We start from the raw sequence: 115,343 nt of genomic DNA, 5'->3' as shown, positions 1-115,343 counted from the left end.
GGCAGGGCTTGCGGACGAAGTAGATCATATTTCTACAGGTGGAGGAGCCTCTCTAGAATTATTAGAAGGCAAGATACTGCCTGGTGTAGCAGTTTTAAATGACAAAGAAGTTAGGTGATGACGCTCATGCGCACTCCAATCATAGCAGGAAATTGGAAAATGCATAAAACGGTTAACGAAGCCGTTCAATATATAGAAACGATCCAAACGAATCAACTCCCCAAAGGTGTAGAAGCGGTGATTTGCGCGCCGTTTCTCACTCTACCTACTCTGCAAAATAAACTAGCAGGTAGTTCGATTGGACTTGGAGCACAAAATGCCCATTGGGAAAAAGAAGGGGCATACACAGGAGAAGTAAGTGTTCATATGCTTCAAGACCTCGGGGTTGGTTATGTGATTTTAGGTCATTCTGAACGCCGTACATACTTTGCGGAGACGTGTGAACAAGTGAACAAAAAAGCCGTAGCGGCTCTAAAGTTAGGAATCACTCCGATCGTCTGTGTAGGAGAAACCATTCAAGAACGTGAAAGTGGCCGTACTTTTGATGTTGTGGCTTCCCAAGTGAAGAAAGCATTAAATGGAATCGCTTCGAATGAGTTATCTAAGGTGGTTCTCGCTTATGAGCCTGTTTGGGCGATTGGAACAGGACGGGCTTCCTCTGCAAACGATGCGGAAGAAGTGATTGCCTACATCCGTCAAACGTTGACGCATGAGTTTGGTGCAGAGATTGCTGAGCAAGTACGGATTCAATATGGTGGCAGTGTGAAGCCGGAAAATATTGCTACTTACATGGCAGAGCCGAATATCGATGGAGCTCTTGTCGGGGGTGCTGCATTAAGTCCAGAGTCATTTGCAGGTCTTGTGAAGGCAGCGAGTAAAGCAGGTGACCAAGCATGAGCCATCCTAAACCAGCATTATTATGTATCTTAGACGGATTTGGCTTACGTTCTTCGGAACATGGCAATGCGGTGGCTCAAGCAAAGAAACCTAATTTTAATCGTTATTGGGATCAATACCCACATACCACTTTAGGAGCAAGCGGCTTGTCCGTTGGGCTTCCTGATGGGCAGATGGGGAATTCGGAAGTAGGACACTTAAATATTGGAGCAGGGCGTGTTGTTTATCAAGAACTGACCCGTGTAACGAAGTCCATTTCCGAAGGGGGCTTTTTTGAAAACGAAACCTTCCTCGGGGCGATTCGTCACGTAAAAGAGCATAATACTCGCCTTCATTTGTATGGCTTGTTATCAGACGGAGGCGTTCATAGTCACATTGATCACCTATTTGCATTGCTCGAACTAGCAGCTAAAGAACAAGTGAAAGAAGTGTACGTTCACGCGTTTTTAGATGGTAGGGATGTGGCGCCTGATAGCGCTGTCTCCTATATCAAGCGCCTAGAAGATAAGATCCAAGAGCTTGGTGTCGGAAAGATTGCGACTGTGCAAGGTCGTTACTATGCTATGGATCGTGATAAGCGGTGGGAGCGTACGGAGAAATCGTATCGTGCGATGGTATACGGAGAAGGGCCTTCCTATACCGATCCGATTAAAGCGGTTGAGGAATCCTATCATAAATCGGTCTATGATGAGTTTGTAATGCCAACGGTGATTGTAGATGAGAACCAGAAACCAGTCGGTACGATTCAAGACCATGATTCTGTTATCTTTTATAACTTCCGTCCCGATCGTGCGATTCAAATTTCATTAGCTTTTACCAATCGAGATTTCCGTGGATTTGATCGTGGGGAGTGTGCTCCGAAAGATCTCTATTATGTGTGTCTCACTCATTTTAGTGAAACAGTAGGTGGCTATGTGGCATATAAGTCAACTAACTTAGATAACACGTATGGGGAAGTAATTTCGCAACAAGGCCTACGACAGCTACGAATTGCGGAGACAGAGAAATTCCCACACGTCACCTTCTTCTTTAGTGGTGGACGCGAAGATCCATACCCAGGCGAGGATCGTATTTTGATCAAATCTCCTAATGTAGCCACGTACGATTTAAAGCCTGAGATGAGTGCTTATGAAGTGACGGATTCCTTGCTTGAGGCCATAAACAAAGATGTCTACGATACGATCATCTTAAACTTTGCCAACCCTGATATGGTTGGGCACTCTGGTAAGCTAGAGCCAACGATAAAAGCAGTGGAGTCTGTTGATGAGTGTCTAGGTAAAATTGTGGATCTCGTTATCTCCAAGGGCGGAGTAGCTATTATCACGGCTGATCACGGCAATGCCGACATGGTTATTGATGATAACGAACGGCCCTTTACCGCCCATACTACCAACCCAGTTCCTTGCATTATTACTAAAGAGGGAGTAACTCTACGTGAGGATGGCATCCTAGCGGATCTGACTCCAACCCTTTTAGATTTGTTACAAGTATCGAAACCAGCTGAGATGACAGGTACGTCTCTCATTCAAAATAAGGTATATCAGAGGAGAATGCAACGATGACGATTATTATGGATGTATATGCTCGCGAAGTTCTTGATTCCCGAGGTAACCCAACTGTAGAAGTAGAAGTAACATTAGAAGGTGGCGCAGTAGGTCGTGCCATCGTTCCGTCCGGTGCATCAACTGGTGCTCACGAAGCAGTAGAGCTTCGTGATGGTGATAAAAGCCGCTACCTGGGAAAAGGTGTTAAGCAAGCAGTAGAAAATGTCAACACCGTCATCGCAGAAGCAGTCGAGGGCATGGATGCATTGGAACAAGTTGAGATTGATCAACTCATGATTCAACTAGACGGTACGCATAATAAAGGGAAACTAGGAGCTAACGCTATCTTGGGTGTGTCCATGGCAGTAGCCCGAGCAGCAGCGGAATCACTAGGTATTCCTCTCTACACCTACCTAGGTGGATTTAATGCAAAAGCACTTCCTGTTCCGATGATGAACATCCTAAATGGTGGAGCTCACGCGGATAACAATGTGGATATCCAAGAGTTTATGGTAATGCCAGTGGGAGCCCCTACCTTTACCGAAGCAGTCCGTATGGGCGCTGAAATCTTCCACAGCTTGAAATCGGTATTAAAATCAAAAGGCTTAAATACAGCAGTAGGCGACGAAGGTGGATTTGCACCAAACCTCTCCTCAAACGAAGAAGCCCTTCGAACCATCGTTGAAGCCGTTGGACATGCTGGTTATAAAATAGGCGAAGAAATCAAGCTTGCTCTTGATGTTGCCGCGACAGAGATCTACAAAGATGGCAAATACCACTTTGAAGCAGAAGGCGTTTCTCGCACTTCCGCTGAGATGGTAGACTACTACGAAGAATTGATCTCTAAATATCCGATTATCTCCATTGAAGACGGTCTTGCTGAAGACGATTGGGATGGTTGGAAATTGCTCACAGAACGTCTAGGTGGCAAAGTACAATTAGTCGGCGACGATCTCTTCGTAACCAACACAGAACGCTTATACGAAGGAATCACGAAAGGGATTGGGAACTCCATCCTGGTAAAAGTAAACCAGATCGGTACACTTACCGAAACATTTGATGCTATCGAGATGGCAAAGCGTGCTGGCTATACAGCTGTTATTTCCCATCGTTCCGGTGAATCGGAAGATACCACGATTGCCGATATCGCTGTGGCAACCGATGCCGGTCAAATCAAAACAGGTGCCCCATCCCGTACAGATCGTGTAGCGAAATACAATCAATTAATCCGGATCGAAGATGAACTAGCTTACACTTCTCAATATCCTGGATTAATGGCTTTCTACAACTTGCGAAACAAGTAAGAGAAGAACTGAAAAAAGCAATGCAGGGGGATAAGCCCTATGCATTGCTTTTTTATAGAGAAAGGAGAGGCTATATTTTTTTTACAAATTGAGACTTTAACTTCATGGCTCCAAAACCATCTACTTTACAATCAATATCATGATCTTCATCAATTAAACGGATATTTTTTACTCTGGTTCCCATCTTGATAACAGACGAACTTCCTTTTACTTTTAAATCTTTAATCACCGTAACGGTATCGCCCTCCGTTAAAGTATTGCCATGGGCATCTTTATAGATCTTAGTTTCCTGACTGTCTGGACCCTCATCATTCCATTCGTAAGCACACTCAGGGCATACAAAAAGATCACGATCTTCATAAGTATATTTCGAATTGCACTTAGGGCAATCGGGCAACATAGTCATGGTGTTAACCCTCCATTTTGCATCTCTTTATATTCCACACTATAGTTCTTTTTCCTTCATTGATCAAGGTTCTACTCTATGATAAAGTAGAGTTAGATAGTTATGCGCAAGGGAGGTCACATATTATGGCACTCGCTGCAAAAGTATTCCTTGCAGTTATTAGCGTCTTGCTGATCGTAGTTGTCTTGCTTCAGTCCAGTAAAAGCCCAGGTCTATCGGGTGTAATTGGTGGCGGTGCTGAACAAGTAATGGGGAAAGCAAAAGCACGTGGTATCGATGCCCTGCTAAGCAAACTGACAGCCATCTTCGCAACTTTATTTATGATCATGGCAATTGTAGTTGCTTTCTTCCTGAAATAATAAAAAAAGAACAAGGCATAAGGGCTTTGTTCTTTTTTTATGTCCTACTTCTTTTATATCTTTTTGGCTTTTTTCACTACATCAGCTGGGATCGTAATCGTTCCATTGAATGGTTCAAACTGATTTTGTTTAACAATTGCTTTTACCGAAGTGGGCTTTGTTTTGCTATCAGTGGTAAGTTCTAAAGAACCCTCTAAGGATGTTTGAGCAAATGTTTTGTCATCAAATGTGAAAGTTACGATGTAGCTCTTAAGCTTTATTCCTTTAAATGCTGCTCTCATTTGAGGGTCGGTATCTTGTGTAAAGCTACTTGTTAGTTCCTTTTCTAACGCTGAACGATTCTTTGCTTTTGAGATATCGAATACAATTTTGTATTGGCTTCCTTCATGTGAAGAAGATATGGCTTCTTTCATAGTTTTGAATGATTGAATAGAGTTATCCATATTGGAAAAAGGATCTGTTGTTTCTTTAGCTGATTCTGTTTTCATCCAGGTTTTCTTGTTGGCTATATAAGAGTAGGTCCAACCGTCTTTTTCATAGGACTCTACTTTCTCGCTTGATCCTAGCGATTTTGATGTTCCTATTTGGTGGGTCGCTTTTGGGTTGACTACTTCCTTGACTTTGGAGCTTTCTTCAAAATGTACTTCCTTACCTGATAGCGACAATGCTCCTTTGACTACTAGCTGGTAAGTATGTGCCTTTTTATTCTCTTCAACTTTGGCGATAAGTTCATCGGTTGTAAGTTCTTTTTTCGATTGAACCGAAGTGGGATTTTCTCCCCCTTTTTCTGGATTTGCGGCTTCTTTAGTTTGACATCCTATAAGGAATACCAAAATTAGTATAAGAGTGCAAGCAGAACGAATCCACATCTTCATGTTATGTACTCTCCTTTGAGATCATTTTTTTGTTCGTTACCGTAAGACTTAAAAAAGGTAACATCCATATAGTAACTTTTTAGTTTATTTTAAACCATACTTTTTTTATAAATAATTTTAATATTATTATGGGTCGCTATCGAAAGGAATTTAATATATTGGATTAGATCTTCTGTGTCGAATGAATTGTCGTTATTATATTCGAAATTAGTTTAATATTTTTCTAAATTAGAATATAATACAAGAAAATACAAGTAAATTTACGACATGAGGGGGATTAGGATGGAGAGACTTGTTTCCTATTTCCAGGAAAAAAGACCCAATTTCTCAGGGACGGTGTTGATAGCAAAGAAGGGGAAAATTGTTTTTCATGAAGCCTTTGGTAAGTCCGATTTTAATACAGAGATTCAGAATACCCTTTGTACTCGTTTTCCAATTGCATCGCTTACGAAAACGTTCACTTCTCTGGCGATCTTTCAATTAATGGAACAAAATCGCCTATACTTGTCTGATTCTTTAGATAAATATTTTTCTGATTCTTCTTTAGGTGAAGTAACAATTCAACATTTACTAAACCATACCTCTGGGGTTGTAGATTATCGAAATGTGATAGGTGAACTCTCCAGTGTGGGGTGTGTGAAGGATGAAATGTGGAAACAGGTTCGAGATCAAAATCTGTCCTTTTTACCAGGAAGCAAGTTTTCTTGTAATGATACCAATACCTTTTTGTTAGCCATGATTTTAGAGAAGGTAACTGACATGCCTTATCGTGACTATGTAAGAGAAAAGATATTTGTTCCGGCGGGTATGGAGGATTCTGGGTTTGAAGGAGAAGCTTTGTCACTATTAGCTGAAGGACATATAAAAGGAAAAAAGCAGAGTCTGCGGAATTCTAACAACGGATATGGTTGTGGGGATATCATTTCTACGACCAAAGATCTGCATCACTTTCTGCAATGCTACAAAAGATGTGAGCTTCTAAATCGTGATAGCAAAAATAGAATGGAGACTGTTTCGTTCCGGCGTAAAAAATGGTTGGATGTGTCACTGATCGCCAGTGGATGGTTTTATCAATTTATTCACGGGATGAGTATTGGCTATTCGGGGATTCATCCATCCGGCTTCCTTTCGAGATGGGAATTGAATATGAATCATGATACAGAAATCATCATTTTAAGCAACAATGCGATTCCATATCATTGGTATGATTCAAAATGGAATGGAGTTCAATCGATTGCAACGGAGTTAGGTGAAATTTTATTTGAAAATCGTTTATCAGCATTACAGAAGCTACTCATTCGAATTGATTAACGTAGGTTGGAAAGGAAAAAATTGTGATATGCTAGGGATACATGGAAAACAGTGCAGGGAGCGAGCTTCGAGATCATGTGAGTTCTGAGGATTGATTGAAATGTAAGTAGCTTAATCAAAAAACGGGTATTCTACTCACGTATGGTTATCAATTTAGCCTCTGAAATGTATCCCATAGGTTGGATAAAAGGAAGTAGCTTTGAAAGGAGCTAAAAGTTTGATCACAGCAAAACAAGTAATAGAAATGTTGAAAAATCCGCTCTATAAACCAATTGGTTCAGAGGAATTAATGCGTAAACTTCAGGTATCAGGAGAGGACAAAGCAGAGTTTGTCTCCTTACTAAACCAGCTGGAGGCGGAAGGTGAGATTGTCCAGACACGTGGAGGGAAATTTGGTCTCCCCAGGCACTACAACATGGTGGTAGGGAAGTTGCAGGGAAGTGCCAAGGGATTTGGATTCGTGCTTCCAAAAACAGAAGAGATTAACGACATCTACGTTCATGGTAGTGATACGAATGGTGCGATTGATGGAGATACCGTATTAGTTAGGTTAAATAAGCCTCGAAAAGGGGATCGTCGTCCAGAAGGTATTATTATCGATGTTTTGAAACGTGGACGAGAAAAAATTGTAGGTCGCTTTAAGGCCTCGTCTCCTTTGTTTGGTGTTGTCATACCCGAAGAATCAAGGCTGAATGTAGATATCTTTGTTCCATCTGAAAAGCAACTGCATGCCCAGGATGGTCAGATCGTTGTGGTGCGGATCGTTCCGAAGGCTTCGGATAAATTTACGATCGAAGGAGAGATTATTGAGATTTTAGGAGATAAAGATGCTCCTGGGATTGATATTCTGTCTATTATCCGTAAGCATGGTTTGCCAGAGCAGTTTCCTGAGGCAGTGGAGCAAGAAGCAGAGCTTGTTCCAGATCGGATTAGTGAAGACGAAATCAAACATCGTCGTGATTTGCGAGAGCGTGTTATGGTTACGATCGATGGAGAAGATGCGAAGGATTTGGACGATGCTGTTTCGGTAGAGCGTCTTTCTAATGGTAATGTTCGCTTGGGGGTCCACATTGCAGATGTGAGCTACTATGTCAAAGAAGGAAGCGCGCTGGATCGAGAGGCGTATGAACGCGGATGTAGCGTCTATCTAGTAGATCGTGTCATCCCGATGCTCCCAAAACGCTTATCGAATGGGATTTGTAGTTTGAATCCAAAGGTAGATCGGCTTACGATGACATGTGATATGGAGATTAACTCGGAAGGTCATGTTGTGGATCATGATATTTACGCCTCTGTCATTTGTACCAATGAACGGATGACGTATGGAGATGTAAAGAAAATCGTGATTGATGAAGACCCAGAGTTGATAGCGAAATATCAGCATTTAGTTGAAGATTTCCGCTTGATGGCGAGTTTAGCAGATACACTGCGGAAGAAACGAATGAACCGTGGAGCGATTGATTTTAACTTTACGGAAGCGAAGATTTTGGTGGATGAACAAGGGAAGCCAACCGATATTGTCAAGCGACCACGTACTGCGGCTGAGCAATTAATTGAAGAATTCATGCTATCAGCCAACGAGACCGTGGCGGAACACTTTTACCGTTTAGAAGTCCCATTTGTGTACCGGATTCACGAAAATCCTGATCCAGAAAAGTTAATGTCATTTTACGAGCTAGTAAACAATTTCGGTTATAACGTTAAAGGCAAAGCAGATAAAGTAAAGCCGAGAGCTCTTCAAAGCTTACTGGGTAGAGTGGAAGGCAGTCCTGAGGAGATGGTGATTAGTACGATCTTGCTACGTTCGATGAAGCAAGCGAAATACTCTACTGAATCCGTTGGACACTTTGGCTTAGCGGCAACATTTTACTCTCACTTCACTTCGCCAATCCGTCGTTATCCAGACCTGCTCATTCACCGTGTTATTCGTGAGATATTGGAAAATGGACATATCTCACTAGAGCGAATTGAGCACCTTCAAGCCTATTTAACAGATGCAGCTCAGCAGTCATCGATTCGTGAACGTGTAGCAGTTGATGCAGAACGTGAGACTAATGCGCTGAAAATGGCAGAGTATATGAAGGAACATGTGGGGGAAGAGTTTGAAGGCGTCATTAGCAGTATCACGAATTTCGGGATTTTTGTAGAGCTACCTAATACCGTAGAAGGCTTGATTCATGTTAGTAACCTTACGGATGATTACTACAACTTCCATGAACGTGCGTACCTCTTGATTGGTGAACGTACGAAGCATATATTCCGAATGGGAGATCCGATCAAAATTCGGGTCAGTGGAGCTAGCTTAGAAGAACGAAAAGTGGACTTTGAATTAGTGGAACATATCACCCAACATGAACTGGATGAGAGCTTTTTCCATCGAGAAAAGTCAAAAACGAAAAGAGTAAAGCCGAGCGAAAGAGATCGTGGGGATCGCCGTCGCGGTAAAAGCCAGGGAAAACGAAAATCGAAATCCGATTCAAAATCACCCACTGGTAATAGAGGTCCAAAATCGAAGCGTTCCGAAAAAAGAAGCTCAAATTCCAAAAAAGGTAGAATTAGTACTACGAGCCCAGATCAGTCATTTGCATCTAAAGGACCGAAAAAAGACTCTCGTAGAAAGAAAAAACGATAAAAAAATTGATAAGAGCGGGGATTCCCACCCTGCTCTTGGGTTTCGATCCTCCAAAAGGCGGGTATACATTTCAACGTGGAGCGATCTTTTTTAAAAATAATGCTAACTTTCACATTTGACGTTAGAAGTAGAAATCTGGTAAAATGTTAAATACGATATTTTTTCTGTTAGGTGGTGGTACAATGAGCTCCAAAGGAACAAAAGTAATTGCCCGTAATAAAAAAGCAACGCATGATTATCATATTGAAGAGACTTTTGAAGCTGGCATTGTACTCACTGGTACAGAGATTAAGTCAATTCGTCAAGGCCGTGTCAATCTACAAGACGCCTATGCTCGTGTAGATCGAGGAGAAGTATGGATTGTTGGGATGCATATTAGTCCATTTGAGCAAGGGAATCGCTTTAATGTGGATCCAACACGTACACGCAAGTTACTACTACACAAGCGAGAGATCAGCAAATTGATCGGACAAACGAAGATGAAGGGTCTTACCTTAATTCCGCTCAATGTCCATCTACGTAGTGGCTTTGCCAAAGTCGAGTTAGGGTTAGCGAAGGGTAAGAAGTTGTACGATAAGCGTCATACTGCCGCTAAACGCGATGCACAGCGTGAGATTCAACGGCGTTTAAAAGAACAAAATCAGTAGGTATCATTTGGTATTGAGTAGACATGTTCTTACATGGTAAGATGAAACTTGTTAGAATATCATTCTCTAAACTCTTCTATTATGGGGGCGTTTATGGGATTCGACGGGGATTGTTCGAGCATAAGTAGCGAGTCGAGGGGCTGCGTTTCTCGTTAATCACGCGGACGCCAATTATAACTGGCAAACAAAACAATTTTGCTCTAGCTGCTTAATTGCAACTAGGATCCACTGCTCCATCGCCTATGTGGCGTAGATGGGTCTCATAACTTAGTAGGCTAGCGTTTTAGACGGCTACTGTCTAAAAGGCGAAACATGAGTAGCTAGTCATTTGAAAGGCCTGTCGTTGGGCAGTTCAAGTGATGAAACAACCCAATATGACGACTGCACTCGGAGAAGCTTATGTAGCGAGGTCTTCGGACAGCGGTTCAACTCCGCTCGCCTCCACCAACTTTATGTGAGACAAGCAAATGGCTCTGTACCAAACAGAGCCATTTTTATATTGACAGGACAAGATACCCCTTACTATAATGATGATGTTGTCAAAAATTCCATACGCTGATGTGGCACAGTTGGTAGCGCACTTCACTCGTAATGAAGGGGTCGCAGGTTCGAATCCTGTCATCAGCACCAAGAAAGAATCCTGTACACGTTGATGTTGCAGGATTTTTTCGTTTCGTCAAAAGCAGTGGAAAGGTTGCTTCCCAAATTTAGGTTGTGTTTGTTGTCCAGTTGTTGTCCCTTAAACAAATGAACTGACCTCCTGGGGCAAATTCGGGGCAACTCATCAAAGAGAAACATATCGTCTATATCAGGTACAAACAGGAGGAAGAATGACTCTACCCGGGCGATTGGAAAATTTGTTGACAATGATCCATTCATCGAGCGATGGGTCGTAAATATTCTGGAGACCAAAGTGGAGAACTTGTACAAACCTGCTAGAATCCGCTCGGTCTACATAGATATCAGCTGACGAGACGGGAAGACGCGGATAGAATCCGGAGGGAAGTTCTGGTACGACAACACTAGCTCGAAAATGATGGACATGCTGGTTTGTTTTCCCTAATAAGATCTCTGGTCCTACATACTGGGATGTAGCAAAAAAGGTGTTTAAGTCTCTTATGCTAAACCGGAATAGAGGAGCGCACCTTTCTAGCGGTGGCAAGAATTCGGGTTGAAGTCCGGGCCACTTGTACGTGTAAGTATATAGATGATTGTTATAGATAAGATTTGTAAAGTGGATGCGGTGATTTTCGCTGCCAGCAATCATCTGGACATTGCCATTGTTTGCATGCCAGGTAAAAGGTACATTAATGTCCAAATCGTGAACAATATAGCGACCTTTCCATCGAAAGTTCCGGCGTAGACGAGGTGGAGAAGGAGGACATGGCCGAGGCCTACCACAGATATTTGATCGCACGTTTTCCCTCCCTCGAAACGGATTATGCAAACAGTAAATGTAAAATTATACTATTATGAAATATTTATATGCTATATTTAAAGTTGTGACTGGGTTTACTCGGCTTGTGGTATCTGATTTACGAAGTACTTACTAAAGAAAGTGAGAGTGAGAGTTTGAAGATTAGAGAAGCAAATAAGGATGACTTCCCTGAATTAAGACACTTATATCTAGAATCCCGTTGTAAAAGCTTCTATTGGGCGGATGTGGAACAGATGACTTTAGAGGATTTTGACCAACATACTTTAGAAGAACATATTATTGTAGCAGAAGAGAATCAGAGCATTCTTGGATTTGCTTCATTGTATTTACCAGATAACTTTATCCATAATCTATTTGTCCACCCCGAGTTCTCCGGAAAAGGGGTCGGTACTAAGTTGCTTCAGGCTTCTATAGAAAAAATGACACAACCGATACGATTAAAATGTGTATCGAAAAATCATAAAGCAATGAAGTTCTATCAAGAACATGGTTGGAGAAAAGTGGTGGAAGAAGGTAATTTGGAAGAGAAGTACTGGGTAATGGTGTATAAGGTTTAAAGGAAAAATTTTTGTGTTATCCTAATGATATATGTTTACGGGAAATGGAGGAAGATGACAACGATGGAAACGATTCAGCGTTCTCCAGAGCCATTTTATTATCCAGGTGGAAAAACGGGGATTTTACTTATCCATGGATTTACAGGTTCTGCATCCGAAATGCGACCCATGGGTCAGTATTTTCAGGAGTTAGGGTATTCTGTGTGTGCCCCTCTTTTAACAGGGCATGGTACCACTCCAGAGGATTTACAAAAGTCGGATCGTCATGATTGGTTTCAAGATGTTCTAAATGCTTACGATCAATTAAAACAATCAGGTGTAGAAAAGATATATGCTGCTGGGCTATCTATGGGGGGAGTCTTGGCTTTAAAACTGGCTATGAATCGTCCGCTAGCTGGAGTGATTACCATGTGTTCGCCTATTTGGATACGGGATAAGCGGTCGAAGTATGTGGAGATCGTTCATTTTTTTGCTCGGAACTTATACCATACGTCACAAAAGAGAAATGCGAGAAGCGCACAGATTCAAAATGCAATGGTTCCGGTAACTCGAACTCCATTAGGTAGCATCGCCCAGCTTCTAAAGCTGATCCGTGAGGTAAGGCGCAAGCTTCATGAAGTGAAGATACCTGCTTATGTAGTTCAATCTAGAAACGATGAAACGGTTCGTCCTGAGAGTGCGGATTATATCTATGCAAATATCAAATCCGAAGATAAAATGATATCTTGGTTTGAGAAGTCTTGTCATATTATTACGTTAGATCGGGAGCGAAAAGCTTTATTCCGTGAGGTTGAGGACTTCATCAAGCGAACAGAATAGGAGGAAAGGTTTTTTTGTTTATAAGCGGTTACGGCGGAAGGGAGGGATCCATCTATGTATAAGATACTTATTGTAGAAGACGATCAGAAAATTGCCCAACTTTTATCAAATCATTTGTTTAAATTTGGTTATGAACCGATTTTAGTAGATGATTTTGACCAGATAGATGATCTATTTCAAAAGCACTCTCCGCATGTGGTTCTACTCGATATTAATCTCCCTAAGTATGATGGCTATTATTGGTGTAAAAGGATTCGTCAACTTTCGTCATGTCCGATTATCTTTGTTTCAGCACGGATTGGGGATATGGATCAGGTGATGGCGATTGAATATGGGGCGGACGATTTTATTACAAAGCCATTTTCCTATGATGTCGTAATGGCCAAGATTAAGAGCCAAATTCGGCGTAGTTACGGTGAATTTTCTATGAATTCATCTGCTGATAAGGAGCGAGAAATTCGTTTTCATGGCTTAATTTTGTATCCAGAGCGGCTTGAGTTACATTTTTGTGATCAGAAACTGTTCTTGGTGAAGAAAGAGATGGATATGTTAGATCTCCTCATAAGTTCGTATCCTCGCTCTGTTAAAAGGAGTAAACTGCTCGAGCATGTATGGGATGAGCAATTATTTATTGGTGAAAACACATTAAATGTATATATAGCAAGACTGCGCAAGAAGCTACAAGAATTAGAGATCGATCATGCGATTGAGACGGTGAAGGGAGTGGGTTATCGAATACATGTTACATGGGAGGAAATTGTTGAATGAGGCTGTTCTTTAAGATATATAGCCCTTTTGTCCTAATCTATGTGGTTCAGTTTTTACTCTTCTACTATACGCTTCGCCATTTAGATGAAGGAATTATCAAAGGGAATATTCTTTATATATTTTTAGTGAGCGTCTTCCCGTTTGCTATGTTTCTGCTGGTTCGCTTAGGGATGGAGGGATCGTTTTTTCGACGATTGGAGAAGGAGTGGGAGAAAGGGGATGAGTTCTTAGGTATTTTGAACCGAACTCCTCTTACCGATGCGGTAAAAAAAGCGTTTTCCAAACAGCATCGTCTTCTTCGTCTAGCTTCACAAGAGGAACTTAAGCAGAAGCAGGAGCATATCGATTTTATCTATCACTGGGTACATCAATTAAAAACCCCTCTATCCGCCTTGAAGCTAACAGTCCAAGCAGAAGAGGCTTTGGATAGCGCTGATGATATGCAAGAGGAGATTGATCGGATTGAGCATAGCTTAAATATGGTTTTATATCTCTCGCGTATTAAGTCATTTTTAAATGATTTTTACGTGGAACAAGTCTCTTTAAATCAGATCGCAACAGAAACGATCAATGAAATGAAGCGTCTCTTTATTCGAAAGGAAATTTTTCCTGTGATTGAAGCAGAGGGAGAGTTTACGGTTCTGACAGATGGCAAATGGTTGAAGTTTGTTCTCTTTCAATTGCTGACTAATGCGATTCGCTATACTTCGGGCGAAAATAAAAGAATCAAGATTCGTATTGGGCAGAGGGACAGGGAGGTCTATCTGTCTGTGATCGATCAGGGGGTGGGGATTGCCCCGGAGGACATCCCCCGCGTATTTGACTTGTATTTTACTGGGAAAAATGGACGTGTGTTTGGTGAGTCGACAGGTATTGGACTCTTTCTTGTGAAAAAGATTTGTGATGAGTTAACCCATGACGTACAGATTCAATCCGAGTTAAACCAAGGAACACAGGTAACGATTGTATTTCAGCAATAAAAAGTCAGCTGTTCCCTTGTCGAATATCAAGAAAGCATTTCCTCATTTTCAGGAAATGCTTCATTAATTGCTATTTAGGCATTCAATATGTCTTTTTTACGGAAGTGAATGAATGCTATAACAGTAGGGACGACGATCCAGCCCAAGAGAATCATGATGCTACCTGTCATCGTTATGTTAGTCCTTGTTAATAGATAGAAATCACTCATACTCGCATAGGTGCTTTCTAACCATGTACTACTAAAACTTAAGTTTGTACAGATAAAGTATCTAAGGAAAGGGAATTTCAAAGACATGCTAAGCAAAACAGATCCAGCTACGACGATAACCATTGGGATGGCGGTACTAATCATAGCCGATGCAAAAATAGTAGAAAACAAGAATGATAGCGATGTAATCGCAATGGAAGCGATCAACATATGCAAGAAGCCATAGAATAAAGCTTCTGAAATGGGTACAAGAGTTGCTTGGCTGTACTGTGGTTCAACGAACGGGGATTGTTCCACCATTTGCATAATATATGAAACATCCATAAATTGAGGAGCGTGGGCACCAAATGTTCCATATAGAGCAAAGTTTGTTAAAAGAACGGTGGTAAAAAAGATAACAGCAAGCAATGCAGTCACCAGTATGCTGACTATCCATTTACCAAATAATATTTTGGTTCTTGAAATAGGTCGAATCAAGAGTAACTTTAGTGTCCCTCGTGTTGCTTCATCGGACACGATATCAGCTATGATCAGAATTACCATTAATGGTAGGAGCAGAGACAACCCAAGACCAAGCACATCTTTTGTTGCAGAGTAAGCTGTTGACTCAGTAATTGAAAAACTTCCTGCATTGTGAGTGAGTAAAGGATGTTCGTCCTGCTTTAAGTAATGCTCATTAAAAGCAATCTGCTTCTCTAAATTACTAGTTGATGCTGAATGAAGCGTTTTTTTGTCTTGTTTGGCATTTTCGAGTTCTGCTTTATCATACTCAAGTTGCTTCTGTATAGCAGGCTTCCAATTTCCTTTCAATATATTTTCTGTAGTGTTGATACCTTGTTTTGTTCCTTTAATTGCTTTCTCTAATTCCTTTATTTCCTCAGGATTTCCGTTTTTTTTGATTTTCTCCAGTGCTTTCGTATTATAAGCAAGATCATTCTTCTGAACGGAAGCAATATCTGTTGCTTTATTTTGATCTCCTGAGAATGACAAATAAGAAAATCCAATTGCAAGCAATATGGTCATCCCAAAAACCAACCAAATCTTTAAACGATGTCTCATTTTCATCCATTCATTGAGGATAACGATTCCTATATCACGCATTTTTCTTTTCCCCTTCTTCGTCTGCTGTAAAGTTAAAGAATAATTCTTCTAATGAATCTTTTACGGTTTCGATACTTCTCAGATTTACATTATGCATAGATAGAAAGCGCACAAACTCCGAAACTTCGCTTTCTGCTATTGGGATATCCATCGTATTGTGATCGATCACTTGATAAGAAATTTCATTTTGTTGCAAAAAGGCTTCTACTTTCTTGATTTTATCTACTTTAATTCTCACCTTTTGGCCCTGTCCTTCTAAGACCTTCGCGACATTTTGCTCTGTGACAATTCGGCCATTTTTGATAATCGCAATTCGGTCACAGATGGCTTCCATTTCTTTTAAAATGTGACTGGAGACAAATACTGCTGTTCCTTGATCGGCTAGCTGACGTACCAAACCTCTAAATTCACGAATCCCTTCAGGATCTAGACCATTGGTAGGCTCGTCCAAGATTAATAGTTTCGGCTTTCCGAGTAATGCTTGCGCTAAGCCCAGGCGTTGACGCATACCAAGAGAATAGGTTTTCACCTTGTCATGAATGCGATCGGTTAGTTTAACAAACGTAACTACTTCCTTAATCCGTTTTTCTTTATTTGGAATCCCCGCTAATCGTGCATAATGAATCAAGTTCTTGTAGCCACTGAGATACGAATATGTCTCTGGATTCTCAACAATCGCACCCACACTCTTCATAGCTTCTTCTCGATCAGTTTCTATATCATGTCCACAGATTCGTACACTTCCCTTCGTAGGTTTGATCAATCCCACAATCATTCGAATGGTTGTGGTTTTTCCTGCACCATTGGGTCCTAAAAATCCGTACACTTCCCCCTGATTCACCCGCATTTGTATTTGACTTACGATTGTTTTGTCACCAATCTTTTTTGCCAGATTGTTTACAGCAAGTACTTCCATCCTTATTACCTCCTCTGTTTACTCAAAGCACTCCTCATATACTATTCAAGCAGATCATTTTCAACTATCGATGTCGATTACATCAACCTTACTTATTTGTAAGGTTGATTACAGAGTAGTAAGATCAATGAACTTATTTCCATTGCTGACCAATGCAATTCGCTATACTTCGGGTGATAATATAAAAATTAATAATATTCTTATAATAAAGAGTGGGGAAGTCTATCTGTCCGTGAGGGATAAGGGGTGGGGAATTGCCCCAGAGGACATTCCCGTATTTTACTGGAGGAAAACGGGTGTATTTGGACAGGCAATGATTGTATTCGAGAAATAAAGTAGTTAGATTTTCCCTTGATCCAAGTAGTGGAAGATCATACGAATATACTTAGAGCGGATCCATATGAAGTAGAGAATTTGGATCACACCGAAGATGGTAATGACCTGAAGGACTTTATCAAATGGCGCCCATTCAACATTTTCTTTGTTCAAGAAAACGAGAATCATATGAGTATGGACAGAAGCAATTATAAAGGGAGGGAAGAAAAAAATGGCTAATTGTCGGGTGATAATTAGCTTGATCTCTTTTCGTTTGAGACCGATCTTGGCTAGGTTTCGATACTTTTCCCTTTCCCCTTGGATGTTTGCAAACAAGCGGAAGTAGAGGAAGCTGATCGCTGCAATGAAGAAGACTATACTAATAAAGGAGCCAATGAAGAAGAAGGTTTTATTACGTATTAGTTCTCCTTGAAAATTATTAGCTGCAGTCATTACTTCCCTAGGTCCTTCATTAAATCGCTTTGTAATTTGCGTACTAAAGTCCCCCAGACGGGTCCAGTTAGGAATCTGATATTCTACAAGGGTGTATGTCGGATAGCTTGACTTTACTTGACGGTAAAGGGAATCACTAAGTACATAATAAATTTGTGCTACAGATCTAACATAATGCGTGTCATCTGTTCCAATTATGTTTAGTTTCCTTTCTCCTACTGCCATTTCTTTTCTTTGAAACGTAGAAGGAGGATTTACTCCCCAACCTCCCGATACCAGCTCTAGGGAATCATTTCCTTCAAGAGAAATTGGTTCCCTACCTAGAAAGCGAGCTAACTGATTGAAATGTGAGTTGGATAGGAGCGCTATGGAGGTTTCGTTAGATGCTGATGGTGCTCGCAGGTTACTCAAAGCGAGAAGAGGAATCTGGATTTTTTCATATTCATATCCGTTTTTCTCAAGATATGTATCAATATAATTTATATTTTCTTTTAGCTGTTTATCTTGAGGATACGATAAATAAGAGATCGGAACCAAAAATTCCTTCAGTATTTGCTCAGCTGTATATAGGTAGCTTGTATACAGATTTGCTGTAAAGGCTAGGGAGATTGTGATTAACACGGTAGACATAAATAAGTTTCGGACGTTATGCTTCGCTTGATGAGCTAGGTTGGAGATCCAGAGAAGATTTGTCTTATAAAAATAAAAACGTGAATTTCGCTTTAATAATGTGATACCTATCGTGCTTATTTGAGAGAAGAGGAGATAGGTAATTAGGATAAGAATAACAACGCCCATATAGATATCGTAACCTGAGTACATGAGCCACTCTGTAAACGCTATCTTTTTCAATTTGTCTTGATTCTGGATCTCATACACTAACCATCCATACATCAGCAGAATAATGGTGATGCCACATACGGATTGTAGGAGGGAAGTCTTAGGTTGACGGTTCTGTTTTCGACTTTTGGTTAATAGGTAGTAGATGTTTTTCGAGCGAACGAAAAATGGAGACAGGATCGACACCAAAATAAATAAACTGATGAACGCAATAAAGGTGAACCAGATTGGAAAGGTAGATAAATGGAATTCTAAAGGGAATCGAAATATCATCGATATGACGAAAAAGAAGTACTTTGAAAAGAGAAGCCCTAGTAGGATTCCAGAGACAATTGAAATGAAGCCAATCAGGACATTTTCAAAAAACATCAGTTTGATAAACTGCAAATCCGTGATGCCTAGGAGGCGGAGTAAACCAAACTCTCCCCACCGTCTATGGAGAAAAGTTCCAAATGAATACAATATAAATACTAATGAACATCCATATTGAAAAGGTAGGATGTCTGTTAATAACTCGGTTAAGGGTATTGATTTGTTTGCTAGATGCATACCGGGATGAAAAAAAGCGACTGAAAAGATAAAAAAGACCATAACTGAAATGGTACTTGCCATAAAAAAAGCCAAATAGGAGGAGAGATTTCGTTGTACATTGCGCAAGGCAAACTGCTTAAAAGTCATATCTGGCCCCTCCTAGTAATGAAAGCACATTTAAAATTTCTTGGTAAAACGCTTGTTGATTTGAGCCACGGTACATTTCGTTATAAATGCGCCCATCTTTAATAAAGATGACTCGGTGACAATGGCTAGCTACGATCGGATCATGCGTAACCATTAAAATCGTTACACCGAAATCTTGATTCATCTGCTCTAGGACGTTTAATACATCGTGAGATGCTCGGGAATCTAAGTTCCCTGTAGGCTCGTCTGCTAGTAAAAGGGAAGGACGATGAATGATTGCCCGTGCGATGGCTACCCGTTGAGCCTGACCACCTGAAATCTCATGCGGAAATCGTTCGAGGATCCCGGTTAACCCTAGCTGCATTGCGATTTCCTGTAATGCTTGATTCATAGTAGAGTATCTGGCTCCTTCTAAAGCCAAGGGAAGCAGGATGTTTTCCCGTATGGTGAGTGAGTCCATCAAATTAAAATCTTGGAACACAAATCCTAGATTAGTCCGACGAAACTGGGCTAACTCCTCTTCCGATAAACGATGAAGGTCTTGATTTAACAAGAAAACTTGTCCAGAAGTAGGGAAATCGTTGGTGGAAATGACATTGAGCAGGGTTGATTTCCCACTTCCGGAGGGACCCATGACGCCTACGAATTCACCATTTTTCACGGTGAAATCCATATCATCGAGGGCTTGATAGGAGACGGTTCCTTCATAGATTTTGCATACTTTTTTCAGTTCGAGTGTATTCATTTTCGTCTCCTACTCTCCTAGTGAACCGTGTATATCTTATTTTCTCATTTTCTTCTATTTTTACACTGATCACTGAAATATAGGTACACTTTAAGGGATTCATGATCTTATTTCTATCGAAACCCCTAACAAATCGATTACACATTTGTAAGCTTGTCACACAAACACACATCATAAAGAGGAATTTATATTTAAAGAATAGAATTAATACTATTGCATGAGTATCAAATCAGGAACGAACGAGAAATACATTTTTGTATGTATTCTATAGGTATTTTCTCACATGATATTAATTTTCCGATTAAACTGACTTTTATTAATTGATCAAAGGGGCAGATGCACATGATGATGAATGTTCCACTTACGGTACCGATGATGTTTGAACACGCAGAGCGCTATTTTTCTAAGAAACTGGTGATCTCCCGAACGGCTGGAGGGATCCATCGTTTTACATATGGGGAGATTGCGCAGAGAACACGACGTCTTGCTCATGCGTTAGAAAAGCTAGGAATACAGAAGGGGGATCGGGTAGGGACGCTTGCCTGGAATCATCATCGCCATCTAGAGGCATACTTTGCGATCCCCAGCATAGGAGCTGTATTGCATACGATTAATATCCGGCTGTCCCCTCAACAGATCGCCTATATCATCAATCACGCGGAGGATAAGGTCCTCCTGATTGATCCGGATATTCTCCCTCTTGTAGAAGCGATTGTTCCTCATCTTTCTACCGTAAAAGCATTTGTGCTTATGTCTAATACGGATCTCCCGAACTCTCCTTTAAAGCCACTCTATTCGTATGAGACACTTCTAGCTGAATCGGACCCTTCTTTTTCGTTTCCGCCAATAGAAGACGAGAACCAAGCGGCGGGCATGTGCTATACATCGGCTACAACAGGAAATCCAAAAGGGGTGGTTTATACCCATCGCAGTATCGTCCTTCATGCGATGGCCCTTGGATTGGCGGATAGTACAGCCGTTTCGGAAAGAGATACAGTTTTAACGGTTGTGCCGATGTTCCATGTGAATGCGTGGGGATTACCGTTTGCATGTGTATGGTTTGGAAGTACTCAGGTCTTGCCAGGGCCTTATTTCACCCCTCAATTGCTGGCTGAGTTGATTGAATCAGAACAGATTACCGTCACAGGTGGTGTTCCGACCATCTGGTTAGGATTATTAAAGGAATTAGAGCAGAAGGTGTACGATCTCTCTAGCTTGCGTGGTGTGTTATGTGGTGGTTCAGCGGCACCACTTGCGATGGTGCGAGCTTTTGAAGAGAAGTGGAACGTTCCTTTTTACCATGCGTATGGTATGACTGAGACAAGCCCACTTGTATCATTTGCAAGATTAAAAAGCTATCAAGATGGTTCTGAGGAAGATCGCATCCAATCCCTGACCAGACAAGGTTACATGGTACAGGGCACCGAGATGAAAGTGGTGGGAGCAGAGGGTGAAGTGAAATGGGATGATAAGGAGATGGGTGAGCTGTTACTTCGGGGTCCTTGGATTGCAAGCGAATATTATCGTGATGAACGGAGTACTGATACATTTAAAGACGGATGGCTTCATACTGGAGATGTTGTAACCGTGGATGAAGAAGGCTCCATCAGAGTCGTGGATCGAACAAAAGATCTAATTAAGAGTGGTGGGGAGTGGATCTCATCTGTTGACTTAGAGAATACCCTGATGACGCATGAAGCCGTTTTTGAAGCTTGTGTAGTGGGGATTCCCCATGAAAAATGGGAGGAGCGTCCATTGGCCTGTATCGTCTTAAAGGATTTATACAAAGGGCAAAATCTCAAACGAGAGATTCTCCAATTTTTACACACTCAGTTTGCTAAATGGTGGATTCCAGATGATATTGTGTTTGTAGATGAGATTCCGAAATCGGGAGTAGGAAAGTTCCTTAAGCGGGATCTTCGTGAGCAGTGGCAGGATTACTATGTGGCGAGTACAACTGTCATAGAGTAACGTAAACAGACATGGCGTAGTGATTTATGCCATGTCTGTCCTATTTTAAAAAGGGCCTGAGATTCATGATTTCCTTTCGTAATTTTTCAGCTGATTGTTTATATATTTTTTTCTCTTTAGGGTCTTCAGTGGATAGATGCATGAGTGCTAGATCCGCTTCGCATTTATTTAACAAAGTGTATAAAAGATTTTTTTCACCTGCTTGTATGCGTACAGGATGAATCTTATCTTCGTATAAATCAATGTATAAGCTTCCATTTGACGTTACTTGTGCTAGAAAAACATCTTCTACTTGTAATCGACGTTTTTTCAGTTCTGACATTAACCAGCTTCTAGACAAGCCCATGCCTGTTAAGGTGTCTGCCATTATACATCCATCCGAGATTACAATCTCTGGAAATAATTCCTTCTCAACCTTTAAACCTAGCATTTTGGGGGTAAGAGGTTGATTTTCTTTTTTCAGCAATACATTTAATGTCCCGTTCTGCTCCAGAATGGCTGTATCCACATCGCTGAGAGAAAAGATATTTTTATATCGTAGTTGCTCCATTAGTTCATCTACGGTAATTCTCTCTTTTCTGAGGTCCTCTTCTAGAATTTGTCCATCTTTAATGAGTATGGTGGACCTACCATCTAGTACATTTCGCAATCGTTTGCTTTTCAGTGTAATATACTCAATTCCCATGGCAACCAGTGTCCAGACAGCAAGTGATGCGACTCCTTGATACCACCTGCCTTCCAGATCAATTGAGAGAGATGCTGCTAAGTTACCAATTGTAATTCCCGTGATGTACTCAAACAATGACAGCTCAGATAATTGTCGCTTGCCTAGTATTTTCGTAACGATAAATAAAACGAAAATAGCAGATACGGTGCGTAGAATAATCTCTATCCATGGAGGCATCGAGTAAGTTCCTCTCTTTCCATATAGATTGGCATATTATGCATAGATCCATGGAATATTATTCAAAGGAGGCTGGCAGAACGTATGTCTATTTTGAAAACGAATAGCGAAATGGATTGACGATTAGTGGATAGGGCCATATAGTTAAATTAATTAATAGTTAAATGAATGAACTATATTTGTACGGAATATAAAAGGAGTGATAGGAAACGTGCTTCCCATCGAGATTAAACACCTAGTCGATCAGTATATAGAGTTATCTTTTTCGGTTAATAAAAATGGGGAATCCCTAGTCAGAGATCAGATGAATGACGATATGACAAGTGATCAGCATTATACTCTGCGCTACATCTATCAAATCAAATCTTGTACCCCTTCTGACCTAGCTAAAAAGTTTCAGGTGAAGAAAAGTGCAATTACAGCGATGGTTAACCGCATGTGGAAGAAAGGGTGGATCCAGCGAACACGAGATGAGAAAGATCGTCGAGTCGTCTATCTAACACTGACGGAGGAAGGGAAAGCTCTGTACATGAAAACAGAAGAGCGGATTCATCAACTAGTGGGTTCCATGCTGAACAACTTTGAACAAGAAGAGTTGAAACAATTTCTTTGTACGTATCAAAAATTGCAACGAGTCTTAGAGAATTATAAACAAACATAAATGGACAGGAGGAATGGAATTGAAAGCGATTATTAAAGGTCGTTGGTGGGTGGTTTTGTCATGGGTTTTACTGATTGCGGGATTGTTTTATATGTCTCCTAACATGGCAGATTTAGTGCGTGAAAAAGGAAATATTGAAGTTCCAAATGGGTACTCTTCGAAACTTGCGTCGCAGTTGCAAGAAAAAACAGGTGGTGAACATAGCTCACAAGTTGCACTTGTCTTTTATAACGAAAAAAAATTGACTGAGGGTGATATAAAGGAAGCTAAAAAAGCGGTGGATTTGTTGGAACAGAACAAGGAATCACTTGGCATTACAGAAATTGCTACCCATTTTAAAGACAGCCAGTTAAAAGATACGATGGTTTCAAAAGATGGAAAGGCGATCTTAGTATCTCTCAACGTACAAAAGGGAGACAAGAAGGCATCTGTTCTTAGTCAAGATCTATCAAAAGCTTTGGACGGGATTAAGGTTCAGCATCAATTTACAAGTGACTGGATGATTACGGATCAGTTGATGAAGTCATCGGAAGAGGGCGTCAAGAAGACAGAGGGGATTACAGTTGTATTTATCTTGATTGTCTTGATACTAGTCTTCCGTTCTGCTGTGGCACCTGTGATTCCACTTTTGACTGTGGGTTTTTCATACCTTGCATCTCAATCGATTGTATCTATTTTGATCGATCGGTTCGATTTTCCTATTTCCAATAACACGCAAATGTTTTTAGTAGCGATATTATTTGGGATTGGAACCGATTATTGTATCTTGCTTTTAAGTCGCTTTAAGGAAGAATTATCCGATAACAGGAGTGTTACCACTGCCATTTTGGAGACATATAAAAGCGCTGGTCGTACAGTGTTTTTTAGTGGAATTGCGGTAATGGTAGGCTTTGCTTCGATTGGTTTTTCGGAATTCAACCTGTATCAATCCGCTTCGGCAGTAGCAGTGGGAGTTGCTGTTTTATTGCTGGCTCTGTTTACACTGGTGCCATTTTTTATGGCGGTACTAGGGAAGAAGATCTACTGGCCATCTAAGAAGAAATTGGATCATAGGGAAAGTAAGTTATGGGGAGCTGCAGGAAGATTTTCTCTATCAAAGCCGATTCTTTCGCTGCTCGTTGTGGGGATTATCTGTGTTCCCTTTATCTTTGCGTATGAGGGAAGGCTTACTTTTAATTCACTAGAGGAAATTAGCCAGGACGCCCCGCCAGTCAAGGCATTTCATATGATTGAAAAAAGCTTTGGAGCGGGGGAATCCATGCCGACGAAAGTGGTATTAAAGAATGATGAACGTATGGATTCAAACGAATATCTTTATCTTACGGAACGGATCAGCCGAGAAATAGAGAAGGTAAACTTGGTACAATCTGTTCGCTCTGTTACACGACCGATCGGGAAGCCACTAGAGGAATTTTTAATTGCGAAACAGTCAGAGAAACTAGAAGAAGGAGTGGGGAAGGGAAAAGAGGGTGTTTCCAAAGTTTCGGACGAGCTTCATAAGACAAGTGAGGAATTATCGAAACAAGAGCCTCAAATTAAGCGTGGTGTGAGCGGAATTAACGACTTAGTTAGCGGAACATCTCGCGTTCAATCAGGGCTATCGAAGCTACAATCAGGTCTAGCCCAAGTGGATAACGGCATTCGTCAAGTGGGAATCGCAGGCTCTACGGAAGTGAAGAAGGGACTTCAGGAGGCAAAATCAGGTGTACAGGATTTGCTTAGAGTTTATCAAGAGCTTTATCAAACTTACAAAGGAATTAGCCAAGAGATAGAATCATCAGAATTAAGGTCAAAAATGGAGAACACTAATACAAGGTTAGCAGGAGCAATTACCGAGCAAAAAAGGATAGTGACAGGCTTAGATGAACTCATAAAAGGAGTCGATGAGCAAATAGCCGGTTCTAAGAAACTAGCTGACGGACAGGGAGTCATTGTGAAACAGACCCCCCAATTGATCAACGGTTTATCTAGTATAAATGATGGTCAAAAACGGCTACTAAAAGAGTACCAAGCACTTACTGGTCAGCTAGGTAAACTGTCATCAGGTCTTGCAGAAGGTGCAAAAGGATTAGATAAGATATCTGGTGGTTTGGGAGATGCACAAAACTATCTGACTGGTTTAACTGGTTCTCCGGGTGTCGATGGATTTTATATCCCAGGTGATGTGCTAGAAAATAAAGACTTCCAAAAAGTGTTAGATGCCTATCTGTCACCCGATCGGAAGACGATGACGCTAGATGTAGTGTTTAAGACGAATCCATACGCTCGTGAAACCATGAATCAGATAGATGATATCAAAGATGCGATCCAACGGGCGACGAAAGGAACGAAGCTAGAAAACGCCACTGTGGCCGTAGGTGGGATCACTAGTGCGAGTGCGGATTTGAACACGATGTCGAATCAAGACTACGCTCGTACGGTTACACTTATGTTAATGGGGATTGGGATTATCTTAGTGTTTGTATTCCGCTCGATCATCATGCCGGCCTATATCTTAGGCTCTCTCCTTCTCACATACTATACGACGATGGGAATGAATGAAGTTTTGTTCATTGATATCTTGGGGTATAGTGGAATTAGCTGGGTCGTCCCATTCTTTAGTTTTGTGATCTTGATGGCGCTCGGGGTGGACTACAGTATCTTCCTTATGGACCGATTTAATGAGTATCAAGACGTAACGGTTGCTGATGCGATGTTGTTATCAATGAAGAAGATGGGGACGGTTATTATTTCTGCGGTTATCATTTTGGGTGGTACATTTGCAGCGATGATTCCATCAGGCATGTTATCACTCATTCAAATTGCTTCGATTATTTTAATAGGATTATTGTTGTATACCTTTGTTGTACTACCATTTTTGATCCCTGTATTAGTTAAGAACTTCGGGAAAGCGAACTGGTGGCCGTTTCGTAGATAAAAAAATGCAGGGAAAACCCCTTTAAGTAGGTGAAAACCTCCTTAGAGGGGTTTCTTTATTTGTCTAAATGATGACAAGTGAAGGTCATAAGAGGAGGTGTTTAATAATTTATAGAAATTAAAACAATATATAAAAATATAAGTAGTTATAATGGGGGACTGAATTTGCAGAGGATGTTAAAAGGTCGTTGGTGGATTGCCCTTATCTGGGGGATTATTGTGGCAGGTTTGGTCTATGTAGCTCCTAGTATGTCTGATTTAGTACGTGAGAAAGGAAGGATAGAAATTCCAGAAGGATATTCATCTAAACTTGCTTCTCAATTGATAGTAGAAGGGTATGGAAAAAGAAATTCTTCTCAAGTTGCCTTGGTTTTTTATAGCGATCAAAAACTGACAAATCATGAGATTAAGGAAGCAGAAGAGGCAGTAAACCGTTTAGAGCAGAATAAAGAATTGTTAGGGATTAAGAAGGTTACTACTCATTTTAAAGAGAGTCAGTTGACAGGAGCACTTGTTTCCAAAGATGGTAAAGCAATCTTAGCTTCATTAAATATGGATCAAAAAAAGCGCAGTCTGTCTAGCCTTACGAAATCCTTATCTAAAACGTTGGATGGAATAGGAGTCAAATACGCTTATACGAATGAGTCGATTATCACAAGTCAACTGCTCCAGAAGTCAGAAGAAGGATTAAAGAAGACAGAAGGGATTACTGTTATTTTCATCCTTTTCGTCTTATTCCTGGTATTTCTCTCCGTTGTTGCCCCGGTTATTCCTCTATTAACGGTGGGAATCTCCTATCTTACTTCCCAATCAGTTATTTCCCTCTTAGTTGACCAATTTGATTTTCCGATCTCAGGTAACACACGAATTTTCTTAGTAGCTATTTTGTTTGGAATTGGGACGGATTATTGCATTTTGCTTTTAAGCCGTTTTAAAGAAGAGTTAATACATAGCGGTCAGGTAGTTCCGGCAATCGTAGAAACATATAAACGGGCAGGTCGTACCGTGCTAATTAGTGGAATTGCGGTCATGGTTGGCTTTGCTTCCATAGGTTTCTCTCAGTTTAATCTGTATCAGTCTGCAGCAGCAGTTGCGATAGGGATCGTCGTGCTACTACTCGCTTTATTTACACTGGTGCCACTCTTTATGGCGCTTCTGGGGAAAACGATTTACTGGCCGTCCAAAAGGAAATTAGAACATAAGGATAGTAGGCTCTGGGGTTTCATAGGACATTTTTCATTATCTAGGCCCATTCTCTCTATACTCTTGGTTGCGGTTATTTGTGTGCCCTTTATGATTGCTTATAAAGGAGAGGTATCGTTTAACTCGATAGAAGAAATAGGCGAAGATGTACCTACTATTAAAGCGTTTCGCGTGATTGAACATAGCTTTGGTGCTGGGGAATCCATGCCCACGAAACTGGTTTTCAAAAATGATGAACGATTGGATTCAGTTGATTATTTCTATGTGGTGGAACGGATTAGTAGAGAGTTAGATAAGGTAGACTTAGTCGCCTCTGTCCGCTCGATTACAAGGCCTATGGGAGAACCTTTTGAAAAATTTTTGATTACAAAGCAGTCAGAAAAACTAGGAAAAGGGTTAGGAAAAGGAAAAGAGGGCGTCGAAAAGATTTCAGAGGGGTTGAAGGAAGCAAATGATGAGTTAACAAAGAAAGAACCTGAATTAAAACGAGCAACGAACGGAATCCAGAGCCTGATTGATGGAACAAGTCTTGCAGAATCAAAATTAACGCTGCTTGAAACATATTTATCAAAAATGGAACAAGGCATGAGGGCTGGTTCTGTACAAGCAAAAAAAGAGCTAGAGACAGCAAAAGAAAGGACACAGGAACTACTTCGTATGTATCAAAGTTTTTCTAAGGCATTTAACGAGATGAATCGTGATTTGCAACAGATTGATCCTTTGTTAAATCAATTAGATCAAATAAAAGAAGAGTATTTCCATAAATTAGAAAGCAGTGTTAAGGGTTTGGGGTCTTCAGTAGAGTATCAAAAAATCAAAAGCAATATCCTGTCAGCAGTAGAGAAAAAGAACAAAATGATGAAGTTTCGTTCCAATTTGGAAAAAATGATGGAAAATGAGGATAAGATAACCAAAGAAATAAATGCCTTTACACAAAGAATAGAAAAACAAGTAAAAGGTCTGGAAAAAGCGGCGGATGCACAGGGGCAGATTGTGAAACAGCTTCCTCGCCTTACTGATGGATTATCCAAAATGAATGATGGACAGAAAGAACTACTTGGCGGATTTGGTAAGCTAAGAGATCAATTAGAGGAATTAAAATCAGGTCTGAGTCAGGGGGCAGATGGTTTAAATAAGGTATCTGGTGGATTAGGAGTCGCCCAAAGATATTTAACAGATCTCTCCACTACTACGAATGTTGATGGATTTTATATGCCGGCTGATATTGTAGAGGATAAGGGTTTTCAAAACGTATTAGAGGTGTATTTATCACCCAATAGGAAGACGATGACGATGGACGTCGTTTTTAAATCGAATCCATATGCCCGTGAAACCATGAATCAAGTAGAAAAGCTAAAAGAGGCTGTACATCGGGCGGTCAAGGGAACGAAGTTAGAAAATGCCACAGTGGCAATAGGTGGTATTACAAGTATGAACACTGATTTAAAAGCCATGTCGAATCAAGATTACTCTCGTACCGTTACGCTCATGTTGCTCGGAATCGGGCTTGTGTTGGTATTTTTATTCCGTTCTTTCATGATGCCGATTTATATCATTGGATCATTACTTCTCACTTATTATACGAGTATGGCGATCAATGAAGCGCTATTTGTGGATATTCTCGGTTATAGCGGGATTAGCTGGATTGTACCGTTTTTTGCCTTCGTGATGTTGATAGCACTTGGAGTAGATTATAGTATCTTTCTCATGGACCGGTTTAATGAGTATCACGAAATACCTGTTGCGGATGCGATGCTATTGTCGATGAAAAAGATGGGGACCGTTATCATTTCAGCCGTTATTATATTAGGTGGTACCTTTGCGGCGATGATCCCATCTGGTATGTTATCCCTCATCCAGATTGCGTCAATCATTTTGATCGGGCTATTTTTATACACTTTCGTTGTGCTCCCTCTACTCATTCCTGTACTGGTGAAGAGTTTGGGAAAGGCAAATTGGTGGCCATTTCGAAGATAAAATAGGTTAAATTAAAATAAAACAAACTCTCCATCCGTGAGAGCTTGTTTTATTTTAAGGTCAGTTCATAGATACTTATCTATCATATTTGTTATCTTATCTTTATTGTAAGATAAATACTGTCCAGCCTGATTGCGGATGGGGTCACCAGAGTAGAATCGTTCGTACAACTCGGATCGTGAGGCAAACGGAGTCCCTATGACATCCCAGGCCAGTTTAAATAGCTTGGTCCTTTTTTCCGCATCTACATCTGCACCCCGAAAATATTGATTCATCAGGTCAGAGATAGGAGATTGGAAATCTTGTACACTCGAAGGAGTTTGAATAACCCCCCCAGCAGCAATTAATTGGAGAATCTCAATTGCCCGTGGGTAGAAGGTGGTTCCGAGATTTTTCGCTATGTCTATGGTCGTTCCTCTTGGTAGATAAACACCTTCCTCGGTCATTGCGCCCTCTGCCTCACTGGCAATAATACATGCATGAATGGTCTCTATTTGTGAGATCAGCTCGCCTAGTTTTTCTTGAACATGAAGAAATTGAGTAGCTCCAATGGTTGTAGCGATTTTACAAGCTAAGCCAGTGATAAACTCTAGTTTTGTCTTTAAGCGGATGATGGCTTGATGATATCCTAAGCAAATTGAATGGGGATTCTCTTTGATAGCCCAGATCGCTTCTGGGTTTTCATGGATAAATACATATTCCCATGGAATAAAGACATCATCAAAAATAAGGAGGGCGTCCATCTCGTCATATTGGGAACTCAGGGGAAAGTCTTGTTGCTCCAGATCACTTTTGGCAAATGATTCCCGGCAAACGATGTGTAATCCAGCGGAATCCGCAGGGACAATTAACATATTCGCTACTGATTTCTGAGATTCATTTAGCCTTACAACCGGATAGATCAGGAAGTCATGCGTATAGGGAGCTGCTGTAGCAATCATCTTAGCTCCGTTTAAATAGACACCGTCTTTTGTTTTTCGGGTGATGTGTAGTAGGCCTGATTCACGTAGAAGCTGAGGATCATATTGATTAGCTCGGTTGATTTGCACATCTCTTAGCACAACGGTGATAAATCGATTCTCGTCTCGTGCCCGTTGATAGTAACGAGCGATTTTTTCTGGAAATGCCGAATCATACCTAGAGAATTGATTACGAGCACAGTACCATCCAGTTAAACGAGAGCGGGCATAATCAGAAAGTCTGCTCATCATTCCGTCCGTTGCTTCGCTCCATTGTTCAAAAGCAATGCGTCTTTTTTGTAAGTCGCTGATTGACTGGGGGATATGAAATGATTGATGAACCCACTCGCCAGTAGTAGGACTCACATAGGCAACACTTTCTTGAGTGGTAGGATCATCCAACATTCGAAACAGATTACAAACGGTTTGAATCGCACCACGAAATGCTTCTTCTTCTAGAACACGAACTCGTTTTCCATTTAGCCAAACGTTTCTCTGATCATTTAGATTTTCCGAAAATTCTTTCTCCCTTGTTTTCAAGTTTATACCCCCTCCTTGTGCGATTGTAGCACATTGTTGGGATAAATATGATTACCTGAAATGGGGGGGGTATAGACGTGTAAAGTAACAATGGGTTGATCTGTTGGATTGTACATCGAATGAATTTGACCATGTGGGCTATAGAAAAATTCGTCTGCTGTAAAATGCTTACTGCTCAATATTTCGAGTGTTTCGTTAGCATGTTTCCGATATACACGATTTAAAACACTCCCTTTTATCACGTGAACACAACAACAAGCTTCACCGTGGTCGTGTACAGGGGTTTCTACTTTTGATGGAACGTGTAACACGATCACCTCAAATAAATCAGAGCAATAGATTTGATTTCGTCCATATTCAAGTGGAGCAACAGGTGCAGTTAGATAAGGAGTAATTCGGTCAATGGTACAATCAGATGCTCGAATCAAACGGCACATGGTTTGATAATAATGCGAAGCATCCTTGTGGGGATCAAGATTTACACCCTCTAAATTCAAAAGATTTTGGATATGTCTGGCATACTTCATATCGATCTACCCCTTCTACTTGATTATGTTGACTAACATACTCAGGTATCGAACTGACTATGAGACTAATATATGTCAATTTCATTCATTATGCGCACTAAAATCGGCATAACGACAGGAAAAATTCATAAATTGATAGGTATAATATTAGATCGGAAAAGGGGGGATTAAAGGTGAAAGTATCGAGTAGAGGGGAGTATGCATTAAGGGCACTCATCGCTTTGGGATTACAGGAGGGAAATGTTTCAACGATTGCGGATATATCTGGACAAACCCTAGTTCCTGCTGCGTACTTGGAACAAATCCTCCTGCAATTGAAGATGTTAGGCTATCTAAAAAGTAGGCGAGGGAAGAAAGGGGGTTACATGTTAGCAAAAGCCCCGGATCAAATCGTCATAGGTGAAGTGATCCGGAGCTTAGAAGGTCCGCTTGCCCCGATGGGTTGTGTAAGTATCACCTCATACGAAGCATGTCCACTAGAGGGAACGTGCCTCCTAAAGCCATTTTGGGCACTAATTCGGGATTCGATTGCGCAACTATTAGACCAAACGACGTTGGCGCATTTGATAGAAAGGAAGCTATAACGAAATATGATAGAATTCTAAGCCAAATCTGTAAATCTTTCTAAATCGCTATTCTCTCCAATGACGACTAAGACATCATTGATCCCTAGAACGCGCTCTGGATTAGGTGAAATATCAATCTGTTCACCTGAACGAATTGCGATCACATTTAAATTGTACTCGGCACGTAGGTTGATTTCTCGTAAATTTCGATCGGTCATACTTCGAGGAACCTTGATTTCTTCTACACTATAATCATCTGCTAGTTTGAGAAAGTTTAATACATTGGGCGACATGAGATGATGAGCGACACGCTCACCCATATCCCGTTCAGGGAAGACTACCATATCGGCCCCTATCTTATATAGCACTTGGGCATGGCGCTTATTGAGTGCTTTGGCGACTACTTGCCTAATTCCAAGCTCTTTTAAAACAAGTACGGTTAAGATACTCGCTTGAATATCGTCGCCGATGGCTACAATTACGGTATCGAAATTGCGGATTCCGATCGCTCGAAGGGCCTCTTCATCCGTTGAATCAGTGATCACCGTGTGAGAAACCTGATCCTTGATCTCATCAATTCGGGGCTCATCCATATCAATCGCTAATACCTCGTTACCCTCTTTATAGAGAGTGGTCGCGATACTAGAACCGAAACGCCCCATTCCAATTACTGCAAAATGTTGTTCGCGCATCCTATCTTCCCCTTTGTTTTAGTATTACCCGATCATTACTTTCCCTTCTGGATAACGATATAGGTGATTTCTTCTTCTATTCGCGATGGCAAATGCGATGGTGAGCGGCCCAATTCGTCCGATAAACATAGTAACCGAGAGGATCACTTTTCCGGCAAACGAGAGATTGGGTGTAAGCCCCATTGAAAGGCCTGTTATATTAGCAGCAGATGTAGCTTCAAAGAGAATCGTTAAGAAGTCTACCCTACTATTTTGTTCTGTTACCGTTAATAACATCGTAACAATGATGATGATGAGGATGGCAATCGTTGCGATTGTTAAAGAGCGATAGATGAATCGGTAGGGAATCCGCCTCTTAAAAAAGCTAACATCTGACTTCCCTGTGATCTGTGACCAAACCGCCCCTACTAATACCGCAAATGTACTTGTTTTAATCCCACCTCCAAACGACCCCGGTGAAGCTCCGATAAACATAAGTAGGATCAACAGAAATAAAGTGGATTGGGTGAGATCAGGGATACTGAGTGTATTGGATCCAGCTGATCTAGGGCTAATCGCTTGATACAGAGAGCTAACGATTTTATCTGCCATTGAAAGGGGTTGTAGGGTTTCTGGATTGTTAAATTCAAAACAGAAAATCAAAACCGTCCCTACAACTGTTAAGATAAGACTTGTCATTAACACCAGTTTTGTATGTAAAGAAAATCGCTTTGTTTTATGATACTCGTACACCTCGTTTAGTACAATAAAGCCAATACCACCAAGGAAGATCAATACACAGAGTATGAGGTTTATATAAAGGTGCTCAGCATAGTTCGTGAAGCTTCGAAAGCTCCCCATCAAATCAAAGCCTGCATTATTAAAGCTTGAAATAGAGTGATAAAACCCATAGTAGATAGCCCGATCAGTGGGGTATTCATAAGTAAATGGGATTGTAAGGAGGATTCCGCCAACTGTTTCGATGATAATCGTAAAAATGATAATTCGTTTCACAAGTTTAATGATTCCATCGACTGATAGATTATTTAATGATTCTTGTAATAATAGACGATCTTGAAATGAGACACGTTTTCCGAGCAAAATGGCAAATAAAGTAGCAAAGGTAATAAAGCCTAACCCACCTACTTGAATAAGGAATAAAATAACCAATTGTCCGAAAAGAGAAAAAGAATGACCTGTATCAACTACGACTAATCCCGTTACGCAAGTCGCCGAAGTGGCTGTGAAAAATGCATCGATCCACGGGATACCGTGCCCATTCTTAGAAGCAACGGGGAGTGACAGAAGGAAAGAGCCAATTAAAATGATAATACCAAAACCAATCACTAGGACTGTAGGGGGATTTAAATGCTTACGAGTTCGTTTCATGGAAACTCCTACTCTATATCTTAATTATCTAGTATTTCTTTCTGACAAGTGTGCACGGAACTGATAAAATAGAACGTGTGGGTATGTAGCAGAAAAATGACTGATGAAATATGAGTTTACTGTATTTAACATACTATGGCCAGTTGAACTTATTCTATCTGCTTGTCGCAAGTGATGCAATGATGATTGGAGTTGTTACAGATGAAGGAAATTCAAGAACCAACGTTACCATTCTCTTTGTTAGAATTACTCGAAGATCCAAAGTGGGGAAAATGCATAAATGATTTCCTACACGACTATAATGGTTACCATCCAAATGACATGGGGATGAACCAGATGAAATCATTTCTACGCATGATTGTATCTCATCAACCGGGGATTAGCATGGATCAAAAAGTGGTAAGCGAGATGCCTGTTATACAAGGGACTCGTATTCAAGTTACGATGATTTTGGCGTGCTTACGTGATGGAATGACAATAGAAGAGATTTGTGAGGACTATGGATTAACACGTGAACAGATTCACCAAGCACTAAGCTTTGCGATCCGAGTTCTGGATGATCCATTTATGGGGAGTTAGCGGAATGAGATTGTTTCTAGATGAAAACGTAACTCCACGAGTGAAAGATTTCTTTGATACTCGTGGCTATGATGTAGAGACCGTTAGCTCTGTACAGATGAGAGGGTTTCATGATGAAGCGGTTTTTCGATATGCAGTAAAGGAGAAGCGAATCTTTCTTACTCATAATGGTAAAGACTTTATCATTCAAATCCCTCCTGTGATTCAGGGGGTCTTTCATAAGGGCATCATATGGTTTCGCTTTCAGGTTACGAGGAAAAACGTAGACCAAGTCTGCCATAAAATGCATGATTTTTTCACCTTTTGGAAGTCGATAGATAAGTCGATTTGGGAGGTAAACCAAAAACAAAATAGCACCCAAATTTGTTTTATCCGATCATACCCTCCACCAAGGGAAGAAATGCATATATAAAAATAGTTTATACAAAAATATATCGCATAATCGATGAAATTATTAGTTTATTGTACTAAGACATAAAATTTAGAAATGTGTTTTTATATGTAAATTGTGGTAAGCGAAAAGAGGGAATTAAGAGATGTTTTACGAAATTAACTTGTAAGAATGGATGGATCGAATGTAGAGAAATAATAGAAGCGACACGCCTTGAGAGACATATTCATATACCAAAAAGTATTTTTATGCATTCAAAAAAACCAAGCTTCCATTCCCTCTGAAAATGAAAATGAGTTAGGAGATGATAAAAAATACTCTTTACAAAATCAGCACTTTTAAGTTAAATTTATAGCAATCAATTCCTAATCACGACAGACTGCCTAATGAAATTATCTAAATATATTCAAATCGTTTATTTGAATAAAGATATGCTTTCAGGTGAAGGCCTTCCGTTAGTATAGACTGGTGATATGGGTACAAGCAAAGCAGAATGTAGCTATTATTCTATTATTTTAAGGAGGAAGGTTAATGAAAAAAAGAAAGCTTGTTCCGTTTCTTGCGATCACTCTTGTAGCAAGCCTAGGGGTTACAGCATGTAGCTTTGGTGGTGGAGCCAAGGATGATAAGGATACGTTGGTTATTGCCAGCAGATCGGAACCAAAAGAACTCGATACTGCCAAGACGACGGATGGTCCATCCGGCATTGTTACTGCAAACGTTCAAGAAGGACTTTATCGTCATGCTAAAGATGGCAAATCAGTCGAGCCTGCTCTAGTGGATGGAGAACCACAAGTTAGTGCAGATAAGTTAACCTACACCTTTAAAATTCGCGATGCAAAGTGGAGCGATGGAAAGCCAGTTAGAGCCCAAGACTTTGAATTCGCTTGGAAGCGTACACTAACTCCTGAAACTGCTGCTGAGTATGCAATGATTTTGTGGGATTTGAAAAATGGTAGAGCTTTTAACGAGAAGAAAACAGCAAAAGTTGAAGATGTTGGAGTAAAAGCGCTTGATGATAAAACCTTGGAAGTGAAGTTAGAAAAACCCCTTCCTTATCTTAAGAACTTGTTAGCGTTTCCAATGTACCTCCCCCAAAGGGAAGATATAGTGAAACAGTATGGGAAAGACTTTGCAAAAAATGCAAAAGCAAACGTTTACAATGGCCCATACAAGTTGGTTGATTGGAAACAAAAGCAAAGCTTGACGTTAGAAAAGAATGAAAATTATTGGGATGCAGCTACTGTCAAGACCAAAAAGATTGAGATCAAAGTGATGACTGACGCATCTGCAGCTATTAACGCATATACAACTGGACAAGTTCAGGTTGCCAATGTAGGCGGTGACTTTATCCAGAAGTACAAAGATGATAAAGAAGCAGTAGCTATTAAGGAACCTACTTCTGCTATGATGATTATGAACCAGAAGAATAAATTCTTAGCCAATACAAAGGTTCGTCAAGCATTACAACTAGCTTTTGACTCTAAAGAATACCAACAAGGTGTTTTGCAAGATAAATCTACAGCAGCTGGTGGGCTCGTTCCTGGTAATGTGAAAGGAAACGGGAAGGATCTAGAGAAGCTTTTCCGCGAGTCAGCCCCTGCAGAACCGAAATTTGATGTGACAGAGGCAAAGCGTCTTCTAGCTGAAGGTCTAAAGGAATTAGGTATGGATAAAGCTCCAGAACTCGAATTGATTGGGGATGACACGACCTCTGCTAAGCGTCACGGGGAATATGTGAAAGACTCGTTCAAGAAGAATCTGGGTGTAGATGTGAAAATTTCCTCACTTCCATTCCAGCAGCGTAGAGATCGTACAACCAATGGACAATTTGATCTTGTAGCATTCCTATGGCAGGGTGATTACAATGATGCAATGAGTTACTTGGACTTGTTTGTAACAGGTGGACCTTTCAACTATGCAAAGTGGAGTAATAAAGAGTACGATGCATTAATTAAGAAAGCTCAAGAGAACAAGTCGGGTGATAGCCAAGAGCGCCTTGATGCTATGATTCAGGCAGAAAAGATTCTGTTAGATGAAGCTGTGATTATTCCAGAGTATTACCGTACGATGACCTACCTCGTGAAACCAACAGTCAAAGATATGGTATTTAGTTCCGAAGGATTTGGTGAAGAACTAAGCTTCAAGTGGGTTCAAAAGAAGTAGTACTTTGGACAGGAGGTATATATCGAAAGGAGATATATACCTCCTTTTATTCATCATCGGATGGAAGGAAGTGAAAAGGTGGCACGTTATATTCTCAAACGATTCTCTCTCATGATTGTTACTTTATTTATTATTATTACAGCTACTTTTTTCTTGATTCATAGCTTACCGGGTTCACCATTACAAAACGCAGAAAAGCTAACTCCTGAGCTTCAAGCACAGATTCTAGCTCAGTACGGCTTGGATCAGCCGATCCATATCCAGTACTTTAAATATCTAGGTGGACTCGTGCAAGGTGATTTAGGAACTTCTATTGCTAATGGCCAGAGTGTAACCGGATTGTTAATGAATGGATTTAGTGCTTCTGTTTTTATTGGCGCACAAGGGCTTATACTTGGGATCGTAATTGGACTTATATTAGGGGTACTCGCTGCTTTAAAACGAAATACTTGGATTGATAGCTTTGCTACCGGAACATCGATTATAGGGGTTTCTGTTCCTAGTTTCGTGTTAGCTGCTACTTTATCTTATTTTATCGGTGTCGAATTAGGATGGTTACCAGCTAACCTGTGGGGAACGTACGAACATACGATTTTGCCTTCAATAGCCCTTTCATTCCCTGTAGTAGCACAGATTTCTCGCTATGTACGTACCGAAATGGTGGAGGTATTGGAACAAGATTACATGCGTACGGCGAAGGCAAAGGGAATTAGTCGTCTTGCTATTACTGTAAAACATGCTTTGCGAAATGCGTTGATTCCTGCTGTAACGGTCATGGGACCTCTAGCGGCAGGTATTATCACGGGTTCTCTAGTGGTAGAATCGATTTTTGCAGTACCTGGAATGGGGAAAATATTTGTAGATTCAATTACATCCAAAGATTATACGATGGTGATGGGGTCAACGATTTTCTATAGTGTTTTGATTATCTCAGCCCTCTTTATAGTGGATTTACTCTATGGAATTATCGATCCACGAATTCGTATCTCTGGAGCAAAGGAGTGATCCCATGAGTACAGAAAAAACGTATACACCCGAGCTATTTGAGCCAATTGGGCAACTAGAAAAGCGGGCAGAACAATTGAATCGTAAACAGGTAGGAGTTTGGAAGGATGCTTGGTTGCGTTTTCGTCAAAATAAAGGGGCACTCATAGGCGTCGCTCTCTTGCTCGTAATTGGATTACTAGCGATTTTTGGGCCGTTGATGAACGATCACAACTGGGAAACTCAGAATCTAGCAATTAAAAATCAGAGTGCAAATATTGATGGTCACTATATGGGTACGGATCACTTTGGTAGAGATTTGTGGCAGCGAGTATGGTATGGAGCGAAAATCTCTCTCGAAATTGCCTTTTTAGCTGTTTTTCTAGATGTTGTAATTGGAGTAACGATTGGTGGGATTTCTGGTTATTTCGGTGGGCGGATCGATATGTTTATCCAACGTTTCATTGAAGTTATCTACTCAATTCCTAATCTAATTATTATCATTATGTTACTTATGTGGATGGAACCAGGTATTTTGGCGATTGCGATTGCGATTGCTTTGACTGGTTGGGTTCCAATGTCACGGATTGTTCGGGCACAAATTTTGAAATTACGCTCTCAAGAGTATGTGCTAGCCGCTCGTACTCTAGGTGCTAGTCATAAGCGTATCTTGTTGAAGCATTTAATCCCTAATGTGATGGGTCCTATTATTATTGCGGTTACATTCTCGATCCCGTCAGCGATCTTCTTTGAGGCCTTCCTCAGCTTTATTGGTTTAGGGATTCGTCCGCCAGAAGCAAGCTTGGGTCTTCTGATCAGTGAAGGGAATCAAATCTTACAGCTTTTCCCACATGTATTGCTTTGGCCAGCTCTTGTCCTTTCCGTTTTGATGCTTGCTTTCAACCTTGTTGGCGATGGCTTACGCGACGCACTTGATCCACGAATGAAAAAATAGGAGGTAGAGATAAGATGAGCAAAATTTTAGAGGTGCGCGATCTTCACGTCTCTTTCCATACCTATAGTGGTGAGGTTAAAGCAGTGCGTGGGGTGAGCTTCGATGTAGAGAAAGGTCAAACCCTAGCAATAGTGGGTGAATCGGGTTGTGGAAAGAGTGTTACTTCGCAGGCGATTATGAAATTGATCTTAACCCCTCCCGGGGAATATAAGCACGGTGAGGTTCTCTACAACGGAAAAGACCTTGTCAAGATGAGTGAAAAAGAGATGGAGCAGGTTCGTGGTAAGGAAATCGCGATGATCTTCCAAGATCCGATGACTTCATTGAACCCTACGATGACTGTAGGGAAACAAATTATGGAAGGAATCATTAAGCACCAGAAGCTCTCAAAGGCTGAAGCGAAAGAAAAAGCAATTGAGATGCTGAAGTTAGTAGGGATTCCTAGCCCTGAGTCGAGATTTACTCAGTATCCACATCAATTTTCAGGTGGAATGCGTCAGCGTGCGATGATTGCGATTGCTCTCTCTTGCAATCCAAATGTCTTGATTGCAGATGAGCCAACAACCGCACTCGACGTAACGATTCAGGCACAGATTATGGATTTGATGAAGGATCTTCAAGAGCGACTCGGTACTTCTATTATCCTCATTACTCACGATCTCGGAGTGGTTGCTGAGACTGCTGACCGTGTTGCGGTGATGTATGCTGGAAAAGTAGTGGAATCAGGTACGATTAACGAAATTTTTGCAGAGCCACGCCATCCGTATACATGGGGTCTCATGAACTCTATGCCAAAATTGAATCAGGATCGTTCGGAAGAGCTTAGTCCGATTCCAGGTGCGCCGCCTGATTTATTAGCTCCTCCTAAGGGATGTGCTTTTGCGGCACGTTGTAAATATGCGATGAAGATCTGTCAAGAAGTTGATCCTGAACTAATAGAGCACAGTAAAGATCACCGAGTAGCTTGCTGGTTAGAGCATCCAATGGCCGAAGCTTACCGTAGAGAAGTAGTTGAAGGGAGGCAATCGGTATGAGTGCAACAGAGAAAAAAGAGCCAATCCTTAGTGTGAAAGATGTAAAGAAGCACTTTCATGTAGGGGGTAAGAAGATCCTTAAAGCGGTTGATGGTATTAGCTTTGATATCTATCCAGGTGAAACCCTTGGTTTAGTGGGAGAGTCTGGATGCGGTAAATCGACTGTTGGACGTACACTGATTCGCCTATACAATGCTACTTCTGGAGAAGTAAATTTTAAGGGTAAGAACGTACATGAACTTAAGGGAAAAGAACTGAAGCAATTGAACCGTAGCATGCAGATGATCTTCCAAGACCCTTATGCTTCTCTAAACCCGCGAATGAAGGTAATGGATATCATTGCTGAGGGAATCGATATTCATGGACTAAATGGGAAGAAGCGCGAAGATCGTGTGATTGAGCTTCTGGAAACAGTAGGTCTAAATAAAAGTCATGCGACTCGTTTTCCACATGAGTTTTCAGGTGGACAACGTCAACGGATCGGGATTGCGCGTGCCTTAGCTGTAGAACCAGACTTCATCATTGCGGATGAGCCAATCTCTGCTTTGGATGTATCGGTACAAGCTCAGGTAGTAAACTTGATGAAAAAGCTACAGAGAGAACGCGGACTTACCTATCTGTTTATTGCCCATGATCTTTCGATGGTGAAATATATTAGTGACCGTGTAGGGGTTATGTATCTGGGGAACCTAGTGGAATTAGCCGATAGTGATGAGATGTATGATAACCCACTTCATCCCTATACACAGGCACTTCTCTCGGCAGTTCCGATTGCAGATCCAAGCCTTAAGGATGAACGTGAGCGGATTATCCTCAAGGGAGATGTCCCTAGCCCGATCGATCCACCAAGCGGTTGTAAGTTCCGTACTCGTTGTCCACAGGCGATGGATATTTGCGCAAGTACGATTCCGGAGTGGAAAGAGATAAAAGAGAAGCATTTTGTTGCTTGTCATTTATATAACTAATTGAACAGCAGTACCTTGATGGTTAGTCACAACTAACAGGAGAGGTGCTGTTTTTTTATACTTACACACTCATTATGAGATTAATAGAAGGAATTTTCCTTATTTATGTTAAATATATTAATTGAAAGAATATATATTTTCAATCATTATTTTACGAAATTAGAGGAGGAGTTCTACCATGAGTGTATTTGTAAAACCAAATCTAGCGGGAAGTCTGATCCGTTTTAAGTCGAGGTACGATAATTTTATCGGTGGAGAGTGGATTGCTCCGCTTAATGGACAATACTTTGATGTCGTTTCTCCGGTGGATGGACAGGTTTATACTCAAGTAGCACGCTCCCAAAAAGAAGATATAGAGTTAGCATTAACCAAGGCGCATGAGGTAAGAGAAGCATGGGGTTCCCGTTCGGTTGCAGAGCGTAGCAACTGTCTGTTAAAGATTGCTAGTCGGCTAGAAGAAAATATGGAGCAGCTTGCATTAGCTGAGACATGGGGGAACGGAAAGCCTGTTCGTGAAACGTTAGCAGCTGATTTGCCACTCGCGGTCGATCACTTCCGATACTTTGCGGGTGTGATTCGTGGAGAAGAAGGAGGCATTTCTGAATTAGATGCCAAGACCTTATCGATTCAGATGAAGGAGCCGATTGGTGTTGTCGGGCAGATTATTCCTTGGAATTTCCCGCTTCTGATGGCTGCTTGGAAGATTGCCCCGGCCTTGGCTGCTGGAAACTGTGTGGTTTTGAAGCCAGCAGAACAGACGCCTGTAACGGTTCTTATTTTCGCTGAATTGATTGCAGATCTATTGCCAGCGGGTGTCTTAAATATTGTAAATGGCTTTGGCTTAGAGGCTGGACAACCACTTGCTACCTCTCCTAAGGTTGGAAAGATTGCTTTTACAGGAGAAACCAATACGGGTCGTCTCATTATGCAATACGCTTCAGAAAACATTAAACCCGTAACGTTGGAATTAGGTGGCAAGTCACCCAATATCTTTACAGAGAGCGTTCTACGTGCGAATGATGCTTTTATGGACAAGGCATTAGAGGGCTTTGCTATGTTTGCTCTGAATCAAGGGGAGGTATGTACCTGTCCATCTCGTGCTTTAATCCAAGCGTCCATCTATGATGAGTTTATGGAGCGAGCTTTAGAGCGGGTCAAAAAGATTACGCTCGGAGATCCGCTTGACCCAAATACGATGATGGGAGCCCAGGCATCTCGTGAACAATACGAAAAGATCCTCAGTTATCTAGATATCGGAAAAGCAGAAAGTGCTACTTGTCTAGCAGGTGGCAAGCCATATACTAATGAATGTTATCCAGATGGTTTTTACGTTGAGCCAACTGTTTTTGAAGGCAGTAATAAAATGAGAATCTTCCAAGAAGAGATCTTCGGTCCTGTCGTATCCGTAACCAAATTTGAAGACGAACAAGAACTACTAGAGATCGCGAACAATACCCCCTATGGACTAGGTGCTGGTCTTTGGACTCGTGATATGCATCAAGCGTACGAGGTAGCAAGAAAAATCGAAGCAGGGCGAGTCTGGGTAAACTGCTACCATCTATACCCTGCCCATGCTGCATTCGGTGGTTACAAACAGTCTGGTATTGGCCGAGAGAGCCATAAGATGATGCTCGAACATTATCGCCAGACGAAAAACATGCTCGTATCATACGATCAAAATCCAAGGGGCTTTTTTTAAGGTTTGAAAGGCTTTCCAAAGTGGAGATTCATATGATGAGCACACTGAGAATCATTTATGATCCTTGGTGTGTTTTTTTAGTTATATATATATAAAACAATTTAAAAAAGAAATACTTACCTCTAGAAAAAAATGATTGATCATGGTATGCTGTTATGCAATCGTAGAGGAGTTGAGCAGAGATGAGTCAAGGTTTAGCGCGTTCCTTATCGGCGCGTCAGTTGCGAATGATGGCAATTGGCGGTACGATCGGGGCAGGTATTTTTATGGGGAGTGCAGATACGATTAACCTAGCAGGTCCTGGGATTGTATTTGTATATCTCTTAGCAGGACTTTTGTTATACGTTGTGATGGGGGCATTGGCTGAAATGGGAAGTGCCTATCCCGATCTCGATGTAAAAGGAATGATCCATCGGGCATTTGGAGGAAAAGTCTCCTTTGTGACTGGATGGTTGTACTACTTTAACTGGGTGCTTGTTTTAGCTGCAGAAGTAGTAGCAGCAGGGACATTTCTACATGTATGGTTTCCTCAGACACCCATTTGGTTTTTAAGCACACTTTGTGCTTTGTTTATCTTAATTTTGAATTTAGCGAGCGTGAAGCTCTTTGGAGAAATAGAATTTTGGCTTTCCATTATTAAAGTTGTTACCATTTTGTTATTTGTAGGATTGGGAGCATATCTTTTATTTTCAAATCAAGAGGTTGGACTTTCTAATTATACTCAGCACGGTGGATTTTTCCCGACAGGACTTGGAGGACTCGCTACTGCAGTGACGGTGGTTATTTTTTCCTTTGGCGGTGCAGAGTTATTAGGCCTTACACTCCGTGAAACCAAGGATGCACACAAAGTATTACCAAAAGTGTTACGTGGTGTGGTAGTGCGCGTGTCGCTCTTTTATATTCTTCCCATTCTTGTGATTGTCGGTTTAGTACCATGGAATCAAATCGGTAGTCAAGGAAGCCCGTTTGTAAATGTACTACAAAACATCGGACTTTCCTCAGCAGCTGATGTGATGAACTTTGTCATGCTAGTTGCCGTTATCTCGGCAGCGAATTCTGGAGTTTATGCGACTTCGCGGATGTTGTTCTCGTTAGCTGGAGATGGAGAAGCACCGAAGGTATTTACACGATTATCAAAGAGTCAGGTTCCAGTTTTAGGAATTCTGGTTAGTGCGATCTTCTTATTTGGTGGCGCGGCTGTTGCATACTTCGCACCCAAAAGTGTCTTTTCTATCTTAATGGGGATTCCGGCGATAACGGTACTGACTATGTGGATTATGATTTGTGCGGCGCAATTGAAGCTTCGCCTAACCGATAAGGACTACCATAAACCAGGTCGCTTTTTATTAAAAGGATTCCCGTATATTTCAGGAGCCACTGTTATTGCATTTACTGTCATCTTAGCTATTATTTTATTTACCCCTGATAACCTGGCTAAGTCTCTCTTGGCCTTGGGTGTGGTCGCTTTCTTATTTATCGCATCCTATATGGTAAAAGGGAAACAAACATAAAGGGCTTGAGTAAGAGATAAAAACCAGATGAAGTCACTAATCATCTGGTTTTTATGTTAGAAAAAATAGAGGTTGCAGGAGGTAGAGAGAGGGATACCGGTCTTCATTAGATGTCAGAAGCCCTCGAATACACCCCATCTTGCTAATAGGATCAATATCTATAATGAGAAAGGAGTCACAGTTCCAATGCAATGGGTAAAGAATGTTTCGAGAATTAAATACGACGTCTTCCTCTTCGAAGGTGAACAATCTCATTGCATTATCGTTCCAACTAAACGAATAGCATCGAAAGGAATTTTTTTGTAATAGGGTAAGGAAAGACTCTTTCCGTAATGAAATCTCAATCCCTTTTACATATCCTTCTGAATCCAGATCGCTTTGATACTCATGAAAGAATTCTCCATCCCGATAGGCATGGCTATAGATTTTAGGAGACTGCTTTAATTGGAGTAGCTTGTCTAAGATGAATTCATCTTGAACGAAGGGAATTTGATATTCACGATTGCTTGCATAAGAGATCAAATCGCCTTCTCGTTCCCTGCGAATCTTTAGATAGTTATGTGGTTTTTGAAGATATATGTATCCCATATTCACTGAAGAATCACAAGTAATAATCATATTCATCACCTTTGCAATAAGAGTCTTTATTTTGTATAGGATAGATGATGTGGAACTGATTAAGAGTGTTCCCGATACGAAATTAGATCAAACATGACAAATGTAATATTAAATGTATGATACTCATTACTAATTATAAATAGGGGAAACCTTTAGGATAGATTATGAGCTTGATAGTTTTAGAAGATGAAGGTGAAAAATATGGAAATAGCAATCCAATTATCCGAAGTAACCAAGCAATATTCTGCAAAAAAAGCAGTTGATCATATTAGTTTTACCATTGGAAAAGGAGAGATTGTCTCGATTCTTGGGCCTAATGGAGCAGGGAAGACAACCACTATTTCTATGATGCTAGGACTAAAAAAACCTACATCTGGATCGGTACAAATCTTAGGGAGTTCCCCGTCGGATAGAAAAGTCAAAGAAGAAATTGGAGCTATGCTACAGGAAGTAAGTGTAATGGATGCGGTGAAGGTATCAGAACTTATTCACTTGTTCCGTAATTATTATGATAAATCACTCCCATATGAGAATTTACTAACGTTATCAGGTTTGGAGAAAGATGCTGGGATCATGGCGACAAGTCTTTCTGGAGGACAAAAGAGACGATTGGGCTTTGCGCTAGCGATGGCTGGGGATCCTTCTGTTCTTTTTCTCGATGAACCAACAGTGGGAATGGACGTTACATCAAGAACCGCGTTTTGGGAGACGATTCGTTCACTCAAAGATGCTGGGAAAACCATTATCCTCACCACACACTATCTGGAGGAAGCAGATCGGTTATCTGACCGAATTATCATGATGAACCATGGAAAAATTGTTGCGGACGGAACACCAGAAGAGATTAAGAATCGGTTAACGGTGAAGTATGTATCTGTATCCGCTGATGCTTCCCTTGAGCTTGGTGTATTCCAAACGATTCCTGGAGTGACTGAGATAGAGAGGGATGGAAACCACATAAAGATTTATGGTGATGATACGGATGCCATTTTGATTCATCTAGTGAGACAAAATCTAGCTGTGAGAGATTTTGATATTCATAGAGGTGATCTGGATGAAGCCTTTTCGAATTTGATGAAGGAGGGAGCCAGATGATGCGAGCTTATCTAGCGCAGTCTAAGGTTGAATTACTGCGGACTTTTCGTAATAAAAAGTCGATCTTTTTTACCTTGTTAATGCCCATTATTTTTTACTTTATTATGTCACAAAATGGAGAAGAGAAAATGGGCGGAGTCGAATGGAGGGCTTATTTCTTGATCTCGATGACCGCATACGGGCTTATGATCTCCTCAATCTTTAATCTCTCCTTGCGATTGGTTCAGGAGCGCACACAAGGTTGGTCACATCAGCTCAAAATAACGCCACTCCCTCCCAGTGCCTATTTTGCGGCGAAAATTAGTGTACAACTACTTGTAAATCTAGGTCAGATCGTCGTGATGTTTTTAGTGGGTCACTTTGCTAACAGTATAGAATTAACGACTGGACAATGGATGGGCGCTGGTTTCTGGCTCTTGTTGGGAAGTTTACCCTTTCTAGCGATAGGTGCATTTCTCGGAACGCTGAATAAACTAGAAACCACACAAATCGTCAATCAAATTGTTACGTTGGGACTTTCTTTTATAGGAGGCATTTTCTATCCGATCGAGTTGTTCCCAGAATGGATGCGTAAAATAGGGGAATTGACTCCTTCTTATCTGATGGCAAGTGGGTCACGGAGTATCCTGGGGAGCCAACCGGTCGATTGGGGTAACTTAGGAATTCTAGCTATATATGCCCTTTTATTCACAGGACTTGCATCCTTTATCTTAAAGAAGAAAGAAGTAGCTTCATGAATCGAAAGAAATCGCCTTTTATCTATATGTGGCTTATTTTTATGTTTTACCCCTTATATCATTTTTGGACCCAGACCACTCATGCTGTTCTGGGCTCCTTGCTTATCCTAGCGTTGGTTCTTGCCTTTCTTTTATATACTCGGTCCGGAGGAGTTATGTATGTCTTGGTTCAACTGGGACTTGCGTTTGTGATTTGTTCCTTTCTCTCCTTCCAAGCAATCACAATCTTTTGTTACCCAGCTGCCTCCGTTGGTTTTTTGCCCAGTCGCAGAAAGTTTTTAATGGGGTATACAATTTTGCTTACCTTGATTATCATCACTTTTTTCTCATTTTATGATGTAGATGAGCTAGGTAAAGTGATTTCTCTTGCCTTCCCTTATCTCATATTACTCTTTGCTCTCCCTTTTGTGGGACGGATTCAAGGGAGACGGGATGCGATTCAAAGTCAACTTTTACTTGCTCAAGAGCAAATTGTTGAGATGGGTAAGAATGAAGAGAGACAACGAATTGCAAGAGATTTACATGATACGCTTGGACATACACTTTCACTTATTACCTTAAAAGGACAATTGGCAGAAAAGTTAATTCGTAAAGACCCCTCTAGAGCTGAGCAAGAAACGAGGGATATTCAGATAACAGCTCGCAGTGCTTTAAAACAGGTGCGAGAGTTGGTTTCGGACTTAAACTTTGCAAAGTGGAACGATGAAGTGGATCGCTCACGTCAGATCTTAGGTGCGGCCGAGATTCAATTTACCTCACAAGGTGGGGGAGTGACACTTACTCCATTTGTGGAAAATATTTTGGCGATGTGTTTGCGTGAACTGGTCACCAATGTTGTGAAACATAGTAAGGCGACAACTTGTCACCTGCATTCTGGAGAAGAAGAAGGTTATTTCTTTCTGTGTGTGAGAGATAATGGGATTGGGTTTTCCTCAGAAAAACAGAAAGCAGAGAGCCATGGACTAATTGGGATGCGGCAGAGATTATCTTTGGTAGAGGGAACTTTACTAATTCATTCTAACAACAAGGGAACAATGATTACCGTCCAAATTCCAAAAGTGATCAAACATAAAGAGAAAGTAGGAGAGCGATGATTCGAGTCGTGATTGCAGAAGATCAAGGAATGTTGCGTAGTGCGTTAGGGGCTTTACTGGACTTGGAAGAAGATATTACCGTTGTGGGACAAGCGGAGAATGGGCGAGAAGCTCTAGAACTAATCCAGCAACATCAACCTGACCTTTGTATCTTAGATATTGAGATGCCGATTATGAGTGGTTTGGAAGTGGCAGAACAGCTAAAGGAGATGCAACATCCGTGTCGGGTGGTGGTATTAACTACCTTTGCGCGTCCAGGCTACTTTCAACGAGCTGTGGCAACAGGTGTTCAAGGATATTTGTTAAAAGATCGATCTAGTGATGAATTGACTGAGTCACTACGGAACATCATGTTAGGAAAACGAGAGATCTCACCCGAATTAATCGAGATCGTATGGGAAGAGAAAAACCCCTTAACTCCAAGAGAGCAGGAGATTCTCTTACTAGCAGAAAAAGGGCTTACAACGAATGAAATAGCAGGTCAGCTTTTCCTTTCATCTGGCACGATTCGTAACTATCTATCTGAAGTAAACAGTAAGATGAGTACGAGCAATCGATTAGAAGCAATCATGACTGCGCGGAGCAAAGGATGGATTGTCGAAACCCCCTAAACCATAAAGGATAGGGGGTTCGTTCCTTTCATATTATGCTGGCAAATGTTCCACCACAACTTCATATGTATGAAGGGTGTTACCTAATATGTTGGAAGGCTCGTTAGACTCTCTTCTCTTAGCATGAGCGCCTTTAAATGAGTCACTCTCTACCCACTTATCAAAGAATTCTTTTCCTTCCCAAGTGGTACTCACTACATACTCCTCATGCTCTGTTGTATCTTGCGTTTTTAATAGTTGCATTCTGACAAATCCAGGGAACTGGTGAACTGATTTCGGATTACGGAATCGTTCCTCTAATTCATGACCATGGCCAGACTTTACCCGAATGGTATTTGTAACGATAAACATCTATATCTCCTCCTAATTTGAACGTACCTGTTCTAGACTAATCAAGTAATCAAACACGCTTTTTGCTTCCTCTCCGCCCATCTGAGCATGGACGATCAGAGGGATCCCGTGAGGTCCTTTCGCGTGGATCATTTCTGGAAAAGAGTCAAGCATCGTTTTCACAATATCTACGTTTCCTAACATGGCGGCTGTAAAGATATCCATGCGGGCTCCCTTTTCAATTAAATAAAGAGCAATATCTTTTCTTCCCACATGGCTTGCGGCCCCTAGGGCAGTTTCCCAGTCCTCATTTCCCCAGTTCCATGCGGCATAGAGTAAGCCAGGCTCTTTCTCTAACATCTCTTTGATTGTATCAAAATCCATATGTGCAGAAGCTACAAAATTCCGTACCATCTCATCGGGAATCCTCACTTTTTCTTTCTTGCTTTCGATTGCTGTCATATCTTATTTCCTCCTCTGGTCACAGCAGGTTCTCATGGGGATGAAAGTCGGTTTATCAGAATGTTGAATCGATACCTCAATCCCAAACACATCTTGAAACATACTTGGCTGAATTACCTCTTCTGGACTTCCATCTAGATGAACCTGACCATTCTTCATCACTACTAGGCGATCACTATATAAGGTTGCTTGATTAATATCATGTAGCACCATCACAACCGTTAGACCTAATTCCTGATTCAGTGTTTTCACAAGCTCCATCACTTCTAATTGGTGGGCTATATCCAAATACGTAGTTGGCTCATCGAGTAGTAGGATACTTGAACTCTGGGCTAGCGTCATCGCAATCCAAGCTCGTTGTCTCTCCCCACCCGAGAGGGCAGGAAGAGGGCGGTCTTGAAATGTGTCCATCTTCGTTACTTCGAGTGCCCAGTTAACCATTCTCTCATCTTCAGATGATAAACGTTTGTACCACGTTTTATGGGGATGCCTACCGAATTCTACAAGCTCACGCACTGTCCATTCGATCGAATGATCATGAACTTGAGGCAACATCGCTAAGCGTTTCGCAATCTCACATCCATCCCACTGTGACAAGGGGACTCCATCTAACAAAATTTGTCCTGATGTGGGGTTCCACAATCTCCCGAGTAAACGAAGTAGGGTTGATTTACCGGATCCATTAGGACCGATGATACTAAGAATCTCCCCTTGTTTAAGCTGGAGATGAGGAACTTGTAGTTGAAACCGCTGAGAGTGTTGATAGGATATCTCTTTAGCTAGTAGCATTTCGTCGCATCCCCTTTAGTAGAATGAATAGGAAAAACGGTCCTCCTAAGAAGGAGAGGAACACTCCCACAGGTAGTTCAATGGGATCAAACCAAGTTCTTGCAAATGTATCTGCTAGCGTTACCAATAACGCACCGCCTAGTGCTGATGCGGGTAGTAAATATCGTGCATCGTTACCTATTATCATTCGCAAAATATGGGGGACGACTAGACCAACAAAACCAATCAAGCCCGATACACTTACTGCGATTGCCGCTAGTAAACTACTGAGTAGAATCAAGAAGAAACGGCTTCTCTCTACCCGATGCCCCAATAGCTTAGCTACTTCATCGCCTAAGCTGAGGACACGTAGATGATGGGCGGCAAAGAAACTGAGAATGACCGCAATGAAAGCATATCCAACCACCATCTGAAACTGACTCCAACCTACTCCGCCAATCCCTCCCGAAAGCCATGGGAGTACAGATTGAACTCGATCACTAAATAACAACATTAATGAAGATAGAATCGCTCCAATTACCGCGTTAATCGCAACTCCAACTAAAATGATTCGATGAGATGATGCTCCTTGATTCCATGATAGGAAATAGATTAATAGTGTTGTCCCAAAAGCGCCCACGAAAGCACCAATCGGGAGGAAGGTCGCTGCCGCCGTTGGGAATATGATTAACATCGTGGTCGCAACGACACCCGCCCCTGAAGAAACACCGATAATTCCAGGATCTGAGAGGGGATTACGCATTACACCCTGCAAAATGGAGCCAGATAGAGCCAAGCATATCCCGACAATTAAACCAATGAGAATCCGCGGAAGCCGTAAATCCCATACAATTCGTTTTGCCATATTATCTTGTTGATACAGGACTCCATCTACTAACTCCGTTGATGTGAAGGAGACAGGGCCAGCAAATATCGCATAACATACAGCTCCGAGCAGCCCTAAAGCTAACAAGACCAATACAATCAATCTCTTTCTAGATAGAGGATGCGTGGTCCCCTTGCTTTCCTGTGCAGACAAATCCTCCATTACGATCCAGTCGCTTTCACTAGGCTATCCTTTAGGAAATCTAAGCTTTCAATTATTTTGGTGCCAGGATTTGAGCCGAAAAGATGGGATGGCAGAACGACGATTTTCCCATCTTTTACTGCCGACAAGTTATTCCATGCAGAGTTTTTCTTCATCTCTGCTTCAAATGCTTTTTGAACGGCTGCTGGGTCTCCGTGAGTAATCAGATACACAACATCTGGATTACTTTGCACGATTCTCTCTGTGCTTAGCTGTGCATATCCCGGCATTTCTTTGGAAACAGGGAACGCTGTGGCGATATTTTCTCCTCCTACTTTCGATAAGAGATCGCCAGTTAGAGAGGATGGCAATGCAATCATATACGAGCCTGGTGCTCCGTACACTAGCAGTGCTTTTGCCTTTTTCGCAGGTTGTTCCTTTTGGAGAGATTGTAATTTATCAGCTATTTGCTTTGTCCATTTTTTCGCTTCATCTTGTTTACCTAATAGAACTCCATAGTCCTCAATGGACTTATGTATGCCTTCCACAGAACTACCCTTTGTAATATAAACTTGAATTCCTTGCTTCTCTAACGTCGGAATATGTCTTTCAAAACCACTATTTGCAATTAATACGTCTGGCTTAATGGCCGCTATCTTTTCAAAATTAGGACTGTGTGGGTTTCCGATTTCTGTTGCTTTTTGTAGTTCTGGACTGGAGACAGGTGCCTTGGTCGTAGGGCGCCCTACAATCTCTCCACCTAAAGCATGAATGATATCCATATCACCTGAACTAAGCGCCGCCACCTTCTTAGGTTGTTGCTTAAAAGTGAGCGTCCGATTCGCCGCATCCGTAACCGTTACCTGAGAGGATGACGATTTAGGAGTAGATGCTTCTGGTGCCTTTGACTGACAAGCCGTCATAATCCCAAGGCAAAGGAGTGAAATTCCGATTAACTTAGTTACCCTCTTCATAAAAAAATCCCCCATATATATGATAATGATAATTAGTCTCATTTATACTGCCATTGTAATAGAGAATGATAATTATTGTCAATTAGAAAATAGAAATAAAACCAGTAGTTTTTAATTACTTATATTTACAATATAAAACAACATTTCATACAAGTAGTCCTTATTACATTGGATTTATCATTGTCTACTATTAATCCTATTGTGTATAATTGACCGGAGTTTCATAGAAATTCACTGACTAGATTAATGTGCTAGAGGATGCCGTAACAAGAGGGGTTAAGACACTTCAATCAGAGGGGAATGAAACAGAGGTTGTACACAACTACCTACCTTTTATGGAGCATTCGTGTTTCTGAGTGGATGCTGTTTCTGCTTTCTTTTAATCACTCATTTTTACTGGATAAATATAGAAAAATCAGCTAGAGTATAACTCATAAATTGCTACATTATTAATATACCCTAAGTGTTGTTAAGTAGGTTAAGTCCTTGTACAGAAAAACTAAATGTGGATAAAGTTGGAACGTATCGATAATCGCATTCATGATACAATATTTTAGGTTATAATAGAAAATAATTTTGTAGATGTAGGAGATAATACGATATATGAAACAAAAGAGAGAACGCGTCTTACATTATATTAAGTCACGATATGCTCTGTGGATTTTAACTCTCATACTTGTATTCATGATAGAGTTGTTAAATCGAGGAAAAGTTCAAGACTTAACGAAATGGATTTTTAAAGAGGAGTCTTTTTTGCCGGCTTTTGTGCTTACGTATGCGATTGTCTACGGGCTGCTTTCCTTATTTATTGCCCTGATCGGGCGTGCACAGATTGCCTATTGGACGATAAGTACGTTTTTAGTGCTTATCGCGTTTATTAGCGGAATGAAGTGGAAACTCATTGAAGTACCGTTGATGCCTTGGGATATTACCATGACCGACGAAGCCATGGATCTTTCAGGATATCTGCAAGAGGTTCCAATTAAAATGGTGATTGCGATACTTGCTTTTGTTGTAGTGGGTATTTTGCTTTTTAAGAAGCTACCACATATTCAAAAGAAGTTTAACTGGACAGAGAGAGGTCTCTTTCTCTTGCTATCGGTCGTTTTATTAGGTGTAGTCTTTACAGATAAGCCGATCGCGATTAAGAAAAAATTTGGCATTGAGTATTCAAGAACGATTCAGGACTTAAATTATAAGAAAAATGGCTTCTTACTATCTACAATCTTAAATGTCGATCAGGCATTTGTCGACAAGCCAAAGGGATATAGTGAAGAAAAAATTAAATCATTAGTCGATAGCAACTCAAAAAATGACAAAGTAAACCCCAAAGTAAATCCAAACGTTATTGTAATCCTGAGTGAGTCGCTCTGGGACATGACTAAGATGAAAGATGTGAAGCTTAGTAAAGACCCACTTAGCTTCTATCACTCGCTACAGAAAAAGTATTCAAGCGGTGAGATGTTAAGTCCGGCTTACGGTGGGTGGACGGCAAATGTGGAGTTTGAGGTGTTAACCGGGAACACGGTACGTTTCCTTCCACAAGGTGCGATTCCATATAACCAGTATGTGAACCATGGAGTGGATTCCTTAGCCAGTATCTTAGGAAGACAAGGATATAACACGACGGCCATTTCTCCAACTCACAGTCGTTTTTATCAGGCTAACAAAGTATATCAAAACTTTGGTTTCTCTCGTTTTATCAGTGGTGAGTTCTTCGAGGAGAAGAAGAAAGGCCCTTACATCGCGGATGATGAAGTAGCAAAAAAGATTATTGAGACAACAGAGAAGAGTTCAGGCTCTGATTTTATCTTTGCTAATACGATGGAAAATCATGGATCGTATATTAACAAGTATAAAGAGAAGACCGTTAAAGTAGAAGGCCAGATGTCTGCGGAAACGAAAGATATGCTAGAAAATTACGCTACGGGTGTTGCCGATGCTGACGAGATGCTGAAGAAGTTGGTACAGCATTATGAGAAGAGCAAGGAACCAACGATTGTTGTGTTCTTCGGTGACCACTTGCCTCCTCTAGGAAGAAATTATTCTGCATATAAAGATGCTAAGTATATTGGCAAAGATAGTGGACCTGATTTCCTTCCATCTGCAAGTACTGACTACGGAGATAGGTCGAAAGGGACTGTTAAGGAGTTAGATTTCCTTAATAAGATGTACCGTACTCCTTTGATGGTATGGAATAACTATCTACCTGAGCATCAAGATAAATTAGATATGAGTTCTAATTTTATTGCTCCGTATGTGCTAAACCTAGCGCAGAAAGAAGGAACGTACTATACCAACTATCTCTATAATCTCTCTAAGAAATATCCTATGATCCCACCGCAAGAATACTATTCGCAGATGAAGATCAAGTCGGAGGATTTAGCAGACTATCAGATGATGCAGTATGATATTATGTTTGGTGAACAGTATGGTTATGGTAAATTAAAAGATCAGATTGCAAGTAAGAAGCTAGTCTTCGGCTACGGAGATATGACGATTGAAAATGTTACCTTGCAATTATCTGGTCAGGAAAAGACCATCCACATTACTGGGAAAAACTTTAGCGGTCCGAGTACGATTTATTTAGATGGAAAAGCGATCGAAACTAAATATCAACCGGATGGTAGCCTAATTGGAATCATATCGGATGAAGGAAAAGTAGCATCGGCTAAAATTCAAGTGAAAAATGGACCGAAGGGAATTGACCTCGCGGTCTCCAATGTGTACCAAATGAAAAAATAGAGATAGATAGCTTATCGAGGAAAGGGTGGGCTTTTATGCCACGTGCTCGCCTTATCTATAATCCAACAGCAGGCCGGGAATTGGTGGAGAGAAACCTTGCCAAAATTCTCAATCGGTTGGAAGACGCAGGGTATGAGACATCTTGTTTTGCAACCAAGTATCGATGGAGTGCGGCGGAAGAAGCACAAGCTGCAGCTGAAAGCGGATTTGATTTAGTGGTCTCTGCAGGTGGGGATGGAACTCTTCATGAAGTAGTGAACGGATTAGCGAGCCATCCGAATCCGCCTAAGCTCGCGATACTACCCGCGGGAACTGTAAACGACCTTGCTAGAGCTCTTGAGTTACCGCGGGATATCTTAGCGGCAACCAGTATAGTAAAAGAAGGCAAGATAAAGCGTATTGATGTAGGAAAGTATGGGGAACGTTATTTTATTAATGTTGCAGCTGCGGGGCGGATTGCAGAAGTTACCTATGAGGCGCCAAGTAAACTAAAAACGGTATTAGGACCGCTTGCTTACTATGCGAAGGCGATGGAGAAATTAGGCACGTTAAGTGATCCTTTCCCGATCCATATTGAGACACCAGAGGGAGAGTGGGAGATTGAAGTCCTGCTCTTCCTCATCGCGAATAGTGTCTCTGTAGGTGGATTTCAAAAAATTGCACCCTCAGCAACGTTATATGATGGATTACTTGATGTGATTATTGTGCCGAAGACCAAAATTCCCGATCTACTACACTTAGCTGCTCTAGCTTATCGTGGACAGCATGTACATGACTCTCGGGTCATTTACTTTCAGACAAAGAGTCTTAATATCAAAACACCGGAACCCCTCAACTTAAATCTAGATGGAGAGTGGGCTACTGGTGAGTTGTCAGGGCGATTTGAGATCTTGACAAAGCACCTAGAAGTATTTGTTCCGTAAATAATAAGCTCCGCTCGGATAGTTAGTTGAAAGTATGAACTGCTATCAGAAGGGAGCTTTTTGTGTTCCTTATTGGTTGAAATTGGAGTTCATAAATCATTCTATTTCCATGGTATAATCACTTGGTCTATATTAAATGTCTATACTACATTATATATGGGAGATATAATTGGATGAAATCAAAATTACATTACCTAATAAACTATATGAAATCTCGATATTCTTTATGGATTTTAACCTTGCTTCTTGTTGTGGTGGTAGAGTTACTCAACCGAGGCAGTCTTCGATCATTATCAGGATGGTTATTTGATATTGGTGATTTTCCTTCTGTAGTACTTACTTTTTTGATTGTTTATAGCTTGTTATCATTTTGTATCGCTTTGATTGGGCGAGCTCAGATCGCATATTGGACCATTGCTGTGGTTTTAGTAGTCATTGCTTTTATTAGTGGTATTAAGTGGAGGACGATCGATGCCCCTATGATGCCTTGGGATGTGTTACTTGCAAGCGAAGCATTTGATCTGACCGGATATATACAAGAGGTTTCACTATATATGGTTCTGGTAGTAGCTAGCTTTGTGACGGTAAGTATCGTGCTGATCAAGAAGCTACCTCATTTCCAAAAGAAGTTCTCGTGGCTAGAGAGAGGAATTTTCCTTATTCTATCGATTCTGTTACTAAATGTGGCCTATACAGACAAACCTATTCCGATTAAAAAAATGCTAGGAATCGCTCATTCCTCTGTTCATCCAGTAAATAACTATATTCGAAATGGCTTTTTGGTTTCGACTATGTTAAATATTAATCAGGTATTTATTAAAGAACCGAAAGGATATAGCGAAGAAAAAATTAAGTCATTGATTAATGGGATCTCGAAAAGCGAGAAAGGTAACTCGAAAGATAAACCGAATATTATCGTGGTATTAAGTGAGTCCTTGTGGGATCCGACCAAAATGAAGAATGTAAAGTTTAGTAAGGACCCATTGGCATTTTATCACTCATTACAGAAAAAATACTCGAATGGAGAGATGCTATCTCCTCAATTCGGTGGATGGACAGCGAATGTAGAGTTTGAAGTGTTGACAGGAAATACAGTTCGTTTCCTGCCATCTGGGTCAGTTGCATATAACCAATATGTAAATCATGGTGTTGATTCTCTCGCGAGTATCTTAGGCAGGCAAGGATATAATTCAACCGCGATTTCCCCAACCCATAACTGGTATTACCAAGCTAACCAAGTGTATCGAAATTTTGGTTTTTCTCGTTATATTAGTGGAGAATTTTTCGAGCAGAAGAAAAAGGGACCTCAAATCGCAGATAGTGAAGTGGCGAAAAAGATTATTGAAACCACAGAGAAGAGCTCTGGTTCTGACTTCATCTTCGCTAATACGATGGAGAATCATGGGGCTTATCAAAATAAATATAAAGAGAACGAAAAGACGATTACAGTAGATGGCCAGATGTCAGCAGAAACAAAGGATTTGCTAGAAAATTATGCTACAGGTACTGCTGGTGCTGATGAGATGCTGAAGATGTTGGTGGAGCATTATGAGAAGAGTAAGGAACCGACGATTGTCGTTTTCTTTGGTGATCACTTACCAGCCCTAGGGGCTAATTATAAAGCCTATAAAGAAATGAACTATATCAGTGGATCAAGTGATCCTGATTTCCTTAACAAGATGTATCGTACTCCGCTCATGGTATGGAATAATTATCTACCAGAGCATCAAGATAAGTTAGACATTAGCTCTGCTTTTGTAGGTCCGTATGTGCTCCATTTAGCTCAAAAAGAAGGAACCTACTATACAGATTACCTTTATAATCTGTCGAAGCGTTTTTCTGTTATTCCTCCGCAAGATTCCTATAAGAAGCTGGGGATGAAACCGGAAGATCTAGCTGATTATCGGATGTTACAATATGATATTCTGTTCGGTAAGCGTTATGGATACGGTAATCTAAAAGATCAAATTGCAACCAAAAAGTATATTTATGGCTACGGAGAGATGTCCATTTATCACGTCGCTCTGCAGGGATCTGGAAAAGAAAAATCAATCCAAGTGACAGGTAAAATCTTTTCGGGTCCGAGTAAGATTTATCTCGATGGAAAAGAACTGAAGACTACGTACCAACCAGATGGTAGCTTAGTAGGAATCGTGTCAGAAGAACAAGCACAGGGGCTTGGGAAGTCTAAGGTTCAAGTGAAGAATGTGGATACGAAAGGAATGGACCTAGCCGTCTCTAATGTTTTTCAGATGAAAGATTAGTAAACGGAAAAGCTCCCCTCAAGTAGACAGTTGCAATCATAAACTGCTATCTGAGGGAAGTTTTATGTAGGGCTACTGATTAACGAACAGGAATTGCACCTTCAACAAGATGTCCGTGTACTTCATTGATTTGATATTTGGTGTTATCAAAAGAAAGAACTACGAACTCTGGGCTTGGCATTAGTTTTCTGATTAATGGATTCATTTCTGCTTGAACTAATAGAGAAAGATTGCCGTCTTTAATAACTGCTGTTTTTACATTGAAGTCATACACAGCACCTTTAGTGCCAAGCGATAGATATACATACGTCTTTTTGCCATGTTTCACCATGGTTGTACTTTCTACTTTCGTATCTACTTGTGCAGATACTACTTGAGGAATAGAAGCATTATTTTCTACTGTGAAAGTAGCCTCTTCCCATCCGCCTTGAGATACTTTACTAACTTCAGCTGCTTGAGTAGTGGAAGGTGTAGCAAACCCTGCACCTACTACCATAGCTCCACATGCGATCATTCCTACTACGAAACGTTTTGCATTCATTAACAACAACCCCTTATTCAAAGTTTATCGAACAATCAAATCATATCATAGAATGATGTAAATTTATATGTTTTTATATAAATTTACAGTTAAAACTTTATTATAAATCTTTTGTTTATGAATAGAATGCTAGATTGAAATGGTCAAAAGACATTTTAACGATAGATTACAAAGGTATTATAAAGGGTTTTGTAAATGCCATCTGTTTTTGTAGTAAAGTATAATTAGTTTTAATGAACTTTATGTTCATTTCTTTTTAAAATAAATTTATATATTTTATGTAAATATATACGATCGTAAGTATAAAAAACCATTAAACTAGCTCAAATGAACAGTACCGATATTCCTTGAACCAAAGAGAAATTACGCAGAGAATATCCTGTAAGAAAATTACTTGAACAATGCCGTCATAGAAAACTTCCTTTGTTCGCTTAAAAGTGATTTATTTTTTATCTTCACGTACTTTTTGAGTATGGATTATTCAACAAAGGAGTTATAATCATATTAAATAAAAAGAAAATTCATTCTATTAATATCTTTAAATGGGAATAGATAGCCCACAAGTAGATCATTTTTCTTTCAGAGTACTGTAGGTCAGTATGTCTAAATTAGCTACAATGTTTTTGAAGTCTTTTTAAGCCGCAATATAATATTTACAATATATTAAATTCGTTATACTATAAGTATATAATGAAAAAAAGGGAGATGATCAGTTTGAATAATAAAAAAAATGGTATATCTGTTAATTTTAACGGAGCGGCTGGAAATCAATTTGGGAAAAATGTGTTTGTCACCATAATACCATTTAATGTAGTTGAACGTTTATTGGTGATTTTTCCTGATGTTCAGAGAAAAGTTAATATGGTGCGTGTTAAAGATATTGCTAAATATATATTGAGCGGTTTAAAGACAAGTAATTATTGTTTTTTAAGTGCAGTCACAGCAACTTCAAAGGGCTCAATTAAATATGATGATAATTTTCATGCAGTTAGCCTGGATATTAATTCTGTATTAAGTATCAATGATGGTCAACATCGAATCGAAGGGATAAAATTAGCCCTAAATACATTGCGTAATGAGCTTTCAAATGCTAAAGATCAAGATGCTAAAGAAAATTTAGCAAAAAAACTTGAGCGGCTAGAGAATATGTGTGTACCTGTTGTGATTTTTGATAACATGAGTCAGCAACATGAGCAACAGCTTTTTCATGATTTGAATTTACTAGCGGCTAAGCCCAGTAAGTCAATTTCATTAAAATTTGATAACACAGATTTGTACAATCGTATGGCTAAAGAGCTTAAACAAGAGAATGAATACCTTGTTCTGTACGGTATTGAAACTGAAAAAACGCAATTGAGGGATAAAAATACAAACCTTATGGTTTTATCAACATTACGAAATACAATTTCATTCATTATCAGTGGGACAGACAAGGACAAAGATCACAAATTAAATGATAGTAACTATGATGAGATGAAAGAAACAGTAAACGAAGTATTAAATACTATTTTCGACTCGCTACCTAACGATTGCAATAATCGCAATAAGTATATTATTGGGCTAGCAGTTACAATGCAAGGTATAGGTAAGTATGCATATTATTTGCTGAATAATCATCAAATTGTCGATTGGAAAACCTATCTAACTGGACTCAGAAACATAAATTGGAAGCATGACAATAAAATGTGGAACGGTTATGGTGGAAACTACGATCCACTAAAAGAGAAGTTTGTTTTTAGTGGTACTGGAGGAGGAGTAAATGGAGTATGTAATGCTCTCATAGAAAATAGTATCCCATATGAATCTATACGAATATAGTTTTCTGTTCTTTGATTTTAACAAACAGAACAATATGAAGGGTATGTTAGATAGGAGATTTGCCAATTTGAAAGGAAGGGGGGATGCTTGAAAAGTGATGATGGTCTTTTATCGCTGGAGGCTAGCATTCAAGAGTCAACTTTTAGAATATCCAACTGGGCCAACAGTTTAATATTCTAAAACATTTGTTGTTTCCCTTCGCCAGAATGGAAGAGTTATTGCTTTGAGGCATTATGGGCATTCCATTTGCTTTATACGCACTAAGATTTTCGTTTGAATATCTAGATTCTTTTTTCTTACAATAAACAGTCACCCAGCGCTGTCTAAAAAGTGATAGCGCTGGGTGACTGTTTATGATTTGGATGGTGGAGCATAGCGGGCTCGAACCGCTGACCTCTACACTGCCAGTGTAGCGCTCTCCCAGCTGAGCTAATGCCCCATAACAAGCTAATCATACAATGAAATAAATAGAATGTAAATAATCATTTATCCACTTCGTTTTATCACACTCCGCTGGGACAGAGTGTGATAAAACTGAAGTCAATTACGATGCTTTCATTTCGGCTAATGCTCGTCTATTTTGTTCTTCGTCAAACTCTCCCTCACTTTTGGCCACTACGACGGTAGCGATTCCATTTCCTATTAAGTTAGTAATAGCGCGGGCTTCAGACATAAAACGATCAACGCCAAGTAGTAATCCTAGACCCTCAAGAGGGATTACATGCAAGGCTGAGAGGGTGGAGGCTAAAACGATAAATCCCGAACCTGTGACCCCTGCGGCTCCTTTAGATGTAATCATGAGGATTCCGAAAATAGTAACCATTTGCCAGATGCTGAGATCGACGCTAAATACTTGAGCGAGGAAGAGTACTGCCATCGATAGGTAGATCGAGGTGCCGTCTAGGTTGAAGGAGTAACCGGTTGGTATAACTAGGCCGGTAACGGATTTAGAGCAACCAAACTTCTCCATTTTGTTTAACATTCTAGGCAGTACTGTCTCAGAAGAGGAAGTTCCGAGAACAATTAATATTTCGTCCTTGATAAACCGCAAGAATTTGAAGATGCTAAACTTATATATTTTACAAACGATGGCGAGAACAACGAAGATAAAAATGGCCATAGTTAAGTAAACGGAGATCATGAGTTTACCCAGTGGCATCAATGTTTTTAGTCCGAAGTTTCCAATGGTATAGGATATCGCGCCAAAGGCACCAATCGGAGCTACACGCATAACCATTTGGACGATGCGGAAGAAGACATTCGATATTCGTTCTGATAGATCGATGATGGGTTTTTTATAGTCATCGCTAAAGCTAGCAAGTGCAAATCCAAATAGAACGGCAAATAGAACGACTTGCAAAATATCACCTTTGGCAAAGGCACCCACTACATTTTCGGGAACGATGTGAATGAAAAAGTCCACCCAGTCCATCTTCTCTCCTGCTTTGGTAAACTCGGATACATCACCTGCTTTAATGGATGCCAGATTCACATTTGCTCCGGGTTGAATGTAATGAGCGACAAGAAGGCCAATTAGGAGAGCGATGGTCGTAATAATCTCAAAATAGAGCAAAGCTTTTCCACCGACCCGGCCCACTTTCTTCATATTCCCCATCTTGGCGATTCCTAAGACGATTGTAAGGAATATGATGGGAGCGATTAACATTTTTACTAAGTTAATAAAAAGGGTTCCTAGAGGCTTCATCTCTTTTGCGACACTTGGCATTAAGAAACCAAATAAAATTCCTAGAAAGATCGCAATGAGTACCTGAAAGGTTAGGTTAGAAAAAAGTTTTTTCATAAATATGAGCCTCTTTCTCTTTGTTTTGATGGATATCGTAAAAAATGAAATTTAGTAATATACTATCTAAATTTATATGAAAAGTAAATGATTTCTTAATAAAAGTAAAAATAGTAGGAATTATCTTAGGGAAATGGTATTGCCCTTGAGAACAGAAAGTGATTGTAATATTTGGGTTCCTCTTATCTACTATTACTAGATTGTATTATGCTAATATAAAATAATATAATTTATAATTGTTCAGAACATCACAAAGGGGGACAGACACAAGATGAAAAATCTGAAGGATATTCACCCGATCGGTTGGACTATCATCATAGGTACGATGTTTGGTAGGTTCTCAACTTCGATGAGTATTCCTTTCCTAGCTATTTATCTGACGAATGTCCTTCATGCAACCCCTATTGAAGCTGGGTTGGTTATTGCTTCTAGTTCGGGTATTGGGATCTTAGCTAGTTTCTATGGGGGATTTTTAGCAGATAAAATTGGACATAAAACGGTTATGCTGACATCCGTCTTTGGCGGAGCTTTTGTTTTTTTAGGGTTTGCATTTAGTCAAAGTGTTCTCGCCTTTTTCCTCGTCAATGCGCTTAACGGTCTGTGTAAATCGATATTTGAACCTTCGTCTAGGGCGCTGTTATCCGATATAACGGAGGAAAAGAAGCGACTACTCATCTATAATCTACGTTACGCCGCAATTAATATAGGAGTTGTCTTTGGACCTTTAATAGGAGTGGTGCTGGGATCATCGAGATCTACTACCCCGTTTCTCTTTGCAGTTGCTGTGTATGCTCTCTATGGCCTGGTGTTAGTCTATCAATCTCGTGCCTACCCTACACTTTTTTATAAGAACGATTTATCTGAGCGGATTAGCCTGCGGAGAGCTTTTCATGTAACAAGAACGGATACGGTGTTCTTATTCACTATTATGGGGGTTCTTTTTTGCGCATTTGGTTACGGGAGTCTGAATGCTACTTTTCCACAATACTTTGCAACGCTTCCTGGATTCGGAGATGGAGTGAAAATTTCCTACCTCATGTCACTCAATGCCATCTCTGTACTGGTATTTCAGTACCCTGTTGTACGGATTGCGCAAAAATTTTCTCCGTATACAGTATTAATAGTGGGGAGTCTATGTATTTGCGCTAGTAATTTGAGTATAGCGTTTATTTCACACTTCTTTGCACTTGGTATCGTAATTATTCTGTTTACGATTGGAGAAATCCTCATATTTACACTGACGGATGCTCTAGTTGATTCTATTGCAAAACCTGAGTTAAAGGGCACTTATTTTGGAGCTATGGGTTTTTCTCAGCTAGGGAATGTATTGTCACCTATAGTAGGTGGATGGTTGTTAAGTTACTTCGGGGCAGGGCAACCCTTGATCATTTTTGGAGTTTTAGTTCTTGTTACACTTCTAGGTGTCCCTCTTCTTCTGCGTGCAAAATACAAGCTTGCAAGTAGCAAGAAACATACTATACCAAAGGTAGCATCATGATATATAGAAAATAATAAATAAGGAGAAGGTAATTTTATTCAGAGGTTACCTTTCCTTAATGTGACTAACCTTTTTGAAAAGCAACTTTATTCTTCCAGTGCTTTCTTCTTGTAGTTAATGGATATTTTACAAAAAATGTTCTCTATTACTAAAAAAGGGGTACACTTTTTATATGATATAATTCTCATATAGCATAAAAACTCGGAGGGATTTTCATGCCCATGAATTTATTACTAATCGTGTTATCGCTTGCTGCATTTGCCTTAACTATCTGGGCGCAGTTTCGGGTGAAGGGGAGCTTTAAAACATGGTCTGGTTATAATGCTAGTTCGGGCGTGACGGGTGCAGAGGTGGCTCGTCATATCTTAGATCGAAATGGATTGCGAGATGTTCCGGTCGAGCCTGTTCCAGGTTCGTTATCAGATCATTACGATCCGATTAGTCGTGTGGTTCGATTATCTGAGCCAGTTTACCATGGTCATTCAGTTGCTTCTGTTTCAGTAGCGGCTCATGAGTGTGGACATGCCTTGCAACATAAGGAATCATATGGAGCGTTGGTTCTGCGTCATCGCATGTTTCCAGTTGTGAACTTTACATCGGGGGTTGCCCCGTTTCTTCTATTGGCTGGATTTTTACTAAAGGCGACGGGCCTTATCTTGGTGGGGATCATCTTTTTCTCGATTGCTGTCGCTTTCCAACTGGTTACATTGCCAGTTGAGTTTAATGCCAGTAGCCGTGCGAAGCAGATATTAGTAAGTGATGGATTTATCCGCAGTCATGAGGAAGAGCATGGTGTGAACAAAGTATTAAACGCCGCTGCTCTTACGTATGTAGCAGCAGCGCTATATTCTGTGATGGAGTTACTCCGTTTTGTGTTTCTGTTCCTCGGTTCTTCGGATGATGATTAATAATGTGTTTCCTGTAATAGATGAGTTGGAAGCTGGTTCTTTGGAATTAGTTGTGTGTCGAAACCATTTGGTTGCACATAACGATCCCATTGCCAGACTCCGGCTCTCTTTTTTTGTGCTTCTTTTTGAATACTCCGAAATTCACTTTCATATCGGATGTTCGGCTCGTATACATAAGCAACTCGGGCTAGTCCATTTCGAAGTAACGCCTCCTGTAGACATTTTTCATCGACATAGATATAAGCTAGTAATCTTCCGTACTTATCTCGCTTTGACTGATCATATTCGAGTTCAATTCTCTGTGCTTTTTTAATCTGAAGCTGGGTGAAGTGTTTGGCTTCCTCTGCGAGAGGTTGCTTTGGTAGATTTGGGTGATTTGTTTCGGGGGTGTCTATGAGTAGGAGTCGGATGTTCTCCACTTTGCCTTTTACTCTGGCTTGTATTGTATCCCCATCAATGACAGAAACGGAACTAAGGGGGATTTTTTCTGATGGCATATTTTCTGTGGATTTACTGGTAATGGTGCTACAACCGGTAAAGATGAGAAGGGACAGGATAGAGAGAATCATGATATGAACTGTTTTTTGAGACATGTAGGCTCGACCTCCTAAGTGGAAATATTATATTCTGCAATTTTCCGAAGAACAACAGAAAAAGTCTGTCTCAATCAGCGTTATCATCTCTATCTGTGGTAACAGCAAGTCGTTTTTTAATGGCAACATTCAGCTTCCGCTTCCTCAACTTATACATTTAACCTCGCATTAGGTACAAGAGGACGCTAGTTTTTTTATTATGAAAAATCTTACTTTAAATATAAAAAGAAAAATTTAGTTGTTTTAGTTCATAAAAAACATTGAAAATTTACATTAAAATTCATACAATGTACATGCCAGTCATTTTCAACATAGAGAGGGAGAGATGAATGAAGAAGGCTTTATTATGGATGTTGGCTCTGGTGGTAACGCTAACGAGCACTTTGTTTGGATCGAGTGCTGAAGCGAAACCGGAGCAGAAGCCATTTAATCCAAATGATTTTTCTACATATGGTACAGGCTTGAAAGATGGTCCTAGACCCGAGGGGTTAGAGGAGTATACTCCGGCGAAGCGATTTGTAACGAAGGATGAGTTGAAGAAACAGGGGAAGAATCAACAAAGGATTAATCCAGATCAAATTCTTCCACAAAAGATAGATCTTCGTCCATATTTTGCGCCTATTCGCAGTCAATCTAAATTTGGGACTTGTGTGGTTTTTGCAACGACTGGCTTGCGTGAATATTATATTGGAAGACATACAGAGGCAAAGGGAAAAGATGTTACACACTTGTCTCCTTCCTATATCTACTATCCAAGCGGTCCAGATGATGGATTATCCTTTTATTCTGCATTTGAAACGTTGAGACGAGAGGGAGTTCCTCCAGAGACGGAGCGCCCGTATGATCCTGATCGTAGTAACACCGATCAGTTTAAGGCTCCTAAAACAGTTCTACAACGAGAAAATGCGGCTCCGTATAAGATTGATTCGTTCCGCTTTATCAGAGATAACAGTAATATGGTTGATAACGTGAAACGAGCAGTAGCGAATGGTGATCCGGTTATGTTTGGAATTCCGGTATATCCAAACTTTGATGAGACTCCATCTACCGGGATTATCCCGGCCGTAGAAGAGAAGAAATCTCGCGGTGGACATGCCTTGGTAGTAGTTGGTTATGATGATGAGAATGAGTGGTTCATCATCCGAAACAGCTGGGGAGAGAAGTTTGGAGATAAAGGTTATGCGTATATGGGATATGATATTTTCAGAGAGATGAACGATGATTATGGATATGTAGCAAATATCCGAAACAACGAATATCCGCCACAAGGCGTGAAGTTGTCTGTGTCTGCATCAACGGATACAACGATGACATTGAATGTATCAGCCATCAATGCAACAAGCTTTGATTTATACCGTGATGGTAAATATGTAAAGAGCTTTACTGGTAGTGAGGTACAGGATGAAGGTCTGAAAGCTGATGCTACGTACAAATACCATATAGTGGCGAAAAACAGCCGGGGTGGAACGCGTAGTGTGACAGTTGAGAAGCCAACTGTGGCTGTAGAGCTAGATATAGCAAGCTAAACGATGAAGAGATTTCCTATCATATGGAAATCTCTTTTCCTATATATAAAAAAATAATATTGAAAATATACATAAAAATTAGTATAATAACAATGTTAGATTATTTTTCTTATTGAAAGGGAGAGATGGATGAAAAAATCATTGTTATGGGTCTTGGCTTCGGTATTTACATTAACAAGTACCCTGATTGGGACAAGCAATGCTGGGGCAGAGCCGGCTCAAAAGCCGTTTAACCCAAATGATTTTTCTACGTATGGAACAGGATTAAAGGATGCTCCACCACCAAAGGAGATGCAGACGTATACGCCTCCGAAGAGATTTTCGCAACAAGCGCTTCCTACCAAGATTGATTTGCGTCCGTATTTTGCTCCTATTCGTAGTCAATCCAAATTTGGAACTTGTGTAGCTTTTGCCACGACAGGATTACGTGAATACTATATTGGACGATATACAACTGCAAAGGGCAGTGATATTACGCACTTGTCGCCTTCTTATATTTACTATCCAAATGGTCCAGAAGATGGGATGTCGTTTTACAGTGCTTTTGACACTTTGATAAAAGAGGGAGTTCCACCTGAAACAGAGCGTCTATACGATCCCGACCGTGAAAATAAGGATCAGTTTAAAGCCCCACTTACAGCATTACAACGCAGAAATGCAGTTCCTTATAAGATTAGTACGTTCCGTTATATCTACAGAAACAGCAATATGGTTACAAATATCAAGCAAGCGGTTGCGAATGGCGACCCTGTTATGATCGGGATTCCAGTATATCCGAACTTTGATGCGACCCCATCTACGGGGATTATTCCAGCCGTTGGAGAGAAAAAATCCCGTGGTGGACATGCTTTGGTAGTAGCTGGATATGATGATGAGAATGAGTGGTTTATCATCCGAAATAGCTGGGGTGATAAATTTGGAGATAAAGGTTATGCTTATATGAAATATGATATCTTCAAAGAAATGACCAACGATTATGCATATGTAGCAACAGTGAACAATAATCAATACCCACCACAAGGCGTGAAGTTTGCTGTATCCGCTAAAACAGATACCACTGTTACTCTATCTGCATCAGGACTTCAAGCGGTAAGTTATGATCTGTATCGCAATGGCAGATATACCAAAAGCTTTACAGGTGGCAGTGTAACGGATGTCGGTCTTGAACCGGGTACTTCATATGAGTATTATGTAGTGGCCAGAAACTACCGAGGTGATACACGTAGCTTTACTGTTACAGAAGAGGCTCTACAAAATGTAGAACCCATTAAAGTGGAGCTCGATAAAGCAAGTTAATGAGAAAAAAGGGATTTCCTATTATTGGGAAATCCCTTTTTGTGGTGCGCCCGGCATGGGCGCAGTCTATAGGGTGAAAGTCCCGAATGGTGAAGGTAGCAGTAGCCATAGCTTAAGACAAGGGTGTCCACCGTGAGGTGGAATCTGAAGGAAGTCGGCGGCAAACCTCCGGTCTGAGGAACACGAATCTCATATAAGGCTAGCATTCGCTGGATGAGTCTGCCGAACAAGACAAAGTCCTTGCTACCGAAGGCGGATGAGAGTAAATGAGGCAGATGGATGGAGGGAAAGACTGCGTCCTTACCCGGGGAGATCTGCATGGCAAGCCATGCTCACATGGTAACCTAGACCGAAAGGTTTAGCTGAACATGCAGAAGTCAGCAGATGCCATAGTACCTGAGTAGAGGACGCTTGAAAAGGGAAGGGCTGAACATTTAGGAAGAACGATTCACTATGCGTTCATTTCTTACGTTGATACAGACAACCTATAATAGGCTTGCCTAGAGGAGGAAAGTGGTGAAGTCCATGGGGGACTCTAGGAGGGTGGAGTAGGGAACGGCACAAATAGAACGAATTGTTCACGAGGAAGGTTATATCGATGTTAATGAAACGGCTACTTTCAAGAGAAAATCTCTGGAAAGCACTCAAACAAGTAGAAAAGAATAAAGGTAGCCATGGGGTGGATGGAATGTCAGTAGAATCCCTACGAGAACACATCCGAGAACATTGGACTTCTATCCGTTCTTCCATCGAAGATGGAACCTACACTCCGATGCCTGTCCGACGAGTCGAAATCCCGAAACCGAACGGGGGCATTCGGTTATTAGGTATACCTACTGTGTTTGACCGCTTTGTACAACAAGCAATCGCTCAAATCCTTATACCCCTATTCGATCCATTCTTTTCAGATTGTAGTTACGGATTCCGTCCCGGAAAACGAGGACATGACGCAGTTAGAAAAGCAAAAGGTTATATAGAAGAAGGACATCGGTGGGTAGTCGATCTAGATCTTGAGAAATTCTTTGATCAAGTGAACCATGATAAATTAATGGGATTGCTTGCAAAAAGAGTACCAGACAAACAAATATTGAAACTGATTCGTAAATATCTGCAGTCTGGGGTTATGATCAATGGATTGAAAGTTGCCAATGAACATGGTGTCCCACAAGGTGGTCCTCTAAGTCCGCTATTGTCTAATGTAATGCTAGATATATTAGATAAAGAACTAGAGAATCGTGGTCACAAATTCGTTCGTTATGCGGATGACTGTAACGTCTATGTCAGAACCCGCAAAGCGGGTGAAAGAGTGAAGCAATCTATCACTCAATTCATTGAGCAACAACTAAGACTCAAAGTAAACCAAGAGAAAAGTGCAGTAGACCGCCCTTGGAAACGTAAGTTTCTAGGATTCAGCTTTACATCCAATTTTCAGCCCAAAATACGTGTTGCTAAAGAGAGTATTAAAAGAGCTAAAGAGAAAATCAAAGAAATCACTTCTCGCTCGAAACCACTCACTATAGAACAAAGAATTGAACAATTGAATGTATTTTTGGTGGGATGGGTCAACTATTTTTCCTTGGCAGATACCCCAACTTCATTTCAACAAATGGACGAATGGCTTCGTAGAAGGCTAAGAATGTGCCTTTGGAAGCAATGGAAGAAACCCAAGACAAAAATTAAAAGGCTTATTTCTTTAGGAATTCCTAAAGAAAAAGCCTATGAATGGGGCAATACTCGTAAGAAATACTGGCGCATTGCTTGTAGCCCGATCCTCCATAGGACTCTTGATCTCGCCTATTGGCGAGGTCTCGGACTAAAGAGTATAAAGGCAAGATATGACTGGATTCGTCAGACTTAAGTGAACCGCCTAGTGCGGAACCGCATGCTAGGTGGTGTGAGAGGTCGGGGGTTAATCACCCCCTCCTACTCGATTAAGTGTTATTTGTCGGTACGTTTGGCTGCCATTTTTTCTCCTTGCTTGAGCAAGTCTGTGTAATCACGATCCTTTTTTATCCTTTCCAGATCTTTTTGTATCTCGGAGGCAGATAAAGTATCTAACTTGAAGGTGCTGTGTAGAATTTCATACTGTGTTTTTCCACGTTTTTTAGGATGGTCCTCAATTTCTTCTTTCCAATTGATATGAGCTTGATCCATTAACAATTCAAGTGCAGATCCGGTTTCATAACGAATGGATCGCTTGAGGTAGTTAAGAGACTCTGCTTGTCCATTTGCAATCAGGTTGAAGGCATCCATAAAAGTGATATGATAGGGTTCTTTCTTAGTAGCGAGTACAGTAAGCTTCCCGCCAACCAGACGGCTGTAACGATACTCCAAATAGCGAGCTGAGCCTTCGATCGCTTCGGTATACATTTCTCCTTTCAACTGTGGCCATTGTTGATTACGATACTTTCGTACGATTGTCCAATCATGTAATGCTTTCTTGATCGCTTCGGGATCATTCGTAGCCATCGCTCGATCTAATAATGTGAACTCAAGACCCATCAAAGCGAAATTTTCTTTGTTATATGGATAGTTTTCGATATGTTCTTGGTCATTGAGATCGTAGGTCCAGTCATGCTGTTTATAAATGTGAAAACCTTCGTGTAACAAAAAGGAAGGGAAATCAAAATATAGATCTGGATTCTCCATCATCTTCGGATGATACTTGAAGTAGTATACTTCCTTTCCCCCTATATCGATTGTCCCAAAATTGGAAGGAAACCAGGTAGGTATCATTTTTGGATCGAGACGGCTTAAACGAAATACCTTGGGAAGACTTAGTGATGTGGGTACCTCTATTTCCTTTGCAAAGACGCTATCTCCAATGCTTTCTATATTTAGTGCGTATGCTTCTTCACGGAGTATGCCTCTATCCTTATGAGTGCGAATGAGGATGAGTGGCTTCTGTTCAAAGTGATAGTTGTTATCCCAGAGTTGGTCACTAGAAGTTTTGAAGCTCTGATAGACTGTTGATAATTCCGTTAGCATCTTTTGATCTGTAGAATCTAACGATTTGAAATGTGTACGATAGGTCTTATTCAAAACGATATTTCCTATAAAGATACTGATGAAAATGGCTAGTATAGCAAGTGTAATCTTACGTTTTTTGCTCATAGTACGCTCCTTGTATGCAGACATAAATATGACTCCATGATAGTCCTATTATTGTGAATGAGGAAGTGTTTAAAACAGCTATATCATACATAATATCCTCTTCACAAATTGTTCATAAATTCATCTGTCATAAAATACCCCTTTCCGGTGTCTATATAATGTGACGAGCGGAGGGGAGGTTTTAAATGGAAGAGTTGATATCAATGCCAGATCTATCTGAAACAGATGACTTCGAGTCTTTATTTAAAAACCACTATCCGATGGTGGTACGGCAAATTATGCGAATTATACCATCTCAGTCCATTGCGGAGGACATTGCTCAAGATGTTTTTGTCCGTTTTTATCGTATGGATCGATCAAGTGTTAAGCATATACCGGCTTGGTTGATTAAAATGGCGATTCATACATCATACAACTATGTACGATCTGAGAAACGGCATTTGGCACGGATTGAAAAAGAGTCCCTCTACGTTACTGGAACGACAATCTCAACTGAAAGTAGATGGCTTCAGAGGGACGAAATCGCTACAGTAAGAGATATCCTTGCCCAGATGGATGAGAGAGAGCGGGACTTATTACTTATGAAATACTCCGGATTTAGTTATGACGAGCTGGCAGAAGCCGTGAACATAAATAAGGGATCAGTGGGGACTTTTCTATCTAGAGCTAAAGAGAGGTTTCGCAAAAAGTACAAACAAGTAAGGGGGGATGACTGATGATATGTAAAGATGAGATGCTCATGCAAGCTTACTTAGATGGAGAGCTAACTCGTGATGAACGCAAGCAAATTGCTTTGCATATCGAAAAATGTCCCGAATGCCTCGCGAGGATGAATGAAATGAAGGATTTAGAGGACTGGGCCCGAATCCATATCACAGACAGCTTTCCTCGTGTGGATGAGGCTTTATATATAGATGTGGATCGAGCTTGGGACCATGTAAGTGAGCAGGTTGAGATCCAGGAGAAACAGATGAGACAACCAATTCAAATACAAGAAAAAAGAATGAAAGGGAGATGGAAAAATATGAAAAAAAATACGAAGCGTTGGATTTCGGGTGTGGCGGCAGCAGCTGTTGTGATTGGGGGATTTAGTATCCCACAAGTACAAGCGGCTACGAGTGAACTACTATCTGCCTTTCGGGTGGATAAAGTTGAACTCGTCAAATTGACAGAAAAAGATCTTCAACATATGGAGGCTTTTCTTCAGAATAAAGAGTTAGGTAAGCTTGATTTAAAAGGAATGGGCAAGATTTGGACAGAAGGCGAACAAAAGAAAGATCGCCATCGTGAGTATGATACGTATGAGCAAGCAGTGAAAAAAGAAGATGCTTTACCAAAGAAGCCGGAAGGATATACGGTAAGTAACATTAACGTAACCGATCCGATGAAGATTCATTTCCAGTTGAATACAGAGAAAGTAAACAAAGTGTTAAAGCAGTTGGGCGCTAAGGTGGGATTGGAAAACAAACTGAATGGGAAGACGTTTAGTATAGAAGTTCCTAAAACAACGATGTTAAGTCTACGTGATACGACTTACGATTTTCATTATATGGTAGCGAGTACTCCTCAGCTTAGAGTAGATAAAGATGTAGACGTTGCCAAGCTAAGAGACTCGATCTTATCGTTCCCATTTATTCCAACCGATCTAAAAAGGCAGATGATGGCGATTCAGGACTGGCAAAGTACACTTCCGATTCCAGTTGTAGAGGGAATGGGGAAGGTGAGTGAAGTCCAAGTAAATGGAGCTAAAGGCGTTATGATGAAGGAGGAGCATGGAGCTGCCGTTTTACTCTGGCAAAAAGATGGCAAGATCCATACTCTGTCTGTTTATCAGAACGGAGCAGATCGATTGATCGAGCTAGCAAAAAAACTGGATAAGTAAGCAAAATAGAGCAGAGTGACCTCGGGTTGGGGTGGCTCTGCTTCCATTTATATGGACAAGTAGAGGAGGAGAATGTGTGGGGGATTATGTAATTGAGTCAAACCAATTAACCAAGTTATATGTGGGAAATAAGGGATGTCAGGATATCACGATTCAAGTCCCAAAAGGAAATGTTTACGGATTTTTAGGGCCAAACGGAGCGGGGAAGAGTACTTTTGTCCGAACTTTATTAGGATTGATTAAATCAACCAGCGGGACGGGTACGATTTTGGGTCATCCGATTTCTTCTCTTGAGTCAAGGAAGAAGGTAGGATATCTACCCGAGTTATTTCGTTATCCAGACTGGATGACAGGCAGACAGTTGCTACGGTTTCACTCCGAAATGTGTCAACTGAATAATAAACAGCAAAAAACGAGGATTGAGGAGTTACTGGACTTAGTTGGTTTACATAATCGAGGGGATGAACGAATTAGTGGTTACTCCAAAGGAATGCAACAGCGGATTGGGATTGCATGTGCTCTGGTTTCAGACCCAGAAGTAATCTTTTTAGATGAGCCTACTTCTGCTCTTGATCCAATCGGGAGAAAGGAAGTTCGGGAATTAATTCGTGACTTGCAGATGAAAGGGAAAACCATTTTTTTAAATAGTCACTTGCTGAGTGAAGTGGAAACGATCTGTAACCATGTTGCCATTATTAATAAGGGGCGCCTCATTATTCAAGGGGATTGGAGAGAGCTTTCTGCGATCGAGACACAAATTGAGATTACCTTGTCGGGGATTGAAAATCTCTCTTTCGATGCTATGGCAGAGATAGTGTTAGAAAGTGAGAAGGTTCGTGCTGAAAAGGAAAAGGAAAGTTGGAGATTGACTTTGAAAGATGAAGAAAGTATTCCTGCATTGATCTCTGCTCTAACAGTACAGAAAGGGAAGCTATACCAAGTGGTGCAAAAAAAACAAAATCTAGAGGATATTTTTATGTACTGGATCAATCGTCAGGAGGAAGCGGAACATGTGGCCAATCGCTAGGTTGACGATTAAAGAAATCATCTATAAGCGTGTTTTTCTGGTTATTTTCCTGATGTCGCTAGCACTCCTTATCTTTTATGGAATCGGAACTTACTATGCGCAGCAGCAAGTATCTTCCATGAATAGGGGGCCTATGGGTGCTTTGGCACAAGGATTTATGTCCACACAATTCTACGGGATGGGGTTATACTTTGCTGCTTTCATTACATCTCTGCTGGCGATCTTCAGTAGTGTAGGAAGTATATCCAAGGAGATTGAAAGCCGGCAAATTGATCCGATGATGGCAAGGCCTATATCGAGAGCTTCGTTTGTGATGGGACGATTTGTTGGACTAAGTCTCTTGATGGCCTCTTACTCCATATTTTTATTTTTGGGGATTACGGCAGTAAACCAATTTCTCGGAAATCAATTAAAGGTAGTTGTATCAGCGTCTCAAATTTTCCAAGCAGGAAGCTTGTTTATACTGCAATCTATCATCATTGTAGCAGTTGCACTCTTTTTTAGTACCCGCTGGACTACGCTAAATAGTGGGATTGTGCTGATTATGTTATATGTAACGAGTATGTTAGGTGGATTTATTGAACAACTTGGTGGCATTGCTGAGATTAAGCAAATGCTCAATTTTGGAATTGTGACGAGTTTACTCTTTCCGGTCGATACCATATTCCGAACGATGACCATTAGTTTGTTTGAATCTGCTGACGATCCTATTTCAATGGCAGCACAAGGGATATTTGGGAGTGCATCGGCCCCTAGTAAGTGGATGTTGATTTATATTGGTTTATATGGCGTATTGGCACTATGGTTTGGGATTCGTTCATTCCAAAAAAGAGATCTCTAAAAAAGGTTAGCCTGTGAGTCTACAAGGATTCACGGGCTTTTTCAATTATAAAATAATGATGCATAACATTTACTGAAAATTAAAAATGAATAGGTATAATAGAGATAGGAAGGAGGGATGTTATGAACAGGGTTATGCGTGTGTTTTTACAGATATTTATGATCGTTGTTTGTGGCTTGATGCCTCTGTCTTCCTTTATGCCGGTCTCTGTGTCTGCTGCAAATGATTCATATCCCAATGATGTAAAGATTCTGGTTCACAATGTATATATGTTGCCGCAGTCTCTTTATCCTAGCTGGGGACAGGTGAAGCGGGCTGATTTAATTTCGGAAGCAGCCTATATAAAGGGGAACGATCTGATTATCTTCAATGAGTTATATGATAACGAAGCTTCTACAAAGCTATTAGGAAAGGTTAAAACCCAATATCCTTACCAAACCCCTGTACTCGGACGAGGTGAAGAGGGATGGGATTCGACTCAGGGGAGTTATTCTCGTTTTACTCCTGAGGATGGTGGTGTATCCATCGTAAGCAAGTATCCTATCTTAGAAAAAATCCAACATGTATACAGTAAAGGGTGTGGCACTGATTGGTATGCGAATAAGGGTTTTGCTTATGTGAAGATGAAAAAGGACAACCGGATTTATCACGTTATCGGAACACACATGCAGTCAGATGATGAGAGTTGTTCAACTGGAGAAGCAGCATCCATTCGTAAGACGCAGATGAGTGAAATGAGACAGTTTATCGTGAAGAAGAAAATTCCTGCCGAAGAGGTGTTATTTATCGGTGGAGACCTAAATGTGATTAAAGGATCTTCCGAGTATCCTTCGATGTTGAACGACTTACATGTAGCTGAACCAACTTTGTATACGGGATTTTCATCCACATGGGATCCCACGACAAATGGGATTACGAAATATAATTATCCCAATTTGGCTCCTCAATACCTTGATTATGTCTTTGTTGAAAAAGATCATGCCAGGCCAAAAAATTGGTATGTGGAGTCCTTATATACGAAATCACCTGAATGGAGCGTAACGTCTTGGTTTAAAAAATATAGTTATACAGATTACTCTGATCATTATCCAGTTGCAGGGTTTTCCAAACCGTAAATTTAAAGTGATGAAGACTGCTCATTCGAGTAGTTTTTTTTTGTTCGCATTGAAATGGGTTCGTTTAGGAATAGTAACATCAAAGGAGGTTTGTGAATTGGATACATCACAATCACAAGATTTACAACAGACTTTAATCTATCTACATAACGAAATTAACCGCATTGAAGCAATTGCGGAAACTCTTTCGACGAGGGCGCGTGATCATTATCACCAGCTAACGAACTATGATGATAAGGGACTCACCGACATGGCTGTAGAAGAGCAACATGCAGCTAGACAGCTTGCAACGATCCAAAAAATGTGTATTACGATGGCTGGAAAGCTTGGTCAGTTAAATGAAGATGGCAAAGGTGATCAGGGCTGGGAGAGTGGGCAAGTTGATCAAACTCATTGAAAATATGATTCGTTCGGCAATCGATAAATCGGTAGACAAGATGATTACCACTGCCATACGTGATCAATATACAGAAAATCTATTTGAAATGATCCCAACGGCTGGGAAAATAGGCATGATCAATTTGATGGAAATTGCGATGCGCGGTCATCAAGGGACTCCCATTTCCCGTCCTCTAGGGAGTCCGATTCATTTATCGCCATGGGAGAAAATGTTGTTTAACCCGGTTCATCTGTTTCGCTTTCCAACACAGGAAAGCACGGGAATTGGTACATCGGTCACGATTGGCCCACGGGCGAAGAAACCCATGACGATTTCCATTCCGATTATGATTGCCGCGATGTCGTTTGGTGGGGCATTGAGCAAAAGTGCAAAAATTGCTTTGGCTAAGGCGGCAACTGCTGTGGGAACAGCTACGAATACAGGTGAAGCAGGATTGATGAAGGAAGAGCGTGAAGAGGCGCAGTTATTGATTGGCCAATATAACCGGGGAGGATGGATGAATACACCCGATAAGTATAAACAGCTAGATGCAATCGAAATTCAATTAGGGCAAGGGGCACAAGGATCTTGTCATCAACGAACCACAAGTAAAAATATTGGAGAGGATTATCGAGAAGTATATGGTTTGCAGGAAGGAGAAGCGGCCATTATTCATTCTCGGTTGCCAGGAGTCCATACAAAGGATGATTTTATCCAATTGGTCAGAAGACTTCAAGACGAGACAGGTGTTCCAGTCGGACTGAAGATAGCTGCAACCCACCATTTGGAGAAAGAGTTACAAATTGCGGTGGAGAGTGGAGTTGATTTTATCACCCTTGATGGCACGGAAGGGGGAACGCATGGTGGATCGCCGACACTTCAAGATGATGTTGGTTTGCCCACGCTTTTTGCCATTTCCAGAGCCAATCAATTTCTAACTCAAAAGGGGCTTGTTCGGGATACAAGCCTCATTGCTACAGGCGGGCTAGCCACCCCAGGACAAATGCTAAAGGCGATGGCGTTAGGAGCAGATAGTGTCTATATTGGTACAGCTGCGATTATGGCACTCGTGGGTGAGCAAGTAGTGCGAGCTGTTCCCTTTGAGCCACCGACTAGCTTAGTGGTCTACACGGGAAAAAGAACTAGCCAGTTAGATGTGGATCAAGCGGCGATGAGTTTAACTCGGTTTTTAAACGCGTCTATGATGGAAATGGAACAGGTAGCGGTAACACTGGGTAAGACAGCATTATCGGATATTACCAAAGCAGACTTGTGTGTCATGGATCCATTTCTAGCAAAAGCAACAGGGATTCAATTGGGATATGTGGCTCCTGAAGCGCAAAGTCAATTCTTTGATGAAACGAAACCGTTTTTCTTACCACCGGATCATATAGGGTATGAGGAATCAACCATTCATCATTAATAGGGAAATTTACTTACCTTGTGAAACAAGCAATGTGTTATAATCGCCTTGGAATTATAAGATGTGCTAAGGAGGTTGTTTCATGAGTCAAAAGACCCATTCCGATCATGATAACCGCAAATATACCCCATGGATCGTTGGTATTACGATTGTGTTAAACGCCGCGATCACGCTACTGTTTTTTTTACCGAAGTATGATGGGCTAGACCATTTAGATCTAACATTTCTTCCGATGATGAATGCGATCTTTAATAGCTGTACATTTATCTTCTTAGTAACAGCCTTGTATTTTATTAAGAAGAGAAACTTTACGATGCACCGTAATTTTATTCTGGCAGCGTTTACCTCTACGACATTTTTCCTGATTACTTATGTCGTCTATCATTTAAATGCAGAATCTACTTCTTATGGTGGAGAAGGGATAATGAAGTATATTTACTTCTTTATCTTGATTACCCATATCGTGTTAGCCGCGCCAACCGTTTTTATTGCCCTATGGACCATTGTGTATGGTTGGACGGATCAAAGGGAGAAGCACCGTAAGATCGCCCGTTATACTATGCCAATCTGGCTATATGTAAGCCTAACTGGTGTATTAGTTTACCTGATGATCTCACCTTATTATTAATCAGATAAAGGATTAATATAGCAAAACGACTCCATCTCGCGAAGAGAAAGAGTCGTTTTCTTGTGGATCAGATTTATAAAAATAGGTTCCAGAACGTATTAAGTGTCTGAAAGACAGCCGGAACGAAATATTGAAACAAGGGGCCGAGCAATAGTTTGTTAAGTGGTGGAATGAGAAAAATGAGCAGAAAGATGAAGATTCCATATTGTTCATACTGTGACATCTTCGCCCGAGTGCGATTGGATACGAGATCTTCGATAACTCGATACCCATCAAGTGGTGGTAGTGGAACTAAGTTGAAAATAAAGAGTACGATGTTGATTTGAATGATCATAAGTAACAGCTCAACGATTCCCTGATAACCCAATCCAGACTGAACGGCAATGTGGAGGAGAGGGATACACAGAAAAGCAAGAAGTAGATTGCTCAGTGGCCCTGCTAGGCTTACTAAAACGCCAGCTATGCGAGGATTTTTGAAATAGTGGCGGTTTACTGGCACAGGCTTCGCCCAACCAATTCCTGCTAATATAATCAAAATAAATCCAAATAAGTCAAGATGAGCTACAGGATTTAGCGTAACTCGGCCCTGTTGATATGCAGTAGGATCGCCGAATTTATAGGCGACATAAGCATGGGAAAACTCATGAATCGTAAATGCTAAGATAATGGCGAATAGTGCGTAAGGCAATTGTTCCCATGGATAAGCAAGAGAAAGGGATGTAAAATCCAATAGTAACGCCTCCAAGTATTAAGGTGTGGTAAATATTGTGGATGAATGTTAACTTTTTATAGAAACTATGTGTAGAACCATGTGTTATAATGCAAGTGCTATCTTTTTTATTCTTTATTAGGGGACTTTGATTTTGGACAAGCGACAAGTTATTCGATTTATCATAGTAGGTGTCGTCAACACAGTTCATTTTAACTTACTTTATCTGATTATGTATCGCTTTTTTTCGTGGGGTTATTATACTTCCTTCGTACTTGCGTTCTTAATTAGTATGGTTGGTTCTTTTTTTATGAACTCATTTTACACGTATCGAGTTAAGCCAACATGGAAGAAATTTATACAATTTCCGATGACAAATGTCGTTAATTTTGTCGTTACGGCAGTCGGAGTATATGTACTGGGGGATCTGTTGGGCTGGAATAAAACCATCTCTCCATTTGCAGCTTCGTTAATTGCGATTCCGTTTACATTTATTATCTCAAAGAAAATTTTGGTGACTGAACCAGATAAGGGGGGAAGATTATGATTTCAATTATTGCGCCTTGCTATAATGAACAGGACGTTTTGTATGACTTTTATCAAACTGTTACCAAAGTGATGAAGGAAAATCAGTATAGCTACGAGATCGTTTTTGTCAATGATGGTAGTCGTGATCAAACTCTCTCCATCTTAAACGAGCTTGGGGAGAAAGATCGACGAGTGCAGTACATCTCATTTAGCCGAAACTTTGGTAAAGAGAGCGCCATGCTGGCTGGCTTAAGCTACTCTAAAGGTGATGCTGTTATTATTATGGATACGGATTTACAACATCCACCAAGTATGATTCCGCGAATGGTTGAAGCTTTCCAAAACGGCTCGGATCAAGTGATTGCGAAGCGAAACCGTGCAGGGGAGTCAAAGTCCAGGTCTTGGGTTTCTAGCTTATACTATAAACTAATTAACCGATTTGTTGATGTTCAATTAGAAGATGGTGTTGGGGATTTCCGACTACTAAGCCGTAAAGCAGTTGATTCCTTATTATCATTAAGTGAGTATAACCGTTTTTCAAAGGGATTATTTTCTTGGATTGGTTATAAACAAGAAATTATTGAGTACGAAAATGTAAGTCGACACGCTGGAGACAGCAAATGGTCCTTCTTTAGCCTTCTTAACTATGGAATAGACGGTATCATTTCATTTAATAATAAACCACTTCGACTTGCTATTTATTCTGGGGTTGCAGTAATGATTGCTGATGTTTTCTATGTCTTATGGATGCTGGTTAAAACATTACTATACGGCGTTGACGTACCCGGATATTTTACACTAATTTCAGCCATTCTACTCTTAGGTGGAATTCAATTAATTGCTTTAGGTGTTATCGGAGAGTATATTGGCCGCATTTACTATGAAACAAAGAAAAGACCTCATTATATTGTAGCAGATGATAACTATACACAAGTGAGCCAGTCAACAAAAAAAATTCAAAAAGTACTTTCGTAAAAAAGTTATCGAAGATCTTTATGAAAAAAGGTAGGGTATTACGACATGAAATTGAATTTGAGGAAATGGCAGGGAATATTCGGAGTTTATTCCCTGCTTCTCGTTGTTTCTATAGGTATGCATGCATTCTTTTTGTACTATCGGTTGTATTTTAACGAGACCGCCTCCGATTCGGTTATGCAGGTTTCTATAGGTATGCATGCATTCTTTTTGTACTATCGGTTGTATTTTAACGAGACCGCCTCCGATTCGGTTATGCAGGTTTCTCATTTCTACCCATTTTTAAATCAAGAATACTCGCAAGGGAATTTTATGTGGTCTTGGAAATATGGATTGGGTGGAGATATATTTAGTGAATTTCTTTACTACTTCTCCACCTCACCATTTTTTTGGCTTACGATGCCCCTAGATATAGCTGGCGTTCATGATTTTTATCCGATCAGGATTTTTATAAGTGTGTTTAAGGTCGCTCTGGCGATGATTTTTATGTATCATTACCTTCGCTATCTCAAGAGAACACAACTTGGCTCGATTGTAGGTAGCTTAATTTATGGTGGATCAATTTATCTTGCTTTTAATTCACTCCGTTATGATTTTATGTCGGATGGTATGGTATGGCTCCCTCTTCTTATCCTCGGTTTTGAAAGGATGGTTGACCATAAGAAGAAGGGATTATTTGTTGCGATGGTTTTCCTGATCGTCTGCTCCAACTTCTACCTCGCTTTTATTAGCACGGTGTTTCTCTACTTATATGCAGGGCTTAAGTATTTCCTCATTCGCGATAAGTTCCAGTTTGCCGATTTTATCAAGTATTATCTGCGAATTACGTTATGGTATATCGTAGGAGTATTGCTGAGCTTATTCTCCTTACTTCCAGTTATTGGAACTTATTTAAATGTGGACCGTTTTTATTACGACAAAACGATTCCTCTGTTTTTTGAGAAATCGTTTTATAAAGAGTTTTTCTTCAATCTCTTTTTACTTCCCAAAAGGGTTGACTTTGTCACTGTGTTACCTATTATTATCTTTATACTGACTCTGTATGGTTTTTTCATCAAAGAAAAGCAAATGCGTAAACGCATGATTTTTGTAACTTTCATATGTGTACTTACTATGTTCCCGGTTACATATTCCTTTTTTAACGGATTTTCTAGTGTACAGTACCGGTGGACATACTTACTTATCTTTGTGCTGGCTCTGATCATTCCGTACATCTTGGAGCACCTTATGCTAGAGAAACCGCATCGGAAAATGAAGCAGTATTTTATAGTAGTATCGATTCTGTTAGTTGCAATGGTTTTGTTGAAGCCAAGGGCAACAGGTATTGCGTTTACTAAGCAAGAAATAATTATTGGTATACTGGGGCTTTTCACAGTAGGTTGTTTCTTTTTGATACATAAGCTTCCCCGTAAGGTGATTGCGGTTTCCTTAGTTGGACTCCTGACACTCAATATCGTATTTACAAACTGGACAATGTTCCGTATGCTTCCAGGTAATCCAAGCACTGTGAAAGCGAAACAACACAAATTTCTGGAGATCTATGAACAACCAGAAGACGTGGCGATGTTCAGAGAACTTGAGAAAGAAGATCCTACTTTCTTCCGTACCATGTGGGAGGGAATTCCTGAATTTAACGCTCCGATGGTATATGGATATCGAGGATTCAGCACATACAACAGTTTGGTTTCTGGAACCTTAAACAAATTTTTCAAAAATGAGTATAACACCCTTCATTACAATGCACCTAGTATGTATATGAATCTAGATAATCGTTTATATCTAGAGACGGTGTTAGCGAATAAATACTATGTCATTCCAAAGGATCGGTCTTGGGAGGATTATGTCTATATCTATCTCCGGGATTTATCTTGGAAACCGTATGGCTATACTCTTATGAAAGAGACAAAGAAATTTAAGATTTATCGAAATGAAAATGCTCTTCCGATCGGCTTTTTATATGATTCGGCTGTGGATAAAGAAACATTTAACCAATTAAACTATGCCCAAAAGGATCAACTACTTTTGCATGCAGCGGTTGTGGATACGGAGGATCGTTCTAAGATCAAGATTCCAGACTTTCAAACGAATCAGTTGAAAGTAATGGAAAAGGTCATAGACAAGCAAGACATAAAGCTCAAAAATGCTACTCTAACAGGGGATTCTCTAGAGGCAGATAAGGATGCAGAACTTATCATTCCCAATCCATTTGCGAAGAAATTGGGCGAAACACTGGTACAGATTGAGATTAAGCGGAAGGATGGCGAACGCTTTACCCTTCAAGCGGGCGAGAAAAAATTCCAAAATTATGGACGAGACAACATCTATAACTATCCAAGAAAAAATGTTGTCTTTAATATGGGTTATAACCAATCTAATGATCTTATCCTCGTTAAGATTGCGGATGCGGGTAGTTACAAATTAGAACAGTTGTCCATTCAATTTAATTCGCTAGAAATATTCCAAGAACTTGTAAAGCAGAAAAAAGAACACTCCTTGCAAAATGTTTCCTTTGAATCTAATCGAGTAAAAGGTGAGATAGAAGTGGCTAAAGATGGGATTTTGTATTTGTCGATCCCGTACAATAAAGGTTGGAAGGCCAAAGTCGATGGCAGAGAAGTAGAAGCGGTGAAAGTAAATTCCACTTTTGTGGGTGTTCCGATTACAAAAGGAAACCATAAAGTTGAATTATCGTACTTTACTCCTAATCTGCTTGTCGGCGCAGGAATTTCCTTCGCAACATTACTAAGCTTGATTGGCTATTTCGCATGGGAGCGTCGTAAGAAACGTAATACGCAGCTCCATCCTCCAAAAGAGGTATCTTAAATTAGGAAGTGTGCTATGATGGAACGGAATCCGAAGAAGTGGTTGGGAACATGTGGTGTTTATCTCTTTTTTCTCTTAGTTGCTATCGGACTACATGGCTATTTTCTGTATTATAATGTGTATTTTAATGAGGACCCTTGTTGCGACTCCGTGAAACAAATTACTCATTTCAATCCCTTTTTAAATCAAGAGTACTCGCAAGGGAATTTTATGTGGTCTTGGAACAATGGATTGGGTGGAGATGTGTTCAGTGAGTTTATCTACTACTTCTCCACCTCGCCCTTTTTCTGGCTTACGATCCCTCTAGATATAGCTACTATACAAGATGCATTTAATATACGGATGTTTATTAGTGTGTTTAAGGTAACTCTTGCGATGATCTTTATGTATCATTTATTGCGCTACAATAAAAGAACAAAACTAAGTTCCGTAGTAGGTAGTCTGATTTATTGCGGATCTATCTATATTATGGATAATTCACTCCGCTTTGACTTTATGATGGATGGCTTGATTTGGCTTCCCCTTCTCATACTAGGTTTCGAAAGAATGATTGATCAGCAGAAGAAGGGAATGTTTGTAGGTCTTGTTTTCCTGATCGTTTGTTCAAACTTCTATTTGGCTTTTGGAAGTACAGTGTTTCTATATCTATATGCAGCACTTAAGTACTTCTTAAGTAGGGAGACATATCGGTTTGTAGATTTTATCAAGTATTACCTTCAAATAACGGTCTGGTATATCGTTGGGGTATTATTAAGTGCGTTTTCTTTTTGGACCGTTATCGGTGCTTACTTACAATTGGATCGCTTTTATTCCAATGATATCCCTATACCACCTTTCTTTGAGTGGTCATTTTATAAAACACTGTTATATCAACTTTTCTTATATTCAAGGAAAACTGATCTTACGATTGTATTACCGATCATTGTAATGGTGCTAATTTTTTATGGATTTTTGATCAAAGAAAGGCAAATGCGTAAACGCATGATCTTTACAACGTTCTTTTTTGTCCTATTATTGGTACCATTTACCTATACTTTCTTTAATGGTATGGCTGGTATTAAGTATCGATGGTTATACTTATTTTTATTTGTGGTGGCGCAAACCATTTCGTTTATTTTGGACCACCTACTAGAGAAGCCATGTCGAAAAGTAAAGCTGTATTTTGTAGGGATAGCCTTGTTTTTGATCGTGATGGTAATATGTAAGCCGTATATAGTAACAGACTTGCCGTACAGTAAGCGAGAGTTTGTTATCGGTGTGCTGGGGCTTCTCTCTATAGGTTGCTTCTTTCTAGTCAATAAGCTATCTCGTAAGGTGATCGCAATTTCGTTAGTTAGCTTGCTCACCCTCAATATCCTATTTACTAACTGGATGTTCTTTGAGTTCCATAGAAAACCCTATGAGCTAAAAAAGAAACAACAGGAATACTTAGAAAGCTATAATCAGCCGGAAGATGTAGACATGTTCAGACAAATTGAGACAGAAGATCCTACTTTTTTCCGTACCATGTGGGAAGGCATTCCTGAATATAACGCCCCACTGGTATATAGATATCGAGGGTTTAGCACGTACAACAGCTTGCTTTCTGGAACCGTAAATAAATTTTTTAAAACCGAATATAATACCCGACATTTCAATACACCTAGCTTGTTTATGAATCTTGATAATCGTTTATATATGGAAACTGCTCTTGGAAATAAGTATTATGTAATCCCAAAGGGTAAAGATTGGGTTCCATATGGTTACACGTTTGTGAAAGAGACAGGGAAGTTTAAAATTTATCGTAATGATTTTGCCCTTCCAATTGGGTTTTTATATGATTCAGTGGTGGATAAAAAAACATTTGATCAACTAAACTATGCAGAGAGGGATCAGTTACTCTTACTCGCGGCAGTTGTAGATGACCGTTCTAAGGTGAATGTTCCAGCCTTTCAAACCAGCCAGTTGAATGTAGAGGAAAAGACTATAACCAATCAAGACATAAAGCTGGAAGGGGCTACTCTAAAGGGCAATGTTCTTACTGTAGAAGACATTGCATTGTTAACAATATCAAATCCATTTGCGAAGAAATTAGGGGAAACCTTGATGTCAGTAGAGATCAAGCGTCCAGATGGTCAGTACTTTAGGATTTGGGCAAATGGTAAGGAATTCCAGGATTTTGGAAAAGACAATATGTACAACTATCCTAGGAAACAAATTGTCTTTAATATAGGCTACGAGCAAAAAAAGGGTCAAATTGAGATAGGGCTTAGTCCAGGTACTTATGAATTAAATCGAGTATCATTTCAATTTAATTCATTTAAACCATATCCAGACCTTATCAAGCAAAGAAGAGAGCAGTCCTTACAAAATGTCTCTTTTGACTCGAATCATGTAAAAGGTGATATCAATGCAGCCAAGGATGGAATCTTGTACTTATCCATTCCATATAGCAAAGGCTGGAAGGCAAAGATTGATGGAAAAGAAGTGGAGACGATGAAAGTTAACTCTACTTTTATCGGGATTCCGCTTACAAAAGGGGAGCATAAAGTCGAATTATCGTACTTTACGCCTAATCTTGTAATGGGAACGGCTATCTCCCTTATAACATTATTGAGTTTAATCGGTTACTTTTGGTGGGAACGGAAGAAACGCAGTCGATATAAGGTCCATCATTAAGAGAACTTCTAGAAGAACGTGAGAACGAAGCTTCAATGTTAGTTGGTGTATCCAACATTGAAGCTTCGTTTTTTATGCGCATCTTTCATTATACGAACATTAAAAAAATTTCTTTTTTTACTCTTTGTCTAAAAGGTTTTTTTGCAGATATACCGAATATTATAGAGTGAAAAAATGTATTTGATAATAGATACCTACGAGAGGAGCTGTTTGTTTGATGAGATTTCGTCGTTTGACAGCTGTGATGTTGGTAGTGGTAGTTGCTTTATTTTCGTTTGTGCCGATGGGTGCTTTCCCGACTGAGGTGCATGCAGGGAAGCTCTTCCCACCGAGTGAGTCATTTACCCCGGGTACTTGGTTTTTAGGTGCTCAGCCACCTAATTATGATCCGAATAAACCACCGATTGTGTTTGTACAAGGGAAGAATGGTGCGGCGAATGATTGGTATACTGATACCGTATACCATGGTGCCAATGACATGTATGAAAGCGCTTTCAAAAAAGGATACCAAACTGTATTTGTTCAACTATATGATTCAGCCAGACAAGGGTCTAAATCTCAGTATGACAATGGACGATTACTCGCTTCTATGCTAAGTCAAATCTATAGCCGTTTTGGGAAGAAAGTCAATATCATTGCTCACAGTAAAGGAGGTCCAGATACACAAGCTGCACTCGTCCACTATGGCGCTCACCAATATGTCGGTAAGGTAGTGAACCTCGGTTCCCCGCATTATGGATCACATCTAGCAGATCTTTCGTATAGTTGGTGGGCAGGTTGGTTAGCATCTCTATTAGGGCAGAAGGATGATGGAACATTCTCATTACAAACGGGTCAAATGGCAAATTTCCGTTCCGCTACCGACTCCCACTCAAACGTATCCAAAAACAAATACTATTCTGTTGCAGGTACGAGCTGGGGTCCAGCATTTTCAGCTTTGGCAACGGGTGGCTTATATCTATCCTCACATGGCTCGAATGACGGTCTTGTAAATGAGTGGAGCACTAAATTAAGATATGGAGTGCATCTGTTTACCGATGGAAGTTTAGATCATGATAATATACGAATAGGCTCACGTGTGTTTCCGCGGATTGAGCCGTACCTACGTACATCTACCTTCTCCGCTACCAAGCCTGCTAAAAACATTCCTAATAATAACGAAATTGAAAAAATTGAAAGCGCTAACAATCAAGTAATCGTGGGTGGTCCGCTTACGCAAAATAGTGTAAGTGAGAAAAGCTTTGATGTCGATCGATTGACCAATGCTACTTTATCGGTGTTAACTGCAACCAATAAGACGGAAGTCAAGCTTATCTCACCATCAGGGAAAGTCTTCTCTAAGGAGAATAGCAAAGTGATCACTAGCAGAGATCAAGATGCCTTCCGAGGGGCGCATGTACAAATGTTCCAACTCAAAGGGATGGAAGTGGGTAAATGGAAGGTTCATTTTAAAAATGCAAAGCAAGAAGATGCGTATTTATTTATTGGAACATTTGATGAAAAGACGCCTTTTTCCTTAGCGATGCCAGGAAAAGTCCAACAAGACAAAGCGAATTTTTTCATGAAACAAGAAAATGATGATTCAAACAAAGAAGTGGAGATGCTGATCCGAGTAGTAGACGAAAAAGGAAATCTAATCTCTGAAACGAAGCAAACGCGTAAGCTAGCCAACGGTTCTCTAGAAGGATGGTTACCCAAGGTGGATAAAACGGGTACTTACAACGTCACTATTGATCTGAAGGGCAGTCATAACGGACATGAATATACACGTACCTTAGTCCGGTCCGTGTATATTGATAAATAGAAATTCTCATTGATAGAGAGTAGCCCTTTAGGGGTTGCTCTTTTTTCGATTGTTCCGTCCCATAAAACTTTTCTTCACTAGGCATCAGTATATTCAGATATATAAAGGATGAATATACTACGGTGAATAGAAAGGAAGTGGTCTGTTTGGATGTACAAAAAGGAGTCTATCAGATGCAAAGAGGTCTTATGAGGAGTCGAAACTCTCTTCTCTATGATTCCTGTACGAATCTTACGAACCAAACTGTGATACAACTTCCTAGCACCATTAAGTATGTGGCATATCTTCAAACATTATTTCTATCCATTCCATTTGCAATCAGACAATTAGAATGGTTAGTAGGTCCAAATGAACATCAAGAGGGAATGAATCTGATTCAGGAACATCTCACCCTAACAAAAAGTTGGTTACAGCAAGAGGGGTATCAACAATTAAACTCTTTCCTTCATCCGTCTCGCTGGCAGACTAAGTCAGCAGATGATATGCAGTTACTAGTCGAAATTGCTTTTTACCATCTACGGATTACAGAGCGCACCTTTTGTAGAATTCATCCTCAATCCGACCTAAATGACCTTGAGATTGTGTTAAACCATTTGCGTGAACTTCCCTTTGATCTAGAAGAAGATTTGCAAATCGATCGGTTTCAGGATGAGATTCGTAATGCGTATCGGCCTGAACCGATCACGGTTGCTCAAATGGCACTTTCCCTGCCAAATTACGAGAAACGACAAAAGGAGGAGCACGAGGATGAGCCAGACGAATCAATTTGATTGGTTGGAACGTTGGGATTTGGAACAAGTCAGTGTTCGGACGTTACATTGTAAGAAATGGAAAGAATATGAACTGGATATTGAAAAGCACATTTTACTTAATTACTCGACGAAATTGCTACGGCAGACAGGAATCGATATTTCGTTTTTATTTTCTCTCTCTGTTTTAACCTATGAGGGAGAGAAGAAAGAGGATCCAGCTGAGATATTAGAAGAAGATCGAACTTTTACCATTGAGCTGGAGATTGACATCGTTTACTATAAAGAACTTGCTGAGACGATTCCAGAGGCTGAACTTCTGGAGATAGGCTCTCAAATTGTGGCGCCAGATGCATGGGCGTACGCGAGGGAGTTACTAAGTAATATGACAGTACGAATGGGGTATCGTCCTTTGCTTTTGCCACCTTATCAAAAAGTTGTATATGGGGGATAAGCTTATGCCACTTTCCTTCCACCAGACAAAAGAGCCCTCAGAGCTTACGACTGTACATGAATTAGTTCGCTTGGTGAAACAAGAGCCTGATGTATTTCGGACAGTGGCGCGTATTTTTGATCGATATAAAACAGACAAGGAAGCATATAAAGAAGGATTTGATGAAGAGATAGAGCTAATGATTAAGCAGCCTGGTTTCCGTATTCGACAAAAGACTCGTAAAAGGCTGCTGAAGGTAGTAAAGGCAATCTATAGGAAGCCTGATTTTCAACAGATCCGGTCTGCATTTTTAGAAGCGATTATTGAAGAATATGGACCTATACATCCAACCATTTCCTACAAAGAGATGTATCGTGAGCCACTGATTTATGACGATGGAGAGATGATTGGAGGATATGAGTGCAGGATGGATGTAGTCTTTCATGAACAGGATCATATGCCGATGGAGATGGTGGAATGTAAAGCAAATATCGAGTCGTTTCTCTCGGCAACGAGTGTGTGGAATCAAATGAAGCAAAATAGACTAAAAAAAATGCATTATATGATTAACTTGCATAAATACCTTCGCGAATGTTACGTAGAGCCAGTGGTGGGGTTTGCTTTTTATAATGAAAATTGTCAGCTATTAAAAGAAAACGTACATGAGAATTGGGGTTTTCCGTTTATTCGGTTTTACTCCCGCAGGGTTTTATACCAACATATTTGTACAAAAGAGTAAGCGAGCCCTTTGTTGTTGAAGAGGATCGCTTTTTTCTATGTGATTGGCTCACGGTTCCCTATTTATTGCATATTTTAATGAAAGGAAGATGAAGAGAGAATGGAGGAATTTAAAATGGGAAAAAAGAAGAGGTCTAGCCGAAGTAGTAATGGAAAACAAATGACAACGAGCCCATCCTCCAGGAGTGCTTCAAAGCCCCTTGCTGGTATTGCAGGAGTCAGAATTCTGCACGCTGCTACAAGATGGCAGGAGGATATGGATGTATATCTGGATGGAAAGCGAATGGTTCGTCGACTTCCATATGGAGCTATGACGAACTATGTCAGTATACACAGTGGAGATAGCTATCTACAAATGACTCGAAATCAAACAGAAGGCACAGTTGTATCACAAATATTATCCGTTCGTAATGGTAGACTCTGTACGCTTGCTCTCATCGATTCAGAAGATGTATCGAAAAAGAATCCTAAATTAATAACAATTCCTGATCACACAGAAAGCCAAGAAGAAGAAATGGGACAAATTCGATTTATACATCTACACTCACAAGGGTCGAATGTAGATTTAGTTGCAAATAATCGAGTGATCTTCAATAATATTCCCTTTACTCATTTGACACCCTATGTACCGATTCAACCTAAACGCTTGGAGCTGAAAGTGCAGGTTACAGGGATGATGAATACCGATCATGAGAGTATTACCCTTCCCTTATTTTCGAAGGATGTGGTGACTGTTTTTTATCTAGGAGATGTCGAGCAGGGAGATCGACTTATCCTAGTACATGATCGTTAAAGAAATAAAACAGTGAAGAATCGATTCCTCATGGCATAGGCTAATAGTAAGTTATCTATGCTAGGGGAGGCTACTATTTTGTCTTGGAAAAAGTTCTTTGGCAAAGCCATTCGGAATAAGTTGTTAGCCGATTATTATCATGATCGAGATGAATCTAAGCATAAAAGATATCATGGGGAGTATCTAAAATATCTGGAGCCATTTGTAAGTCATTATGAGAGAACTCAACAGGAATCCATGCACCAAGTAGGCTCAAACTCATCAAATGAGCTGGGATCTATGAGGGTTCTTCATGCATCTACTTATGAGTCTGCTCCAGTAGATGTGTATGTAAATCAAAAACCAGTTGTGCGCAACTTGCCCTATAGTGGCATTACAGAATACTTCTTTCTTCCAACGGGGGAATATCAGATGGAGATATTTCCAGCTGGACGACAGGATGAGGCAATCCTTTCCCAATCTGTTACGATACGAAGTCGGAGAGCCTATACTCTAAATACGGCCGATGCAGAGTCGGATTTGGGTGTTGAGCTACTTTCTTATGAGGATGACTTACGGAAAGTTCCCAGAAGATCCAAGGTGCGTTTTATCCATGTATCTCCCGATATGAGCCGGGTTGATATTACCGTAAAAGGAGGAAATGCTCTCTTTTTAGATGTGGATTTCAGTGATGCTCGGTTTATCACGCTGAATCCAGGGATCTATACATGGGAGATCCGGTCTGCGGGTGGAAAGCAGGCAGAATTTACGATTCCGAATATAACACTTAAGTCTGGAAAGGACTATACGATCTTTGCATTAGGAAGAGTGAGTGAAACTCCTGCTCTGCAAGTAATAATGGTAGAGGATACATTAGAATATGATAGATAAAATGGTGCAGATTATGCACTTTTTTTATTTCGTCAAAATTATTTTTTACTTTTCAGAAGGTTTTTGATTCTTTTTTCCGAAACTATTTAGTAGTGATTTGACAAAAATAGATATTATCTTACAAACCGATTGTAATATAATATTCTTCAAAACAAAAAGATTACAATCTCTACTCTACTTCACTGTAATCTGTAAGATTTTCAATCCTAATTTTGGATGTCAGATGTGATCTGAATCTTTCTAATAGAAGTGAAATCGATTACACTATAGGGAGAGAATACGGTTTAGAAGGAAAGGGCGGCTTAACCATGAGCGTTTTCGAAATTAGTGAAATTGGTAAATTTATACGTAAAGTTAGAAAGGAGCGTAGCTTACGTCTGGAAGACCTTTCTGATGAACAAATCTCAACTGCTACGATTAGTAACATTGAACGCGGTGTTCCCCATGTCAACAAAGAGAAGGTTTATTATCTAATGCAGAAACTGGGGTTAAATGCTAATGATTTACCAAGTATGTTGATGCGAGATACAGAAAATATGGAGACCATGCAATTGAAGCTTATGGCGATCGAGAGCATGATCCGAATGGATGAGCATGAAAAAGCTTATAAGAAGCTATGTAACATCTCTGATGCAACTAGGGAAGAATATGCATCTATGTTTCACTCCCTACGTGGACGTTATTTTCTGAAAACGAACGAATGGAAGAAGGCAGAGCGCGAGCTAATCGATTCAAATCGCTTTATTTCTCAGGAAAATGAAGTAAAAAATAATCTGGAAGCAATCAACTTCAACTATCTTGCCTACCTACAGTACATTCAAAATGATTTACAGCAAGCACTGATCTATGCGGAAAGAGGACTTGATGTTTATCGTGAAGAACTAGTCGATCCAGAGCAGATCAAGTATGTGCTGATGACGAATCGGGTTATATATCTAGAGAAGTTAGGGAAAACCGATGAGGCATTAAAGCGGTTAGATGAGCTATGGGTGTACCTGCCGATTGTTCGGAAGACAGAAATTATCCTCCCTATGTACGCGTTACGAGCTGATTTATATCGTCGAATGAAACTATATTCAGATGCCATTCGCTATGCACGAGAAGGCATTCAAATTGCTACTACGAGCTCCTTCTATAATGAGATGTTCCAGATCTGGACGATCTTAGGAACGATCTATGTAGAGCAGAACAATTTGAATGATGCGGAGACGTGTTTTTCGTACATTTTAGATTTGGAAAGTCGTGTTGCACAAAAGCAAGAATTAGTACGAGCTTACTGTTCTTTAGGAAATCTCTACTTACTGCAAGGAAAAAGCGATGAGTCAAAGAGAATTTTGCAACAAGCTATTTCTTGGGCAGAGAAGTTAAATGATGCTCTCAAATTGAGTAATGCTCTCATTATCATGGGACGTCTTATGAAAACGATGGGGCAGCAGGAGGAGGGTGTACACTACCTAATGCAGGCAGCTCAAATTGCTGAACAACATGATTATTCGCAGAAACAATTCCTAGCATGCTATGAGTTAGCGAGCTGTTATGATTCCATTGGCGATAAGAAGAGGTTCCAAGAAGCGATTGATCAGATGTATCAGGCTCAACGAAAAGTTGATCAGAAGCAGGCATTGTTTGATGTATGGTAGACAATAAAAACGAGTGGATCTACTGATTTTACAGTAGTCTTCACTCGTTTTTAATTGGTGCAGATATAGACGAAGGTTGGAGGTAAATTCCAAGGGACAAAATCAATTTGTACGTTTTTAAATCTGTTTTTCAACTCTTTGCGTAGCTGTAAGGAGTACTGATATGTAATAAAAGAACCATTTTTCGATAAGGAGGACTGGATTTGGTCCAGGATCTCTTGGGTAAAAGATTGGGAGAAATTTGAAAATGGCAATCCTGAGATAATGGCATCTACATTTGGAATATGAAGTTCTTTAAGTGTATTATTCAGTTCTTCCGCTTTTTTTAGATAGGTGAATTGTGGAATTTTTTCTTCTAAGTCCTTACGTAAATCATCATCTTGTTCAAAGATGAGCGCCTTGGTGGGTGATGATGCCTTTCTAGCTATTTCTCGGGTAAAGACGCCTGTTCCTGCACCTAATTCGATGATTGTTTTCGTTTGGTTCCAATCAATATCTTTTAGCATCGCATGGGCTAAAAAGCGAGAACTAGGGGTGATACTACCGATTTCTCGAGGAGATTGTACAAATTTATGAATGAACTTTGCTCTTTCTAAAATCAATGGGGGGCACCTCAACCTTATCTATGATGATGTCGTACTAGCTATAACTTTAACCGTATCATAAAGAAAAGTCAATTTTTCCGATGAAATTACTATGAATTGAAATGGGCTGACTTGGACAGAACGAATTATTTATTTGGGCATATGTTATAGAGGGATTAAAAATTCGATTGTGAGCGGTTATACGGTTTAAATCGTTGCGTCGGGAGATTCGTATAGTATATGTAGATAATTGGGAGGTTTCAAAGAGATGAACCAGAGCTTATTGGATTCTGCAGCTCTACTTTTGTTTTCTATGGGGATCTCGCTGGTTTTAGCAACGTTATATATTCGTGAACGTATGAAATCGAAGGAACATAACTAGTGCCGCCTATTTTTAAAATACTACACTTTGGTGTGAAGCCCCGTACATGTATGGAGGCTTTTTATTTTGACTTCGAAAATGGAAAAAAGGCCCTCTATTAAGAGAGAGCCTCTTAGCATTAGCAATCATTACATGGATTTTTGGGACGGCAGTCAGAAGATTCGTAGTAATCTCTACGGCGATGATAGGAAGATTCACAATCTCCGCGGCGATGACGATGATGAGAGGATTCACAATAATCGTGTCGGTATGAGGATTCACAATACCGATCGCGTCCGTAGGAAGACTCACATGGATCACAACCACGTCTATGTTTATGTTTCTTGCACATTCTCATTAACTTTTTCATCATCTCTTCTTCATAGCGGTGACACCTTTTCATATGCTGGTACATTTGCGTAAGCATATTTAAGTCACAGGGGATGCAAGGTACACCATGATGATATGAAGGTGGATGATAAGTTGGAGGCATAGGTGCAGGCATAGGTTTTTTTGGTGGCATTGGCATGGGTGGCATTGGCATTGGTACTGGTGTAGGCATAGGTCTTTGTTCCACAGCCATCACATTCCTTTCCTTTAGTTGACAATCCATACTATTCGTAAAATGGTGCAAGTGTACCGTGGAGACTAGCCTATCTTTAGATGAAACTTGGTCAAGTTTTCAACATGCGGTATAATGGATTTATTAGCCCTGTAAATGGGGAGGGAGATTTGATTATGGAAGTGTTGAAAATAACGCCTCGCGGATATTGCTACGGTGTTGTAGATGCTATGGTATTAGCCCGTGAAGCGGCCATGAATAAGGATATACCGCGACCAATCTATATTTTAGGGATGATCGTTCATAATAGTCATGTGGTGGATGCATTTGAAGAAGAAGGGATTATCACACTAGATGGTAATAATCGCTTGGACCTACTAGAAGAGATTACAGAGGGAACGGTTATTTTTACTGCACATGGGGTTTCTCCTGAGGTGAGAAAACGTGCTGTGGAACGTGGGTTACATGTGATTGATGCTACTTGTCCTGATGTGACAAGGACACATGATTTGATTCGTGAAAAAGTAGCTGAGGGTTATGAAATCATTTATATAGGAAAACAAGCGCATCCTGAACCAGAGGGTGCAATCGGGATTGCACCAGAAAGTGTTCACTTGATTGAGAATCAACAGGATCTAGATGAATTAGAAGTAGATACAGCTCGCTTGGTTGTGACGAACCAAACCACAATGAGTCAGTGGGATATCAAACATTTGATGGATCGGGTCATCGAGAAGTTTCCTACGGTTGAAGTTCACAATGAGATATGTCTAGCGACACAAGTCAGGCAAGAGGCGGTAGCCCATCATGTACCTGGTGCTGATCTTTTACTAGTAGTGGGGGACCCCCGTAGCAATAACTCTAATCGTCTAGCACAGGTCTCTGAGGAGATAGCTTCCGTAGAGGCATATCGCATTTCGGATGTATCTGAAATTCAACTAGATTGGTTAAAAGGAAAAAAGAAAGTTGCTGTTACATCGGGTGCTTCCACACCAACACCTATTACTCGTGAAGTAGTTACGTTTTTAGATCAGTTTGATGAAAATGATCCGAACACATGGGATACGACTCGTAAAGTGAAGATTAATCGTATCTTACCCCCTGTGCGTAAGAAAAGAGCAGAGCAAAAATAAGCCGAGAGGGTTCACTCCTTCGGCTTTTTTTCTGTGAATTACAACGATTGACTACGGGCTTGGGTGGGGTGAGTAGCCATGAAGTCATAGCATTGATTCATGGTTCCACGAAACTCAACACGATGGTCTTTTTTCATGGGATTATACCAAGCAAAATAATGATCTTCGTGAATGATGGAAGGGGGTAATTTTTCGGAATCGCGTATTACATAGTACATAAAGTTCCACCTCCTTCCATCTATTATAGGCGGAACTTTATGTATTTAATCAATTGAAGAAGGGTTTACGTTATAATGAAGCTACTAGATGAAAAAAGCCAGAAAGAGGATGAAAGATGAACGGTGAACGTTATTTGCCCCGGATTCAAGAAGCATCTATTCCAGAGGATGGTGTATGGGCTACTTATTTAGAAAAGCCTGTTTTGTTTTTATCGATTCCAGAATGGCTGGAAGTGATAGAGTCCAATGATGAGGCAACTCGGTTTGTTTGGATGTTTGACCGTGAACAAGATGCCTATCTATTTTGCTTTCAATGTGTAAGTGGACAGGAGTATGCCATTGCCTTCCCCAAGGAACACGCTGGGATGTTACTAAGAGATGAACGTTCTTATGACCTGTTTTCGTTGTTTATTACTTCTAAAGAGTTAGAAGAGGTTACCGAAAGTAGTAACTTATTACAAATTCATGATATTTCGTTACAGAGGCACCCCAAAGCAGGATGGTAAATCACTACCTAGATTTTGTCGATATTGACAAGGAACCCATTTTTGATTACGATTTTAGTATCTGGTACTAATAGTTGATCTTATAATCTGACCCGTAAGAGGTGTAAATATATGAAGATGAAAGATAAGAAAGTTGTCATCATGGGAGTTGCCAATAAGCGTAGCATTGCTTGGACGATTGCAAAAGCGTTGCATCAACAAGGTGTGAAATTAGCTTTTACCTATCAAGGGGAACGACTCCAGAAGTCTGTAGGGCAATTGGTAGATGCGGAAATGCCCGGCTCATTGATGGTCGAGTGTGATGTTACAGATGATATGCAAATCGAAACAGCCTTTGAACAGATCAATCAAGCATGGGGATCGTTAGATGGTGTGGTACATAGTATTGGATTTGCCAAAGCGGAGGACCTCAGTGAAGCCTATGTAAATACTTCTCGTGACGGATATGCGTTGGCACAAGATATTAGTGCCTATTCGCTCGTCGCTGTTAGTCGCGAGGCAAGCAAGTATCTAACGTCAGGTGGTAGCATTGTAACGATGACGTATATGGGATCAGAGAGAGTGATTCCAAACTATAACGTGATGGGGGTTGCGAAAGCAGCATTAGAGACTTCGGTCAAGTATTTAGCACATGATCTAGGTCCTTCTAATATCCGTGTGAATGCGATCTCAGCAGGCCCGATTCGTACATTAGCTGCCAAAGGTGTAAAGGACTTTAACTCAATGCTATCCGTCATCGAAGAGCGTTCACCGCTTCGTCGCGGGACGGATCCAGAAGAGGTAGCGGATACAACTGTGTTCCTATTAAGCCATATGTCTCGTGGGATTACAGGAGAAGTGATTCACGTAGATAGCGGATATAACATCATGGGTATGTAGTTGTCGTTTAAATGAACGCCTTGATAGGAGTAACGAACCTATTCGGAGAAGTCCACAAAAATTACTGGTTGATGTACTAGATATAATGTGATATGTTATATCTCGTGATATGAACTGAGCTAGTAGGATCCAGATTCACTTAAAGGGTTGGGACCTCGCTGGACTAACCTCCCCCTGTGGTGAACAAGCTGATTCTAGCGGAATTTGGCTCACACCAACTTTTTGCTAGGAAGGGGGCCGAAAGAGATGGAATTTTCTACTTTCGGAAGGCATGTAGCCATGGACGCATGGGGTGTAAATTTTGATCTTTTGAACGATGCGGAGTTTTTACGCGAAAAGATGGAGCAGGCAGCAGTTGCTTGTGGTGCGACAATCTTATCCGTTCAATCTCAACAATTTGATCCCCAAGGTGCGACGGTACTTGTTATGTTATCGGAGAGTCATCTCTCGATTCATACTTACCCAGAAAAAGGTTTTGCCGCACTTGATTGTTATACATGCGGTCATACAGTTGATCCCATGGTGGCTATTGAGTACATGCTTGAAGCACTGCAACCAACCCAGGCAGTTTCCAAAGTCCTCAGACGCGGGGATGGACCCATTGAGGTTGTACAACCAGAGCACGTTGGTTCAAAGAAATTAGCAGCTGTCTAAAATTGACTAAATGAATACAAACCCCCTCTCTACCATCGGTAGAGAGGGGGTTTATTATATTTCAATTCCATTTCTAATGATGAATCGTTTTATCTTCATCTATCTTTTGTGAAGTGCTTCTAGTGCTAAACTGGAAGCCTCCACAGTTTCTATCTTGCGAATCTGTTGTTTTACTTGCGGGATTGCTTTGGCACTCATAGAGAGTTCGTTCAAGCCGAGACCTACTAAGATTTCGATCATACTGGCATCACCCGCTAGTTCCCCGCACATTCCGGCCGGAATGCCAGCGCGGTGGCAGGCATCACAAGTCATTTTAACGAGTTTTAGCACGGCTGGATGAGTCGGATCATAGAGATGGGCCACTTGTTCGTTTCCACGATCTGCTGCAAGTGTGTATTGAGTAAGGTCATTAGTACCAATACTCATGAAATCGACTTCCTTGGCTAGTTCGTCTGCATGGATTGCCGCGGCCGGAATCTCCACCATAATTCCTACTTTGATTTGATGCGAGTAAGGGATTTTTTTCGTTATTAATTCCTGCTTACATTCCTCTAATATCTGCTTCACTTGTAGGATTTCCGATACGCTTCCAATCATAGGGAACATGATCCAGAGTGATCCATGTACACTGGCACGAAGGAGGGCTCGGAGCTGTGTTTTAAATACGTCAGGATTTGCGAGACAGTAACGAACGGCACGAAGACCGAGGAATGGATTTTCCTCTTTCGGCAACTCCGCATAAGGTAAATGCTTGTCCCCACCAATATCTAAGGTTCGGATAATAACAGGCTTCGATGGAAATGCTTCCAAGACTTGTTTATAGGAGGCGAATTGTTCGTCCTCTGTAGGCCATTTTGTGTTTTCTAAATAGAGAAATTCTGTACGGAATAGTCCGATGCCTTCTGCATGGTTGGCTAACGCATCTGGTACATCTTGAGGGCTTCCGATATTCGCTAGTACCTCGATACGTTTCTGATCAGAGGTATATGCATCCCCTGATGCTTCTTGTAAGGCGGTTGCTTGGAGTTCGTTTTGTTGTGCGATTTTTTCTTTAATCTGAGAGAGTAATCGATCGTTTGGGTTTACGATGACTTCTCCGGTGCTTCCATCGAGAATGATCGTATCACCATCCTGGATTTGCTGAATAAAACTTCCTAGTCCGAGTACCGCTGGAATCCCAAGAGTTCGAGCCATGATAGCCGCGTGGGCCGTCTTGCTACCTCGCTCTGTAACCATGCCAATAATGGCTTCGGAGAATTGTGCTGTTTCAGAAGGAGTTAGTTCATCAGCGATAATAATGCTCTCAGGTTGTAACAAGCCGAGGTCTACAGGAGGATTCCCTAGAATGTTTTGTAACAATCGATTCCCAACATCACGAATATCATCGGCTCTCGCTCGCATATATTCATCTTCCATATTGGAGAATAAGGAACTAAATTCGCCTGTTACAGACTGACATGCCCAATCGGCGCCCTGTTTTTGAGTGTTGATGCGTTGTTCCATCTCACCAATAAATCCTGGATCGTCTAAAAAGGCTAAATGAGCATCAAAAATAGCAGCTTCAGATTCCCCCATCCGGTCTGCTGTTTGTTTTCGTAGAGTTTGTACTTGTTCCTTCGTCGCTTGAATAGCTTTCTTAAAACGTTGTAACTCGGAAGAGAGGTCTGTTATACTCCGTTCTTGGACACTCACTTCTTCTTTCTTCCAAATGACAGCGGTACCAATAGCTAAACCAGTAGCGGCGCCAATTCCTTTTCCGTTTTGTTCCAAGATCAATTCCTCCAAATTACTTCGTTACTCTTGATGGCTCTCGAGAAATTGAGTCATGGCTTCGATTGCAGCCGCCTCGTCTTCTCCCTCAGCGCGAATCGTGATGGACTCATTTCCTTTTATTGCTAAGGACATAACGCCTAGCAAGCTCTTCGCATCGGCTTCTCGTCCGTCCTTGACTATTTTAATAGAACTTTTAAAGCTACCTGCTTTTTGGATCAGGAGTGCCGCAGGACGTGCATGTAATCCCGTTGAATTCTGAATCACAACTGTATTCTCTGTCATGAAAAAAATTCCCTTCTGTATGTAGTCTTTTTTATCATAACCTAAAAAGATTTCCGTATGTAAGAGGTATCTTTATACAATTACGTGACCCTAATTATTTTTGATTTTTACCTTTATTTTTTGCTTGATCATATGTCAAAATGAATAGGATAGGCATTTATTTAGATTTTCAATTTTGAATAGGAGGTATTTTTCGAATGAATGAAAAATTGAAAGCTTTACGAGCTAGACTACAAGAGATATACCACCTGCACTCGGCAAGAGCGATTCTAGAGTGGGACCAAGGTACATTCATGCCTAATTTAGGGGCGGAATCTCGCGGGAATCAATTATCGGTACTGGCGGGATTGCATCATCAAAGGCAAACAGATCCGGAATTAGGTCGTCTGTTAGAGGAATTATCTGCTCAGGCCCAGAGTCTACCTTACGACTCAGACGAAGCTGCACTGATTCGTGTGGCAAAACAAGATTATGATACAGAGGCAAAAGTTTCCCCAGAGTTTGTTGCAGAGTTTGTCGCTCATACAGCTAAAACCTATAGCGCTTGGGTGAAGGCACGTAAACAAGATGACTTTTCGATTGTACAACCTCATTTGGAAAAAACATTGGAGTTAAGTCGTCGTTACGCGGACTTTTTCGAGTATGAGCATGTAGCCGATCCGCTGATTGCACGAAACGATTACGGTATGACAGTGGGTACTATTCGTCCTTTGTTTAGTCAGTTGCGTGATGCATTGGTCCCTATGGTGGAAGCGATTACGTCAAAAGAGCACACAGGCCCATTTACGTCAAAGAAACATTACCCTGCAGATAAGCAGATAGAATTTGGAAAAAAAGTAATCACTCGCTTAGGTTTTGATTGGGAACGTGGTCGTCAGGATTATGCCCCACATCCATTTATGACCAAGTTTGCACATAATGATATTCGAATCACTACTAGAGTAAATGAAGGCTATCTAGGGGAAGCCCTCTTCAGTAGCATTCATGAAACCGGGCACGCATTATATGAGTTTGGAATCAATGAGGCATATGAAGGTACCCCTCTGCATCACGGCACCTCTTCTGGGGTACATGAGAGTCAATCGCGACTATGGGAAAATATAGTCGGTCGTAGCTATGAATTCTGGACGTTCTTTTATCCAGAGTTACAGGCTACATTCCCTGAGCAACTGAAAGATGTTTCGTTAGATGAGTTTTATTGTGAGACGAACAAAGTATCTAGATCGCTAATCCGTACGGATGCGGATGAAGTTACATATAATCTACATGTGATCATTCGTTTTGATTTAGAGACACAGATGTTGGAAGGGAAACTGAAGGTAAAGGATCTTCCAGAAGCTTGGCGTACGCGTTATCAATCTGATTTGGGAATCTCATCCCCTACGAATGCAAATGGAGTTTTGCAAGATATCCATTGGTATTTTGATCATATTGGTGGTCTGTTCCAAGGATACACACTAGGAAATATTTTAAGTAGCCAATTTTTCGCCGCGGCTGAAAAGGAGATTCCAAACGTTCGTGAATTGATGAAGCAAGGGGATTTCGCACAACTTCACACGTTCCTGCAAACGAACATTTACACCCACGGTAGAAAGTATACAACCGATGAATTGGTTAAACGGGTAACTGGGCAGGCTCTTTCGATTGATCCATACGTTGAATATCTACAAAATAAATTTAGTATGATCTATCCACAACTTCGCAAGTAATCATGACAAGTAAACCATCATCTTCTATGGGAGAGGATGGTTTTTTTCTAATCTAGTTCACTTATTTATATTGTGACAAAAAAGTGAACAAACAGTGAACAAAGAAGGAAATATTATGACAGATAGAATAACTTATATATAAATAAAAATTCAAAAGGAAGCAGATTGCTTCTATTGATATAAAACGACAAAATTCGACTAGTTACCCTTTGGATGTGAACTTTTTTTAAGGGAGGGAATGGCAACCTGCTGTGTAAGAGGTTGCGTTAAAATGATTATACATAAACATATTTTAGAGAAGAATTTTAATAAAGCAGCTTATACTTACGATGAATATTCGCAAGTCCAACAGAAAATAGCTCATCATTTGATTCAAACTCTTCGTCAAAAGTATGAGAATGTGCAACAAATTCTAGAAATCGGTTGTGGAACAGGCTATTTTACACAATTATTAGCTGAAATATATCCAAATGCACGGATTATAGCGATCGACTTAGCTGAAAATATGATTCAAAGAGCACGAGAACAAATAGATGAGAGGAATGTAGAATTTGTTCTCGCTGATGCAGAAGAGCTAAGTGAATTTTCTCCAGAGTCTTATGATTTGATCGTTTCGAATGCAGCAGTCCATTGGTTGCAACGACCTGGTCGCTTTTTAGATGGGATTATGAGATTGTTAAAGCCGGGTGGTAGCTATCTATCTACAGCCTTCGGACCAGATACTTTTTTAGAATTGCGATCTAGTTTTCAGTACGTGGAGAAGACGTTGGGAGTTCAGCCTACAGAACATCTGGTTCCGCTAACCTCTATGGAGGATTGGGCGACACGACTAGAGGAATCGGGGTTTCAAGGAACGGAGATAGAGGATCACTGGCTACGACAAGTGTACACAGATTGCAGGGAACTTTTACAATCAATCAAGGCAACAGGAGCTAATTACCGATCGAACTGCCAAAGTATATTTGAGGCTAGGAAAGTATTGATTCGGATGATGAAGCTATATAATCAAGCGTATCGTAACAAACAAGGATTGGTATACGCTACCTACCAATGGATGCAAATCATGTCAAAAAAACCAGGATAGATTTTTGAAAAATCAAATAAAATAACAGGAAATGTTAACTGATTGTTTATATCAGTTAACATTTCCTGTTACTCTTTCACAATGATGGTGGTAGGATCTTTTTTCAGTTCTCTAAATTGCCCTGGCACACTGATTTCACCAACTGAGTACCAACCCTTTTTTGGATTCCAAACTCGATAGGCATCTGCGGCACTCGATAAAATGTGCTTATCTCTTGGTTCGGTTAATTGAATTTGTCGTTCAATAGTAGGCATCCCGATTTTTTGTTGTTTACCGGAACAACGAGGAGATTTCTTGCATGTTCGCATAATGTTAATAGAAGCAAACGATTGTGAGCTTTTTATGCGGTTACTATTTTTTAATTCTTGGATGGCTTTTCCGATGATTGCGTGCTCAGGGTGTACATCAAATATACTCATACTTTTAAACTCAGCTTGTGGATATTCTTTTGCGTAAGCGGCAACGATGGTTTTAACACGTCCATAATCCTGCTCTCTGTCTCCGCCTTCCAGAAATAAGTCATAAATCAATCGATGTTTATCATCGATCCCCATGCGGTTAGTCGCTTCTATGAACTCATTTACTCGGGCCTGTCCTAGCTGTCTCGGGGTTAATTCAGGATTAATTCGCTTATTTATTCTGGCCCTCGCACCTGTAATATCACCATGAGACATAAGGATGACATACACTTCTTTGTTTTGTTTTAAGTCTTGAATCATAGGGACTCCGAAGGTGAGGACTTCATCATCAGCATGCGGTACGAAATAAAATACCATCTGCTTTTGTGGGTCAGGCTTCTTTTTTAATGGTTGTATATAAAAGCTCTCATCATTCTTAGACAGTGAAAGCGTTGGAGGAATAGACCGCTCAGCCGGAAAAAGAGAACGGATGATTCCTGGTTTTAGTATTCCAACTGCGATGAGAGCCATAAAAAGTACGCTGCAGGTGGCTACTATTATATTTTTTTTCATCTAAAGCACCTCTTAGTAAGTTGTGAATCAAGTTATTAAACATCTGAGATTATTATATCAACGTAATGAAACAGAAGGCGGAGAACATTTTGTTACACTTCGCATAATCCTTTATTATACGATAGATGTGAGAATCGTAATCGCTGGAGAGGTGAGATAAACCCTGTAATATTCTGGTTTTGATCGGATTGAATTTATTTTCAAATATGAAAAAAACGTGCTGAATCGGTACTTTCCCTCTTGACGACGAAAGAAAACAGATAAATAATAGTATTGAAAGCAATTGCAAACGGGGAAAAATTCTGTGTGGTTTTTTGCATAGAAACCCTATATGAAATATGTTTGTTGTTCACCTAACTGAGGAAGGTGTTTTTTTCTACCCTGACAATGAATGATTGTTCATTCACATTCAATTGTCTCTTCATCCCGAGAGGAGGAGTTATTTTGTTACGCATGAAAAAAGTTGCCGTTCTAGGCTCAGGCGTGATGGGTGCATCGATTGCAGGTCATTTAGCGAATGTAGGCATCAAGACCTATCTCCTAGATATCGTGCCAAGTCAATTATCTGACAAAGAAGAAAAGTTAGGTCTATCCCTAGAGGACAAAGCAGTACGTAATCGTTTTGCACAAACAGGGAAAGATCGTTTAACCAAAGAAAAGCCTTCTCCGCTGTATACGAAAGAGGTCCTTGACTTCATTCAAGTAGGTAATCTAGAAGATGATTTTAAGGTCTTATCAGAAGTGGATTGGGTTATTGAAGTAGTAGTAGAAAACTTGAAAATTAAACAAGATTTATTTGCGAAAATGGAAGGTGTATGGAAACCAGGAACAATTGTAAGCTCGAATACATCCGGTATTTCCGTTCACGAAATGGTGGAAGGCCGTTCTGAGGAGTTTAAGAAACATGTATTGGGTACGCACTTCTTCAACCCACCACGCTACATGAAACTTCTCGAGATTATCCCGACGAAGTATACAGATCTGAGTCTGGTTCAAGAAATGAAAGCGTTTGCGGAATCAGTATTAGGTAAAGGTGTTGTGATTGCGAAAGACACACCAAACTTTATTGCGAACCGCATTGGTACCTATGGCTTGCAAATTACGCTTCAAGCGATGGAGCAAATGGGTCTAGATGCAGATGTAGTTGATGCGATCACAGGTCGTGCAATGGGAAGGCCGAAGAGTGCTACTTTCAGGACTCTTGATCTAGTAGGGCTTGATACATTTGTTCATGTGGCAAACAATGTTCATGCAACAGCTACGGACGCTGTGGATAAAGATGCGTTTACTGTATCTGATACATTAGTCAAAATGGTAGAAAACAAATGGCTAGGTTCGAAAACGGGGCAGGGTTTTTATAAGAAAGTAGGAAAAGAGATCCTCGTTCTCGATACACAGACATTTGAGTATAAACCAAAGAACAAGTTTAAATCGGCCTCTTTGGAAGCTTCGAAGCGTGCGAAAAGCAAGGAAGAAGGACTACAGGCACTTGTGTACGGAAAAGATGTCGCTAGTGAATTAGCATGGACCATTACCAAGAAGGTATTACTCTACTCTGCTAATAAGTTAGGTGAAATCGCTGACGATATCGTAGCAATTGACCAAGCGATGAAGTGGGGCTTTAACTGGGACTTAGGCCCATTTGAGCTATGGGATGCGATTGGTGTTGAGAAATCGATCGCGAAAATGAAAGCAGAAGGTGATACAATCCCAGCTTGGATCGAAGAGATGCTTGGGGCAGGTCATCAAGCTTTCTATAAACAGGAAGCAAGCACAGATTACCAATTTAGCATTGGTGGAAAATTCACGGAGATTGAAGAAGATGCTAAGAAGATCAATCTGGCTAAGTTGAAAGCAGACGGTAAATTAATCAAAGGAAACAAAGGTGCAAGCTTAATCGATATTGGGGATGATATTGCCGTTTTAGAGTTCCACTCACCGAAACAAGCCATTGGTGCAGATATCATTAACATGATTAATCATTCGGTAAAAGAAGTTGCTGCAAATTATAAAGGGCTTGTTATTGGAAACCAATCGCAAAATTTCTGTGTTGGTGCGAACTTGATGCTGATGTTGATGGAAGCGCAAGATCATAACTGGCCAGAGTTAGATATGATGGTTCGCCAATTCCAAAAAGCAATGGGTTCTCTTCGTACCTTGGATCGCCCTGTGGTCGCTGCTCCATTTGGAATGACACTTGGCGGTGGAGTAGAAGTTTCCTTGCCAGCTGACCGCATTCAAGCTTCTTCTGAAACGTATATGGGTCTAGTAGAAGTAGGGGTAGGACTTATCCCAGGCGGTGGGGGTAACAAAGAAATGTTGCTCCGTTGGACAGAAGGTGTAAATCCAGGGGATAAGGTTTCCTTGCAACCACTTGTGAATCATGTATTTATGACCGTCGCACAGGCAAAAGTGTCTACCAGTGGCGAAGAGGCACGTCAATATAAGTTTGTGCGTGAAATGGACGGGATTACCGCGAATAATGATTTCCTTATCCACGATGCGAAACAGGTGGCACTCGGTCTATATAACGCAGGCTATAAGGCACCAAAAGAGCGCAAGATTCCAGTTGTGGGTGAAACAGGTTATAACGTGTTACGTTTGGGAGCAAAAGACCTCATGTGGGGCGGATATATCTCAGAGCATGATTATAGGATTGCAAGCAAATTGGCTTATGTACTGGCGGGTGGCCTTGTTGCAGAAGGAACACTTGTTAGCGAGCAATATCTCTTAGATCTTGAGCGTGAAGCGTTCTTGAGCTTAATTGGTGAACCGAAAACGCAACAACGTATGCAATATATGCTTACAAAAGGGAAACCATTACGCAACTAACTAAGCGTTTAAGGAGGAGAACATATGCGTGAAGCAGTAATTGTAGCCGCTAGCCGTACTGCTGTCGGCAAAGCGAAAAAAGGTTCATTCCGTAATACGCGTCCAGATGATTTGGGAGCTGTTGTGGTTTCCGATGTATTGAAGCGTGTACCACAAGTGGACCCAAAGCAAGTGGAAGATTTAATTATGGGCTGTGCTTTTCCAGAAGGTGAGCAAGGGATGAACATCGCACGGATTATCGGAATTCGTGCAGGGCTTCCCCATGATGTGCCGGGTATGACCGTAAACCGTTATTGCTCCTCTGGCCTTCAAACGATTTCGATGGCGGCAGAGCGTATCATGTCAGGCTTTGCGGATATCATTATCGCGGGTGGAGTAGAGAGCATGAGTATGGTGCCAATGGGTGGCTACAAGCCATCTCCAAACCCGACTCTGATGGATAGTGCTCCAGAAGTGTATATGTCGATGGGGCATACAGCGGAAGAAGTGTCCAAACGCTACAATGTAACCCGTGAAGACCAAGATGCTTTCGCAGTTGAATCTCATCGCAAAGCATTTGAAGCGATTCAATCTGGAAAGTTTAAAGACGAAATCGTTCCAGTTACGGTAGTAGAGCATTTTGTAGATGAAAAAGGTAAGTTGCAAAAGAAAGAGATCGTTTTTGATACCGACGAGGGAGTGCGTGCAGGTACCAATGCAGAAGCGCTAGGGAAATTACGTCCTGCCTTCAAGTTAAATGGGACAGTTACTGCCGGAAACTCTTCTCAAACGAGTGATGGTGCGGCGGCTGTCATGATTATGTCCCGTGAAAAAGCAGAAGAGCTTGGTGTGAAGCCACTTGCTGTTTTCCGTGGATTCATGCTCGGTGGAGTGGCGCCCGAAGTGATGGGGATCGGGCCAGTAGAGGCGATTCCGAAGCTTCTTAGCAAGTTGAATCTGAGTGTGGAAGATGTAGACTTGTTTGAATTAAACGAGGCATTTGCTTCTCAAGCTGTAGCGGTTATTCGTGAGCTTGGCATTGATCCTTCCAAGGTAAATGTGAACGGAGGCGCTGTTGCTCTAGGGCATCCATTGGGTTGTACAGGAGCGAAACTTACAGTGTCTATGATCAACGAGCTCATTCGCCAAGAAAAACGATACGGCGTTATCACGATGTGTATCGGGGGTGGAATGGGAGCAGCAGGACTGATTGAGCGAGTTTAAGCATCTATATTAATATAAAAAGGGAGAGTGTAAAGATGATCGCAAGTAACCCTTATAAAGTAAAAGGCGGCTCCTATTTGATTGATGAAGTGAAGCCTGAACAGGTTTTCACCCCTGAGGATTTCACAGAAGAACAAATTATGATTGGAAACATGACAGAGGAATTTGTAAAAGAGAAAGTAATGCCAGAACTCGAAAAAATCGAGAATCATGAATTTGAACATAGCGTTCGTTTGCTAAAAGAAGCAGGAGATCTAGGGCTTCTCGGAGCAGATGTACCTGAGAAGTACGAAGGAAGTGCTTTGGATAAAGTAAGCTCTTCTTTGATCACAGAGAAGATGTCGTTAGGTCGTTCCTTTGCTCTTTCACACGGTGCACATGTAGGAATTGGTTGCCTACCAATCGTTTTATTCGGTAACGAAGATCAAAAGAAAAAATATATACCAGATCTAGCTACAGGCCGTAAATTTGCCGCGTATGCATTGACGGAACCAAGTTCAGGTTCAGATGCCTTGGGTGCGAAAACAACGGCTGTATTGTCCGCTGATGGCACTCATTATGTCTTAAATGGAGAAAAGCAATGGATCACCAACTCTGGTTTTGCGGAAGTGTTTGTTGTATATGCAAAAGTAGATGGCGACAAATTCTCTGCTTTCATCGTAGAAAAAGGATTTGAAGGTGTATCGACAGGACCAGAGGAAAAGAAAATGGGTATCAAAGGATCTTCTACTCGTACGCTAATTTTAGAAGATGCAAAAGTACCGGTTGAAAACCTTCTTTACGAAGTGGGCAAAGGTCATCATATCGCGTTCAATATTTTGAACATTGGTCGTTACAAATTGGCTGTAGGTACAGTAGGTTCTTCCAAGCGTGCTCTTGAGCTCTCGGCGAAGTATGCAAACCAACGGAAACAATTTAACACGCCAATCGCAAAATTTGGCCTGATCCAAGAGAAATTGGCTAATATGGCTATCAAAGCATATGCTAATGAATCATTGGTATACCGTATTGGTGGGATGTTTGATGCTGGATTAGATGGCGTAGAGGAAGCAGAAGGAGCAGTAGTAGCGGATGCAGTACGTGGTTTGGCAATTGAGTGTTCTGCTGCAAAAGTATTTGGTTCTGAAGTACTTGACTATGCTGTAGATGAAGGTGTGCAAATTCATGGTGGATATGGCTTCATGAGTGAGTATGAAATCGAAAATCTATACCGCGATTCCCGTATTAACCGAATCTTTGAGGGTACCAATGAAATTAACCGCCTCTTGATCCCAGGTACGCTTATCAAAATGGCAATGAAGGGTGAACTGCCACTCTTACAAGCGGCTATGGCGCTACAAGAAGAGCTTCTTGAGTATATGCCATCTCTTCCAGACGAAGATGCTGCTGTATTGGAAGAAGAAGCAAAACTGGTCTCCCATGCAAAGAAAATCTTCCTGATGGTAGCAGGTCTTGCTGTTCAGAAGTATGAACAAGCGTTGGAGCGCGAACAAGAAATCTTGCGTGACCTTGCTGATATAGCAATCGAAATCTTTGCGATGGAATCTGCACTTCTCCGTACCCAAAAAGCGATTGCAAAAAATGGAGAAGAAAAAGAACAAGCGAAGATCGACCTTACCATCGGTTTTGTTTATGAATCATTCCAGAAAGTAGATGCATGTGCACGTCATACGCTGGCTGCGATGGAAGAAGGCGATATGCTTCGTACAACTCTTTCTATGTTGAAGAAGTTTACTCGTGTCCAGCCACTAAACGAAGTAGTGCTCAAACGTCGCATCGCGAAACGTGTGCTTGACGCTGAAAAGTACACCGTTTAATTTCATACACAAGAAAAATGAAAATCTCTCTGCAAAGAAGCAGAGGGTTTTTCATTTCTTGTTAAATAGGAGAGGAAATCCTTTTGAATCTGATTGCTTGGATGATTGTTGTATGTGAAGTAATGTTTTGGATTGTCATTGTACTAGGACTAGTTACACGCTATGTTTTTAAGATGAAGCGACTCGGTTTATTCTTACTATCCCTCACGATTGTCATTGATCTTGCATTGCTCATCATTACAGGAATTGATTTATACAATGGAGCGACTGCTACCGTGGCGCATGGGATTGCTGCTGTTTATATTGGGATCTCGATCGCGTTTGGTAAGAGTATGATTCAGTGGGCGGATGAGCGTTTTCAATACTATGTGTTGAAACAAGGAGAAAAGCCCGTAAAGAGATATGGAACAGAGTATGCTAAACACTATCTGAAAAGCTGGATCAGGCATGTACTTGCCTATCTGATTGGTGTTGGATTATTAGCGGGGATCATTTATTGGATAAATGATCCATCTCAGACGAAGGCGTTTGATGCAATCTTGAGAGGTTGGTCTACGGTTTTAGTGATTGATCTGATTATTACGGTTAGTCATTTTGTATGGTTAAGTAAGCCGAAATCTGACTCATAAAAAATAGAAGTAGGTATTCTTGTTATCGAATACCTACTTCTATTTTTTATGAGTCAGATTTATAGAGGTACGATGTACATCGAAATCATCAGGAAGTGTGCGAGGGAGCCGAGTATGATAAAGATGTGAAAGATCTCGTGGAATCCAAATTTGTTAGGGATGAAGTCAAAAATTTTGGTTGCGTAGATGACCGCACCGACGGTATAAGCGACACCGCCTGCAATGAGTAGAATAATCGCTTTGACAGGAAGGTGTTCGATAAATTGACCGAAAGGTACGATGGCTAACCATCCTAGGGTGACATAGAAAATGGTAGAAACGATACGAGGTACGTTCATAAACCATAGTTTCATCACCATTCCCACAATGGCTAAACTCCACACACAGATGAGCATTGTTAAGCGCCAAGCACCTTCAAGCCCTACGTAGACAACAGGTGTGTAGGTTCCAGCGATAAAAAAATAGATGGCGATATGATCGAATTTGCGTAGTGCAAGCTTGGTTTTGGGTTTTACATGCACCCAGTGGTACAGGGAGCTAGCACCAAACAGAACGATGAGACTTACTCCATAGATAATCATAGTTAGCAGTTTAGTTGGGTTTTGATAGGTTAATACGACGAGAAATACAAGACCGACAATCCCCGCAAGGAATGAAGCGAAATGAGTCCACGTATTAACAGGTTCTCGCATCCGTAAGAATTTCATAGCACACCCTCCATTTATACACATTGTTAATTTAATCTATCCAACTTGGTTGGTTGTTAACACAGGAATCGTAGCTTGCTTTTTCTTTACAAAGCGGGAAATCCGAATCATCGCTTCGCCCAATTGCTCCATGGAGCTAGCATATGAGCAACGAATATGACCTGCCCCACTAGGCCCAAATGCATCTCCAGGTACAACAGCTACTTGTTCTTCTTTGAGCAGCTCTTCCGCAAAAGTGGTAGCGTCCATTCCTGTGGATTCAATAGATGGAAATACATAAAATGAGCCTTGGGGATCGTAACAAGTAAGACCTAAGTCGTTTAGAGCCTTTACCATGAAACGACGTCGACGATCATACTGAGATACCATCGACTTGCATTCTTGTAAGCCATTTTTTAGGGCTTCAAGTGCCGCTATTTGGCTTGTGATGGGAGCGCATAAAGCAGCGTATTGATGAATTTTAAGCATCCCTGTAAGCAAAACAGGGGGAGCACATACATAACCAACACGCCATCCTGTCATCGCAAATGCTTTTGAGAACCCACTAATCAAAATGGTACGATTCTTCATCTCCGGAAGTGCACCAATGGAGAAATGTTGCCCTTGATAAGTGAGTTCGGCATAAATTTCATCTGAAACGACTAATAGATCATGACGTTTGATGACGTTTGCTATCGGTTGTAATTCCTCTTCGGTCATGATAGCTCCAGTTGGATTATTAGGATAACAGAGAATTACGAGCTTGGTACGCGATGTAATTGCTTTTTCGACATCCTCTGCTTGTAGTTTAAATCCAAATTTGGCATGAGTGGGAATTGATACCGGAATTCCGCCGGCTAACTCTACACAAGGAGCATAAGAGACGTAGCAAGGCTCTGGAATGAGGACTTCATCACCCTGAGATAGCAAGGCCCGAAACGCTAGATCAATCGCTTCACTTGCTCCAAAGGTAATTAAAATTTCTGAAGAAGGTTGATAATAAAGTTGAAAGCGATGTTCCAGATATTTGCTAACTGCTTCTCGTAATTCGGGTGTTCCTTGGTTTGAAGTATAAGTGGTCATTCCTAGATCAAGTGAAGTGGCTACAGCCTCTCGAATATGCCATGGAGTAACAAAATCTGGTTCCCCAACAGCAAGGCTGATTGCATCAGGTGCATTGTTTAATAGATCAAAGAAACGACGAATTCCGGATGGCTTTAATTTTCGTACGATAGGTGAGAGTTTGTCTTCTAGATTCATAGTTGTGATTAGGGTGCTATGATGAAGGCACCGTTCTCCTTTTTTTCGTGGGTCTAATCTAGGGAATAATGGAAATTCTACGGTCTTGATTTGGTTTATACAGGGTAATGCCATCCTCTTTAAATTTCTTTAGTACAAAATGAGTTGTTGTACTAACTACAAATTCAAGAGGGGCTAATTTTTCAGTTACAAATTGCCCCACTGCTTCCATGGTAGGAACTTCCAATGAGACGGATAGATCGTATGCCCCAGACATGAGGTATACATCTTTTACTTCCGGATAATGATAAATCCTTTGCGCGAGAGCATCAAAGCCGTATCCATGTTGTGGAGTAACTTTAACATCAATGAGCGCAGTCACACGAGGCCTACCGGCTTTTGTCCAATCAATGATAGTACGATGCTTTAAAATGATTTGCTCATCTTCAAACTGACGAATGATAGCTTGGACTTTTTCCAGAGGCTCGTTTACAAGATGAGCGATTTGCTCAGTGGTAAGTCGTGCATTCTCTTCAAATAAAGAGAGTATTTCCAAGTGCAAGTCAGTCATCTGTTCCCTCCTTATGGCCAAAATCCTTTGTCCGCTATTATATATGATAATCTCTCTTTTGACCAAACAAAAAAGCAGCTGTTTCGAAGCTGCTCTACATGGTCTGATTTATGCGTTTAAATGGCCTTGCCTGTTCGCTCAAACTCTGCTTTTAATCCGAGTACCTTCATAACTTCTTGGTACTTTGTTTCATCTATAGCTGAATCCCCAAACTCCATCATCGCAATCGTATTTTCGTTTAGCTCAGAGCTTAGATGATCATTTACTTTTTCTGCTAGTTGAAGATAAGTAAGATCTTGCTCTTGGCGATAAGCCAGCAATTTTAATCCGGATTGGAAACGATAGGATTCAGTTGCTTCTCGGATTCTCGGAATCTGTTGGAGAATGTTTCGTATTTCATCATAATGATCTGTTAGATCAAGCTCTTTACCTTTTCCATCTTTCACGAGTCGTTCCCCCTTAATAAGTATTTACTTGGGTTTTCGAGAAAATCGATATAGATTTCAAATGAGAGCTGACGGCAGACTTCATACAGTTCTTCGGATTTTCGATTTAGTTCTAAGTCAAGTGTATCATACACCATCAGGGCACGTGTAAGGAAGAGGACCTGTTGCTTATTAATCCGCTCCCGAAAGAAAAAAATACGCGCGCCCCAATGCAAGGTGCGAGGGTCTGTGGAGTAAATGTGGTTATAGCGAATTTCGTATAGTTTCAAATGATAAGATGGACTGGGAATGGACTGGAGTGGATGAAATTTCTTATATCCATTCGTTGTTTTCAACGAGATCCAATAATTCTTCAAATTATAAGGAAGCCATTTCATCTGGTGGAGATGAGCAATTACTTTCATCATGCCCTCAAATGTATGAGCATAATCAGAATCAGCCTCTGCTTGAAAGCGAATCGACTGAAGAAAATCATGAACTTGGCTACGACCATCTTCATATAGAAACTGGATAATCACTTATGGTTCGCTCCCATCTCTCCTTTAAAGTGGTGGACCCGACCTAATTTTTGAAGAAGTTCTTTAAGATAAATAGTGCGTTTGCAGGCCGTTCTGCAATTCTGCGAGTGAAATATGGATACCAATCTTTTCCATACGGAGTATATACGCGCACTTTATAACCTTCTTTTACTAAGTCGCGCTGTAGCCCATTACGTACTCCGTATAACATCTGGAATTCATACAGATTGTTGTCAATGTGGTTTTCTTTGATCCATTTCTTTAGTATATGAATGATTGTCTCGTCATGTGTGGCAATTGCCGTGTAACAACCGCTGAGAAGATGGTTTTGTACGAGACGAACATAGTTGTCATCTACTTCTGATTTCTCTGGAAATGCTACTGCCGCAGGTTCTTTATAAGCCCCTTTTACGATGCGTAAATTTACTTGATTTTCGCCTAATTTTGCGACGTCATCGACAGCGCGATATAGATAAGATTGAATAACCAATCCAATATGCTCTCTGCCGTACTTAGCAAGCAAACGGTTAAAAATATCGATGGTAACCTCAAGTCGGGGTGTGTCTTCCATATCAATGCGAACAAAGTTGTTACATTCTTTTGCTTTAGCGGCAATCCGATCCATATTTTCAAAGCAGAATTCAGGATCGATATCTAGACCCAGCTGGGTGAGCTTAACGGATACGTTGGAATTGACACCGCTTTTCTCAATCGCTTCAAAGATGCGAACTGATTCATCAGTAGCCTTGATCGCTTCTTCTTTGGTGTAAACGCTTTCTCCGAGGTGATCAAGAGTAACAATCAGGCCTTCTTTATTAATTTCCGAGACAAAACGAACGGCTGCTTCCAGTGATTCACCAGCAACAAAACGGGAAGCTCCTAGCTTCATACCGTATTTGGACACAAAAGAAGTAACAACTCGATTACCTGCTAAGTTAAGCACAAGGCTACGACTGATAGACATAACAATTTCCTCACTTTCGACAACAACCACAAGTGTCATGTTCTTTTTAGATAAAATGATAAAATTAGTGCTTTACATAATCATTATACAATGATGTTTCAAATGACAAAAGGAAAGAAATGCTTCTAAGCTCCATTTTTTCTTAAGAAAACGACTGGTAAATCTTATCAATGGAAACGATTGCATGCCTTTGTTACCTACGTTACAATGACAAAGGGGCAAATATGAATTTTTGAGGGGGAACGATTCATGTTACAAGAATACCGTAATGAACCTTTCACAGACTTCTCGAAGGAAGAAAATTACAATGCATTTCAAGCTGCACTTGATAAAGTACAAAGTGAGCTTGGTAGGGAATATGAAATTATTATTGGGGACGAGCGTATTAAAACAGATCGTACAATGAAATCGCTCAACCCGTCTAATCTAGATCAAGTTGTCGGAGTTGCTTATGAAGCGAATGTAGATCTAGCTGAAAAAGCAATGCAAGTGGCTCTTTCCACTTTCGAAACTTGGAAAAAATATAGCCCAGCGGCACGTGCGCGTATTTTATTTAAAACATCAGCTATCATGCGTCGTAGAAAACATGAGTTTTCGGCATG

105 protein-coding genes, 2 tRNA genes and 1 other RNA gene (2 of these 108 cut by a window edge) are annotated in these 115,343 nt (G+C 40.6%); 72 read left to right on the top strand and 36 right to left on the bottom strand.

The genetic code is table 11. From position 1 onward, the window contains the following. The 4 genes in view from BT147_RS04255 to eno are tightly spaced (at most 8 nt apart) and all read left to right on the top strand, a layout consistent with a single transcriptional unit that may run on beyond the window. A protein-coding gene (locus BT147_RS04255; RefSeq protein ID WP_072331283.1) for a phosphoglycerate kinase crosses the window boundary here: on the top strand, positions 1 to 118 show its 3' portion. It extends 1,076 nt beyond the left edge of the window; 118 of the gene's 1,194 nt are visible here — the last part of the coding sequence; its start codon lies beyond the left edge, outside the window; its stop codon occupies positions 116 to 118. An 8-nt stretch (positions 119 to 126) separates the two neighbouring features. Beyond that, a complete protein-coding gene (gene tpiA, locus BT147_RS04250; protein WP_072331281.1) occupies positions 127 to 897 on the top strand; it encodes a triose-phosphate isomerase in 771 nt (256 codons plus the stop codon). Next, positions 894 to 2,459 carry a 2,3-bisphosphoglycerate-independent phosphoglycerate mutase gene (gene gpmI, locus BT147_RS04245; RefSeq protein ID WP_072331278.1) on the top strand — a complete coding sequence of 522 codons (1,566 nt, stop codon included), beginning with the start codon at positions 894 to 896 and terminating at the stop codon, positions 2,457 to 2,459. Before tpiA ends, gpmI begins: the two co-directional genes overlap by 4 nt. After that, positions 2,456 to 3,745, top strand: coding sequence for a phosphopyruvate hydratase (eno, locus tag BT147_RS04240; protein ID WP_072331276.1), 1,290 nt, complete (start codon positions 2,456 to 2,458; stop codon positions 3,743 to 3,745). Before gpmI ends, eno begins: the two co-directional genes overlap by 4 nt. A 70-nt stretch (positions 3,746 to 3,815) precedes the next feature. Here eno and BT147_RS04235 read toward each other — a convergent pair whose 3' ends face one another. Beyond that, on the bottom strand, positions 3,816 to 4,151 hold the full coding sequence (locus BT147_RS04235) for a zinc ribbon domain-containing protein YjdM (RefSeq protein WP_072331274.1): 336 nt from the start codon (positions 4,149 to 4,151) through the stop codon (positions 3,816 to 3,818). A 125-nt stretch (positions 4,152 to 4,276) separates the two neighbouring features. Between BT147_RS04235 and secG the strand changes: the two genes are divergently transcribed. Then, positions 4,277 to 4,510: a preprotein translocase subunit SecG gene (gene secG / locus BT147_RS04230; protein ID WP_072331272.1), complete on the top strand. Its 234-nt coding sequence runs from the start codon at positions 4,277 to 4,279 to the stop codon at positions 4,508 to 4,510. Between the two features lie 53 nt (positions 4,511 to 4,563). On the opposite strand, the gene BT147_RS04225 is transcribed toward secG, so the two are convergent. Further along, the gene (locus BT147_RS04225) at positions 4,564 to 5,379 is read right to left on the bottom strand and encodes a DUF6612 family protein (protein ID WP_143187912.1); all 816 of its coding nucleotides are present in this window, start codon (positions 5,377 to 5,379) and stop codon (positions 4,564 to 4,566) included. Between the two features lie 288 nt (positions 5,380 to 5,667). Between BT147_RS04225 and BT147_RS04220 the strand changes: the two genes are divergently transcribed. From BT147_RS04220 to BT147_RS04200, 5 genes are all read left to right on the top strand, one after another. Next, entirely contained in the window at positions 5,668 to 6,696 is a 1,029-nt protein-coding gene (locus BT147_RS04220) for a serine hydrolase domain-containing protein (protein WP_072331268.1), read from the top strand. A 217-nt stretch (positions 6,697 to 6,913) separates the two neighbouring features. Then, positions 6,914 to 9,328, top strand: a complete 2,415-nt coding sequence (gene rnr / locus BT147_RS04215; RefSeq protein ID WP_072331266.1) for a ribonuclease R — start codon at positions 6,914 to 6,916, stop codon at positions 9,326 to 9,328. Between the two features lie 182 nt (positions 9,329 to 9,510). Further along, a complete protein-coding gene (smpB, locus tag BT147_RS04210) occupies positions 9,511 to 9,975 on the top strand; it encodes an SsrA-binding protein SmpB (RefSeq protein WP_072331264.1) in 465 nt (154 codons plus the stop codon). Between the two features lie 83 nt (positions 9,976 to 10,058). Then, positions 10,059 to 10,422, top strand: a transfer-messenger RNA (tmRNA) gene (ssrA, locus tag BT147_RS04205). Positions 10,423 to 10,529: 107 nt separating this feature from the next. Then, a tRNA-Thr gene (locus BT147_RS04200) sits at positions 10,530 to 10,605 on the top strand. Between the two features lie 178 nt (positions 10,606 to 10,783). Here the strand turns inward: BT147_RS04200 and BT147_RS04195 are convergent. Then, positions 10,784 to 11,392 (bottom strand): hypothetical protein, encoded by a 609-nt coding sequence (locus BT147_RS04195; protein WP_072331262.1) that lies wholly within the window; start codon positions 11,390 to 11,392, stop codon positions 10,784 to 10,786. A gap of 155 nt (positions 11,393 to 11,547) precedes the next feature. Here BT147_RS04195 and BT147_RS04190 point away from each other — a divergent pair, with 155 nt between their 5' ends. The 4 genes from BT147_RS04190 (at position 11,548) to BT147_RS04175 (ending at position 14,537) form a co-directional block, all read left to right on the top strand. Next, positions 11,548 to 11,970, top strand: a complete 423-nt coding sequence (locus BT147_RS04190) for a GNAT family N-acetyltransferase (RefSeq protein ID WP_072331260.1) — start codon at positions 11,548 to 11,550, stop codon at positions 11,968 to 11,970. Positions 11,971 to 12,033: 63 nt separating this feature from the next. Then, a complete protein-coding gene (locus BT147_RS04185) occupies positions 12,034 to 12,789 on the top strand; it encodes an alpha/beta hydrolase (RefSeq protein WP_072331258.1) in 756 nt (251 codons plus the stop codon). A 54-nt stretch (positions 12,790 to 12,843) separates the two neighbouring features. Further along, on the top strand, positions 12,844 to 13,557 hold the full coding sequence (locus tag BT147_RS04180; RefSeq protein ID WP_072331256.1) for a response regulator transcription factor: 714 nt from the start codon (positions 12,844 to 12,846) through the stop codon (positions 13,555 to 13,557). Beyond that, complete coding sequence (locus tag BT147_RS04175) at positions 13,554 to 14,537, top strand: sensor histidine kinase (protein WP_072331254.1); 984 nt, start codon at positions 13,554 to 13,556, stop codon at positions 14,535 to 14,537. The genes BT147_RS04180 and BT147_RS04175 overlap by 4 nt, the downstream gene beginning before the upstream one ends. Positions 14,538 to 14,611: 74 nt before the next feature. Here BT147_RS04175 and BT147_RS04170 read toward each other — a convergent pair whose 3' ends face one another. Together BT147_RS04170 and BT147_RS04165 are read right to left on the bottom strand one after the other, a co-directional pair. Further along, complete coding sequence (locus BT147_RS04170) at positions 14,612 to 15,847, bottom strand: DUF2705 family protein (RefSeq protein WP_072331252.1); 1,236 nt, start codon at positions 15,845 to 15,847, stop codon at positions 14,612 to 14,614. Continuing rightward, positions 15,840 to 16,763, bottom strand: a complete 924-nt coding sequence (locus BT147_RS04165) for an ABC transporter ATP-binding protein (RefSeq protein WP_072331250.1) — start codon at positions 16,761 to 16,763, stop codon at positions 15,840 to 15,842. The genes BT147_RS04170 and BT147_RS04165 overlap by 8 nt, the downstream gene beginning before the upstream one ends. A 70-nt stretch (positions 16,764 to 16,833) precedes the next feature. On the opposite strand from BT147_RS04165, the gene BT147_RS15970 reads away from it, so the two are divergent. Next, positions 16,834 to 17,097, top strand: coding sequence for an ATP-binding protein (locus tag BT147_RS15970; protein WP_353640701.1), 264 nt, complete (start codon positions 16,834 to 16,836; stop codon positions 17,095 to 17,097). Positions 17,098 to 17,102: 5 nt separating this feature from the next. Here BT147_RS15970 and BT147_RS04155 read toward each other — a convergent pair whose 3' ends face one another. Beyond that, a complete protein-coding gene (locus BT147_RS04155; protein WP_072331246.1) occupies positions 17,103 to 19,049 on the bottom strand; it encodes an FtsX-like permease family protein in 1,947 nt (648 codons plus the stop codon). Continuing rightward, on the bottom strand, positions 19,039 to 19,794 hold the full coding sequence (locus BT147_RS04150) for an ABC transporter ATP-binding protein (protein ID WP_072331244.1): 756 nt from the start codon (positions 19,792 to 19,794) through the stop codon (positions 19,039 to 19,041). Before BT147_RS04150 ends, BT147_RS04155 begins: the two co-directional genes overlap by 11 nt. A gap of 345 nt (positions 19,795 to 20,139) precedes the next feature. Here BT147_RS04150 and BT147_RS04145 point away from each other — a divergent pair, with 345 nt between their 5' ends. After that, positions 20,140 to 21,765 carry a long-chain fatty acid--CoA ligase gene (locus BT147_RS04145; protein WP_177239679.1) on the top strand — a complete coding sequence of 542 codons (1,626 nt, stop codon included), beginning with the start codon at positions 20,140 to 20,142 and terminating at the stop codon, positions 21,763 to 21,765. 40 nt (positions 21,766 to 21,805) lie between these two features. On the opposite strand, the gene BT147_RS04140 is transcribed toward BT147_RS04145, so the two are convergent. Then, a complete protein-coding gene (locus BT147_RS04140; RefSeq protein WP_072331240.1) occupies positions 21,806 to 22,669 on the bottom strand; it encodes a DUF421 domain-containing protein in 864 nt (287 codons plus the stop codon). 211 nt (positions 22,670 to 22,880) lie between these two features. Between BT147_RS04140 and BT147_RS04135 the strand changes: the two genes are divergently transcribed. The 3 genes from BT147_RS04135 to BT147_RS04125 all read left to right on the top strand — a co-directional run bounded on the left by BT147_RS04135 (position 22,881) and on the right by BT147_RS04125 (position 29,426). Beyond that, a complete protein-coding gene (locus BT147_RS04135) occupies positions 22,881 to 23,330 on the top strand; it encodes a MarR family winged helix-turn-helix transcriptional regulator (protein WP_072331238.1) in 450 nt (149 codons plus the stop codon). A gap of 19 nt (positions 23,331 to 23,349) precedes the next feature. Then, a complete protein-coding gene (locus BT147_RS04130; protein ID WP_072331236.1) occupies positions 23,350 to 26,247 on the top strand; it encodes an MMPL family transporter in 2,898 nt (965 codons plus the stop codon). A gap of 164 nt (positions 26,248 to 26,411) precedes the next feature. Further along, the gene (locus BT147_RS04125) at positions 26,412 to 29,426 is read left to right on the top strand and encodes an MMPL family transporter (protein ID WP_072331234.1); all 3,015 of its coding nucleotides are present in this window, start codon (positions 26,412 to 26,414) and stop codon (positions 29,424 to 29,426) included. A gap of 65 nt (positions 29,427 to 29,491) precedes the next feature. Here the strand turns inward: BT147_RS04125 and BT147_RS04120 are convergent, their stop codons facing one another. Together BT147_RS04120 and BT147_RS04115 are read right to left on the bottom strand one after the other, a co-directional pair. Next, entirely contained in the window at positions 29,492 to 30,925 is a 1,434-nt protein-coding gene (locus BT147_RS04120; RefSeq protein WP_072331232.1) for a 4-hydroxyphenylacetate 3-hydroxylase family protein, read from the bottom strand. A gap of 2 nt (positions 30,926 to 30,927) precedes the next feature. Beyond that, positions 30,928 to 31,452 (bottom strand): cysteine dioxygenase, encoded by a 525-nt coding sequence (locus BT147_RS04115; RefSeq protein ID WP_072331230.1) that lies wholly within the window; start codon positions 31,450 to 31,452, stop codon positions 30,928 to 30,930. Between the two features lie 173 nt (positions 31,453 to 31,625). On the opposite strand from BT147_RS04115, the gene BT147_RS04110 reads away from it, so the two are divergent. Continuing rightward, on the top strand, positions 31,626 to 32,036 hold the full coding sequence (locus BT147_RS04110) for an RrF2 family transcriptional regulator (protein ID WP_072331228.1): 411 nt from the start codon (positions 31,626 to 31,628) through the stop codon (positions 32,034 to 32,036). Between the two features lie 17 nt (positions 32,037 to 32,053). On the opposite strand, the gene BT147_RS04105 is transcribed toward BT147_RS04110, so the two are convergent. Then, positions 32,054 to 32,710, bottom strand: a complete 657-nt coding sequence (locus BT147_RS04105; RefSeq protein WP_072331226.1) for a potassium channel family protein — start codon at positions 32,708 to 32,710, stop codon at positions 32,054 to 32,056. Positions 32,711 to 32,734: 24 nt separating this feature from the next. Further along, positions 32,735 to 34,078 carry a TrkH family potassium uptake protein gene (locus BT147_RS04100; RefSeq protein WP_072331224.1) on the bottom strand — a complete coding sequence of 448 codons (1,344 nt, stop codon included), beginning with the start codon at positions 34,076 to 34,078 and terminating at the stop codon, positions 32,735 to 32,737. 201 nt (positions 34,079 to 34,279) lie between these two features. Between BT147_RS04100 and BT147_RS15005 the strand changes: the two genes are divergently transcribed. The 9 genes from BT147_RS15005 to BT147_RS04055 all read left to right on the top strand — a co-directional run bounded on the left by BT147_RS15005 (position 34,280) and on the right by BT147_RS04055 (position 44,362). Next, positions 34,280 to 34,657, top strand: a complete 378-nt coding sequence (locus tag BT147_RS15005; RefSeq protein WP_083426358.1) for a DUF433 domain-containing protein — start codon at positions 34,280 to 34,282, stop codon at positions 34,655 to 34,657. A 4-nt stretch (positions 34,658 to 34,661) separates the two neighbouring features. Beyond that, on the top strand, positions 34,662 to 35,069 hold the full coding sequence (locus tag BT147_RS04090; RefSeq protein WP_072331222.1) for a DUF5615 family PIN-like protein: 408 nt from the start codon (positions 34,662 to 34,664) through the stop codon (positions 35,067 to 35,069). A gap of 510 nt (positions 35,070 to 35,579) precedes the next feature. Next, on the top strand, positions 35,580 to 37,214 hold the full coding sequence (locus BT147_RS04085) for a peptide ABC transporter substrate-binding protein (protein WP_072331220.1): 1,635 nt from the start codon (positions 35,580 to 35,582) through the stop codon (positions 37,212 to 37,214). A 78-nt stretch (positions 37,215 to 37,292) separates the two neighbouring features. Next, on the top strand, positions 37,293 to 38,219 hold the full coding sequence (locus tag BT147_RS04080; RefSeq protein WP_072331533.1) for an ABC transporter permease: 927 nt from the start codon (positions 37,293 to 37,295) through the stop codon (positions 38,217 to 38,219). A gap of 4 nt (positions 38,220 to 38,223) precedes the next feature. Beyond that, positions 38,224 to 39,153 carry an ABC transporter permease gene (locus BT147_RS04075; RefSeq protein WP_072331218.1) on the top strand — a complete coding sequence of 310 codons (930 nt, stop codon included), beginning with the start codon at positions 38,224 to 38,226 and terminating at the stop codon, positions 39,151 to 39,153. A gap of 14 nt (positions 39,154 to 39,167) precedes the next feature. Next, entirely contained in the window at positions 39,168 to 40,187 is a 1,020-nt protein-coding gene (locus BT147_RS04070) for an ABC transporter ATP-binding protein (RefSeq protein ID WP_072331216.1), read from the top strand. Then, positions 40,184 to 41,152: an ABC transporter ATP-binding protein gene (locus tag BT147_RS04065; RefSeq protein WP_072331214.1), complete on the top strand. Its 969-nt coding sequence runs from the start codon at positions 40,184 to 40,186 to the stop codon at positions 41,150 to 41,152. Before BT147_RS04070 ends, BT147_RS04065 begins: the two co-directional genes overlap by 4 nt. Positions 41,153 to 41,330: 178 nt before the next feature. Beyond that, positions 41,331 to 42,851, top strand: coding sequence for an aldehyde dehydrogenase family protein (locus tag BT147_RS04060; protein ID WP_072331212.1), 1,521 nt, complete (start codon positions 41,331 to 41,333; stop codon positions 42,849 to 42,851). A gap of 182 nt (positions 42,852 to 43,033) precedes the next feature. Continuing rightward, a complete protein-coding gene (locus BT147_RS04055; RefSeq protein WP_072331210.1) occupies positions 43,034 to 44,362 on the top strand; it encodes an amino acid permease in 1,329 nt (442 codons plus the stop codon). A 51-nt stretch (positions 44,363 to 44,413) separates the two neighbouring features. Here BT147_RS04055 and BT147_RS04050 read toward each other — a convergent pair whose 3' ends face one another. After that, entirely contained in the window at positions 44,414 to 44,980 is a 567-nt protein-coding gene (locus BT147_RS04050) for a hypothetical protein (RefSeq protein WP_072331208.1), read from the bottom strand. 201 nt (positions 44,981 to 45,181) lie between these two features. Here BT147_RS04050 and BT147_RS04045 point away from each other — a divergent pair, with 201 nt between their 5' ends. From BT147_RS04045 to BT147_RS04030, 4 genes are read left to right on the top strand one after another with little or no spacing between them, the layout of a single operon-like run. Beyond that, on the top strand, positions 45,182 to 46,075 hold the full coding sequence (locus BT147_RS04045) for an ABC transporter ATP-binding protein (RefSeq protein WP_072331206.1): 894 nt from the start codon (positions 45,182 to 45,184) through the stop codon (positions 46,073 to 46,075). Continuing rightward, complete coding sequence (locus BT147_RS04040; protein WP_083426357.1) at positions 46,072 to 46,812, top strand: ABC transporter permease; 741 nt, start codon at positions 46,072 to 46,074, stop codon at positions 46,810 to 46,812. Before BT147_RS04045 ends, BT147_RS04040 begins: the two co-directional genes overlap by 4 nt. Next, a complete protein-coding gene (locus BT147_RS04035) occupies positions 46,809 to 47,906 on the top strand; it encodes a sensor histidine kinase (protein WP_072331204.1) in 1,098 nt (365 codons plus the stop codon). The genes BT147_RS04040 and BT147_RS04035 overlap by 4 nt, the downstream gene beginning before the upstream one ends. After that, the gene (locus BT147_RS04030) at positions 47,903 to 48,517 is read left to right on the top strand and encodes a response regulator transcription factor (RefSeq protein ID WP_072331202.1); all 615 of its coding nucleotides are present in this window, start codon (positions 47,903 to 47,905) and stop codon (positions 48,515 to 48,517) included. The genes BT147_RS04035 and BT147_RS04030 overlap by 4 nt, the downstream gene beginning before the upstream one ends. 33 nt (positions 48,518 to 48,550) lie before the next feature. On the opposite strand, the gene BT147_RS04025 is transcribed toward BT147_RS04030, so the two are convergent. The 5 genes from BT147_RS04025 to BT147_RS04005 are packed head-to-tail and all read right to left on the bottom strand — an operon-like array spanning position 48,551 to position 52,078. Beyond that, complete coding sequence (locus BT147_RS04025) at positions 48,551 to 48,868, bottom strand: antibiotic biosynthesis monooxygenase (protein WP_072331200.1); 318 nt, start codon at positions 48,866 to 48,868, stop codon at positions 48,551 to 48,553. A 12-nt stretch (positions 48,869 to 48,880) separates the two neighbouring features. Further along, entirely contained in the window at positions 48,881 to 49,309 is a 429-nt protein-coding gene (locus BT147_RS04020; protein ID WP_072331198.1) for an ankyrin repeat domain-containing protein, read from the bottom strand. Positions 49,310 to 49,312: 3 nt separating this feature from the next. After that, on the bottom strand, positions 49,313 to 50,098 hold the full coding sequence (locus BT147_RS04015; protein ID WP_072331196.1) for an ABC transporter ATP-binding protein: 786 nt from the start codon (positions 50,096 to 50,098) through the stop codon (positions 49,313 to 49,315). Next, a complete protein-coding gene (locus BT147_RS04010; RefSeq protein ID WP_072331194.1) occupies positions 50,085 to 51,125 on the bottom strand; it encodes a FecCD family ABC transporter permease in 1,041 nt (346 codons plus the stop codon). The genes BT147_RS04015 and BT147_RS04010 overlap by 14 nt, the downstream gene beginning before the upstream one ends. Next, positions 51,125 to 52,078, bottom strand: coding sequence for a helical backbone metal receptor (locus tag BT147_RS04005; protein WP_072331192.1), 954 nt, complete (start codon positions 52,076 to 52,078; stop codon positions 51,125 to 51,127). Before BT147_RS04005 ends, BT147_RS04010 begins: the two co-directional genes overlap by 1 nt. Before the next feature lie 603 nt (positions 52,079 to 52,681). Here BT147_RS04005 and BT147_RS04000 point away from each other — a divergent pair. From BT147_RS04000 to BT147_RS03990, 3 genes are all read left to right on the top strand, one after another. Continuing rightward, positions 52,682 to 54,823 (top strand): LTA synthase family protein, encoded by a 2,142-nt coding sequence (locus BT147_RS04000; RefSeq protein WP_072331190.1) that lies wholly within the window; start codon positions 52,682 to 52,684, stop codon positions 54,821 to 54,823. Between the two features lie 35 nt (positions 54,824 to 54,858). Next, entirely contained in the window at positions 54,859 to 55,746 is an 888-nt protein-coding gene (locus BT147_RS03995) for a YegS/Rv2252/BmrU family lipid kinase (protein WP_072331188.1), read from the top strand. Between the two features lie 173 nt (positions 55,747 to 55,919). Beyond that, the gene (locus tag BT147_RS03990; protein WP_072331186.1) at positions 55,920 to 58,010 is read left to right on the top strand and encodes an LTA synthase family protein; all 2,091 of its coding nucleotides are present in this window, start codon (positions 55,920 to 55,922) and stop codon (positions 58,008 to 58,010) included. A gap of 79 nt (positions 58,011 to 58,089) precedes the next feature. Here the strand turns inward: BT147_RS03990 and BT147_RS03985 are convergent, their stop codons facing one another. Beyond that, positions 58,090 to 58,551: a mitochondrial porin family protein gene (locus BT147_RS03985; protein ID WP_072331184.1), complete on the bottom strand. Its 462-nt coding sequence runs from the start codon at positions 58,549 to 58,551 to the stop codon at positions 58,090 to 58,092. Positions 58,552 to 59,265: 714 nt separating this feature from the next. Between BT147_RS03985 and BT147_RS03980 the strand changes: the two genes are divergently transcribed. Next, positions 59,266 to 60,369, top strand: coding sequence for a DNA sulfur modification protein DndB (locus BT147_RS03980; RefSeq protein ID WP_072331182.1), 1,104 nt, complete (start codon positions 59,266 to 59,268; stop codon positions 60,367 to 60,369). Between the two features lie 363 nt (positions 60,370 to 60,732). On the opposite strand, the gene BT147_RS03975 is transcribed toward BT147_RS03980, so the two are convergent. Beyond that, positions 60,733 to 60,808: transfer RNA gene (locus BT147_RS03975), tRNA-Ala, on the bottom strand. Positions 60,809 to 60,913: 105 nt separating this feature from the next. Further along, positions 60,914 to 62,170 (bottom strand): dicarboxylate/amino acid:cation symporter, encoded by a 1,257-nt coding sequence (locus BT147_RS03970; protein WP_072331180.1) that lies wholly within the window; start codon positions 62,168 to 62,170, stop codon positions 60,914 to 60,916. A 271-nt stretch (positions 62,171 to 62,441) separates the two neighbouring features. On the opposite strand from BT147_RS03970, the gene BT147_RS03965 reads away from it, so the two are divergent. Then, positions 62,442 to 63,668 (top strand): MDR family MFS transporter, encoded by a 1,227-nt coding sequence (locus BT147_RS03965; RefSeq protein WP_072331178.1) that lies wholly within the window; start codon positions 62,442 to 62,444, stop codon positions 63,666 to 63,668. A 215-nt stretch (positions 63,669 to 63,883) separates the two neighbouring features. Further along, positions 63,884 to 64,576, top strand: a complete 693-nt coding sequence (locus tag BT147_RS03960; protein WP_502688552.1) for a zinc metallopeptidase — start codon at positions 63,884 to 63,886, stop codon at positions 64,574 to 64,576. On the opposite strand, the gene BT147_RS03955 is transcribed toward BT147_RS03960, so the two are convergent. Continuing rightward, the gene (locus BT147_RS03955) at positions 64,573 to 65,169 is read right to left on the bottom strand and encodes a thermonuclease family protein (protein WP_072331176.1); all 597 of its coding nucleotides are present in this window, start codon (positions 65,167 to 65,169) and stop codon (positions 64,573 to 64,575) included. The two genes, BT147_RS03960 and BT147_RS03955, sit on opposite strands and share 4 nt — an antisense overlap. Before the next feature lie 329 nt (positions 65,170 to 65,498). On the opposite strand from BT147_RS03955, the gene BT147_RS03950 reads away from it, so the two are divergent. The 3 genes from BT147_RS03950 (at position 65,499) to ltrA (ending at position 69,849) form a co-directional block, all read left to right on the top strand. After that, positions 65,499 to 66,695 carry a C1 family peptidase gene (locus BT147_RS03950; protein WP_072331174.1) on the top strand — a complete coding sequence of 399 codons (1,197 nt, stop codon included), beginning with the start codon at positions 65,499 to 65,501 and terminating at the stop codon, positions 66,693 to 66,695. 129 nt (positions 66,696 to 66,824) lie between these two features. Continuing rightward, a complete protein-coding gene (locus BT147_RS03945; RefSeq protein WP_072331172.1) occupies positions 66,825 to 67,991 on the top strand; it encodes a C1 family peptidase in 1,167 nt (388 codons plus the stop codon). A gap of 598 nt (positions 67,992 to 68,589) precedes the next feature. After that, positions 68,590 to 69,849, top strand: coding sequence for a group II intron reverse transcriptase/maturase (gene ltrA, locus BT147_RS03940; RefSeq protein ID WP_072331170.1), 1,260 nt, complete (start codon positions 68,590 to 68,592; stop codon positions 69,847 to 69,849). An 80-nt stretch (positions 69,850 to 69,929) separates the two neighbouring features. Here the strand turns inward: ltrA and BT147_RS03935 are convergent, their stop codons facing one another. Then, on the bottom strand, positions 69,930 to 71,105 hold the full coding sequence (locus BT147_RS03935; RefSeq protein WP_072331524.1) for a hypothetical protein: 1,176 nt from the start codon (positions 71,103 to 71,105) through the stop codon (positions 69,930 to 69,932). Between the two features lie 185 nt (positions 71,106 to 71,290). On the opposite strand from BT147_RS03935, the gene BT147_RS03930 reads away from it, so the two are divergent. From BT147_RS03930 to BT147_RS03895, 8 genes are all read left to right on the top strand, one after another. Beyond that, entirely contained in the window at positions 71,291 to 71,821 is a 531-nt protein-coding gene (locus BT147_RS03930) for an RNA polymerase sigma factor SigX (RefSeq protein WP_072331168.1), read from the top strand. Then, positions 71,821 to 72,987 carry an anti-sigma factor family protein gene (locus BT147_RS03925; protein WP_072331166.1) on the top strand — a complete coding sequence of 389 codons (1,167 nt, stop codon included), beginning with the start codon at positions 71,821 to 71,823 and terminating at the stop codon, positions 72,985 to 72,987. The genes BT147_RS03930 and BT147_RS03925 overlap by 1 nt, the downstream gene beginning before the upstream one ends. Positions 72,988 to 73,063: 76 nt before the next feature. Next, positions 73,064 to 74,014 (top strand): ABC transporter ATP-binding protein, encoded by a 951-nt coding sequence (locus tag BT147_RS03920; RefSeq protein ID WP_072331165.1) that lies wholly within the window; start codon positions 73,064 to 73,066, stop codon positions 74,012 to 74,014. Next, entirely contained in the window at positions 73,998 to 74,855 is an 858-nt protein-coding gene (locus BT147_RS03915) for an ABC transporter permease subunit (RefSeq protein WP_072331163.1), read from the top strand. The genes BT147_RS03920 and BT147_RS03915 overlap by 17 nt, the downstream gene beginning before the upstream one ends. Positions 74,856 to 74,977: 122 nt before the next feature. Next, on the top strand, positions 74,978 to 75,970 hold the full coding sequence (gene sph, locus BT147_RS03910) for a sphingomyelin phosphodiesterase (RefSeq protein WP_072331158.1): 993 nt from the start codon (positions 74,978 to 74,980) through the stop codon (positions 75,968 to 75,970). Positions 75,971 to 76,067: 97 nt separating this feature from the next. After that, positions 76,068 to 76,367 carry a hypothetical protein gene (locus BT147_RS03905; RefSeq protein WP_072331155.1) on the top strand — a complete coding sequence of 100 codons (300 nt, stop codon included), beginning with the start codon at positions 76,068 to 76,070 and terminating at the stop codon, positions 76,365 to 76,367. Continuing rightward, positions 76,351 to 77,772, top strand: a complete 1,422-nt coding sequence (locus BT147_RS03900; protein ID WP_072331153.1) for an FMN-binding glutamate synthase family protein — start codon at positions 76,351 to 76,353, stop codon at positions 77,770 to 77,772. Before BT147_RS03905 ends, BT147_RS03900 begins: the two co-directional genes overlap by 17 nt. Before the next feature lie 82 nt (positions 77,773 to 77,854). Beyond that, on the top strand, positions 77,855 to 78,400 hold the full coding sequence (locus BT147_RS03895) for a DUF420 domain-containing protein (RefSeq protein WP_072331151.1): 546 nt from the start codon (positions 77,855 to 77,857) through the stop codon (positions 78,398 to 78,400). A 73-nt stretch (positions 78,401 to 78,473) separates the two neighbouring features. On the opposite strand, the gene BT147_RS03890 is transcribed toward BT147_RS03895, so the two are convergent. Then, positions 78,474 to 79,130, bottom strand: a complete 657-nt coding sequence (locus tag BT147_RS03890) for a site-2 protease family protein (RefSeq protein WP_072331149.1) — start codon at positions 79,128 to 79,130, stop codon at positions 78,474 to 78,476. Positions 79,131 to 79,263: 133 nt separating this feature from the next. On the opposite strand from BT147_RS03890, the gene BT147_RS03885 reads away from it, so the two are divergent. The 11 genes from BT147_RS03885 to BT147_RS03835 all read left to right on the top strand — a co-directional run bounded on the left by BT147_RS03885 (position 79,264) and on the right by BT147_RS03835 (position 93,120). Next, positions 79,264 to 79,656, top strand: coding sequence for a GtrA family protein (locus BT147_RS03885; protein ID WP_286119024.1), 393 nt, complete (start codon positions 79,264 to 79,266; stop codon positions 79,654 to 79,656). Next, positions 79,650 to 80,612: a glycosyltransferase family 2 protein gene (locus BT147_RS03880; protein WP_072331145.1), complete on the top strand. Its 963-nt coding sequence runs from the start codon at positions 79,650 to 79,652 to the stop codon at positions 80,610 to 80,612. Before BT147_RS03885 ends, BT147_RS03880 begins: the two co-directional genes overlap by 7 nt. 45 nt (positions 80,613 to 80,657) lie before the next feature. Beyond that, positions 80,658 to 83,435, top strand: a complete 2,778-nt coding sequence (locus BT147_RS03875; RefSeq protein ID WP_083426356.1) for a YfhO family protein — start codon at positions 80,658 to 80,660, stop codon at positions 83,433 to 83,435. A 15-nt stretch (positions 83,436 to 83,450) separates the two neighbouring features. Beyond that, positions 83,451 to 86,093, top strand: a complete 2,643-nt coding sequence (locus tag BT147_RS03870; protein WP_072331141.1) for a YfhO family protein — start codon at positions 83,451 to 83,453, stop codon at positions 86,091 to 86,093. Between the two features lie 217 nt (positions 86,094 to 86,310). Further along, the gene (locus BT147_RS03865; protein WP_072331139.1) at positions 86,311 to 87,897 is read left to right on the top strand and encodes an esterase/lipase family protein; all 1,587 of its coding nucleotides are present in this window, start codon (positions 86,311 to 86,313) and stop codon (positions 87,895 to 87,897) included. Between the two features lie 122 nt (positions 87,898 to 88,019). After that, positions 88,020 to 88,667, top strand: a complete 648-nt coding sequence (locus BT147_RS03860; protein WP_143187908.1) for a hypothetical protein — start codon at positions 88,020 to 88,022, stop codon at positions 88,665 to 88,667. Continuing rightward, positions 88,645 to 89,100 (top strand): hypothetical protein, encoded by a 456-nt coding sequence (locus tag BT147_RS03855; protein WP_072331135.1) that lies wholly within the window; start codon positions 88,645 to 88,647, stop codon positions 89,098 to 89,100. The genes BT147_RS03860 and BT147_RS03855 overlap by 23 nt, the downstream gene beginning before the upstream one ends. A gap of 4 nt (positions 89,101 to 89,104) precedes the next feature. Next, positions 89,105 to 89,818, top strand: a complete 714-nt coding sequence (locus BT147_RS03850) for a hypothetical protein (protein ID WP_072331133.1) — start codon at positions 89,105 to 89,107, stop codon at positions 89,816 to 89,818. 114 nt (positions 89,819 to 89,932) lie between these two features. After that, positions 89,933 to 90,610, top strand: coding sequence for a DUF4397 domain-containing protein (locus tag BT147_RS03845; RefSeq protein ID WP_072331130.1), 678 nt, complete (start codon positions 89,933 to 89,935; stop codon positions 90,608 to 90,610). A gap of 78 nt (positions 90,611 to 90,688) precedes the next feature. After that, the gene (locus BT147_RS03840; RefSeq protein WP_177239667.1) at positions 90,689 to 91,480 is read left to right on the top strand and encodes a DUF4397 domain-containing protein; all 792 of its coding nucleotides are present in this window, start codon (positions 90,689 to 90,691) and stop codon (positions 91,478 to 91,480) included. Between the two features lie 308 nt (positions 91,481 to 91,788). Further along, positions 91,789 to 93,120 (top strand): helix-turn-helix domain-containing protein, encoded by a 1,332-nt coding sequence (locus BT147_RS03835; protein WP_072331128.1) that lies wholly within the window; start codon positions 91,789 to 91,791, stop codon positions 93,118 to 93,120. Between the two features lie 50 nt (positions 93,121 to 93,170). Here the strand turns inward: BT147_RS03835 and BT147_RS03830 are convergent, their stop codons facing one another. Both BT147_RS03830 and BT147_RS15410 read right to left on the bottom strand, forming a co-directional pair. Continuing rightward, positions 93,171 to 93,722, bottom strand: a complete 552-nt coding sequence (locus tag BT147_RS03830) for a class I SAM-dependent methyltransferase (RefSeq protein WP_083426353.1) — start codon at positions 93,720 to 93,722, stop codon at positions 93,171 to 93,173. A 376-nt stretch (positions 93,723 to 94,098) separates the two neighbouring features. Next, the gene (locus BT147_RS15410) at positions 94,099 to 94,377 is read right to left on the bottom strand and encodes a hypothetical protein (RefSeq protein WP_177239665.1); all 279 of its coding nucleotides are present in this window, start codon (positions 94,375 to 94,377) and stop codon (positions 94,099 to 94,101) included. A gap of 426 nt (positions 94,378 to 94,803) precedes the next feature. On the opposite strand from BT147_RS15410, the gene BT147_RS03820 reads away from it, so the two are divergent. After that, positions 94,804 to 95,760 (top strand): 4-hydroxy-3-methylbut-2-enyl diphosphate reductase, encoded by a 957-nt coding sequence (locus BT147_RS03820; RefSeq protein ID WP_072331518.1) that lies wholly within the window; start codon positions 94,804 to 94,806, stop codon positions 95,758 to 95,760. 38 nt (positions 95,761 to 95,798) lie between these two features. Here BT147_RS03820 and BT147_RS03815 read toward each other — a convergent pair whose 3' ends face one another. Then, positions 95,799 to 95,978: a hypothetical protein gene (locus tag BT147_RS03815; RefSeq protein ID WP_072331122.1), complete on the bottom strand. Its 180-nt coding sequence runs from the start codon at positions 95,976 to 95,978 to the stop codon at positions 95,799 to 95,801. A 116-nt stretch (positions 95,979 to 96,094) separates the two neighbouring features. Here BT147_RS03815 and BT147_RS03810 point away from each other — a divergent pair, with 116 nt between their 5' ends. The 3 genes from BT147_RS03810 to speD all read left to right on the top strand — a co-directional run bounded on the left by BT147_RS03810 (position 96,095) and on the right by speD (position 98,017). After that, positions 96,095 to 96,484 carry a hypothetical protein gene (locus tag BT147_RS03810; protein WP_072331120.1) on the top strand — a complete coding sequence of 130 codons (390 nt, stop codon included), beginning with the start codon at positions 96,095 to 96,097 and terminating at the stop codon, positions 96,482 to 96,484. Positions 96,485 to 96,595: 111 nt separating this feature from the next. Further along, on the top strand, positions 96,596 to 97,363 hold the full coding sequence (fabI, locus tag BT147_RS03805; protein WP_072331118.1) for an enoyl-ACP reductase FabI: 768 nt from the start codon (positions 96,596 to 96,598) through the stop codon (positions 97,361 to 97,363). Between the two features lie 246 nt (positions 97,364 to 97,609). Beyond that, a complete protein-coding gene (speD, locus tag BT147_RS03800) occupies positions 97,610 to 98,017 on the top strand; it encodes an adenosylmethionine decarboxylase (RefSeq protein ID WP_072331116.1) in 408 nt (135 codons plus the stop codon). A gap of 99 nt (positions 98,018 to 98,116) precedes the next feature. Here speD and ptsP read toward each other — a convergent pair whose 3' ends face one another. Together ptsP and BT147_RS03790 are read right to left on the bottom strand one after the other, a co-directional pair. Beyond that, the gene (gene ptsP / locus BT147_RS03795) at positions 98,117 to 99,787 is read right to left on the bottom strand and encodes a phosphoenolpyruvate--protein phosphotransferase (RefSeq protein WP_072331114.1); all 1,671 of its coding nucleotides are present in this window, start codon (positions 99,785 to 99,787) and stop codon (positions 98,117 to 98,119) included. 24 nt (positions 99,788 to 99,811) lie between these two features. Further along, a complete protein-coding gene (locus BT147_RS03790; protein WP_072331112.1) occupies positions 99,812 to 100,072 on the bottom strand; it encodes an HPr family phosphocarrier protein in 261 nt (86 codons plus the stop codon). 197 nt (positions 100,073 to 100,269) lie between these two features. Between BT147_RS03790 and BT147_RS03785 the strand changes: the two genes are divergently transcribed. Both BT147_RS03785 and bioC read left to right on the top strand, forming a co-directional pair. Then, entirely contained in the window at positions 100,270 to 101,781 is a 1,512-nt protein-coding gene (locus BT147_RS03785; RefSeq protein WP_072331110.1) for a carboxypeptidase M32, read from the top strand. A gap of 271 nt (positions 101,782 to 102,052) precedes the next feature. Then, entirely contained in the window at positions 102,053 to 102,865 is an 813-nt protein-coding gene (gene bioC / locus BT147_RS03780; RefSeq protein ID WP_177239663.1) for a malonyl-ACP O-methyltransferase BioC, read from the top strand. Between the two features lie 68 nt (positions 102,866 to 102,933). On the opposite strand, the gene BT147_RS03775 is transcribed toward bioC, so the two are convergent. Beyond that, complete coding sequence (locus BT147_RS03775; protein WP_072331106.1) at positions 102,934 to 103,836, bottom strand: PIG-L deacetylase family protein; 903 nt, start codon at positions 103,834 to 103,836, stop codon at positions 102,934 to 102,936. 444 nt (positions 103,837 to 104,280) lie between these two features. Between BT147_RS03775 and BT147_RS03770 the strand changes: the two genes are divergently transcribed. The 4 genes from BT147_RS03770 (at position 104,281) to BT147_RS03755 (ending at position 110,317) form a co-directional block, all read left to right on the top strand. Then, positions 104,281 to 106,668, top strand: a complete 2,388-nt coding sequence (locus BT147_RS03770) for a 3-hydroxyacyl-CoA dehydrogenase/enoyl-CoA hydratase family protein (RefSeq protein WP_072331104.1) — start codon at positions 104,281 to 104,283, stop codon at positions 106,666 to 106,668. A gap of 24 nt (positions 106,669 to 106,692) precedes the next feature. After that, complete coding sequence (locus tag BT147_RS03765) at positions 106,693 to 107,871, top strand: acetyl-CoA C-acetyltransferase (RefSeq protein ID WP_072331102.1); 1,179 nt, start codon at positions 106,693 to 106,695, stop codon at positions 107,869 to 107,871. A gap of 35 nt (positions 107,872 to 107,906) precedes the next feature. Then, entirely contained in the window at positions 107,907 to 109,688 is a 1,782-nt protein-coding gene (locus tag BT147_RS03760) for an acyl-CoA dehydrogenase FadE (RefSeq protein WP_072331100.1), read from the top strand. Positions 109,689 to 109,771: 83 nt separating this feature from the next. After that, entirely contained in the window at positions 109,772 to 110,317 is a 546-nt protein-coding gene (locus BT147_RS03755; protein ID WP_072331098.1) for a hypothetical protein, read from the top strand. 59 nt (positions 110,318 to 110,376) lie between these two features. On the opposite strand, the gene trhA is transcribed toward BT147_RS03755, so the two are convergent. The 6 genes from trhA to BT147_RS03725 all read right to left on the bottom strand — a co-directional run bounded on the left by trhA (position 110,377) and on the right by BT147_RS03725 (position 114,741). After that, complete coding sequence (trhA, locus tag BT147_RS03750; protein ID WP_072331096.1) at positions 110,377 to 111,024, bottom strand: PAQR family membrane homeostasis protein TrhA; 648 nt, start codon at positions 111,022 to 111,024, stop codon at positions 110,377 to 110,379. Between the two features lie 36 nt (positions 111,025 to 111,060). Continuing rightward, positions 111,061 to 112,377, bottom strand: coding sequence for an aminotransferase class I/II-fold pyridoxal phosphate-dependent enzyme (locus BT147_RS03745; protein ID WP_353640700.1), 1,317 nt, complete (start codon positions 112,375 to 112,377; stop codon positions 111,061 to 111,063). Then, positions 112,322 to 112,813, bottom strand: coding sequence for an Lrp/AsnC family transcriptional regulator (locus tag BT147_RS03740; RefSeq protein ID WP_072331092.1), 492 nt, complete (start codon positions 112,811 to 112,813; stop codon positions 112,322 to 112,324). Before BT147_RS03740 ends, BT147_RS03745 begins: the two co-directional genes overlap by 56 nt. 116 nt (positions 112,814 to 112,929) lie before the next feature. Continuing rightward, positions 112,930 to 113,259, bottom strand: a complete 330-nt coding sequence (locus BT147_RS03735) for a hypothetical protein (RefSeq protein ID WP_072331090.1) — start codon at positions 113,257 to 113,259, stop codon at positions 112,930 to 112,932. Next, positions 113,256 to 113,777 (bottom strand): hypothetical protein, encoded by a 522-nt coding sequence (locus BT147_RS03730; protein WP_072331088.1) that lies wholly within the window; start codon positions 113,775 to 113,777, stop codon positions 113,256 to 113,258. Before BT147_RS03730 ends, BT147_RS03735 begins: the two co-directional genes overlap by 4 nt. Positions 113,778 to 113,820: 43 nt before the next feature. Next, positions 113,821 to 114,741, bottom strand: coding sequence for a proline dehydrogenase family protein (locus BT147_RS03725; RefSeq protein ID WP_083426351.1), 921 nt, complete (start codon positions 114,739 to 114,741; stop codon positions 113,821 to 113,823). 249 nt (positions 114,742 to 114,990) lie between these two features. On the opposite strand from BT147_RS03725, the gene pruA reads away from it, so the two are divergent. Next, a protein-coding gene (gene pruA / locus BT147_RS03720; protein WP_072331086.1) for an L-glutamate gamma-semialdehyde dehydrogenase crosses the window boundary here: on the top strand, positions 114,991 to 115,343 show its 5' portion. Its footprint extends 1,195 nt past the window's final position; only the first 353 of its 1,548 coding nucleotides appear in the window; it begins with the start codon at positions 114,991 to 114,993; its stop codon lies beyond the right edge, outside the window.

Source organism: Thermoactinomyces sp. DSM 45891 (assembly GCF_900119485.1).
Lineage (GTDB): Bacteria > Bacillota > Bacilli > Thermoactinomycetales > Thermoactinomycetaceae > Baia.
The sequence above is the reverse complement of the archived record's forward strand: the minus strand, read 5'-3'. Positions and strand labels throughout refer to the sequence as shown.

Coding starts and splice junctions, on each gene's coding strand:
- tpiA (WP_072331281.1), top strand. CDS start 127: ATGCGCACTCCAATCATAGCAGGAAATTGGAAAATGCATAAAACGGTT.
- gpmI (WP_072331278.1), top strand. CDS start 894: ATGAGCCATCCTAAACCAGCATTATTATGTATCTTAGACGGATTTGGC.
- eno (WP_072331276.1), top strand. CDS start 2,456: ATGACGATTATTATGGATGTATATGCTCGCGAAGTTCTTGATTCCCGA.
- BT147_RS04235 (WP_072331274.1), bottom strand. CDS start 4,151: ATGACTATGTTGCCCGATTGCCCTAAGTGCAATTCGAAATATACTTAT.
- secG (WP_072331272.1), top strand. CDS start 4,277: ATGGCACTCGCTGCAAAAGTATTCCTTGCAGTTATTAGCGTCTTGCTG.
- BT147_RS04225 (WP_143187912.1), bottom strand. CDS start 5,379: ATGTGGATTCGTTCTGCTTGCACTCTTATACTAATTTTGGTATTCCTT.
- BT147_RS04220 (WP_072331268.1), top strand. CDS start 5,668: ATGGAGAGACTTGTTTCCTATTTCCAGGAAAAAAGACCCAATTTCTCA.
- smpB (WP_072331264.1), top strand. CDS start 9,511: ATGAGCTCCAAAGGAACAAAAGTAATTGCCCGTAATAAAAAAGCAACG.
- BT147_RS04185 (WP_072331258.1), top strand. CDS start 12,034: ATGGAAACGATTCAGCGTTCTCCAGAGCCATTTTATTATCCAGGTGGA.
- BT147_RS04180 (WP_072331256.1), top strand. CDS start 12,844: ATGTATAAGATACTTATTGTAGAAGACGATCAGAAAATTGCCCAACTT.
- BT147_RS04175 (WP_072331254.1), top strand. CDS start 13,554: ATGAGGCTGTTCTTTAAGATATATAGCCCTTTTGTCCTAATCTATGTG.
- BT147_RS04170 (WP_072331252.1), bottom strand. CDS start 15,847: ATGCGTGATATAGGAATCGTTATCCTCAATGAATGGATGAAAATGAGA.
- BT147_RS04165 (WP_072331250.1), bottom strand. CDS start 16,763: ATGGAAGTACTTGCTGTAAACAATCTGGCAAAAAAGATTGGTGACAAA.
- BT147_RS15970 (WP_353640701.1), top strand. CDS start 16,834: ATGTCGATTACATCAACCTTACTTATTTGTAAGGTTGATTACAGAGTA.
- BT147_RS04155 (WP_072331246.1), bottom strand. CDS start 19,049: ATGACTTTTAAGCAGTTTGCCTTGCGCAATGTACAACGAAATCTCTCC.
- BT147_RS04150 (WP_072331244.1), bottom strand. CDS start 19,794: ATGAATACACTCGAACTGAAAAAAGTATGCAAAATCTATGAAGGAACC.
- BT147_RS04145 (WP_177239679.1), top strand. CDS start 20,140: ATGATGAATGTTCCACTTACGGTACCGATGATGTTTGAACACGCAGAG.
- BT147_RS04140 (WP_072331240.1), bottom strand. CDS start 22,669: ATGCCTCCATGGATAGAGATTATTCTACGCACCGTATCTGCTATTTTC.
- BT147_RS04115 (WP_072331230.1), bottom strand. CDS start 31,452: ATGAAGTATGCCAGACATATCCAAAATCTTTTGAATTTAGAGGGTGTA.
- BT147_RS04105 (WP_072331226.1), bottom strand. CDS start 32,710: ATGCGCGAACAACATTTTGCAGTAATTGGAATGGGGCGTTTCGGTTCT.
- BT147_RS04100 (WP_072331224.1), bottom strand. CDS start 34,078: ATGAAACGAACTCGTAAGCATTTAAATCCCCCTACAGTCCTAGTGATT.
- BT147_RS15005 (WP_083426358.1), top strand. CDS start 34,280: ATGAAGGAAATTCAAGAACCAACGTTACCATTCTCTTTGTTAGAATTA.
- BT147_RS04090 (WP_072331222.1), top strand. CDS start 34,662: ATGAGATTGTTTCTAGATGAAAACGTAACTCCACGAGTGAAAGATTTC.
- BT147_RS04085 (WP_072331220.1), top strand. CDS start 35,580: ATGAAAAAAAGAAAGCTTGTTCCGTTTCTTGCGATCACTCTTGTAGCA.
- BT147_RS04075 (WP_072331218.1), top strand. CDS start 38,224: ATGAGTACAGAAAAAACGTATACACCCGAGCTATTTGAGCCAATTGGG.
- BT147_RS04070 (WP_072331216.1), top strand. CDS start 39,168: ATGAGCAAAATTTTAGAGGTGCGCGATCTTCACGTCTCTTTCCATACC.
- BT147_RS04065 (WP_072331214.1), top strand. CDS start 40,184: ATGAGTGCAACAGAGAAAAAAGAGCCAATCCTTAGTGTGAAAGATGTA.
- BT147_RS04060 (WP_072331212.1), top strand. CDS start 41,331: ATGAGTGTATTTGTAAAACCAAATCTAGCGGGAAGTCTGATCCGTTTT.
- BT147_RS04055 (WP_072331210.1), top strand. CDS start 43,034: ATGAGTCAAGGTTTAGCGCGTTCCTTATCGGCGCGTCAGTTGCGAATG.
- BT147_RS04050 (WP_072331208.1), bottom strand. CDS start 44,980: ATGATTATTACTTGTGATTCTTCAGTGAATATGGGATACATATATCTT.
- BT147_RS04045 (WP_072331206.1), top strand. CDS start 45,182: ATGGAAATAGCAATCCAATTATCCGAAGTAACCAAGCAATATTCTGCA.
- BT147_RS04040 (WP_083426357.1), top strand. CDS start 46,072: ATGATGCGAGCTTATCTAGCGCAGTCTAAGGTTGAATTACTGCGGACT.
- BT147_RS04035 (WP_072331204.1), top strand. CDS start 46,809: ATGAATCGAAAGAAATCGCCTTTTATCTATATGTGGCTTATTTTTATG.
- BT147_RS04030 (WP_072331202.1), top strand. CDS start 47,903: ATGATTCGAGTCGTGATTGCAGAAGATCAAGGAATGTTGCGTAGTGCG.
- BT147_RS04025 (WP_072331200.1), bottom strand. CDS start 48,868: ATGTTTATCGTTACAAATACCATTCGGGTAAAGTCTGGCCATGGTCAT.
- BT147_RS04020 (WP_072331198.1), bottom strand. CDS start 49,309: ATGACAGCAATCGAAAGCAAGAAAGAAAAAGTGAGGATTCCCGATGAG.
- BT147_RS04015 (WP_072331196.1), bottom strand. CDS start 50,098: ATGCTACTAGCTAAAGAGATATCCTATCAACACTCTCAGCGGTTTCAA.
- BT147_RS04010 (WP_072331194.1), bottom strand. CDS start 51,125: ATGGAGGATTTGTCTGCACAGGAAAGCAAGGGGACCACGCATCCTCTA.
- BT147_RS04005 (WP_072331192.1), bottom strand. CDS start 52,078: ATGAAGAGGGTAACTAAGTTAATCGGAATTTCACTCCTTTGCCTTGGG.
- BT147_RS04000 (WP_072331190.1), top strand. CDS start 52,682: ATGAAACAAAAGAGAGAACGCGTCTTACATTATATTAAGTCACGATAT.
- BT147_RS03995 (WP_072331188.1), top strand. CDS start 54,859: ATGCCACGTGCTCGCCTTATCTATAATCCAACAGCAGGCCGGGAATTG.
- BT147_RS03990 (WP_072331186.1), top strand. CDS start 55,920: ATGAAATCAAAATTACATTACCTAATAAACTATATGAAATCTCGATAT.
- BT147_RS03985 (WP_072331184.1), bottom strand. CDS start 58,551: ATGAATGCAAAACGTTTCGTAGTAGGAATGATCGCATGTGGAGCTATG.
- BT147_RS03970 (WP_072331180.1), bottom strand. CDS start 62,170: ATGAAAAAACTTTTTTCTAACCTAACCTTTCAGGTACTCATTGCGATC.
- BT147_RS03965 (WP_072331178.1), top strand. CDS start 62,442: ATGAAAAATCTGAAGGATATTCACCCGATCGGTTGGACTATCATCATA.
- BT147_RS03960 (WP_502688552.1), top strand. CDS start 63,884: ATGCCCATGAATTTATTACTAATCGTGTTATCGCTTGCTGCATTTGCC.
- BT147_RS03955 (WP_072331176.1), bottom strand. CDS start 65,169: ATGTCTCAAAAAACAGTTCATATCATGATTCTCTCTATCCTGTCCCTT.
- BT147_RS03950 (WP_072331174.1), top strand. CDS start 65,499: ATGAAGAAGGCTTTATTATGGATGTTGGCTCTGGTGGTAACGCTAACG.
- BT147_RS03945 (WP_072331172.1), top strand. CDS start 66,825: ATGAAAAAATCATTGTTATGGGTCTTGGCTTCGGTATTTACATTAACA.
- ltrA (WP_072331170.1), top strand. CDS start 68,590: ATGTTAATGAAACGGCTACTTTCAAGAGAAAATCTCTGGAAAGCACTC.
- BT147_RS03935 (WP_072331524.1), bottom strand. CDS start 71,105: ATGAGCAAAAAACGTAAGATTACACTTGCTATACTAGCCATTTTCATC.
- BT147_RS03930 (WP_072331168.1), top strand. CDS start 71,291: ATGGAAGAGTTGATATCAATGCCAGATCTATCTGAAACAGATGACTTC.
- BT147_RS03925 (WP_072331166.1), top strand. CDS start 71,821: ATGATATGTAAAGATGAGATGCTCATGCAAGCTTACTTAGATGGAGAG.
- BT147_RS03915 (WP_072331163.1), top strand. CDS start 73,998: ATGTGGCCAATCGCTAGGTTGACGATTAAAGAAATCATCTATAAGCGT.
- sph (WP_072331158.1), top strand. CDS start 74,978: ATGAACAGGGTTATGCGTGTGTTTTTACAGATATTTATGATCGTTGTT.
- BT147_RS03895 (WP_072331151.1), top strand. CDS start 77,855: ATGAGTCAAAAGACCCATTCCGATCATGATAACCGCAAATATACCCCA.
- BT147_RS03875 (WP_083426356.1), top strand. CDS start 80,658: ATGAAATTGAATTTGAGGAAATGGCAGGGAATATTCGGAGTTTATTCC.
- BT147_RS03870 (WP_072331141.1), top strand. CDS start 83,451: ATGATGGAACGGAATCCGAAGAAGTGGTTGGGAACATGTGGTGTTTAT.
- BT147_RS03865 (WP_072331139.1), top strand. CDS start 86,311: ATGAGATTTCGTCGTTTGACAGCTGTGATGTTGGTAGTGGTAGTTGCT.
- BT147_RS03855 (WP_072331135.1), top strand. CDS start 88,645: ATGAGCCAGACGAATCAATTTGATTGGTTGGAACGTTGGGATTTGGAA.
- BT147_RS03850 (WP_072331133.1), top strand. CDS start 89,105: ATGCCACTTTCCTTCCACCAGACAAAAGAGCCCTCAGAGCTTACGACT.
- BT147_RS03845 (WP_072331130.1), top strand. CDS start 89,933: ATGGGAAAAAAGAAGAGGTCTAGCCGAAGTAGTAATGGAAAACAAATG.
- BT147_RS03835 (WP_072331128.1), top strand. CDS start 91,789: ATGAGCGTTTTCGAAATTAGTGAAATTGGTAAATTTATACGTAAAGTT.
- BT147_RS03820 (WP_072331518.1), top strand. CDS start 94,804: ATGGAAGTGTTGAAAATAACGCCTCGCGGATATTGCTACGGTGTTGTA.
- BT147_RS03815 (WP_072331122.1), bottom strand. CDS start 95,978: ATGTACTATGTAATACGCGATTCCGAAAAATTACCCCCTTCCATCATT.
- BT147_RS03810 (WP_072331120.1), top strand. CDS start 96,095: ATGAACGGTGAACGTTATTTGCCCCGGATTCAAGAAGCATCTATTCCA.
- fabI (WP_072331118.1), top strand. CDS start 96,596: ATGAAGATGAAAGATAAGAAAGTTGTCATCATGGGAGTTGCCAATAAG.
- speD (WP_072331116.1), top strand. CDS start 97,610: ATGGAATTTTCTACTTTCGGAAGGCATGTAGCCATGGACGCATGGGGT.
- BT147_RS03790 (WP_072331112.1), bottom strand. CDS start 100,072: ATGACAGAGAATACAGTTGTGATTCAGAATTCAACGGGATTACATGCA.
- BT147_RS03785 (WP_072331110.1), top strand. CDS start 100,270: ATGAATGAAAAATTGAAAGCTTTACGAGCTAGACTACAAGAGATATAC.
- bioC (WP_177239663.1), top strand. CDS start 102,053: ATGATTATACATAAACATATTTTAGAGAAGAATTTTAATAAAGCAGCT.
- BT147_RS03775 (WP_072331106.1), bottom strand. CDS start 103,836: ATGAAAAAAAATATAATAGTAGCCACCTGCAGCGTACTTTTTATGGCT.
- BT147_RS03765 (WP_072331102.1), top strand. CDS start 106,693: ATGCGTGAAGCAGTAATTGTAGCCGCTAGCCGTACTGCTGTCGGCAAA.
- BT147_RS03760 (WP_072331100.1), top strand. CDS start 107,907: ATGATCGCAAGTAACCCTTATAAAGTAAAAGGCGGCTCCTATTTGATT.
- trhA (WP_072331096.1), bottom strand. CDS start 111,024: ATGAAATTCTTACGGATGCGAGAACCTGTTAATACGTGGACTCATTTC.
- BT147_RS03745 (WP_353640700.1), bottom strand. CDS start 112,377: ATGGCATTACCCTGTATAAACCAAATCAAGACCGTAGAATTTCCATTA.
- BT147_RS03740 (WP_072331092.1), bottom strand. CDS start 112,813: ATGACTGACTTGCACTTGGAAATACTCTCTTTATTTGAAGAGAATGCA.
- BT147_RS03725 (WP_083426351.1), bottom strand. CDS start 114,741: ATGTCTATCAGTCGTAGCCTTGTGCTTAACTTAGCAGGTAATCGAGTT.